Raw genomic sequence first — 114,456 nt, 5'->3', positions numbered from 1 at the left:
CGCGCAGGAAGCCGGCATTTCGATGCTCACCGTGCACGGCCGCACGCGCGCGGACCTCTATCACGGGGCGGCCGAGTACGCGACGATCGCGGCGGTCAAGCGCGCGGTGTCGATCCCGGTCGTCGCGAACGGCGACATCACGTCGCCGCAGAAAGCGAAATACGTACTCGAACAAACGGGCGCCGATGCGCTGATGATCGGCCGCGCGGCGCAGGGGCGTCCGTGGCTGTTTCGCGAGATCGAGCATTTTCTGGCGCACGGCGAGCTCCTGCCGCCGCCTCGCATCGACGAAATCCGAGAGGTCATGAATCATCACCTCGAGGATCACTACGCGTTTTACGGTGAATTTACGGGCGTCAGAACGGCGCGCAAGCATATCGGCTGGTACACTCGCGGCCTTTCCGGCGCACAGGGTTTCCGTCACCGGATGAATACGCTGGATTCCACCCGCGAGCAGCTTGCCGCCGTCAACGCGTTCTTCGACGAGCAAGCCGAGTTTTCCGACCGGCTCGTCTATGTCGACGACGGCGACGGCAACGACGACTCGGACGGCGGCCCCGATCATCTCGACCGACTAGCAGCATGAGCAAGAACAACATCGAACAATCCGTGCGCGACAGCCTCGGCATGTATTTCCAGGACCTCGACGGGTCCCGTCCGCACGACATCTACGAGATGGTCATTTCGATCGTCGAGAAGCCGATGCTCGAACTCGTGCTCGAACATGCGAACGGCAACCAGTCGCTCGCCGCCGAATATCTCGGCATCAATCGCAACACCTTGCGCAAGAAGCTCCAGCAGCACGGCCTGCTGTGACCCGGCTCGCGCGCCGGCCGCCCTCACCGCCCTCACTTTTGCCTCCCCAATTGACATGATCAAGCAAGCGCTCATTTCCGTTTCCGACAAGTCGGGCATCGTCGACTTCGCCAAGTCCCTGTCCGCGCTCGGCGTGTCGCTGCTGTCGACGGGCGGTACCGCGAAGCTGCTCGCCGACGCGGGCCTCAAGGTGACCGAGGTCGCCGACTACACGGGCTTCCCCGAGATGCTCGACGGCCGCGTGAAAACGCTGCATCCGAAAGTGCACGGCGGCATCCTCGCGCGACGCGATCTGCCCGAGCACATGGCCAAGCTCGAAGAACACGGCATCCCGACGATCGATCTCATGGTCGTGAATCTGTACCCGTTCCGCGAGACGGTCGCGAAAGACGATTGCACGCTCGAGGACGCGATCGAGAACATCGATATCGGCGGCCCGACGATGCTGCGTTCGGCCGCGAAGAATCATCGCGACGTGACGGTCATCGTGGATCCGGCCGACTATGCGGTCGTGCTCGACGAAATGCGCGCGAACGGCAACACGGTCGGCTACGCGACGAACTTCCGTCTCGCGACGAAGGTGTTCAAGCACACGGCGCAATATGACGGCGCGATCACGAACTACCTGACGAGCCTCGGCGACGATCTTTCGCACCAGAACCGCAATCCGTATCCGGCCACGCTGAATCTCGCGTTCGAGAAAGTCCAGGATCTGCGCTACGGCGAGAACCCGCATCAGAAGGCCGCGTTCTATCGCGACATCGTCGTGCCGTCGGGCTCGCTCGCGAACTACGCGCAGCTCCAGGGCAAGGAACTCTCGTACAACAACATCGCCGACGCCGATGCAGCCTGGGAATGCGTGAAGACGTTCCACGGCCCCGCATGCGTGATCATCAAGCACGCGAACCCGTGCGGCGTCGCGCTCGGCGCGCACGCGCTCGAAGCCTACGAGAAGGCGTTCAAGACGGATCCGACGTCGGCGTTCGGCGGCATCATCGCGTTCAATGTCGAGGTCGACGAAGCGGCCGCGCAGGCCGTCGCGAAGCAGTTCGTCGAAGTGCTGCTCGCGCCGTCGTTCACCGAGGGCGCGAAGGCTGTGTTCGCGGCGAAGCAGAACGTGCGTCTGCTCGAAATCCCGCTGACGGCGGCCGATCGCGACGTTCACAATCCGTTCGATTTCAAGCGTGTCGGCGGCGGTCTGCTCGTGCAATCGGCCGATGCGAAGAACGTTCAGAAGAGCGAGCTGCGCGTCGTCACGAAGCGTCATCCGACGCCGAAGGAAATGGAAGATCTGCTCTTCGCGTGGCGCGTCGCGAAGTTCGTCAAGTCGAACGCGATCGTGTTCTGCGCGAGCGGCATGACGCTCGGCGTCGGCGCGGGCCAGATGAGCCGCGTCGACTCGGCGCGCATCGCGGGCATCAAGGCGACGAACGCGGGGCTTTCGCTCAACGGATCGGCAGTGGCCTCGGATGCGTTCTTCCCGTTCCGCGACGGCCTCGACGTCGTCGTGAACGCGGGCGCGACGTGCGTGATCCAGCCCGGCGGTTCGGTCCGCGACGACGAAGTCATCGCCGCGGCCGACGAGCACAACATCGCGATGGTGTTGACGGGTACGCGTCACTTCCGTCATTGATCGCGCGTCGCTGACGTCCACGCCCTCAACGGGAGCCGCCGACCTTGCGTATTCTCGGGATCGACCCCGGCCTTCGCGTGACCGGGTTCGGCGTCATCGACAAGAACGGGCACGCCCTGCGGTACGTCGCTTCGGGCGTGATCCGTACACCCGAAGGCGATCTCGCGAAGCGGCTCGGGACGATCTTCGCGGGCATCTCGACGCTGATCGCCGAGCATCGCCCCGATCAGGCGTCGATCGAAAAGGTCTTCGTCAACGTCAATCCCCAATCGACGCTCTTGCTCGGCCAGGCCCGGGGCGCGGCCATCGCGGGCCTCGTCGCGGGCGGCCTGCCGGTCTCGGAATACACGGCGCTCCAGCTCAAGCAGGCCGTCGTCGGCACGGGCCGCGCGACGAAGGCGCAGGTGCAGGACATGGTCGTGCGCCTGCTCTCGTTGTCGGGCACGCCGACGACCGATGCCGCCGATGCGCTCGGCGTCGCGATCTGTCATGCGCATGCGAGCAACACGGTCACGGCGATCGGCTCGCTGGCGCCGGGGCTCGCGAAAAAAGGGTATCGCGTGCGGCGCGGACGTCTGGTCGGATAGATGCGGCGGCAACACGCCGCGCGCGTTCGGCCGTCGCGTCGTTTGCGCTTGACGCGTCGACGCTTCGGATACACTCAGCCTTTCCCTTCTGCTGATTCGCCATGATCGGTCGCATTGCGGGCGTCTTGCTCGAAAAGAATCCGCCTCACCTGCTCGTCGACTGCAACGGTGTCGGTTACGAGATCGACGTGCCGATGAGCACGTTCTATAACCTGCCGTCGACCGGTGAACGCGTCGTGCTGCTCACACAGCAGATCGTGCGCGAGGATGCGCATCAGTTGTTCGGATTCGGCTCGCCCGACGAACGCGCGGCGTTTCGCGAACTGCTCAAGATTTCGGGCATCGGTGCGCGCATGGCGCTGTCCGTGTTGTCGGGCATGAGTGTCGCCGAGCTCGCGCAGACCGTGACGCTACAGGACGCCGCGCGCCTCACGCGGGTGCCCGGCATCGGCAAGAAAACCGCCGAACGCCTGTTGCTCGAACTCAAGGGCAAGCTCGGCGCCGACCTCGGCGCGGCGGCGGCGACCGTGTCGGCCTCGGATCACGCGTCCGACATCCTCAATGCGCTGCTGGCGCTCGGCTACTCGGAGAAAGAAGCGCTGGCCGCGGTCAAGACCGTGCCCGCCGGCACCGGCGTGTCCGACGGCATCAAGCTCGCGCTCAAGGCGTTGTCGAAGACCTAGCCCTCACGCCGTGCGGACGATCGATCGCGGGTTGCCCCTCGGTCGATCTGCAGTCCGTCCGCAGTCCGCCCACCGTGGCCCCACGGTGGGCGACACGCCGGCATGCTTCGGCGGCACGCGGACTGGCACGCGGACTGGCACGCGACCGACGGCGCGGCCGGTACCGTGATCGTCAATCCGCCGTGCCCCGCGCTGTACAATCGTCGCCATGATTGAATCCGACAAACTCTCCAGCGAACGCGTGATCGCCGCGACCCCGGCGTCGCCGAACGAAGAAGCGTTCGAGCGCGCGCTACGGCCGAAGGTGCTCGACGAGTACGTCGGCCAGCAAAAGGTCCGCGATCAGCTCGAGATCTTCATCCAGGCCGCGCGCAAACGCGCCGAAGCGCTCGATCACGTGCTGTTGTTCGGGCCGCCGGGTCTCGGCAAAACGACGCTCGCGCATATCATCGCGCGCGAAATGGGCGTCAATCTGCGGCAGACCTCGGGCCCCGTGCTCGAACGCGCGGGCGACCTCGCCGCGCTGCTCACGAACCTCGAAGCGAACGACGTCCTGTTCATCGACGAAATCCACCGGCTCTCGCCGGTCGTCGAGGAAATCCTGTACCCGGCGCTCGAGGACTATCAGATCGACATCATGATCGGCGAGGGTCCCGCGGCACGTAGCGTCAAACTCGATCTGCAGCCGTTCACGCTCGTCGGCGCGACCACGCGCGCCGGGATGCTGACCAATCCGTTGCGCGACCGCTTCGGCATCGTCGCGCGCCTCGAGTTCTACAACGCGACCGAACTCACGCGGATCGTGACGCGCTCGGCCGATCTGCTCGGCGCCTCGATCGCGGAAGACGGCGCGTTCGAAATCGCCAAGCGTTCGCGCGGCACGCCGCGGATCGCGAATCGGCTGCTGCGCCGCGTGCGCGACTATGCCGAAGTGCGCGCCGACGGCAAGATCAGCGCCGCCGTGGCCGACGCCGCGCTCCGCATGCTCGATGTCGACGGCGTCGGCTTCGATCTCATGGACCGCAAGCTGCTCGAAGCGATCCTGCACAAGTTCGACGGCGGCCCGGTCGGCGTCGACAACCTCGCGGCGGCGATCGGCGAGGAGCGCGACACGATCGAAGACGTGCTCGAGCCGTATCTGATCCAGCAGGGTTTTCTGCAACGCACGCCGCGCGGACGCGTCGCGACGCTGCTCGCCTACCGGCACTTCGGACTCGCGGCGCCCGACTCGGGCCCGATCAAGGATCTCTGGGACGCCGCGCGCGAAAGCTGAGCATCGGCTCGATGGCTGGCCCGCGGCCGACTTGGATCGGCTTGACTTGGGCCGGGCTGACCTGGCTCAGAGCACGCGCGTATCCGGCAGCGGGTGGGTCCGCGTATCGTCCTGCGCGGCGTCGTCGTCGTGCAGATGCGCGACGTCGCCCCAGCGGATCAGGCGTGCGCAGTCCGACTCGAACGCGAAGAGATTGATGCTCGCGTTGAGCAGCAGATAGTCGCGCTTTTGCCCAAGCGGCAGCGACTCCGCATAGCGTCGCGCATTGTCGAGCACGCCACCGTGCGCGACGACCACGACGCGCTGATCGCGATGATCGGCCGCGATCGCGTGCAACGCGGCGACGATCCGGTCGTAGAACATGCGCTGCGATTCGCCGGGACCCGGCCGATAGTCGGGGTCGCGCGTCTGCCATTGCGCATAGTCGTCGGGATAGCGCGCAGCGACTTCCTCGAGATTCATCCCTTCGAACAGACCGTAGTTCCGCTCGCGCACGCTCGCCGTGAGCACGGGCGTGAGGCCCAGCGCGGCGGCGAGCGGCGCGGCCGTTTGCCGGGCGCGCAGCAGATCGCTCGTGTAGACCGCCGCGATCGGCTTGGCAGCGAGCGTGAGGCCGGCGTCGGCCGCCGCGAGATCGCGCGCGACGGGATCGATCGTGTCGGCCGATTCCGCGTCGCTCACGTGCGCGACAAGTCCCGCGAAACGCTGACCGAGATCGTCGGCCTGGCGCAGTCCCACCTCGTTGAGCGGGATGTCCGTAAAGCCCTGGATGCGTTTGATCGCGTTCCAGGACGTTTCGCCGTGGCGAATCAGGATCAGCGTGGTCGTCATGCTTCGTTCCTTGCGGGTGCGCGCTCGGACCGCGCATGCAGCCAGAACGTGACGGGTCCGTCGTTGACGAGCGCGACCTGCATATAGGCGCCGAATTCGCCGGTTTCGACGATCGGATGCTGGCGGCGCGCGGTCGCGACGAAATGATTGAACAGCGCGCGGCCGCGTTCAGGCGGCGCGGCGGGCGTAAAGCTCGGGCGCGTGCCGCTCGACGTATCGGCCGCGAGCGTGAATTGCGGCACGAGCAGCACGCCGCCCGCGAGATCCTGACCATCGAGATTGCGCACGCTGCGGTTCATCTTCTGCGCGCCGTCCTCGAACACACGATAGTTGAGCATCTTCGCGACGAGCCGTTCGGCGGTCGCTTCGTCGTCGTCGCGTTCGGCGCAGACGAGCGCGAGCAGGCCCGCGTCGATCGCACCGATCACGCGGCCGTCGACCGTGACGTCCGCACGCTTGACGCGTTGGATCAGGGCGATCATCGGCGGCGCTCGATACGGACGTGTCTGCCCGGCATCAGGCGGTCAGCGTCACGCGCGCGAACTTGCGCTTGCCGACCTGGACGACGAACGTGCCCGGATCGACCTTGAGCGCCTTGTCGGCGATTTGCGTGCCGTCGATTCGCACGCCGCCCTGTTCGATGTTGCGCATCGCTTCGCTCGTCGACGGCACGAGACCGGCCTGCTTGAGCAGCGCGCCGATCGCGAGCGGCGCACCGCTGAGGCTGACTTCGGGAATGTCGTCGGGTATCCCGCCCTTCGCGCGCTTGTCGAACGCGTCGAGCGCGCGATCGGCATCGGCCGCCGAGTGGAAGCGCGTCACGATTTCCTTGCCGAGCAGGACCTTGAAATCGCGCGGATTGCGTCCGCCTTCGGCCTCGCGCTTGAAGCCCGCGATCTCGGCCATGTCGCGGAACGAGAGCAGCTCGAAGTAGCGCCACATGAGCGTGTCGGAAATGCTCATGAGCTTGCCGAACATGTCCTCGGGCTTGTCCTGGATCCCGACGTAATTGTTCTTTGACTTCGACATCTTCTCGACGCCGTCGAGCCCTTCGAGCAACGGCATCGTCAGGATGCACTGCGGCTCCTGGCCGTATTGCTTCTGGAGCTCGCGACCGACGAGCAGATTGAATTTCTGATCGGTGCCGCCGAGTTCGAGATCGGATTCGAGCGCGACCGAGTCGTAGCCCTGCATGAGCGGGTAGAGGAACTCGTGGATCGAGATCGGCACGCCGCCTTGATAACGCTTCGTGAAGTCGTCGCGTTCGAGCATGCGGGCCACGGTGTAGCGCGACGCGAGCTTGATCATGCCGTCGGCGCCGAGCGGCAGCGACCATTCGCTGTTGTAGCGGATTTCGGTCTTCTCGGCGTCGAGCACCATGCTGGCCTGCTCGAAGTACGTCTTCGCGTTCTCTTCGATCTGCTCGCGCGTGAGCGGCGGACGCGTGACGTTGCGGCCCGACGGATCGCCGATCAGCGACGTGAAATCGCCGATCAGGAAAATGACCTGGTGGCCGAGATCCTGAAGCTGGCGCATCTTGTTGAGCACGACCGTGTGGCCGATGTGAATGTCGGGCGACGTCGGGTCGAGTCCGAGCTTGATGCGCAGCGGCTTGCGCGTCGCGGCGCTGCGCGCGAGCTTCTGCGCGAATTCGTCCTCGATCAGCAACTCGTCGACGCCGCGTTTCGCGACGCCGAGCGCGTGTTGGACTTCATCGGTCAAGGGGTACACAACGGGGTTCGGAGATTGCGGACTCGACATGCTGGATCGACTGAATGGATTGGGAAACGTCCGAGGCTTCGCACAGAGGCCCGTCGACAAGCAGAGGCGCGTGGGCGGACGGCGATCGGGGACGGCCGTCGAGATCGACGACGGTCTGGCGCCGGCGCGACGGGGTGTCGCTCGACGCGTGGTTCAGCGCTGGATTTTACGTGATGTCGCTGATTGACCGGGATTTTTTTGGCGCGGCGGCGCGGGTTCTCGGATCGTCCGCTTGGGTGGTGTTTCAGGGTGGGCCGACGTGCCCGCTCTATGCAAGGCTTGCGCGGCGGCATGCGCGGGCGATAATCGCCGTCACGCTAGACACGGATTCAGGGAACGCCGATGACCCCGCATATTTATCTTGGCCTGATGTCGGGCACCAGCATGGACGGCGTCGACGGCCTCGCCGTCGACTTCTCGGACGCGGCTCGACCGCATGTGCTCGGCGAAACGTTCGTCGAATTTCCGCCCGAACTCAAAACCGTGCTGCATCGGCTCCAGTCCTCCGGACCTGATGAAATCCATCACGAGGCGCTTGCGGCCAATGCGCTCGCGCAACGTTATGCGGCGGTCTGCGAGCGGCTGCTCACGGACAACGGGATCGCGCGGGACCGGGTCAGGGCCGTCGGCGTGCATGGGCAGACGATCCGGCATCGCCCCGAACTCGGCTTCACTCGCCAGACAAACAATCCGGCCCTCGTGGCCGAATTGACCGGCATCGACGTGGTGGCCGACTTCCGCAGCCGCGATGTCGCGGCGGGCGGGCATGGCGCGCCGCTCGCGCCGGCGTTCCACGCGACGATGTTCGGCGCGCCGGGCAAAACGCGCGTGGTCTGCAATATCGGCGGCATCTCGAACATCACGGTCCTCGCGGCCGACGGCGCCGTGACGGGTTTCGATTGCGGGCCCGGCAACGCGCTGATGGACTACTGGGTCAACCAGCATCGCGCGATGCCTTACGACGAGGGCGGCGCGTTCGCCGCGAGCGGTGCGGTCGACGATACATTGCTCGACGCGCTGCTCGAGGATCCGTATTTCGTGACCGCGCCGCCGAAGAGCACGGGACGCGATCTCTTCAATCCGGACTGGCTGTCGCAACGCCTCGGCGAGGTGGCGGTGCTGCCGGACCCCGCCGACGTGCAGGCTACGCTGGCGGCCTTGACCGCCGAGACGATCGCGCACGACGTCGCGCGCCATGCGCCGTCGTGCGAGGCGGTCTATGTCTGCGGGGGCGGCGCCTACAACCTCACGTTGATGTCGATGCTCGACGCGTCGCTGAACCGGCGCGGATTGCGCGCCGAAGTCCATTCGACGGCCGCGCTCGGCGTGCCGCCGCATCATGTCGAAGCGTTCGCGTTCGCGTGGCTTGCGTATCGCTTCATCCACCGCGAGCCGGGCAATCTCGTCGCCGTGACGGGCGCGCGCGGCCCGCGTGTGCTCGGCGCGCTGTATCCGCGCTGATCACGCGGGCAGGCCGTTTCCCTTGGCTTGGGCCGGACCCGGCCGGATGCGCCGCACGCAAAAAAGCGCCTCACCGATTGAATCGAAATCCAATCGGTGAAGCGCCTGTCGGCCCGAACGGGCCAGCGCGATACGACGCCGCGCCCGAAGTCACACAGGCGGGCGGTATTGAAACTTAGACCGAGAAGGACGAACCGCAGCCGCAGGTCGTCGTCGCGTTCGGGTTCTTGATGACGAATTGCGCGCCGTTGATATCGTCCTTGTAGTCGATCTCGGCGCCGACGAGGTACTGGTAGCTCATCGAGTCGATCAAGAGCTGGACGCCGGCCTTCGTCATGATCGTGTCGTCGTCGTTGACTTCCTCGTCAAACGTGAAGCCGTACTGGAAGCCCGAGCAGCCGCCGCCTTGGACGAACACGCGGAGCTTGAGCGCCGGATTGCCTTCCTCGTCGATCAGTTGCTTGACCTTGTCCGCTGCGCTGTCGGTAAACACGAGCGGCGCCGGCATTTCCGCCACGGCGCTATCGGTAACTGCATTCATAAACTTCTCCCAAGGGGTTTGGGGTCGATTGTAGTCCTTATCGCAACGTCGTGTCGGCAAAGGGGTTTTTCAAGTGTCCGACGTTTCCCGGCGCGTACTTGATCAACCACATGGCGGCGACATAAACAAAAAGCCGCAAGCGCGAGGCCTGCGGCTTTCGGATTCGTTGCGACGGCTTGCCCGACGGGCAAGCCTTGCACGATCGAAGCGAATTAACGCTTCGAGAATTGCTTCCGGCGGCGTGCCTTGTGGAAGCCGACCTTCTTACGTTCGACTTCACGCGCGTCACGCGTCACGAAGCCGGCGTTCGACAGTTGCGACTTCAGCGTGGCGTCGTAGTCCATCAGCGCGCGTGTGATGCCGTGGCGAACCGCGCCTGCCTGACCCGTTTCACCGCCGCCCGAGACGTTGACCTTGATGTCGAACGTCGTCGCGTGCTGCGTGAGTTCGAGCGGTTGACGCACGATCATCAGCGACGTTTCACGCGAGAAGTAGTCAGCGATGGGCTTGCCGTTGACGACGATCTCGCCCTTGCCAGCCTTGATGAACACACGCGCGACCGCGCTCTTGCGGCGGCCCGTGCCATAGTTCCAGTTACCGATCACAGTAGGGCTCCCTTAGATCTCGAGCGCCTTCGGCTGTTGAGCCGAGTGCGGGTGGGTTGCGTCAGCGTAGACCTTGAGCTTCTTGATCATCGCGTAGCCGAGCGGGCCCTTCGGCAGCATGCCCTTCACTGCCTTCTCGAGCGCGCGGCCCGGGAAGCGTTCTTGCATCTTGCCAAACGTCGTTTCGTAGATACCGCCCGGGTAGCCCGAGTGACGGTAGTACTTCTTGTCCGTCGTCTTGTTGCCGGTCACCTTCAGCTTTCCAGCATTGATGACGACGATGAAATCGCCCGTATCGACGTGCGGGGTAAATTCAGGCTTGTGCTTGCCGCGAAGACGGCGTGCCACTTCGCTGGCGACACGGCCGAGAACCTTATCCGTCGCGTCAATCACGTACCATTCGCGCTGCACTTCATGTGCCTTGGCGGAAAAAGTCTTCATGATCGATCCAAATTAAGTCTGTGCCCTGCTTGCTTCCTGCTTGTTGGTGGCCGTCGGCTCGACGTCTGTCCGGCACGCGTCGCGAGCGTTCGATTCGTTCCATCCGGCATGGCCGAAGGGGCTTGGAACCGTCCGTTCACGGGCGCCGGCCGCGTCGCGCTCGCGATCCGCGCAGGCTCTCCCTGAATCTTTTTCCGCGGGCATTTGCGGAAAACCCTGGATTCTAAAGGAATTTTGGCTCGCTCGGCAAGATGAAACTGCGAGCGCCCACGGATTTCGAGCCCGATCGCCGGCCAAAGGCGGCGTGCCGACCGCATCGACGCGCCTCGACCGCCGATGAGGCTCGGTTCGCGCGAGGCTCGTTTCGGGGCGCGTCGAGCCATTGCAGGACCGAAGTCACTAGCCGGAGCGCTGGCCCTGGCCCTCGCCCTCGCCCTCGCCCTCGCCCTCGCCCTCGCCCTCGCCGTGGCCGTGGCGTGCGCTTGACGTGCGACCGACAAAAAAAAAGCCCGAACTCGAGGTTCGGGCTTAATCCACCTTTGGAGGAGGGTGGAGGAGACAAGCGGAGGTGACGATCTCTCGCCAACCAATGAGACGCAGTATAGAGAGATTTCTTGTGCGACGCAAGAGAAACTACATTACGAAATCTAATTTCATATCAAGAAATATAAATCGAAATCACACGGATTCTGCGTTGCTTATATAAATCAATGGTTTGTTTAAAATTCAATGCGCTAGCTTGCGTTGCGATCCCTGAAAACACACAAAAATCCAAGGGAAATCCCGCAGCGCAACGAATTGCTGCAAAGCAACATTTCCCAGTTTGCGCTGAATCTACGCGACCCCGCTACAATGCGACGCTGGACCAACGTGGGATACAAGCATGGAATGCAAGATCAGCTGGATGGGCAAGGACGGGATGGCGTTCGCGGCCGAGACCGGTAGCGGACACATCGTCAATATGGACGGCGCCCCCGAAGGCGGCGGACGCAACCTTGCGCCGCGTCCGATGGAAATGGTGCTGCTCGGCACGGGCGGCTGCACGGCCTATGACGTCGTGATGATCGCGAAGAAGAGCCGACAGGACATCCGCGGCTGCACGGTCCAGCTCAAGGCCGAGCGCGCCCCCGAAGACCCGAAGGTCTTCACGAAGATTCACTTCCACTTCACGGTGACGGGCCATGACCTGAACCCGGCGACGATCGAGCGCGCGATCAACCTGTCGCACGACAAGTACTGCTCGGCGTCGATCATGCTCGCGAAAACGGCGGAACTCACGCACTCGTTCGAGATCGTCGAAGGCTGAAGGCTGAAGGCTGAAGGCTGAAGGCTGAAGGCTGAAGGCTGAAGGCTGAAGGCACAGCGAATCGAATCTCCTGCCGAGCGAGCGGGATCGCCATCCCGTCTCGCCGATTTCGTGGGACCGGTCCTCGGCAATCGGCCACGCACGGGCCTCGGCGACGACCGTCACGCCGCGCGGTCGCGCTGATGACGCGCGCCGCACCGAATCGGGATTCGGAAGAAAGAAGGCAAAGTGGGCCGATAAGCCGGATTCTGTGCACGCGCCGTTGCCGGCGCGCGTGACAGTCATTCCTCTAGACGCGCCATTGCTGACGCGCTCAAGCTTCCTACCCGCAGACGAACGGGGGCCCCGTCCTGCGCCGCGAAGGCGCTTGCCTGCCTATTTGGAATTGCTCCGGGTGGAGGTTACCGTGCCGTCTACGTCACCGTAGACGCGGTGCGCTCTTACCGCACCGTTTCACCCTTACCTGATCCGCGCGCTTGCGCGCGCGGCCATCGGCGGTCTGTTCTCTGTTGCCCTGTTCCGCGTGTTGCCACGGATGGCCGTTAGCCATCACCCCGCCCTATGGAGTCCGGACTTTCCTCCCCCTCCTTGCGGAGGCGGCGACTGCCTGTCCCACTTTGCGGACGCGAGTTTATCACGCGCCCGTCCGTGCCCTCGCCCGCATCGACACGCCCGGACGCTGTCCGACACCCGCGCGCCTTGCGCGCGACGCGTTGGCCCCCAAAACACTCAGACGCCCCAGCATTCGGGCCGGCTTGGGCTTGGGCTTGGGCTTGGGCTTGGGCTTGGGCTTGGGCTTGGCCAACGCCTCGCCAATCAAACGCTCAAACGAGCTTCCATCCGAGCGATTCGCCCGCGCGCAGCGGCACGACCACGCCGTCGCCCATCGGCAACTCGCCGGGCAATACCCACGATTCGCGCCGCAGCGTCACCGGCTCCGTGCTGCGCGGCAGACGATAGAAATCGGGACCGAAGAAGCTCGCGAAACCTTCGAGCTTGTCGAGCGCGCCGGCCTTGTCGAAGGCCTCGGTATAGAGTTCGAGCGCATGCAGCGCCGTATAGCACCCCGCACAACCGCATGCATGCTCCTTCGTCCCCTTCTCATGCGGCGCACTGTCGGTGCCGAGGAAGAAGCGCGGATTGCCCGACGTCGCGGCCTCGACAAGCGCGATCCGGTGCGTCTCGCGCTTGAGCACGGGCAGGCAGTAGTAATGCGGCCGGATGCCGCCCTGGAAAATCGCATTGCGATTGAACAACAGATGATGCGCCGTGATCGTCGCACCGATCTGACCCGGCGCCGCCTCGGTCTCGCGCACATACGCCGCCGCATCGGCCGTCGTAATGTGCTCGAACACGACGCGCAGCGCGGGATAGTCGCGACGCAGCGGAATCATGACCGTATCGATGAACACCTTCTCGCGGTCGAACAAGTCGATCGACGCATCCGTGACCTCGCCATGGACCAGCAACGGCAAACCGAGCGCCTGCATCGCCTCGAGCGCACCCTTGCATTTCGCGAGGCTCGTCACACCGGCGTCCGAATTCGTCGTGGCGCCGGCCGGATACAGCTTGACCCCGTGGATAAAACCCGACTCGACCGCGCGACGGATCTCGTCGGCCGGCGTGTTGTCGGTCAGATACAGCGTCATCAGCGGCTCGAACGACATGCCCGCCGGCAACGCGGCGAGAATGCGCTCGCGATAGGCGGCCGCGGCGGCCACCGTCGTCACCGGCGGCTTGAGGTTCGGCATCACGATCGCGCGGCCGAACTGGCGCGCCGTATGCGGCAGCACCGCAGCGAGCGTCGCGCCGTCGCGCAAGTGGAGGTGCCAGTCGTCGGGACGCGCGATCGTCAACGTATCGGGCGCGGCGGAATCGGTCGCGGACACCGGCTGGCCGGCGGCGGCGGAGGGCTTCAAGAAGGTGCTCATCGAATTCGGACGGGTGCTATGCTCGGACAAACCCGTATTCTACCGACCCGCTCCAGACTTACCGCGCGACGCGCGACGACTGACCCATGTGCCAACTGCTAGGAATGAACTGCGCAACCCCGACCGATGTGACGTTTTCGTTCACGGGGTTCGCCAAACGCGGTGGCGTCACGGACCATCATGCGGACGGCTGGGGCATCGCGTTCTTCGAAGACAAGGCGTGCCGCCTTTTCATCGATCACGAATCATCGGCGACGTCGCCGATCGCCGAACTCGTCAAGCGCTATCCGATCAAGTCGAAGAACACGATCGCGCATATTCGCAAGGCGACGCAAGGACGCATCCTGCTCGAAAACTGCCACCCGTTCCAACGCGAACTCTGGGGGCGGCACTGGATCTTCGCGCACAACGGCGACCTCCAGAAAGATCCGCTCGGCGCGGCCTTGCCCGAGGGCACGACCGTCGGCGACACGACCACGGTCGTCGTCCAGCCCACGCAATTCCAACCCGCGCTGACGGGCGTCTTCCAGCCCGTGGGTACGACCGACAGCGAATATGCGTTCTGCGCGATCCTCGAAGGCCTGCGCGAGCGGTTTCCGACCGCGCAGCCGCCGCTGCCCGAGCTGTTCGCCGCGATCCAGGACCTCACGCAAGCGATCTCGCGACACGGCGTATTCAACTTCCTGATGTCGAACGGCCAGGCGCTCTTCGCGCATTGCTCGACGCATCTCCACTATCTCGTGCGCAAATGGCCGTTCTCGACCGCGCACCTGATCGACGAAGACATGACGGTCGACTTCGCGAACTACACGACGCCCGACGACTGCGTCTCGGTCATCGCGACGCAACCGTTGACCGACAACGAAGTCTGGACGCGTCTGCAGCCCGGCGAATGCGTCATGTTCCAGAACGGCGAGCCCGCGATGCGCGCGACGCTGCCGGTTCCCGACGCCGTGCGGATCAAGGCGTCGCAATCGCCGTGCGCCGCCGGTACGATCGATCTTCAGAGCGTGCCGCAGACTCCATAACTGAAACATCGGCACGTACACATAGCCGACCGCGCTTAGTCGCTTAGTCGCTTAGTCGCTTAGTCGCTTAGTCGCTTAGTCGCTTCGCCGCTTCGCCGCTTCGCCGTGACATCACGGTACCGCATCGCCGCGCACATCGAGGCTTCGTACCGGCCACGTCATTCACGCACGTGACCGGGATCGGCGATGCGATCCCGAACGACATCGAACGACGCATCTCGCACAATGCGTGATGCGCCCCCCTCGCATCACGGATACAAGCCACGTACGTCGCGCGCCGTGAGAATCCGCGTGCAGGCCACGATAAACGCCGCGGTCCGCACCGACACCTTCTTCTCCTGCGACACATGCCAGACCGCGGCGAACGCCTCGCGCATCACGCGTTCGAGCCGCTCGTTGATCTCGGTCTCGGTCCAGAAAAAGCTCGAAAAATCCTGCACCCATTCGAAATACGACACCGTGACGCCGCCCGCATTCGCGACGACGTCGGGAATCACGAGTACGCCGTTCGCGCGCAGGATGTCGTCGGCCTCGGGCGTCGTCGGACCGTTCGCGCCTTCGACGACGATCTTTGTCCGGATCTTCGTCGCATTCGCCGCGGTGATCTGCCCTTCGAGCGCGGCCGGAATCAGGAACTCGGTCTCGATCGCCCAGAAATCCTCGTCGGCAATCTTCTCCGCGCCGTGAAAGCCCGCGACTCCGCCGAATTCGGCGACATGCTTCGCGAGCCCCGCCGCATCGATACCGGCGAGATTCATGATCGAACCCGTATGGTCCTGCACGGTCACGACCTTCGCGCCGCCGTCGACGAACAAACGCGCCGCCGTGCCGCCGACATTGCCGAAACCCTGGACCGCGACGCGCGCGCCCTCGACCTCGAGCCCCGACTGACGCGCCGCCTCGCATGCGACGACATAGACGCCGCGCCCCGTCGCCTCGCGACGCCCGAGGCTGCCGCCGAGCGAGATCGGCTTGCCCGTCACGACGCCCGTCGACGAGTGGCCGAGATTCATCGAATACGTGTCCATCATCCACGCCATGACCTGATCGTTCGTGTTGACGTCCGGCGCGGGGATATCGCTATTGGGCCCGATGATGATGTTGATCTCGCTCGTGTAGCGGCGCGTCATGCGCTCGAGCTCGCTGCGCGACAGCGTGCGCGGATCGACGCGCACACCGCCTTTCGCGCCGCCGTACGGCACATTGACCGCGGCGTTCTTGATCGACATCCAGCCCGCGAGCGCCATCACCTCCGACAATGTCACGTCCTGGTGATACCGCAGACCGCCCTTGCCGGGGCCGCGCGACGTGTTGTGCTGGACGCGATAGCCCTCGAAGTGCCGGACCGTGCCGTCGTCGAGCTGAATCGGCACGTCGACGATGAGGATCCGCTTGGGCCGCTTGAGCGTTTCGACCCAGCGCTGAAGATGGCTGTCGAGATAGGGCGTGACGCGGTCGACTTGCTGGAGGTAGATCCCCCACGGGCCCAGATCGTCGGCGCGCAGATAGGACGGCAGAACGTGTTGTTGTTCGATGGACATACGGTTCTCCGGTCGGTCGGAGCGGACCGTGCGCCGATCGGGCGTCGCTTGTCCGCTGCGGATTCAAGCCGCCGGCGGCCGGACCGCCCACGCGACGGCGTCGCCGCGCGGCACGGTCGCCGAGGCCGGATACGGCGACTGATCGCATTGTGCGAACCCCGGTCGAACAAGGCCAATGCCGTTTCTACATCACGCTATGTCGGTTCGGCATGGGGCGTGTCGAGCGATGTTGCCACGTGCCGCCAGAGCCTGCCGACCAGCGCGGCGCGGCGCTCGTCCGTGGGGACCGCGAGCGTGTCGCGATAGAGACGAATCTCCATCGTCAACGAGAGGTCGCCGCGCGTATCGAGCGAGACGAGCCGGCCCTGCTCGATCGCGTCCGCGGCGGCGCTGCGCGGCAAGAACGCGACGCCGTGCCCCGCGAGCGCCATGGCCTTGAGACCCTCGGCCATATCGGTCTCGTAGACCTTGTCGAGATGGACGGGCGTGGCCGCCTTGCTGAGCAATATCTGCGTCATGCGGCCGAGATACGCGTTCGGCGTGTACGACAGATAGGGCGCCGGTGCGCGCGCGCTGCCCGGCAGCGCGAACAGGGGCGTACCGTCCGCGTGCGTCGCCGAATACGGCGCGACGCTTTCGCTGCCGATCACGACGGATTCATACCGCGCGGGATCGAGCGGCCGCGGCTGTCCCGGATGGTGATACCCCATGACGAGATCGACGCCGCCCTCGACGAGCATCAGCACCGCGTCGTGGACATTGAGCGCGCGCAGGCGGGTCCGCAGGCATCCGAGGTCACGTTCGAGACCGGACAGCCAGTGCGGAAAAAACGTCAGCGCCAGCGTATGCGGCACGGCGAATTCGATCGTGGTCGACGCCGTGCCTTCGTGACTGCGCAACAAGGCGCGCGCCTCGTGCGCCTGCGTGAGGATCACGAGCGCCTGCGCATGAAACACCTCGCCGCTCTGCGTGAGGCGCGTCGGAAACGTCGAGCGATCGATGAGCTCGGTCCCCACCCACGCTTCGAGCGCCTGAATGCGCCGCGAAAACGCGGGCTGCGTCACATGCCGCAGCGCGGCCGACCGGCTGAAACTCCGCGTCTCGGCGAGCGAGACGAAGTCTTCGAGCCATTTGAGCTCCATCGCGCGCTCACCGCGCCGCGTGGGTCGCGAGCGCGGCCGGATCGGCGTGCGCGGTGGCGCCGCTCGACGCGTCGTCGGTCTCGCCCGCGGCTTCGCGCGCGGTCGCGGCCTGCTCGGTCGCGGCCGCCGCGCGCTGCTGCAGCGCCCACATCTGCGCATAGAGACCGCCCGCGTTCAGCAACGACGCGTGCGTGCCGCGCTCGACGATACGTCCATGGTCCATGACGAGAATCTGCTCGGCATGCACGATCGTCGACAGACGGTGCGCGATCATCAACGTCGTGCGGTCCTGCGCGATCAGACCGAGTTCGTGCTGGATCGCGCGCTCGGACTTCGAGTCGAGCGCCGACGTCGCCTCGTCGAAGATCAGGATCGACGGGTTCTTGAGGATCGTGCGCGCGATCGCGACGCGCTGCTTCTCGCCGCCCGACAGCTTGAGCCCGCGCTCGCCGACGGTCGTCTCGTACTGCGCGGGCAGGCTCTCGATAAACGCGTGGATATGCGCGGCGCGCGCGGCGGCGATGACCTCGTCGCGCGTCGCCGACGGGCGGCCGTATGCGATGTTGTAGTAGATCGTGTCGTTGAACAGCACCGTGTCCTGCGGCACGATGCCGATCGCCGCGCGCAGCGAATCCTGCGTGACGTCGCGGATATCCTGCCCGTCGATCGTGATGCGGCCGCCCGTGGCGCGATCGAGATCGTAAAAGCGGAACAGCAGCCGCGACAGCGTCGATTTGCCCGAACCGCTGTGTCCGACGACGGCCGTCGTCGTCCCGGCTTCGATCGTGAAGCTCAGATCCTCGAGGATGCGGCGCGTCGGCTCATAGGCGAAGTCCACGTGCTCGAACCGGACCGTCCCGCCCGCCACCGCGAGCCGCGGCGCATCGGGCCGATCCGCGACCTCCTGCACGACGTGGATGAGCCCGAACATCCGGTCCATGTCGGTCAGGCTTTGCTTGAGATCCCGATAGACCGCGCCGAGGAAATTCAGCGGGATATAGAGCTGCAGCATGAACGTGTTGATCAGCACGAGGTCGCCGAGCGTGAGCTTGCCGGCCATCACGCCCGAGACCGCGTGCCAGAGGATGAACACCATGCAGACGGCGATGATCGACTGTTGCCCGAAATTGAGCATCGACAGCGACTGCTGCGATTGGATCGCGGCGCTGCGGTATTTCTGCAGATTGACGTCGTAGCGTTCGGCCTCATAGCGCTCGTTGCCGAAGTACTTGACCGTCTCGTAGTTGATCAGCGAATCGATCGCGCGCGCGTTCGCCTTCGAGTCGAGCTCGTTCATCGTACGCCGGAAATGCGTGCGCCACTCGGTGACCTGGATCGTGAAGATCACATACGACGCGAGCGCGATCAGCGTGACGATCGCGTAGTAAGGCTCATAGCGGAACACGAAAAAGCACAGCACGAGCGTGACTTCGACGATCGTCGGCAGGATGTTGTAGAGCGAGTACGAGATCAGCGACTGGATGCCGCGCGTGCCGCGCTCGATATCGCGCGACATGCCGCCGGTCTGGCGTTCGAGATGGAACCGCAACGACAGCGCGTGCAAGTGCTCGAACACGCGCAATGCGATCTTGCGCGCCGCGCTCTGCGTGACCTTCGCGAACAGCAGCTCGCGCAACTCGGTCAGCGCCGACGTCGACAGCCGCACGAGCGCATAGGCGACGACGAGCGCGCCAAGGCCGCCGAGCAGCACGATCGCGGGCTCCTGCTGCGCGCGCGCGAGCGCCGTCAGATGCCGCGAGGCCGACAGATGATCGATGATCGACTTCATGACGACCGGCACGCCGAGATTCGCGAGCTTGGCGCCGATCAGGCACGTCAGCGCGAGCGCGACGCGCAGGCGATAGTCGGCAAGATAGGGCAGCAGCGAACGGATCGTCTGCCAGTCGTTGCGCGGAGCGCCGGGGATAGCGGGCGGCCCCGGCTCGGAAGGTGCGGAAACACGACGCATGGAGAACGTGAGCGAAGAGGGCGTGAGCGAAGAGGGAAATCCGGCGGTGTGCAGTGCAGCACGCCACGGCGTCCCGTACAATTGCGGGTGCCGTCATTGTCGCAGAACCCGCCGCCGAGCGTGCTCGGGCTCCGCGCCGCGGCCCGCTCCCGTACCCCGCATCCGACTCAGGCCCTATCGATGGACGCCCTTCCGAACCAGCTCCCCAACAATCAGGAACCCGCCTTGCGCGTGATGCCGCAGCCGCACGACGCGAACGTCCATGGCGACGTGTTCGGCGGCTGGATCATGTCGCAGGTCGACATCGCCGGCTCGATTCCCGCGGGCCGCCGCGCGAACGGCCGCGTCGCGACCGTCGCCGTGAATTCGTTCGTGTTCCGCGAGCCGGTCTTCGTCGGCGATCTGCTGAGCTTCTACACGAAGATCGTCAAGACGGGACGCACCTCGATCACGGTCGAGGTCGTCGTGTTCGCGCAGCGCATGCGCCTGGCCGATGAAGTCGTCAAGGTGACCGAAGCGACGTTGACGTATGTCGCGACGGGTCCCGATCGCCGGCCGCGCGAATTGCCGCCGCTCGCCTGATCGATCCGGACGGCAGGCCGCGTGCCGCGCGGTCTGCGCTTCGCGTCAAACCGTCGCGGCTTCGAAGATGCCGTCCGACGAGAGCAGCTCCGGAATCAAGCCGTGGTCGACGGGCTGGCTGTACAGATAGCCCTGGATCTCATTGCAGCCGTGCGCGACCAGGAAGTCGAGTTGCGACGTCGTTTCGACGCCCTCCGCGATGACCTGCAGATTCAACGCATGCGCAAGCGTGATGATCGCGGTGATGATCGTCTCGTCGTCGTGCGACACGCCGATATCGCTGACGAACGAGCGATCGATCTTGAGCCGGTCGACCGGAAAGCGCTTGAGATACGAAAGGCTCGAATACCCGGTGCCGAAATCGTCGATCGTCAGATGGATGCCGATGTCGTGAAGCTGGTTGAGCATCTCGGCCGCCTCTTCGGCGTTCGTCATGATGACGCTCTCGGTCAGTTCGATTTCGAGGTACTCGGGCGCGAGCCGCGTCTGTTCGAGCACGGACAGCACGATCTGCCGGATATCGGCGCGATGAAACTGGCGCGCCGACAGATTGACCGACACGCGCGCGGGCGGTAGGCCCGCATCCTGCCACGCCTGGTTCTGGCGGCACGCCTCGCGCAGCACCCATTCGCCGATCGCCTCGATGAGGCCGCTTTCTTCGGCGATCGGAATGAATTCCGACGGCATGACCAGACCCGCCTCGGGGTCCTGCCAGCGAACAAGCGCTTCGAGGCCGACGATGCGTCCGGTCGCGATATCGATCTGCGGCTGATACTGGAGCACGAATTCGTTGTCGCGCAGCGCGCGGCGCAAACGCCGCTCGAGATTCAGACGCGTGCCGACGCTTTCGTTCATCTCGGGCTGATAGAACTGGAACCGGTTGCGCCCGAGATCCTTCGCGCGATACATCGCGAGATCGGCCTTCTTGAGCAGCGTTTCCGCATCCTCGCCGTCCTGCGGGAACAGGCTCGCGCCGAGACTGCAGCCGACGTAGAACTCGTGCTCGTCGATCCAGACCGGCTCGCCGATCGCATGACGCACGCGCTCGGCCCAGTTGTTGAGCGCGCGCTCGTCCTCGGGGTCCGTCAGCACGACGACGAACTCGTCGCCGCCATGACGCGCGACGGTGTCGCTCGCGCGCACGCATGCGCCAAGCCGGCCCGCGACGACGGTCAGCAGCTTGTCGCCGAAGCTGTGGCCCAGGCTGTCGTTGACGTTCTTGAATCCGTCGAGATCGAGGAACACGACGGCGACGCGCCCCGACCCGCGCTGCGCGCGGCTGAGCGCCTGACTGAGCCGGTCGCGCAGCAGATTCCGGTTCGGCAGATGCGTGAGCGCGTCGTAATTCGCCTGATATTCGAGCTGTTCCTGGTACCGGATGAGCTCGGTCACGTCGTTGATGACGCCGACGTGATGCGTGATCGTGCCGTCGGCATCGGGCACGGGCGCGATATACAGCTGGTTCCAGAACAGCGCGCCGTCCTTGCGATAGTTGCGCAGCACCGCGCTGACCTCGCGATTCGCGCGCATCGCCGAACGCAGGGCGACGAGACCTTCCTGTTGATTGTCGTCACGCTGAAGGAAGCGGCAGTCCTTGCCGATGACCTCATGCGTCTCGTAACCCGTGATGCGCCGGAACGCGGGATTCACGTACTCGATGACGTTCTGGCCGTCGACATGCATCGTGATCAGGATCGCGTTGACGCTCGCATCGACCGCGCGGCTCTGAATCCGCAGCGCCTGGTCGGTTCGCTTGCGATCCGTGACGTCCGTGTACGAGCCGAGCACGCCGACCGTCTGACCGTTCGCATCCTTGAGCGGCAGCACGTTCGCGACGATCGCGTGGCGTTGACCGTCGACGACGATCTCGTCTTCGTAATTCAGTTGCGGCACGCCCGTCGTCAGGACGTCGAGATCGCGCTTGCGCTGCCGATCGATGTCGTGCGCCCATGGCAGCTCGGCATCGGCGCGTCCGACGACCTGCTCGGGATAGGCGAAGCCCGCATCGCGCGCGAACGCGGAGTTGCTGCCGAGAAAGCGCGAATCGAGATCCTTCCAGTAGATCCGCTGCGGAATGTTGTCGATGATGCTTTCGAGCATCTGATTCGACTGCGTGAGCGCGGCCTCGGCGCTGAGCTGCGACGTCAGATCCTCGGCGAGCACGGCGGTCGAGAAACGCCCGTCGAACGTCAGCGGATAGAAGGTGATGTCGGCGCTGAAGATCGAACCGTCGCGCCGCAGGTAATGCCAGATGCCCGCGCGCGTGCGGCCGTCGTCGAGCTGGTTCGGCGCATGACGCGAGAGGAACCGCGCCAGGCGCTGCTTCTCGCTGTCGGGCCGGAAATCGAGCAAGGTCATGGCGCGGAACTCGGACTCCGAGTAGCCGAGCTGCTTCACGGCCATCGAGTTGACGGCGAGGATCTCGAGTGTCGACGCGTCGTAGATCCACATCGTGACGGGGTGCGCGTCGAACAACTGGCGAAACCGCGCGTCGCTCTGGCGCGCGACCTGTGCGGCGCGCATGCGCTCGCGCGCCGCACGGTCGCGGATCGCAAACGCATACACGAGCAGGCCGATGCCCGAGAGCGTCGCGAACAACAGCGTGATCGTCGCCGCGCGCGTGCGATGCGCCGACTGCGCGAGCCGATCGGCCAGCGCATGGTCCTCGTGAACGCGCAGCGCGGCGAGCGCATCGCTGACGTCGCGCCGATCGTCGGCGAGTTCGGGATCGTCGGGCACGGTGCCGTGCCCGGGCGTCGCGAGTTCGAGATCGGCGCGCCAGCGCGTGACTTTGTCGTCGAGATTGTCGAGCGCCGCGAGCTGCGCACGGTCGCCGGCGACCGTGCGGCGCATCCGCTCGGCGATTCGACGCAGGTCGGTCGCGCTACGCTCGACCTGGGCCTGCGGCACGTCCTTGTGATGCTTCGCGGCGGCCTCGTAAAGCGCGCGCTCGTCATAGAGCCCGTGCAGATACGCTTCGAGATCCTCTTTCATCTGAAGCGACCGCGCCATCCACGTATCCGCCTCGGATTGTCCGAGTATCTGCGTGTAGGCGATGAACCCGTTCGCGCCGACGGCCGCGCAGACGACGGCCAGCGTGATCAGGAGTCGTTTGGAAAAAAAGGAGCTCATATCCCCGTTTTCGCCGCGGGGTCTCGCCGGCGTCCGTGTATGGATTGCGTAAAAATCGGTCTATCCAACGGGTAACGGCACCATTCCAAAAATCATGAGCGCGAAAACAATAAATGTGGGCGCATTCGTCGGTTAAATCGCCCAACACACCGCCAACTCGCTAAACATATTCAATTCGGATCGTCCGAACGCCGCCGGCGATCAACGCAGGCACCGCCCTGCCGAAACGCACCGATCCGAGCGACGATCAGTGCGCGCGCAGACCGAATTCGGTCATGGCCGCCCCGAAGTCTTCACTACGCCGGGCTTTGCGCGCGAGCTTCGCGAGCGCGTATCGCTGCCCGATCGTCAACGCCGACCACGCTTGCTGCGCGATATCGTCGACGCCATGCTGCGCGGCTTGCGCGATGACGGTATCGGGCACCGCCGCCGGCGCGAGCGTCTCGACGTCCTCGCACGCCTGCGTCTCGACCGGGCCGATCGACGCGTGGCTCACGCAAGGTTCGAGCACGCGCGCAAACGCCGTCGCGCTCGCCTCGTCGAATGCCGGTTCGATGCGCGCGAGTGTCGCGCGATCGCCCTCGGGCAGCGCCTGCCACTGCGCGAGCGACAGCCGGTATCCGCACCGGTCGAGGTAGAACCGCACGCCGAGCGGCATGAACGCAAGCGGTTCCGGTTGCGCGCGCTCGAACGCGAACAGATAGAGGCTCGAAGCGTAAGTCATGATCAGCGCCTAAAATCGAGGTCATGCGAACGCCCGCATTGTGGCACGCGAGTCCCCCCATTCCCACGCGCAGCGCATGATCGAATCTACCGATAGCGATATCCACACGACGATGAGCGTGCCGGTCGTGCGTCATCGCGGCGAGCAGGCGAGCCGTACGACAGACCGCATCGCGCAGGAATGGCCGGTCGCGATCGTCTGCAACGGCATTTCGCATGCGGTCATGATGTGCACGCCGGCGGACCTCGACGCGTTCGCGCTCGGCTTCGTGCTGACCGAGGGCATCGCCGCGCGACGCAGCGACGTCGTCGACATCGAAGTCGTCTGGCACGCCGCGAGCGCCGAGGTCGAGGTCACGCTCGTCCAGCATGCGTTCAGCGAACTCAAGGTCAGGCGGCGCAGTCTCGCGGGCCGCTCGGGCTGCGGCGTCTGCGGAATCGAGAGCATCGAGCTGCTCGACCTCGCGGCCGAGCCCGTCGCACCAGGCCCTTTTCTGTCGACGCTCGATCCGCAGGCCGTCGCGCGCGCCGCGGCCAGCCTGCCCGATCGGCAGACCCTGCAAAAGCAAACGGGCGGCGTCCACGCGGCCGCGTGGTGCAACGCGGCCGGCGAGATCGTCCACGTCTGCGAGGACGTCGGCCGGCACAACGCGCTCGACAAGCTGATCGGCGCCGTCACGTTCGCGCGCGCTTCGACGCAGGACGGCTTCGTGTTCCTGTCGAGCCGCGCGAGCTACGAACTCATACGCAAGGCCGCGCGCGTGAACGTGCCGATGATCGCGACGATTTCCGCGCCGACCTCGCTCGCGATCGACATCGCGAAGCAGGCCGGCATCCGGCTCGTCGCATTCGCGCGCGGCGACGGTTTCGTCGAATACGCGCCGGCCTGATCGCTCGATCCGCTCGATCCGCTCGGCCCGCCCGATCCGCTCAGTCGAACTGCGCGAAGTTCGGCGTGCGCTTTTCCATGAACGCCGCAAACGCCTCGCGCGCCTCGGGCGCGACGAGCATCTTCGCGAACTGGGCGCCTTCCTCGGTCATGCGTGCGAGCACGGCCGGACGATTCGCGTCCTTCATGAGCGACTTCGTCGCGCGCAGCGAGGCGGACGGCAGCGCGGCGAGCTTCTTGGCTTGCGCGAGCGCGAACGCATTGACCTCGCCGGCCGGCAACACGCGGCTCACGAGCCCCATCGCGAGCGCCTCGGCGGCATCGAAGGCCTCGCCGAGCAGCAGCTTCTCGGCCGCGCGCTGATAGCCCGTCAATTGCGGCAGCAGCAAGCTCGATGCGGCCTCGGGACATAGGCCGAGCTGCGTGAACGGCAGCGAGAAACGTGCGTTGTCGCCTGCGTAGACGAGATCGCAATGGAGCAGCAGCGTCGTGCCGATCCCGACCGCGACGCCCGCGACCGCGGCCACGATCGGCTTGCGCGCGTTCGCGATGCCGCGCAGAAACTGGAACACGGGCGCGTTCTCGCCGCTCGCCGGGTTTTTCATGAAGTCGGCGAGATCGTTGCCCGCGCTGAACACCTGCGCATCGCCATGAATCAGCACCGCGCGCACCGATGCGTCGGCGGCCGCTTCGGCGAGACCGTCCGACATCGCCTGATACATCGCGACCGTGATCGCATTCTTCTTCTGGACGCGATTGAACGCGATCACCAGCACGGCGCCGTCGCGGCGGACCACGACGTCCGTGTTGCTCTCGACTCCTGTCTCCATCTCTGTCTCCTCTGTCGAAACACAAACGGCCTGCACAAGGCAGGCCGTCGTTCAGGTGAACATCGCCGGCGCGATCCTCAGACGCGCTCGATGATGCCCGCGGCGCCCATGCCGGTGCCCACGCACATCGTCACCATCCCGTACTTGAGATTGTGACGGTGCAGCGCATGCACGGCCGTCGCCGCGCGAATCGCACCGGTCGCGCCGAGCGGGTGACCGAGCGCGATCGCGCCGCCCATCCGATTGACCTTCGAACGGTCGAGGCCGAGGTCCTGGATCACCGCGAGCGCCTGGGCTGCGAACGCCTCGTTGAGTTCGATCCAGTCGAGATCGTCCTGCTTGAGACCGGCTGCCTTGAGCGCCGCCGGAATCGCGACCTTCGGGCCGATCCCCATGATCTCGGGCGGCACGCCGCGCACGGCGAAGCTCACGAAGCGCGCGAGCGGCGTCAGATTGAACTGCTTGAGGATCTTCTCGGACACGACGATCAGCGCGCCCGCGCCATCGGACGTCTGCGAACTGTTGCCGGCCGTGACCGATCCCTTGTTCGCGAACACCGTCTTGAGCTTGCCGAGGCCTTCGATCGACGTATCGGCGCGCGGACCTTCGTCGAGACGAATCACGCGCTCGCGGATCTTGACCTCGCCCGTCGACAGATCCGGCGTGTGCTCGCGCACGGTGAACGGCGCGATCTCGGCATCGAACTCACCCGCGGCTTGCGCGGCGAGCGCCTTCTGATGCGATTCGAGCGAGAACTGATCCTGCGCGTCGCGGCTGATCTTCCATTGCTCGGCGACCTTCTCGGCCGTCATGCCCATGCCGTATGCGATGCCGACATTCTCGTCGCGTTCGAAGATCGTCGGCGACATCGACGGCTTGTTGCCCATCATCGGCACCATGCTCATCGACTCGACGCCGCCCGCGATCATGACGTCCGACTCGCCGACCCGGATGCGGTCCGCCGCCATCGCGAGCGCGGTCACGCCCGATGCGCAGAAGCGATTGACGGTCACGCCGCCGATCGTGTTCGGCAGGCCCGCGAGCAGCACGCCGAGACGCGCGATGTTCAGGCCTTGCTCACCTTCGGGAATCGCGCAGCCGATGATCGCGTCTTCGACGAGACTCGTATCGAGGCCCGGCACTTGGGCGAAGGCCGACTGGATCGCGTGAACCAGCAATTCGTCGGGGCGCGTGTTGCGGAACACACCGCGCGGGGCCTTGCCGATCGGCGTACGGCTCGCGGCGACGATATAAGCGTCTTGCAGTTGTTTGCTCATTTGATGCTCCAGTGTGCGCTCAGTTGCGAACCGGCTTGCCGGTCTGCAACAGGCCCATGATCCGTTCCTGCGTCTTCGCGGTGCCCAGCAGCTCGACGAACGCATTGCGCTCGAGCTTGAGCAGCCATTCCTCGTCGACGAGACTGCCTGCCTCGACATCGCCGCCGCAGACGGCTTCGGCGATCTTGCTCGCGATCAGATAGTCGTGCGCCGAGATAAAGCGGCCGTCGCGCATGTTCACGAGTTGCGCCTTGATCGTCGCGACGCCCGAGCGGCCCGCGACCGGGATCGCACGCGGACGCAGCGGCGGACGATAGCCTGCGTCGGACAGCGCGCGCGCTTCGTTGCGCGCCGTGTGAAGCAGTTCGAACACGTTGAAGACGATCGTGTCGCTCGGCTTCAGATACCCCATCTGCCGCGCCTCGATCGCCGAGCTCGACACCTTCGCGGTCGCGGCGTTCGTGAACGACTTCGTGAGGAACTGCAGCAGGTTCGTGCTATCCGCCGCCGCGGCCGCCTCGGCGGCGCGCAGCGCCGCTTCCTTGAGACCGCCGCCGGCCGGCACGAGACCCACGCCGATTTCAACGAGACCGAAGAAGCTTTCGACGTGCGCGACACGCTTCGCGCTATGCAGCGACAGCTCGCAGCCGCCGCCGAGCGCGATGCCCGACACGGCGACGACGACCGGCACGTTCGCGTACTTGACGCGCATCATGCCGTCCTGGAACTTCTTGACGAACGGTTCGATGCCCTTGGCGCCGCCCGTCATGAACGCGGGCATCGCCTCTTCGAGATTCGCGCCCGCCGAGAACGGGCCGCCCGGCGTGCCGAGCTTCAGCGAAGTCGGTTGCCAGATCACGACGCCCTTGTACGACTGCTCGGCGAGATCGATCGCTTTCGCGATGCCGTCGAGCACCGACGGTCCGATCGTGTTCATCTTGCTCTTGAACGAGACGACGACGATGTCGTCCTCGCCCGGCGCATCGTCGACCCATGCACGCACGGTATCGGTTTCGAACAGCGTCTTGCCGTACTTGAGCGGATCGGCGCCCTGCTCGCCGACGAGCGGCGCGCGGAAGACCTGACGGCCGTAGACCGGCAACTGGCTGCGCGGCACGAACGCGTTCGCGGCCGGCGAGTACGAGCCGCTCGCGCCATGCACGCCGTTGTTGTCGGCGACGCGGCCTTCGAAGACCCATGCCGGCAGCGGCGCGTTCGAGAGCGCCTTGCCCGCGTCGATATCGGCCTTGACCCATTCGGCGACCTGCTTCCAGCCCGCGGCTTGCCAGCCTTCGAACGGACCTTCGTTCCAGCCGAAGCCCCAACGGATCGCGAGGTCCACGTCGCGCGCGTTGTCGGCGATCGACTCGAGATGCACGGCGATGTAGTGGAAGACATCGCGGAAGATCGACCAGAGGAATTGCGCCTGCGCGTTGTCGGACTCGCGCAGCAGCTTCAGACGCTCGGCCGCGGGACGCTTGAGAATGCGGCCGACGAGTTCGTCGGCCTTCGCGCCCGACTCGACGTACTCGCCCTTCGCGGCGTCGAGCACCTTGATCGTCTTGCCTTCCTTCTTGTAGAAGCCCGCGCCCGTCTTCTGACCGAGCGCGCCCTTCTCGACGAGCGCCTTGAGCACCGCCGGCGTCTGGTAGACCGGATAGAACGGGTCGTCGGGCAACGTGTCCTGCATCGTCTTGATCACGTGGGCCATCGTGTCGAGACCGACGACGTCCGCCGTGCGGAACGTCGCGGACTTCGCGCGGCCGAGGCGCGCGCCCGTGAGATCGTCGACGACGTCGAAGCCGAGGCCGAATTTCGCGGCTTCCGTGACGACGGCGAGGATCGAGAAGATCCCGACGCGGTTCGCGATGAAGTTCGGCGTGTCCTTCGCGCGCACGACGCCCTTGCCGACGACGCTCGTCAGGAAGGTTTCGAGATCGTCGAGGATCTGCGGCGCGGTCGTCACGGTCGGGATCAGTTCGACCAGATGCATGTACCGCGGCGGATTGAAGAAGTGCACGCCGCAGAAGCGCGCCTTGAGCGCGTCGTCGAAGCCCTCGGACAACGCGGTGATCGACAGGCCCGACGTGTTCGACGCGAAGATCGTGTTCGCGCCGAGCGCGGGCGCGACCTTCTTGTAGAGGTCATGCTTCCAGTCCATGCGCTCGGCGATCGCTTCGATCACGAGATCGCAGTCCTTGAGCTTGTCGAGGTCGTCCTCGTAGTTCGCGGGCTCGATGTACTGGGCGTCGTCCTTGACGCCGAACGGCGCGGGGCTCAGTTTCTTGAGCGTCTCGATCGCCTTGAGCGCGATCGCGTTCTTCGGGCCTTCCTTCGCGGGCAGATCGAACAACAGCACCGGCACTTTCGCGTTGACGAGGTGCGCCGCGATCTGCGCCCCCATCACGCCCGCGCCGAGCACGGCGACCTTGCGAATGATCAGATTGCTCACAGAGATTCTCCGGGTATGACGATTCGGTTCAGAACAATTCGGCTTCGAGTTCGAGCAGCGGCTTGACGCCCGCGCGCGCGGCGCGGATCTGGTAGGCCGTCTCGGGCAGCAGCTTCGCGAAGTAGAAGCGCGCGGTCGCGAGCTTCGCCTTGTAGAACGGATCGCCGCTCGCCTGCTTGTCGAGCGCGATGCGCGCCATGCGCGCCCAGAAGTACGCGAACACGACGTGACCCGCGACACGCAGATACGGCACGGCGGCCGCGCCGACTTCGTCGGGGTTCGCCATCGCCTTCATGCCGATTTCCATCGTGAGCTTCTGGAGCTTTTCGCCGATGTCGGCGAGCGGGTTGATGAACTCCTGCATCTCCGACTTGACGCCTTCCTGCTCGACGAACTCCTGGACGATCTTGCCGAACTTCTTCATCTTCGCGCCCATGTCGCCGAGCACCTTGCGGCCGAGCAAATCGAGCGACTGAATCGTGTTCGTGCCTTCATAGATCATGTTGATCCGCGCGTCGCGCACGTACTGCTCCATGCCCCATTCGCGAATGAAACCGTGGCCGCCGAAGACCTGGAGACCGAGGTTGGTCGCCTCGAATGCGTTGTCCGTCAGGAAGGCCTTGATGATCGGCGTGAGCAACGCGACGAGATCGGCCGCGTCCTTGCGCACGTCTTCGTCTTCATGCGAAAGCTCGCGGTCGATCTGCAGCGCGATCCAGTACGAGAACGCGCGGCCGGCTTCGACATAGGCTTTCTGCGTGAGCAGCATGCGGCGCACGTCGGGGTGCACGATGATCGGATCGGCGGGCTTGTCGGGCGCCTTCGGGCCGGTCAGCGAGCGCATCTGCAGACGGTCCTTCGCGTAGGCGAGCGAGTTCTGGTAGGCGACTTCGGTCAGCCCCAGACCTTGCATGCCGACGCCCAGGCGCGCGGCGTTCATCATGACGAACATCGCGTTGAGCCCCTTGTTCGGCTCGCCGACGAGCGTGCCGATGGCCCCGTCGAGGTTCATCACGCACGTCGAGTTGCCGTGGATGCCCATCTTGTGCTCGATCGAGCCGCACTGGATGCCGTTGCGCGTGCCGATGCCGCCTTCGGGCGTCACGTTGAACTTCGGCACCGCGAACAGCGAGATGCCCTTCGTGCCGGCCGGCGCATCGGGCAGCCGCGCGAGCACGAGGTGAACGATATTGTCGGCGAGGTCATGTTCGCCGCTCGAGATGAAGATCTTCGTGCCCGAGATCGCGTACGTGCCGTCGGCCTGCGGTTCGGCCTTCGTGCGCAGCATGCCGAGATCCGTACCGCAATGCGGCTCGGTCAGACACATCGTGCCCGTCCATTCGCCCGAGACGAGCTTGTGCAGATAGATGCGCTTCTGTTCGTCGGTGCCGTGCGCGTGCAGGGCTTCGTATGCGCCGTGCGAGAGACCCGGATACATCGTCCAGGCCTGGTTCGCCGAGTTCAGCATTTCGTAAAGCGCATTGTTCACGAACATCGGCAGGCCCTGGCCGCCGAAGTCGGGATCGCATGCGAGCGCGGGCCAGCCCGCTTCGACGTACTGCTGATAGGCCTCCTTGAAACCCGCGGGCGTCGTCACGACGCCGTCGTTCCAATGGCAGCCTTCCTCGTCGCCGCTGCGGTTCAGCGGGAACACCACATCTGCGCAGAACTTGCCGGCCTCTTCGATCACCTGATTGATCGTCTCGGCGTCGATGTCCGCATGCTTGGGCATCTGCTTGAGTTCGGCTTCGACATTCAGCAGTTCGTGCAGGACGAATTGCATATCGCGCAGCGGCGCGGCGTACTCACCCATGTGTCTCTCCAAAAAAATCCGACTACGCCGCGGCGGCTCGCCGCGCACGCGTCAAGCTTTGATGCTCTGATATGAATCGAACAGCTTTTCGAGCGCACTGCGCGCGATATCGACCGCGTTGGCCAGCCGCAGGAAGCGTCCGTCGTGATGCAGGCCGAGCGTCAGGCTGTACAGCTCGAACACCATCATCTGCGGATCGGTGTTCTCGCGCAGATGACCCTCGTCCATCGCCTGACCGATCGCACGCAGCAATGCCTCGCGCCAGATCGTCACGCTCTGCACGAGCTCCTCGCGAACCGGACTGTCCGCGCGATCGTCATACTCGACGGCGCCGCTGATGTAGATGCAGCCCGTCGTGACTTCCTGCACGCGCCGATCGATCCAGCGCCACATCATCGCGCGCAGACGCGGCATGCCGCGCGGCTCGCGAATGGCCGGATAGAACACCTCCTGCTCGAAACGGCGGTGATACTCCTTGACCACCTCGACCTGCAGATCCTCGCGCGAACCGAAATGCGCGAAGACCCCGCTCTTGCTCATCTGCATGCGCTCGGCGAGCAAGCCGATCGTCAGTCCCTCGAGACCGTCGCGGCTTGCGAGATCGAGCGCCGCATCGAGAATCGCGGCTCGTGTTTGTTCGCCTTTTCGCATATCTTTTTCTACCGTCCCAACATGTCAAACTAAAAACGAACGGCCGTACTATTGTGTTGTGTCGGCCGCCTGTGCCACAAGCTTTTTATTAGAAACCGTGATCTAACCGGGACGGCCGGATCCGGAAGCCGGATCGGCCTCGGGGCGGGCCGACGCGCTGGGGATCGCGCGCGGGCCTGGGGGAGGTTCGGGCGAGACGGCGTTTCAAGCGGCCGTCTCGTCGTGTCGCCCAATGATCGCCGCCTTTTCGAACGAGCGGTCTAATCGTATTCACCGATCGTCAACATTTTCATCGCGAGCCGGTACGCGTTGTAAGTGAACCAGTTAACGAATCGCACGGGCAGCGGCCGGGCCGCGTAGCGCTGCGGATCGATCGCGGGCGAGTCGTCGAACGCCGAGCGGATCGCCTCGCGCAGGCTCGACACGACGGGGTCGTTGACGATCACGACGTTCGCTTCGTGGTTGAGCACGAGGCTCAGCGCGTCGAGGTTCGACGAACCGACCGTCGCCCAGTTGCCGTCGATGACGGCGACCTTGCCGTGCAGCAGCGTCTTGTTGTATTCGGCAATCTGCGCCCCAGCGGCCATCAGCATGCCGTAGAGCGACGGCACGGCGTAGTCGAGCACGCGGAATTCCTTGCGGCCGATCAGCAGGCGCACGGCGACACCGCGCTCGGCCGCCTCGACGAGCGCCCGACGCAGCTTGCGGCCGGGCACGAAATACGGATTCGCGAGCAGGATCTCCTCGCGCGCGCGGCCGATCGCATGGAGATAGGTCTTCTCGATCGTGCGCCGGCGATTGAGGTTGTCGCGCGCGACAAAGGCGACCTCGGACGCGCGCGAAGCGGCTTCGATCGAGGGCGTGAGCGTGCGGCGCACGAAGGCCAAGGTGCGTTCGAGGCTCGACGCGACCGGATTCCGGTCAAGCCGTTGCCATTGAAGATCGAACGCGGCATCGACCTCGGAGGCGACCGGGCCGATCAGCTCGACCGCGAAGTCCCATCGGGGCGCATCGAGCCGGACGCCTTCGTTTTCGAGATCGTCGACGATATTGATGCCGCCGACGAAGCTGATCGTCTCGTCGATCGACGCGATCTTGCGGTGCGTGCGCGCAAAGCCGAAACGGCCGAACAGATGCGGATTGAAGATCCGGAAGCGCACGCCGTGCGCGCGCCAGTCGTCGTAGAACCTCAGCACGCGATGGGTGCCGATGCCGTCGGTGATCACGCGCACGTCGATCCCGCGCCGTGCCGCGTCGACAAGCGCCGCGGAGACCTTCTCGCCGGCGTCGTCGTCGCTGAAGATATAGACCTCGAGCACGACGCATCGCGTGGCCGCGCGGATCCGTTCGACGAGCGCCTCGAAATACGCGTCGCCCGAGCGGAACAAGCGCAGGCGATTGCCGGCCGAAAACGCGAGACGCGCGCTGCCGCGCGCTTTCGGAAATGCGCGCGCGGTGTCGCTCGCGGGGTGGGCGGACTCGTGCTCGTGCTCGGATCCAGACCCGGACCCCAACCCGGGCGACGCGAACTCCTGGGCTCGCGCAGGTCGCATCGCGTTGTCGGGGTTCGGCGTCATGCGGCGGTCCGCAGACGGTGCGGCAGTTCAAGGATCGCTTGCGCGTTCGATCGCGAGAAGCAGCGCTCGGCGGCCTCGCGATATGGCAGCCAGACCCAGTCCGTATGCTCGCGCGGCGCGAGTACGACGTCGATATCGCGCGGCACCGTGAGTCCGAACCAGTGCTCGGTGTTGCGCACGACGCCGGGCGCATAGCGATGGCGCCACACCGGATAGATCTCGTAGTCGATCGTATGACGCCAATCGGCCAATGCCGTGCGCGGCACGCGATCGGTCCCGACGGCGATACCCGTTTCCTCGCCGACCTCGCGCGCGGCGACATCGAGCAAGGGCTCGTCGAGCCGATCCTTCGATCCCGTTACCGATTGCCAGAAGCCGGGCCGGTCGGCGCGCTCGATCAGCAGCACGTCGAGCTCGGCCGTGTGGATGACGACGAGGACGGATTCGGGAATCTTGAAAGGCCGCATTGCGATTGCCGCTGTCGGTGACGGGAGTGAAAACACCGTAACGATAGCAGGCGAGCGTTGAAATGGCGCGATGGCCAAAAGACCAACAATGGGCTATCGACGGCCCAAGGCGTATGACCTGTGCGACGCTTGTCGAAGTCCGCGGTGCATTGCATCCCCTGCACACACCAATGCGAAAGGGCGCTTATTAGGCGCCCTTTCCGTTCCGCCCCGGAGTCTGAGCACTGACTGTTTGGCACTCCGCTTGCGCGGGCGTGGCCAGGAGAAGACAGAGCCGGGGCATACGAGCGCAACTCTATCATGCAAGGAGTTTAGGAATGGAAGACTTTTACGACCAGTTGATTCTGACCTTGTCGGCCCCGCGACTCGACAAGTACCACGATCATGCGGCGCGATCGTCGAACCTCAACCTCGTCGCGCGCTACGTGCACAACATGGACGTCTGCCAGCGTCTGACGCACGGGCTGCATCTGCTCGAGGTATCGCTGCGAAACAAGGTTCACACGACGTTCACGACGGCATTCGACACACCATGCTGGTACGACCTTCCCGACCTGTTCGCCCATCCTCAGCGAAGTATGAGGCGAAAAAAAACCTCCCGGCTTTCACCGGGAGGTCGTGCGTCGAATGCCGAAGCGCGCCGCGACGTCGTCAGACCGTCTTCGCGGGCTCCTGCGTGCGCAGGCGGATATGCAACTCGCGCAGTTGCTTTTCGTCGACTTCGCTCGGCGCCTGCGTGAGCAGACATTGCGCGCGCTGCGTCTTCGGGAACGCGATCACGTCGCGAATCGAATCCGCGCCGGCCATCATCGTGACGATGCGGTCGAGGCCGAATGCGATACCGCCATGCGGCGGCGCGCCGTACTGGAGCGCGTCGAGCAGGAAGCCGAACTTGTCGCGGGCTTCCTCGGCGCCGATCTTCATCGCGCGGAACACCTTGCTCTGAATCTCCTCACGGTGAATCCGGACCGATCCGCCGCCGATTTCCCAGCCGTTGAGCACCATGTCGTACGCCTTCGCGAGGCAACGGCCCGGATCGGCTTCGAGATAGTCGACGTGCTCGTCCTTCGGGCTCGTGAACGGATGGTGCGCCGCCACCCAGCGCGAGTTCTCTTCGTCGTACTCGAACATCGGGAAATCGACGACCCACAGCGGACGCCATGCCTGTTCCGACAAGCCCTTCTCGACGCCGAAGTCCGAATGGCCGATCTTCAGACGCAATGCGCCGAGACTGTCGTTGACGACCTTCGCGCGATCCGCCGCGAAGAAAATGATGTCGCCGTCTTGCGCACCCGTGCGCTCGAGGATCGTCGCGACCGCCGCGTCGTGCAGGTTCTTGACGATCGGGCTTTGCAGACCGTCGCGGCCCTTCGCGACTTCGTTGACCTTGATCCACGCGAGACCCTTCGCGCCGTAGATCTTGACGAAATCCGTATAGCTGTCGATATCGCCGCGCGAAAGCTCGCCGCCATGCGGCACGCGCAATGCGGCGACGCGCCCGTCCTTCGTATTCGCGGGCGTGCTGAAGACCTTGAACTCGACATCCTGCATCGCGTCGGTCAGCTCGGTGAATTCGAGCTTCACGCGCAGATCGGGCTTGTCCGAGCCGAAGCGGCGCATCGCCTCTTCGTACTTCATGACGGGGATCGAGTCACCGAGGTCGACGTTCATCGTGTTGCGGAACACGGTCCGGATCATCGTCTCGAACAGGTCGCGAATCTCCTGCTCGCCGAGGAACGACGTTTCGCAATCGATCTGCGTGAATTCGGGCTGACGATCGGCGCGCAGGTCCTCGTCACGGAAGCACTTCGTGATCTGGTAGTAGCGATCGAAGTTCGCCACCATGAGCATCTGCTTGAACAACTGCGGCGACTGCGGCAGCGCGAAGAAATGGCCCGGGTTCACGCGCGACGGCACGAGATAGTCGCGCGCGCCTTCCGGCGTGCTCTTCGTGAGCATCGGCGTCTCGATGTCGATGAAGCCTTGCGCGTCGAGATACTTGCGGACTTCCATCGCGACGCGATAACGCAGACGCAGATTCTGTTGCATCTGCGGACGGCGCAGATCGAGCACGCGATGCGTGAGGCGCGTCGTTTCCGAGAGGTTGTCGTCGTCGAGCTGGAACGGCGGCGTGATCGACGGATTCAACACTTCGAGCTCATGGCAGAGCACTTCGATCTTGCCGCTGTTGAGACCCGCATTCTCGGTGCCGGCCGGACGCGCGCGCACGAGGCCCGACACGCGCACGCAATATTCGTTGCGCACGCCTTCGGCCACCGCGAACATCTCGGCGCGATCGGGGTCGCAGACGACCTGGACCAGGCCTTCACGGTCGCGCAGATCGATGAAGATCACGCCGCCATGGTCGCGGCGGCGATGGACCCAGCCGCACAGGGAAACGGTCTGGCCGAGCAGGGCTTCAGTCACCAGCCCGCAGTATTGAGTTCTCATCGACATGATATGGACTTTCGCTCAGTAGCTTCGTTGCTTCGTGTATTCGGTATAGGGAACTTCGATACTTACAGCGGCGGATCGATCTGGCGTCGCACCGGCGCGCTCGGCGCCACCACGCCCATCGACACGATGTACTTCAGCGCCGCGTCGACGGTCATGTCGAGTTCGACGACCTCGCTACGCGGCAACATCAGAAAGAATCCCGACGTCGGGTTCGGCGTCGTCGGCACATAGACGCTCACATGATCGCCGTGCAGGTGATTCGCGACGTCGCCGCCCGGAATCCCCGTCATGAACGCGATCGTGAAGCAGCCCTTGCGCGGATATTCGATCAGCAGCGCCTTGCGGAACGCATTGCCGCTGCTCGACAGCAGCGTATCGGACACCTGCTTGACGCTCGTGTAGAGCGGCCCGACGATCGGAATGTGCGCGAGCAGCGTCTCCCACCACATGACGAGCTTCTGCCCGATGAAATTCTGCGTGAGCAGGCCCACGATGAAAATGAAGACGAGCGTGAGCACGGCGCCGATGCCGGGCAGGTTGTAGCCGAGCAGGCGCTCGGGCTGCCACGCGCTGGGCAACAGGTTCAGCGTCTGATCCATCGTGCCGATCACGAGCCCGAGCACCCAGAGCGTGATCGCCAGCGGCACCAGCACGAGCAGGCCGGTCAGGAAGTACGTCTTGAGCGTGACTTTCTTGGTCGTCTTCGCAGTCTTTGCTGTCATCGGTCTTGTCTAGGAAGAAGACGCCGCGCCGTCGGAGGACGCTGCGCCCGAACTCGAGGCCGGAGCCGCCGACGCGGTGGACGACGATTCCGAGGTCGCTGCCGACGACGTCTCGCTGCCGGCCGTCGAGGCCGACTCGGCGCCGCCGCTCGTCGCGGCCGCGCCCGTCTTGCCCGTCGTCGCCGGGGCACCGCCATTGTTGCGGAAATCCGTGACATACCAACCGCTGCCCTTGAGCTGGAACCCCGCGGCCGTCACTTGCTTGCGAAAGGTGTCCTTATTGCACTCGGGGCATACGGACAACGGCGGATCGGAGATCTTGCGCAAGAGATCCTGCGCGAAACCGCACGATTCGCACCGGTAAGCATAGATCGGCATGACTGGTATCCCTGACAGGTGACGCAAAACCCTGAATTATAGACGGAAAGCCGAAATGCAAGATCGGCGCGACGTACACGGCCCCGATCCGTTCGACACGGGCCCTCGCGCGGCCGCGCGTCGAGAGCCCGCACGGCCTAGCGGCGGCGCCATTCGAGCCAACGCTCGACGCCCGCGAACAGCGCCATCGAATCGTCGACCTCGCGCTCTCTCAGGCATTCGAACGCCGGGTCGAGCAGACGGTGGAGCTCGTCGAGCGATGTGCCGAACGGCGGCCCCGACGGCTTGTGCGTGACGAAGAACAGCCCCGCGAGCACGCCGCCGCGCGGCAGCAAATCGGCCATGCGGTCCGCATAAGCGGGCCGCATCGCAGGCGGCAGCGCGCAGAAGAACGTACGCTCGTAGATCCAGTCGATCTCGCGAGCGGGTGTGAAGTCGAAGAAATCGGCCTCGCGCACGATATCGGCGTGCGACGCACCGAGCTGCTCGCGCGCGACGGCCACGGCTGTCGGCGAAAAATCGATCGCCTCGACCGCGAAGCCGTGTTCGACGAGCCACCGGGCCTCGTAGGCGCGGCCGCAGCCGGGGATCAGCACGTGGGGTAAGCGGGCGTCAGGCCGGCTTGGGCTGCTTGGGCTGCTTGGGTGGCTGGGGTCGTTCGGGTCGTTCGAGGTACGCAAACGATGCCGATCGCGTTCGACGGCCGCCGCGGCATGTCCCCCTTGCACCGCGGCGACGGGCATGCCGCCGAACACCCGATCGCCGCGCAGGACGTCGCCCGCGAACGTCTCGAACACGCGCGGCACGCCATGCTGGTCCCAGGGCGTGAACCCCTTGTCGAACCGCTCGCTCCAGAACTCGGGGCGCGCGGGGTCATGGAAAGCAAACTGATCGCGACTGGGCTGGCTCATTTCGACGGTTCCCGCTATAGCGCCTGGACGGCGCCCTTCGATCACATCCGGACCACGACACCCGCGTGCGCGCATTCAACCCGCCATCGCGACCAGGTCGCCGGTTCTTCGAGTTACCGCGTCATCGAGTCATCCGATCGCCGGCTCAATGACCGAACCACATCGTCCACAGATGCGTGCCGAGCACGCCGACCCCGGCGGCAATCGCAAACAGCAACAGTCCGTGAAGCAGTTTGTTCATGCGCTGCTGTTCGAGCAGAACGGCCTTCATCAACGTGTCGCTGTCGTCGACGTCGCGCTGCGTGTCGATCAGCAACTGATGCACGAGCCGCGGCAATTGCGGCAAGGTCTTGCTCCACTGCGGAATCTCGACCTTGAGCCGTTCGAGCCACCCGCGCGGACCGATCTGTTCGGCCATCCAGCGTTCGAGGTAGGGCTTGGCCGTCTTCCAGAGATCGAGTTCGGGATCCAGTTCGCGGCCCAGTCCTTCGACATTGAGCAGCGTCTTCTGGAGCAACACGAGCTGCGGCTGGATCTCGACCTGAAAGCGGCGCGACGTCTGAAACAGCCGCATCAGCACCTGACCCAGCGAAATATCCTTGAGCGCCTTGTCGAAATACGGCTCGCAAACGGCCCGTATCGCACCTTCGAGTTCTTCGACGCGCGTATCGGGCGGCACCCAGCCCGACTCGAGGTGGAGCGTCGCCACACGGTGGTAGTCGCGCTTGAAGAACGCGAGGAAATTCTGCGCGAGGTAGTTCTTGTCGAAGTCCGAGAGCGCGCCGACGATGCCGAAATCGAGCGCGATATAGCGGCCGAACGTCTCGTTCGCGAGGCTGACCTGGATATTGCCCGGATGCATGTCCGCGTGAAAAAAGCCGTCGCGGAACACCTGCGTGAAGAAGATCTCGACCCCTTCGCGCGCGAGCCGCGGAATATCGACGCCCGCGGCGCGCAACGTGTCGACCTGCGAGATCGGCACGCCGACCATGCGCTCCATCACGATGACTTGCTGGCTGCAGAACTCCCAATACATCTCGGGCACGAGCAGCAGATCGAGACCGAGGAAATTGCGCCGCAATTGGCTCGCGTTCGCGGCCTCGCGCATCAGATCGAGTTCGTCGTGCAGATACTTGTCGAACTCGGCGACAACTTCGCGCGGCCGCAGACGCTTGCCGTCGGCCCACAAACGCTCGGCCCAGCGCGCGAGGTCGCGCATGAGCGCGAGGTCGCTGTCGATCACGGGCAGCATGTTCGGTCGCAGCACCTTGATCGCGACGGACTTGCCCGCATGCTGGCCCGACTTGATCTTCGCGAAATGCACCTGCGCGATCGACGCGCTCGCGACGGGCACCGCTTCGAAATCGTCGAACAACACGTCGACCGGCTTGCCGAGCGCCTTTTCAATGATCGACACCGCGAGCGCCGAGCTGAACGGCGGCACCTGGTCCTGCAATTTCGCGAGTTCGACGGCGATATCGGGCGCGAGCAGATCGCGGCGCGTCGACAGCACCTGGCCGAACTTGACGAAGATCGGGCCGAGACTTTCCAGCGCGAGGCGCAGACGCACGCCGCGCGGCACGGCGTCGAGACGGCGGCCGAACGTGATCGCCTGGAGCAGCATGCGCACGCCGCGGCCACGGAACATCGACAGCACGAGTTCGTCGAGGCCGTAGCGCCAGATCGTGAAGAAGATCTTGATGGATCGAAGCGCGCGCATCAGCGATTCCCGTCCGCTGAAGTCGGCGCGCCGCCCGGCGGACGCGCGCCGGGCGATGTCCGCTCAAGCCGCTCGAGCCGCTTTTCGAGGCGCGCCACCGCGTCTCGCGTCTGCGTGAGCGTGTGAACGAGCGCGTCGAGTTCGCCGCGTCGAACGAGTTGAGGATCTTCGTCGAGCAGATATTCGGCGATCGATTCGATGAAATTGCGCCCCGTGCGCCGCGCGCGATCCGCGACCTCGCGCGCGAGGCTCGCCGCGCGATGCGCGCCCGCGTCGCCGATCAGCTTCGCGAGGTCTTCCTCGGGCTCCCAGCGCAGATGTTCCGCGAGATAGCCGAGCGCCGTCGCGAATTCGGCATCGCCCTCGATCCGGATATGCTTCATCGCGCCAGCCTGACCGCCCGAGACAAACGCGGGCGCGGCGCCGGCTTCGACCGTGATCGTCACGTCGAATGCCCGCTCGCCCTGCGCGGACGACGCGCCGGCGGCATCGGTCGCCGGCTGCGCATCGCCCGGCGCCGCGGACGCGTCGGCAGCGTGGCCGAACAGGCCGTCGGCCCGCACTTCGAGATCGAGGCTGCCGAGCGGCAACGCAATGCGCGCGCGGCGTCCGGCATAGGGCACGAGCTTCTCGCGCGCCCAGGCTTCACGCGCAAGAAGATGATTGATCGCGGCGATCGCGGGTTGGGCGGCAACGGTCATGGACATGCTGGATCGCGATCAGAACTTCATGCCGACGTGCAACGCGACGACCCCTGCCGCCAGATTGAAATAGCGGACGCGATCGAGGCCCGCCTCTTCCATCATCGTCTTGAGCGTGTCCTGGTCCGGATGCATGCGGATCGATTCGGCGAGATACCGATAGCTTTCGGCATCGCCCGCGATCTTCTCGCCGAGAAACGGCAGCACCTTGAACGAGTAGACGTCGTACGCCTTCGACAACGGCTCCCAGATCTTCGAGAATTCGAGCACGAGCAGCTTGCCGCCGGGCTTGAGCACGCGGCGCATCTCGGCAAGCGCGACGTCCTTGTGCGTCATGTTGCGCAAACCGAACGCGACCGTCACGACGTCGAAGTAGTTGTCGGGCAGCGGAATCTTCTCGGCGTCGCAGAGCATCGACGGCGTGATGATGCCCTTGTCGAGCAAGCGATCGCGGCCGACGCGCAGCATCGACTCGTTGATGTCCGTATGCCAGACCTCGCCCGTCGGCCCGGCCTGACGCGCGAACGCCTTCGACAGATCGCCCGTGCCGCCCGCGATGTCGAGCACCTTGTACCCGGGCCGCACGCCGGCCTGCGCAATCGTGAAGGCCTTCCACAAGCGATGCAGGCCGCCCGACATCATGTCGTTCATGACGTCGTACTTCGACGCGACCGAATGAAACACACCGGCGACCTTGCCCGCCTTGTCGTTTTCGTCGACGGTCTCATACCCGAAGTGCGTTTTGCTCATTGCTGCCTACCCTTGTAAAGACGCGCGCCGCGCGCGCGTGGCATCCGAGACCCCGCGCAGCGCGGCCCCGATCTGCGCCGAATCGTGTTGGAATGGGCGCGAGTTTACCCGTGTCGCGCTTTTTTGGGTCAGCGGCACGGGAAGTCCCGCGCCGGCGCCCGCGCATCCGTCAGTGCGCGTGGCCGTGGCCGTGCGCATGACCGCCGCCCGACGGCATCGGCGCGTCGCGGTCGAGGCCCGCCGCCGCGAGACGCGACAGGTAGTCGGCCCAGATCTCGTCCTGGCGCGTCGACAGCGTGTACAGATAGTCCCACGTGTAAATGCCCGAATCGTGGCCGTCCGAGTACATGATCTGCACGGCATAGTGCCCGACGGGCGCGAGCCCGACGATGGCCACGTCGCGCTTGCCGGTCTGCAGCGTCTCCTGGCCGGGGCCGTGCCCCTTGACCTCGGCCGACGGCGACATCACGCGCAGCAGTTCGAACGGCAGCCGGTACGCACGCCCGTCTTCGTATTGGACTTCGAGCACCTTCGACTGCTTGTGCAGCACAAGGCCCGACGGCGTCGGCGACGCGCTCATGATTTCGCTCCGGCCGCGATCGCGGTCATCATATTCGTGTTCATCCGGGTCGGCGCGCCGCGGCGACGCCCTGCATCTCGCGCGCGACCGCGTCGCGCAGGCCCATCGAGAGCGCCTCGCGCTCATGGATCCGCGCCTCGGCGACGTCACGCTCGGGCGAGGCCCAGATCGGCTTCGGGAAATGCGCATCGTCGGCATAGCGCGGGATCACGTGCCAGTGCACGTGCGGCACCTGATTGCCGAGACTCGCGAGATTGACCTTGCCGGGCTTCATGACATGCCGCACCGCGCGCTCGACGGCCGCGACCGTCTCCATCAGATGCGCGCGCGAAGGCGCATCGAGATCGCTGAACTCCGCGACATGCGGATTCGCAATCACGCGGCAAAAGCCCGGATAGCCGGGCTCGTCGGCCAGCACGACGCGCAGCGCCGCATCGCGCCAGAGCACCGTGCCGCCGTCGGTATCGCAAAACACACAGCTCATCGATGCCCCCGCCTGTTGACCTGCTCATGGATCCGCATATCGATCCGCCCGTCGATCCGCGCCTTGACCCGCTTCATCACCCGCGTGCCGATTCGTCCCGCAACCCGCATTGCGCCCGCTTCGACGCATCCGCGACGGCGCACGCCCTCGCGCGCGCCGCCCCGGCCTCAGACGAGCACTCGTTCGATACCGCCCGAGTTCGCGTTCGAGACGTAGTCGGCCATCCAGTTCTCGCCGAGCAGATTGCGCGCGATCTCGACGACGATATAGTCGGCCTCGACGCCCGTATCGCCCTGATAACGCGACAGCCCCTGCAGACACGACGGGCAGCTCGTGAGGATCTTGACGTCGCCTTCGTAGCCGTCCTTGCGAACCTTCGCGGTGCCCTTCTGCATTTCTTCCTGCTTGCGGAAACGCACCTGCGTCGACACGTCGGGACGCGTGACCGCGAGCGTGCCCGATTCGCCGCAGCACCGGTCGTTCTTCTCGATCGTGTAGCCGCCGTTGTCGCCCGTCGTCATCAGTTGATTGACGAGCTTCGTGCCGTCCATCGTCTTGATCGGCGTGTGACACGGATCGTGATACATATACCGGACCCCGGTCGCCCCTTCGAGCTTGACCTGCTTTTCGAGCAGGAACTCGTGGATGTCGATGATCCGGCAGCCCGGGAAGATCTTGTCGAACTCATAGCCCGCGAGCTGGTCGTAGCACGTCCCGCACGAGACGACGACGGTCTTGATGTCGAGGTAGTTGAGCGTGTTCGCGACGCGATGGAACAGCACGCGATTGTCCGTCACGATCTTCTCGGCCTTGTCGAACTGGCCCGCGCCGCGCTGCGGATAGCCGCAGCAGAGGTAGCCCGGCGGCAGCACGGTCTGCACGCCGACGTGCCAGAGCATCGCCTGCGTCGCGAGTCCGACCTGCGAAAAGAGCCGCTCCGAACCGCAGCCCGGGAAATAGAACACGGCTTCCGAATCGACGTTCGTGGCCTTCGGGTTGCGGATGATCGGGACGATCTTGTCGTCTTCGATATCGAGCAACGCGCGCGCGGTCTTCTTCGGCAGATTGCCCGGCATCTTCTTGTTGATGAAGTGCACGACCTGCTCGACGACGGGCGGTTTGCCGACCGTCGCGGGCGGCTTTGCGACCTGCTTGCGCGCGACTTTCTTGAGCACGTCGTTGCCGAGGCGCTGGGCCTTGTAGCCCCAATCGATCATGACCTTGCGCGTCAGATTGATCGTGTTCGGGTTCGTCGCGTTGAGGAAGAACATGCCCGCGGCCGAGCCCGGGTTGAACTTCTTCTTGCCCATCTTGCGCAGCAGATTGCGCATATTCATCGTGACGTCGCCGAAGTCGATCTTGACCGGGCACGGCGTCACGCACTTGTGGCAGACCGTGCAGTGATCGGCCACGTCGTTGAACTCGTCCCAATGCTTGATCGACACGCCGCGGCGCGTCTGTTCCTCGTAGAGGAACGCCTCGACGAGCAGCGACGTCGCGAGAATCTTGTTGCGCGGGCTGTAGAGCAGATTCGCGCGCGGCACGTGCGTCGCGCAGACGGGCTTGCACTTGCCGCAGCGCAGGCAGTCCTTGACGCTGTCCGCGATCGCGCCGATATCGCTTTGCTGCATGATCAGCGACTCGTAGCCCATGAGGCCGAAGCTCGGCGTATAGGCGTTGCGCAGATCGGCGCCGCCGAGCAGCTTGCCCTTGTTGAAGCGGCCCTCGGGATCGACCTTCGCCTTGTACTCGCGGAATTCGCTGATCTCGGCATCGGTCAGGAATTCGAGCTTCGTGATGCCGATCCCGTGTTCGCCCGAGATCACGCCGTCGAGCGCGCGCGCGATATCCATGATCCGCGCGACGGCCTGATGCGCGTCCTGCAGCATCGCGTAATCGTCGGAATTGACGGGGATGTTCGTGTGGACGTTGCCGTCGCCCGCATGCATGTGCAGCGCGACGAACACGCGCGAACGCAGCACCTTCTTGTGCGTCGCCTGCGCGGCGTCGAGGATCGGCTTGAATTCGCCGCCGTTGAAGATCTGGCGAAGTTCGGCGCGCAGTTCGTGCTTCCAAGAAACACGGATCGTGCGGTCCTGCGCGAGATCGAACACGCGCGCGTCGGGCTGCGTTTCGAGACGCTTCGCGAAGGCCTCGGCGAGCGCCGCGTAGCCGAGGCCGAACAGCTCGTCGCGCACCGAGGCGAGCGGCGCGTCGAGATGCGTCTGGATGTACGTCCAGCGCGCCCGCACGCGCGCGATCAGATCGAGCGCCTGATTGACGCGATCCTCGAGCAGCTCGGCCGTCGGGATCTCGTTCGCGTCGTCGCTCTTTCCGAGCGGCAGATTGCCCGACCGGAAGAATGTTTCGAGCGCGTCGACCAGCTGGAGCTTGTTCTTGTTCGACAGCTCGATATTGATCCGCTCGATCGCATCCGTGTACTCGCCCATGCGATTCAGCGGGATGACGACGTCCTCGTTGATCTTGAACGCGTTCGTATGCTTGGCGATCGCCGCCGTGCGCGAACGGTCGAGCCAGAACCGCTTGCGCGCCTCGGCATTGACCGCGACGAATCCTTCGCCGCTCTTCGCGTTGGCCATGCGCACGACTTCCGACGTCGCGCTCGCGACCGCATCGGCGTCGTCGCCGACGATGTCGCCGATCAGCACCATCTTCGGAAACGCGTTGCGCTTGCTCTTCGTCGCGTAGCCGACGGCACGCAGATAGCGTTCGTCGAGATGTTCGAGACCCGCGAGAATCGCGCCGCCCTGGCGCGTCTGCTCGAACATGAAGTCCTTGATCTCGACGATGCTCGGAATCGCATCGCGCGCCTGGCCGAAGAATTCGAGGCACACCGTGCGCGTATGCGCGGGCATTTTGTGCAGGATCCAGCGGCCGCTCGTGATGAGCCCGTCACAGCCTTCCTTCTGAATGCCGGGCAGCCCCGCGAGGAACTTGTCGGTCACGTCCTTGCCGAGCCCTTCCTTGCGGAAACGGCGGCCTTCGATCTCGAGGATCTCCGAGCGCAGCAGCTTTTCGCCGGGCGCGAAGCTGCCGTCGAACCACTTGCATTCGAAGCGGGCGAGCGGGATGTCGTGAATCTTGCCGAGGTTATGGTCGAGGCGCGTGACTTCGAGCCAGTTGCCTTGCGGGTCGACCATGCGCCACCAGGCGAGATTGTCGAGCGCGGTGCCCCAGAGCACGGCCTTCTTCCCGCCCGCGTTCATCGCGATATTGCCGCCGATGCACGACGCGTCGAGCGAGGTCGGATCGACCGCGAACACGAAGCCCGCGGCTTCGGCGGCCTCGGTCACGCGGCGCGTGACGACGCCCGCGCCCGAGTAGATCGTCGCGACCTTGCGGTCGACGCCCGGCAGATCCGTCATTTCGACGGGGCTCAGGTATTCGAGTTTTTCGGTGTTGATGACGGCCGAGAACGGCGTCAGCGGAATCGCGCCGCCCGTATAGCCCGTGCCGCCTCCGCGCGGGATCACCGTGAGTCCGAGTTCGAAACAGGCCTTGATGAGGCCGGCGATCTCTTCCTCGGTATCGGGCGTCAGCACGACGAACGGGTACTCGACGCGCCAGTCGGTCGCATCGGTCACGTGCGAGACGCGCGACAGGCCGTCGAACTTGACGTTGTCCTTCTGCGTGACGCGGCCGAAGACCTTCGTCGCGCGCTTGCGCAAGTCGTACGTCTGTTCGAACTGCGCCTTGAACGTCTCGACCGCCTTGCGCGCAGCGACGACGAGCGTTTCGACGCGGGTCGCGCGGTCGCGGCCCGCGATGTCGTCATGCGACGAGAGATCGGCCTTGCGGCGCTTCTCGATCTCGCCGAGGCGGTGATAGAGCGCGTTCACGAGCAGGGCGCGGCGCTTCGGATTGTCGAGCAGATCGTCCTGCAGGTACGGGTTGCGCTGGACGACCCAGATATCCCCGAGCACTTCGTAGAGCATGCGGGCCGAGCGGCCGGTGCGGCGTTCGCCGCGCAGCTCGTCGAGCGCGCGCCAGGCCTCGTCGCCGAGCAGCCGGATCACGATCTCGCGATCCGAAAACGACGTGTAGTTGTACGGGATCTCGCGCAGACGGGGGCCGTTCTCGTGGGCAGCGACCGTCGCGTCGTTCGGCAGCGGGTCGAATACTTGGGGAGCGTTCATGTTCGACAATTCATTTGTCCGGCTCGGGGTCTGTCAGACCGGCGCCGGCTGCGCGCAGTGCGCGCGGTTTGCTCGGAAAAGGCTGGCTGAGGCTGGCCGGCAGCGGGACCGGCATCCGAAGGGTACGGATGCATCGACCGCCTGGGCTCATGCACTGATTCTGTCAGTGTCGGCAGGATTCGGTCGGGCGCCACGATCGGGACGGCAGCAGCGGACGTGCCACAGCCGCGCAGGTGATGCGCGTCGACGCTGAAGCATGGCGGGAAAGGGCGGGCTGCCAGGGCATTGCGGGGTCCTTTTCTTGAATGGCGATTGTACTGCATCGGCCCGATCGGTGTTCGCCCCAGGCTCCGTGGGGTTTTCGGCCCCGATCGATGCGACAATCGCGCACCGAGGAGACCGTCATGCGACACCGAGAATCCATCCGGCCGGACCTTCCGGTCGGCATCCTGCTGGCCGCGGGCCGAGGCGCGCGCTTCGATCCGGCCGGCGCCCGCAACAAACTCACCGAACCGATGCCCGCCGGACCGACGCGCGGACTGCCCGTCGCCTTCGTCGCGGCGCGCCGCCTGCGCAGCGTGCTGCCGCGCGTCGTCGCGGTCGTGCGGCCCGGCACCGAAAGCCCGGAAGCCGCGCGGCACAGCGAAACGCTGCAGAAGCTGCTGGCCGAGGCCGGCTGCGAAGTCGTCGTCAGCGCCGACGCCGAGCGCGGCATGAACGCGGCGCTCGCGGCGGGCGTGCGCGCGAGCGCCAACCCGCACGGCTGGCTCGTCGCGCTCGCCGACATGCCGGCGATCGCGCCCGCGACGATCCTCGAAATCGCACAGACCCTCGTCGCGCCCGGCGCGCGCGCCGAGATGATCGTCGCGCCGCGCCATGCGGGCCGGCGCGGCCACCCGGTCGGATTCGGGGCCGCGCATGAAGCGGCGCTCGCCGCGCTCGACGGCGACGACGGCGCGCGCGGCCTGCTCGACGCCGTGCCCGTGACGCTGCTCGACACGCTCGACGCGGGCGTGCTGCGCGATATCGACACGCCGTCCGATCTCGACGCCGTCGCCCAGATCTAGTACCCCGCTCGCCTGCCGCCCGGCCGTGGCCGGATGCCTGTCCCGGATGCACGTGCCGGATGCCTGTCCTGGAAGCGCATCCCGCCCGCCCCGCCGGCGGCGGGCGCTATCATGGCGATCTTTTGCCCCTTTCCGCTTCGACCCATGTCCGCCCCCGACTACCTGAAAAAAATCCTGACGGCGCGTGTCTACGACGCCGCGCATGAAACCGAGCTCGAGCTCGCACGCAATCTGTCGGGACGGCTGGGCAACGCGATTTACCTCAAGCGCGAAGACAACCAGCCCGTCTTCTCGTTCAAGGTCCGCGGCGCCTATAACAAGATGGCGCATCTGAGCGCCGACGCGCTCGAACGCGGCGTGATCACGGCGTCGGCCGGCAATCATGCGCAGGGCGTCGCGCTGTCGGCCGCGCGCATGAAGGTCAAGGCCGTCATCGTGATGCCCGTCACGACGCCGCAGGTCAAGATCGACGCGGTCCGCGCGCACGGCGGCAGCGCCGTCGAAGTCGTGCTGACCGGCGAATCGTATTCGGACGCCTACCAACGCGCGGCCGAGATCCAGCGCGACCGCGGCCTGACCTTCGTCCATCCGTTCGACGATCCCGATGTGATCGCGGGTCAAGGCACGGTCGCGATGGAAATCCTGCGCCAGTACCAGGCGCAAGGCCGCGGACCGATCCACGCGATCTTCGTGCCGATCGGCGGCGGCGGGCTCGCGGCCGGTATCGGCGCGTTCGTCAAGACGCTCGACCCGTCGATCAAGGTCATCGGCGTGCAAACCGAGGATTCGTGCGCGATGGCGCGCTCGCTCGAACAAGGCGAGCGCGTGACGCTGCCCGAGGTCGGGCTGTTCTCCGACGGCACGGCGGTCAAGCTCGTCGGCGAGGAAACGTTCCGGCTCTGCCAGGCTTATCTCGACGAGGTCGTGGTCGTCGACACCGACGCGCTGTGCGCGGCGATCAAGGATGTCTACCAGGACACGCGCAGCCTGCTCGAACCGGCGGGCGCGCTCGGACTAGCCGGACTCAAGGCCTACGTCGAACGCGAGGGCGTGCGCGACAAGACGCTCGTCGCGATCACGTCGGGCGCGAACATGAATTTCGACCGGTTGCGTTTCGTCGCGGAGCGCGCCGAGGTCGGCGAAGCGCGCGAGGCCGTGTTCGCGGTCACGATTCCCGAGGAGCGCGGCAGTTTCAAGCGCTTCTGCGAACTCGTCGGCGATCGCAGCGTGACCGAATTCAACTACCGGATCGCCGACAAGAAGGAAGCGCAGATCTTCGTCGGCGTGCAGATCCGCAACCGCGACGAGAGCTGGCAGATCAGCTCGACGTTCGAAAATCACGGCTTCACGACGGTCAATCTGTCGCACGACGAACTGTCGAAGCAGCATATCCGGTACATGGTCGGCGGCCATTCGCCGCTCGCGCAGAACGAGTTGCTCTACCGGTTCGAATTCCCCGAGCGGCCCGGCGCGCTCATGCGTTTCCTGTCGTCGATGGCGCCGAACTGGAACATCAGCCTGTTCCACTATCGGAACCAGGGCGCCGACTACAGCAGCATCCTCGTCGGGATTCAGGTGCCGACGAACGAGATCGCGCAGTTCGAGCATTTCCTGACGACGCTCGGTTATCCGTATTACGACGAAAGCCGCAATCCGGTCTATCGTTTGTTCCTGGCGGCGTCGTAGCCGCGAGACCGCGCGTTCGCGCGCGTCGCGAGTCGCGCGGACCGCCGACCGATCTGGAGACACGTGCATGGCCTTCACGCTCGACGACAAGCTGGTGATCGCGATCTCATCGCGCGCGCTGTTCGATTTCGAGGAAGAGAACCGCGCATTCGATGAAGCGAACGGCGACGACCGCCCGTACATGAAGCTCCAGCTCGACCGGCTCGACGTGCCGGCCAAACCCGGCGTCGCCTATCCCCTGATCCGCAAGCTCCAGCAGTTCAACCAGGGCGACGTGCATCGCGTCGAGGTCGTGATCCTGTCGCGCAACGACCCGGTCAGCGGCCTGCGCGTGTTCAAGTCGGCCAAACGGCACGATCTGCATATTCAGCGCGGCGTCTTCACGCGCGGCAGCCCGCCGTTCGGTTATCTGAACGCGTTCAACGCGAATCTCTTCCTGTCGGCGAACCCCGACGACGTGCGCGCCGCGCTCAATGCCGGGTTTCCGGCCGCGCGCGTGTTCCCCGAGTCGGTCAAGCAGGCCGAGCGCAGGCCGAACGAGATCCGGATCGCGTTCGACGGCGACGCCGTGCTGTTCTCGGACGAAGCCGAGCGCGTCTACCAGCGCGAGGGACTCGACGCGTTCCAGCACCACGAAACGCGCCGGGTCGGCAAACCGCTCGCCGACGGGCCGTTCAAGCCCTTGCTCGAAGCGCTGCACCGGCTCCAGAGCGCCGCCGATTCCGACGCGCCGATGCGCATCCGCACGGCGCTCGTGACCGCGCGCTCGGCGCCCGCGCACGAGCGCGCGATCCGTACGCTGATGGCGTGGGACATCTATGTCGACGAGGCGATGTTTCTCGGCGGACTCGAGAAGGGCCGTTTTTTGCGAGAATTCGAGCCTGATTTCTTTTTTGACGACCAGACCCTGCATTGCGAATCGGCGCTCGCCGTGACGCCGACGGGTCACGTCATCTCCGGTATTTCGAACGATGAATCCTGACCAGTCTCCGCTCGGCAAGCCCGCCGAGTATCTCCAACACTACGATCCGACGCTGCTGTTTCCGATCGAACGGCTGCGCGGGCGCTCCGCGATCGGTCTGACCGGCGCGCTGCCGTTCTTCGGCACGGATCTCTGGAATGCGTACGAGCTGTCGTGGCTCAACGCGCGCGGCAAGCCGCAGATCGCGATCGCGACGTTCGCGATCCCGGCCGAGTCGCCGCACATCATCGAATCGAAGTCGTTCAAGCTGTATCTGGGTTCGTTCGCGAATACCGTCGTCGAGTCGGCCGATGCGCTCGCCGCGACGTTGCGCACGGATCTGTCGGCGGTCGCGGGCGCGCCGGTCAAGGTTCGGCTTACGTCGCCGTTCGAATTCGGCAAGCTCGAATTCGACGAACTCGACGGACTGTCGCTCGACCGGCTCGATCTCGACACGGACGTCTACGAGCCGACAGCGTCGCTGCTCGGCGCGAACTTCGACGAAGCGCCCGTCGAGGAAACGCTTACCTCGAACCTGCTCAAGACCAATTGCCCGGTGACGGGCCAGCCCGACTGGGGCAGCGTGCAAGTGTTTTATCACGGCCCGCAGATCGACCAGGCCGGACTGCTGCGCTACATCATCTCGTTCCGCAACCACACGGGGTTTCACGAGCAGTGCGTCGAACAGATGTTCGTCGACATCCAGCGTGAATGCCGTCCGACGCGCCTGGCGATCTACGCGCGCTATACGCGTCGCGGCGGGCTCGATATCAATCCGTTCCGGACGAACTTCAGCATGCCGAGCCCCGACAACGCGCGCACGGCGCGTCAGTAGGCGCGGCGCGCGCGCCGGATCACTCGACCGGATCCGCGACGGCCGCCACGGCGTGCGATGCGATGCTGTCGGCCACGCCGGCCTCGAGCAGGGCGAGCCCGCTCGACAGCGCCGAGAGCGTCGTATCGTCGATCCGGCTCATCGCTTCGGCGAGAAACGCATCGCGCTGCGGCAGGCACGTTTCGACGATCGCGCGGCCCGCATCGGTCAGCGACACGTTCGTCACGCGGTTGTCGCGCTCATCCGTGCGACGGTCGACCCATTCGAGCGCCTCGAGCGCCTTGACCTGACGCGTCAGCGCGCCGGGATCGATCCGGCATTGCTCGACGAGCTGCCGCTGCGAGCGCGCGCCGCCGTTGTCGTAGAGCGCGATCAGCACGCGCCAGCGCGGCAGCGGTTGTCCGACGCGGCCTTCGAACGCAGCCATGAACGCGCGATAGGTCCGTCCAAACTGCTGAATCAGCGCGATACGTTCACGTTCGTTCATGACTCACCTCTTACTCCGCTACGACGGGCGGCTCAACCGTACGCGTGAGCTTGACGGGCGGCACACGCCGCGAGCACACGACCGCGACGAATGCGACGACCGCCGCGATGACCTCGCCCAAATGAATGCCGCCGACCAGCGCCTCGCGCGCCTGCTCGATCAGCAGCGCGCCATTGTGCCCGGCCTTCGCGAGCTCCGCTACCAAGGCGGCCTGCGCGTTGCGGTCGATCAGAATCTGCGGATCGCCGAAATGCGCAAGCCATTGCATCGCGTTCGCGTCCTCAAGCGCGACGTGCACGCCATGCCGATAAAAATGCGTGACGACCGTGCCCGTCAGCGCCGTGCCGAACATCCCGCCCACCATGCGCAACGACTGCAACAGCGCCGTGGCGATCCCGAAATGCTCGCGTCCGGCTGCTTGCTGCCCGAAAACGGTCAGATTCGGTAAGACAAAACCGAGTCCCAGGCCACCAGCCAACATGATCACAAACAGCACGGCATGCGACGTCGACCGCGTCGCGACGCCGACGCCGAGACACGCGACGGCGATCATCACGAACCCCACGTACAGCATGAGGTTCGGATTGCGCAGGCGCGTCACGATGCGCCCGTTCGTAATGCTGCCGATCGTGATGCAGACCACGAGCGGCGTAATCACCAGGCCCGCCTCTTGCGGCGACATGCCGAAGCCGCCCTGCAGCAACAGCGGCGCGTAGAACAGCAGCGCGAACAACGAAAATCCGCCGAGCACCGCGAGCAGAAACAGCGTCGACAGCGCGCGGTTCGCGAACATGTCGAGCGGCAGCATCGGCTGCGCCGCGCGGCGTTCCCAGCGCCACAGCGCGCCGAACGCGACGATCGCCAGCACGCCGAGCACGCTCGTGTAGGTCGTCACGCCATGCTTGGGCAGCTCTTCGACGAGCATCTGGAGCGCGCCCAGCGACAGGGCGATCAACGCCGCGCCGAGCCAGTCGATCCGGATCGGGCCCTCATGCTTGCTGTTGCGCAAATGCGGGAGAAAACGCCAGACGAAGACAACCGAGAGCAGACCGATCGGCAAATTGACGTAAAAGACCGAACGCCACCCATAGTACTGGGTCAAAAAACCGCCCAGCGAGGGACCGACTGCATTCGCGATGCCGAACGCGGAACTCATGACGACCTGCCAGCGCAGGCGCGTATGCGCGTCGGGGAAGAGGTCGGGAATCGACGCGAAGGCGGTGCCGACGAGCATGCCGCCCCCGATGCCCTGGAGCCCGCGCGCGATGACGAGGAACAGCATCGAGTTCGCCGCGCCGCAGAGCAGCGAGGCGCCCGTGAAGACGATGATCGATGCGATGACGAACGGCTTGCGGCCGAAATAATCGCCGAGGCGGCCGAAAATCGGCACCGTGATGACCGAAGCAAGCAGATAAGAGGTCGCGACCCACGCATAGAGCTCGAAGCCGTGCAATTCGGCCACGATCGTCGGCAGCGCCGTGCCGACGACCGTCTGGTCGAGGGCGACGAGCATCGTGACGAATGCGATGCCGAGGATGGCGAGGAGAGATTCGCGAAACGGAAGAACTTGCCCGTGCGAGTGGGGCGTCGCTGTATGAACCGCCATATTTTTTGACAATGCAATTGTTGACTCGACAATTTTTAGGATCATAGCATGCCGTCGAACCCGGATGGAGTCCAGGCAGTGCTCGCGCCGATGCGCGACGAGGATCGGCGCGCGCTCGCGCAGGCGAAGGCCGACTTGCTGCGTCCGTCGCTCGCGATCCGCATCGCGTCGGGCGTCGGCATGCGCATTGACACCCTGCTGCGCCATGTGCCGGGCGGCCTGCACGACAAGATCACCGACCTCGCCGAGGCCGCGCTGCGCCGATGCCTCGACGTCGCGCTGCGCACGCTCTCGGACGGCGCGACGGCGGCGCCGAGCGGCATCGCCGCCCAGGCGCGCGCGCGGTCGAGAGGCCTGCACAAGCTCGCGGTGATCGGCACGGGGGCCGCGGGCGGCGCGTTCGGTCTGCTCGCGCTGCCGGCCGAATTGCCGGTCACGACGACGCTGATGTTTCGCTCGATCTGCGCGATCGCGCAGTCGAAAGGCGAGTCGCTCGGCGATCCCGCGGTCCAGCTCCAGTGTCTGCTCGTGCTCGCGCTCGGCGGGCCCGCGCCCGACGACGACGAGGCGCAATGGGGATATTTCATGGTCCGCGGCACGCTCGCGCAGGCGGTGTCGCGCGCATCGAGCGAGCTGGCGTCGAAAGGGCTCGGCGCGCACTCGTCATCGGTCCTGCTTCAATTGATCCGGCAGATCGCCTCGCGGCTTTCGGTCCAGATCAGCGAGCAGATCGCGGCCAAATCGGTGCCGGCGATCGGCGCCGTCGTCGGCGCAAGCGTCAACGCGGCGTTCATCGATCATTTCCAGAAGATCGCCGACGCCCACTTCACCGTGCGCGCGCTCGAACGCCGCTACGGCGAAGCATGCGTACGTGCGTGCTGGGAGGCGTTGCCGGAGTGAGGGACGTCGGCGACGCCCATGTCATGGTGCGCACGCGCGAACGCCGCTACGGCGAGGCATCAGCACGCGTGCCGGGAGGCGTCGCCAGGGTGACGAACGTCGGCGACGCATCGCGCGCTGCCCATGCGTCGCTCATACGTCACCGCACGCGCCCCCGCAGTCGCCACCTCGTGCATCACCTTCATCCGAAGCCATCCACGATCGCTACATCGTCTGGCGTGCGCGAATCCTACGCAACTTTCGGAATGTCCTGAACATCTCGATTTTCGCGACCCGGCATCATTCGGCGATCTGCGCGCCGTATTCGAAGCGGTGCCGCGTAGGAGTTCGACCGATGAATGTGTTGCAAGCGATGCGTGTATTCCTGCGCGTTTCCGAGACAGGCAGTTTTGGCCGTGCCGCGGCGAGCCTCGATATCTCGAATGCGGCGGTCACGCGCTATGTCGCGCTGCTTGAAACGCATCTCACGGCGCGGCTGCTCAACCGGACCACACGCTCCGTTTCCTTGACCGAGGCCGGCCGCGAATACGCGCAAGGCTGTCGCGAAGTGCTCGCGCGCATCGACGAGATCGAGTCGTCGATCGGCAACGCCGCGACGACGCCGTCGGGCACGCTGCGCATCGTCGCCTCGACCTCGTTTTCGCTCGGCGGCCTGACGCCGATGTTCTCGGCCTACCGCGCGCACTATCCCGACGTGCGGCTGCACGTGACCTTGCTCAATCGTCGCGTGGATCTCGTCGAGGAAGGCTATGACGCGGGCATCGTCTCGCCCGAACTCGTGACCACGGGCAGCCTCGTGCACCGGCCGCTGCTCACGATCCACGGCACGATCGTCGCGGCCCCGCACTATCTCGCCATGCGCGAACGGCCCGATATGCCCGAGGCGCTGCTCGAACACGCGATCCTCGGGCCCACGAGCACGCTGCGCGACAACGTCTGGTCGTTCGAGGGGCCGCACGGCACGGCAAAGCAGGTCACGCTCGAACTGGACTACGCGTCGAACGATGCGACGATGATCCGGCATGCCGCGCTCGCGGGCATGGGCATCGCCCTCGTGCCCGAGTCGCTCGTGAGCGCCGATATCGAGAGCGGCGCGTTGACGCGCGTGCTCCCCGCGTTCCGGCCGACCGACGCATGCAGCGAGGTCTCGATCGTCTATCCGGGACGCCGCCACTTGTCGGCTAAGACGCGGTCGTTCGTCGAGTTCGCGATCGAGCACTTCCAGCAACGCGACGACCGCGGGATGGCCTACGCCGCTTAGACCCAGGGTCCGCTCTCCGGCTTCGAGCTTGGAACGTTCGAGCCGTCGGGCTTTCGGGCTTTCGGGCTTTCGGGCTTTGGGCTTTGGGCTTTGGGCTTTGGGCTTTGGGCTTTGGGCTTTGGGCTTTGGGCTTTGGGCTTTGGTTGTCAGTGTCGGCCTCGGGCTTTCGGCGTTGGACACCGGCTTAGGGCCGGACGGAAACGGAGAGCAACGGGCATCGCCTCCCATCGGCTTGACGCGCCTGCGGTCGCGCCCTCGCCTCACATGAAGACGCCGAGCATCCCGCCGTGAAGCGGTCCGTTCAGACCTCGATCTCGTCGATTTGCGCGTGGGCAAACGTCTCGCCGACGACGAACGCGTCCGCGACGCTCGCGAAACGCCGCCCCGGACTCACCTCGACCTTGATGCCGCGCCCGTCGCCGCTCGGCGCATGCCGATAGATATAGGTCGTCGCGGCAAACGCCGGACGCGCGTCGCGCGGGCGCAGGTCGGGCGACGGCGTCGCCTCGACCGTGATGTAGAAGCCCTTATAGGGTCCGGAAATCCTGACTGCCATGGCGCACGCACATCAAGCGAATTCGGATGACGGTCACGCGGCGTCCCGTGCCGCAAGCGTGCGGTCCGCGCCGAGCGGCGGCCGCCGAGACGTACGTCCCCATCTGCGTCAACAAATCTTCGAATAGATCGCGTCGACGACGGTCCCCGGCGCAACCGGCGTCCATGCATTCGGCGGAAAACTGTGCACGCCGGCCGGCGAACCGTCAGCGCCGACGTAATGCGCGTCGATCGCCATCGATTGGCGGCGTGAGCAATCCATCTTGTAGCGCGTGACCGCCGACGCAACCGGCGCCGTCGCGCCCGGCGGATTGGCCGGGTCCTTCCACGTCGTGAGCGTCAGGTAGTTGATATACCCGTCCTCGTCCTTCATCACACTGTCCGTATCGACCGAAAACGACAAATCGGGCGCCGCCGACAGACGAACCCACTTGGTCGCGTGCGCGACACCGGCCACGCCGACCAACACCATTGGAATCACGCACTTCCAGAAAACGCGCATGCTATGGATCCGGTGGCTTTGCGTGAGTTGTTCTTGAATAGGACGATGAACCGCTGCGGGCCATTCTATCAGGCGCCTTGTCGCGCGGTACAGGCCGCGCGCCGCGTTCCGAACGCCCCGCCCCTGCGGTTTTTTCGCGACATCCGCGAAAAAACGTCATCCCGCGCGCGACACCGTCCAACGCGCGCGCCCCGAGCGAAACCGTTTGCGCACGCTCGACCCCGTGCCGCGCCGCATGCCAAGTAGTCGGGCGAATGTGGTCATCGCGCAGGCCGCCGCGCGATCCGAACGACGCGAGCGCGCGCTCGCCGCGCCGCCGATGCGAGCTTTCGATGCGATAACATGCGCCGACGTCCATTCCCACGATTCGCCTGACGGAGACAGCATGACCGAGCCCCAGTCCGCTCGCGGCGCCGCCACGACCTCCCCCTTCGCAACGCCCACCACGCCGCTGCGCGAGCGCATCGCGACGATCGGCGCATTCTTCGCGAACGGACTCGGCATCGGCGCATGGGCCGCCGAAATTCCGCGCATCAAGGAACATCTCGGACTCTCCGACACACTGCTCGGCATCGCCCTGCTCTCGTTCGCCGCCGGTGCGATTCTCGCGATGCCGATGGCCGGGCGCGTCGCGTTGCGGCTCGGCACGCCGCGCTCCACCTTGATCGCGTCGTGCGCGTTCGTCGTGCTGCTCGGCCTGCCCGGCTACGCGCCTTCGCTGCCGATCACGATGCTCGGCCTGTTCTTCCTCGGCATGTCCAACGGTTCGATGGACGTGCTGATGAACGGTCATGCGAGCTATATCGAAACGCGCTGGGGCCAGCCGATCATGTCGTCATTCCACGCGGCATGGAGCTTTGGCGGCCTGCTCGGCGCGGCATTCGGCGGCTTTATCGCCAAATCGGGATACTCGGTCGGCGCGGGGCTCGCGCTGCCGGCCCTCGTGTCGGCCGCGATCGTCGTCGCGAGCGCGGCGATCGGCCTGCGGCCGGGCTTCGAAGCCCCGCGCGTGCATCATGAAAAAGTGCCGTTCACGTTCCGCAACCGCCTGTTGCTGCTGCTCGGCGCGGTCGCGTTCCTGTCGATGGTGACCGAAGGCTCGGTCACCGACTGGAGCGGCGTCTATCTGCGCACGATCACGCATGGCACCGCGGCGCAAGCCGCGATGGGCTATGCCTCGTTCGCGTTCGCGATGACCGCGTGCCGGCTCGTCGGCGACCTCATCGTGCGCCGGCTCGGCCAGCAACGCACGATGTGGGTCGGCGGCGGCCTCGCCGCGCTGGGCTTTCTGGTCGTCATCGGTGTGCCCGTCGTGCCGGTCGCCTGCGCGGGCTACGTGCTGATCGGCGTGGGCCTCTCGAACCTCGTGCCGATCATCTTCAGCGCGGCCGGACGCGCGGGCGCAACGCCGGCCATCGGCGTCTCGATGACGGCCACCGCAGGCTATGCAGGCTTTCTGATCGGCCCGCCGATCATCGGATTCTGTGCCGACATGCTCGGCATCCGCGTCGCCTTCGTGCTGCTGCTCGCCGCGGCGTGCGCGATCGCGGCCGTCGGCGCGCGCGTCGTCGGCCAAACGCCGCCGCTCACGCGCGACGACACCCCCGCCGGCGCTGACTCCGATCCCGCCTGCGCACCGCAAACACGCTGAGAGCTATCGATACCGAGGCGGCGCACGCGGCCGCTTCGGCACCTCGACACGACGTCGGCCCACCCACGCGCCTCGGCCGCCCGCCCAACGGTGAAGCATCGCCGTGCCTGCGCGAATCCGTCCCGCGGCACCGTCGACGCCCGCCGCTGTACTGAAACTACAATCGGCCGATCTAGGCATTTTCCCGCTTGCGCCGCGCCCGCGCCCCGCCGATGGCCGGCTGACGGGCGTAGCCCTGACCTCCCCCTGTAGAAACCCCTATTCCCGCGACGAACGGACGACTGCTACATTTCGCGAACTTGATTGGAACCGTTTCCAATTCTTTATTTCTGAAATATTCACACCGTAGGAGTGTTTGTGTTCAACGACGCGCCGTATGCCTCGAACGCTGGTGATCAGACGTTCTCTCCGCCTTCCGATTCGATCTTGTGGCGCAAGGACTTCTTGCTCGGCACCGCAACGGCCTCGTATCAGATCGAAGGCGCGATTCACGCCGACGGCCGCATCCCGTCGATCTGGGACACGTTCTCGGCCACGCCGGGCAAGGTGCTCGCGGGCGACACGGGCGAATTCGCGTGTGATCACTACAACCGCTGGCAAGAAGACGTCGAACTCCTCAAGTCGCTGAACGTCGACGGCTATCGCCTGTCGATCGCGTGGCCGCGCGTGATGCACGCCGACGGCACGCCGAACCAGAAGGGCATCGACTTCTACGTGAACCTGGCCGACGCGCTGCGCGCGAAGGGCATCAAGGTCTACGCGACGCTTTATCACTGGGACCTGCCGCAGTACCTCGAAGACCGCGGCGGCTGGCTCAACCGCGACACCGCGTATCGCTTCGCCGAGTACGCCGACGTGATCAGCCGCGCGCTCAAGGGCAAGGTCGACGCGTGGATGACGCTCAACGAACCGTGGTGCTCGGCCTTCCTCGGCTACGCGAACGGTCACCACGCCCCGGGCCTCGCGACGCTGCGCTACGCGCCGACCGCGATGCACCATCTGCTGCTCGGCCACGGCCTGGCTGTCGCAGTCCTGCGCACGAACGATCCGGACGCGGGCGTCGGCATCGTCGCGAACGTCGGCCGCGGCACGGCCGATTCGGACAGCGCGGCCGACCAGCGCGCGGCGCACCTGTTCGAAGTCCAGCACAACGCATGGGTGCTCGGCCCGCTGCTCAACAAGGCCTACCCGAAGGATCTCTGGGAACTGTGGCCCGGATGCGAGCCGCTCGTGCTCGAAGGCGACCTGGAGATCATCGGCGCGAAGCTCGATTTCCTCGGCATCAACTACTACTTCCGCACGAACGTGAAGAGCGACGGCGCGCACGGCTTCGTCGAAGCGCCGCCGGCCAACGTCGAGCGCACGCAGATGGGCTGGGAAGTCTACCCGCAAGGGCTGCAGGATCTGCTGATCGGCTTCCACAAGACGTATCCGAACCTGCCCCCGATCTACATCACCGAAAACGGCATGGCGTCGGATGACGAAGTCGTCAACGGCGAAGTCGTCGACAACCAGCGCATCTCGTTCCTGAACCGCCACCTCGCCGCGCTCGACAACGCCGCGAAGGCCGGCGTGGACATCCGCGGCTATTTCATCTGGTCGCTGATGGACAACTTCGAATGGGCGTTCGGCTATGAGCGCCGCTTCGGCATCGTCCACGTCGACTACACGACGCAGAAGCGCACGCCCAAGCGCAGCGCGCTGCAAATTGCCCAGTTCCTGGCTGATCGCAAGGCCCGGAGCTGAAAACCGCAGTAAAGAGAGCAGCAACCACACGCTCGCGGCGGGCTCGGCGCCCATCAGCGAGCGGTCTACAACGGAGGAGGTCTACATGGTCAAAGCAGCAAAGCTGACGAAAATCGCCGCCAGCGTCGCACTGGTGCTCGGCGCAGCCGTGGCCCATGCCGACGGCGAAAAGGCGCAGGTCATCCACTGGTGGACGTCGGGTGGCGAATCGGCAGCCATCAAGCAATTCGCGGACGCCTACAACAAGGCAGGCGGCGTCTGGGTCGATCAGGCCATCGCCGGCGGCGAACAGGCTCGCGCGGCCGCCATTAACCGCATCATCGGTGGCGATCCTCCCACGGCTGCTCAATTCAACACGTCGAAGCAGTTCCACGACATCATCGATCAAGGTCTGCTGAACAACATCGATGACGTCGCAGCGAAGGAAAACTGGGACAAGATCCTTCCGCAACCGGTCATCGACAGCATCAAGGTCAAGGGCCACTGGTACGCGGCGCCGGTCGATATCCACATGCCGGCCTGGATCTTCTACTCGAAGCCCGCGTTCGCGAAGGCCGGCATCACGAGCGATCCGAAGAACTACGACGAACTCATCGCCGACCTCGGCAAGCTCAAGGCTGCGGGCCTGACGGGTCTCGCGCTCGGCGGCCAGCCGTGGCAAGAAAAGCTCACGTTCGACGCCGTCCTCGCGGACGTCGGCGGCACGGACCTGTACCTCAAGGTCTACCGCGACAAGGACATCGCGGCCGCCAGCTCGCCGGCATTCAAGAACGTGCTCGCGCAGTACAAGAAGCTGCATGACTACGTCGACGCAGGTTCGCCGGGCCGTAACTGGAACGACGCGACCGCGCTGCTGATTCAAGGCAAGGCGGGCGTGCAGATCATGGGCGACTGGGCGAAGGGCGAATTCATCGCCGCGAACCAATCGGCCGGCAAGGACTATGGCTGCTTGCCGGGCTTCGGTCCGAAGGCGCCGTACATCGTGGCCGGCGACGTGTTCGTGTTCCCGAAGACGGATAACGCCGACGCGCTCAAGGCTCAGCACTTGCTCGCCACGGTCATGACGTCGCCGGGACCGCAAGTCGCGTTCAGCGCGAAGAAGGGCTCGATCCCGATTCGTACGGACGTCGACGCGTCGAAGCTCGACGTGTGCGCGCAGGAAGGGATCGAAGCGATGAAGGACAAGTCGCGTCAACTGCCGAACGCCGAAATGCTGGTCGCACCGGATCTGAACGGCGCGCTGCAGGACGTGATCACGAACTTCTGGAACAAGAACGAGTCGGTTGACGACGCCCAGAAGGCCTTTGTGAGCGCGATGAAGGGTGCGTAATCGCGCTCTGGCGTAGTATGGATGCTGCCCTGTCGGGCAGCGCCCAGCGGCCAGCCGACAGGACTCCGGCTGGCCGTTCTCGTTTGACTGAATTGGTTTGACCTGGAGGAAGTTGTGGCCAAAAAGCCTCGCCGACAGCGTTATCCGTGGACGGCCTACCTGGCGCTGATACCGATGGCCCTGACTGTCGTGTTCGTCTATCTCGGCACGATGGTATGGAGTGCAAAAATCTCCATGAGCAGTTCACGTACATTCCCGTCGAACAACTTCGTCGGGCTGACCCAATACGTGCGGTTGTTCAATAACGATCGCTGGATCGTGTCGCTGCAGCATCTGGTCGTCTACGGCATCTTGTTCATTCTTGCCTGCATGATCATCGGGTTCCTGCTCGCCGTCTTCATCGATCAGAAAGTGACCGGCGAAGGCGTGCTGCGCACGATCTTCCTGTACCCGTACGCGATGTCGTTCGTCGCGACCGGGCTCGTCTGGCAATGGATGCTGAACCCCACGCTGGGGCTGCAGTCCGTGATCCAGAAGCTCGGCTTCACGAGTTTTCAATTCGACTGGATCATCAGCCAGGACAAGGTCATGTACACGATCGTGATGGCCACGGTCTGGCAGGCCTCCGGTCTCGTCATGGCGCTGCTGCTCGCGGGCCTGCGCGGCGTCGACGAAGAAATCTGGAAGGCCGCGCGCATCGACGGCATTCCGCGCTGGCGCGTCTATCTGAGCATCGTGCTGCCGATGCTCGCGCCGTCGTTCGCGACCGCGTTCGTGCTGCTGTTCGTCGCCGTGATCAAGCTGTTCGACGCCGTCGTCGCGATGACGCAGGGCGGCCCGGGTACGGCCAGCGAAGTGCCCGCGAAATTCATCATGGATTACCTGTTCGGCCGCGCCAATCTCGGCCTCGCATCGGCCGCTTCGATCGTCATGCTGCTCACGGTAGCCGCGCTCGTCGCACCGATCCTCTACGCGCGTCATCGCGCATTGGCCGTCAGGGGGGCGTAATGGAAGATATCAAACTGAGTCAGGCCGCCGTGCCGGGCGCGACCGCCGCGCCTCACCCCGCGAAGCGCGCCGCGCGCCGTCACAAGCCGGCGTTCACGCCCGCGCGCCTGGGCATCTATGCGTTCCTCGTGACCGCGGCCATCGTGTTCCTCGTGCCGCTGTACGTGATGGTCACGACCTCGCTCAAGACGATGGACGAGATCCGTCTCGGCAATCTGTTCGCGCTGCCGATGCATCTGACGGTCGCGCCGTGGGTCTCCGCGTGGACCGAGGCCTGTACGGGTCTCGCGTGCAACGGGATTCGCGTGGGCTTCATCAACTCGGTCAAGATCGTGATTCCGAGCACGATCCTGTCGATCTTCTTCGGCGCGCTCAACGGTTATGCACTGTCGTTCTGGCGCACGAAGGCCGCGAACATCCTGTTCGGCATCCTGCTCATGGGCGCGTTCATCCCGCTGCAGGTCATGATCTATCCGATGGTCCGCGTGCTCGCGACCGTGCATCTGTTCAGCTCGCTGCCCGGCATCGTGATCATCCACACGGTGTTCGGCATGCCGATCATGACGCTGATGTTCCGCAACTACTACGCGACGATTCCGGGCGAGCTGTTCAAGGCCGCGCGCATCGACGGCGGCGGGTTCTTCCGGATCTTCCTGCAACTGATGCTGCCGATGTCGACGCCGATCATCATCGTCGCGATCATCATGCAGGTCACGGGCATCTGGAACGACTTCATTCTGGGCCTCGTGTTCGCCGGTCAGGACAACCTGCCGATGACCGTGCAGCTCAACAACATCATCAATACGACGACCGGCGAACGGCTCTACAACGTCAACATGGCCGCGACCATCCTGACGTCGGCAGTGCCGCTGCTGATTTACCTGATTTCCGGCCGCTGGTTTGTTCGCGGCATCGCCTCCGGCGCAGTCAAGGGCTAGAACATGTCTAACGTTTCCGTTCGTAATCTGGATATCGTCCTCGGTGGCAATGCGATCATCGAGAAGCTCAACCTCGACGTCGAGGAAGGGGAATTCGTCGTGCTGCTCGGCCCGTCGGGCTGCGGCAAGTCGACGCTGCTGCACAGCATCGCGGGTCTGATCGACGCGACCGACGGCACGATCGAAATCGGCGGCAAGGACATGACCTGGGCCGATCCGAAGGATCGCCAGATCGGTCTCGTGTTCCAGTCGTATGCGCTGTACCCGACGATGAACGTCGAGCGCAATATGTCGTTCGGCCTGCGCATCAACGGCACGCCGAAGCCCGAGATCGAGCGCCGCGTCAAACGCGCGGCCGAGATCCTCCATCTCGAGCCGCTGCTCAAGCGCAAGCCCGCGCAACTGTCGGGCGGTCAGCGTCAGCGCGTCGCGATCGGCCGCGCGATCGTGCGCGAAGCCGACGTGTTCCTGTTCGACGAACCGCTCTCGAACCTCGACGCGAAACTGCGTACGGAACTGCGCCGCGAGCTCAAGCAGCTTCACAAGACGCTCGGCTCGACGATGATCTACGTGACGCACGATCAGGTCGAAGCGATGACGCTCGCGACGCGCATCGCCGTCATGCGCGGCGGCGTGATCCAGCAGATCGGCGCGCCCGCGGCGGTCTACGAGAAGCCGGCGAACCTGTTCGTCGCGGGCTTCCTCGGCTCGCCGGGCATGAACTTCCTCGAAGGCAAGCTTGAACGCGGCGGCAACGGCTATGTGTTCCGCTCGGGCGACATCGCCATCGACGTGTCGCACTACGCGTTCGCGCGCGAGCCGGCGCTCGGCGCGACGGTGACCGCGGGCGTGCGTCCCGAGGATCTGCACGTCGCGCTCGGCGACGCGAAATATCGCGGCACGGTGTCGCTGATCGAGCCGATGGGCAATCACCACGTCGTCTGGTTCGATTACGCGGGCAAGACGTTCTCGTCGATCGCGGGCGAAACCGAAACGGCGCGGCTCGACGAGTCGATCGGCTTCACGATCGATCCGCGCAATATCTCGCTGTTCGATCAAGCCAGCGGCCAACGCATCTGACGCGCGGGGCGGTTCGACGCGAATCGCCCCGGTGGGACTCCGCATCGCGGCCGCCGAGCGGCCGTCGGTGCGCAGCGCCGCACGCGCGCTGCGCCGATCGGGCGCGACCTGACTATTTATTTCTGACTAGAGGCGTGCGGTGAACGCCCTATAATCGCCGAATTTTGTCCGGCGCACGGGCGCTCGACGCAGCCGGGACAAGCACAGGGGAGCGCGCGTGGCAACGATCAAGGATGTCGCGAAACTGGCCGGCGTAGGCGTCGGCACGGCTTCGCGCACGATTTCGGGCAAGGGTTCGGTGTCACCCGAGGCCGCCGCTCGCGTGCATGCCGCGATCGCCGCGCTCGATTTCCGTCCTTCGTCGATCGGCCGCGCGCTCTCGAAGCAGTCGCTCGGCATGATCGGCCTGTTCGTGCCGTCGTTTCGCGGCAACTTCTACGGCACGATTCTCGAAACGACCGACAACGAGCTGCGCGCGGTGCACCGGCATATGGTCGTCGCGAACGGCAGCGGCGACGGCAGCGGCGACAGCAACGGCCGCGAGCAGGCGCTCGACGCGATCGATTTCCTGATCTCGCGCGATTGCGACGGCATCGTCGTGATCAGCCACGAACTCCGCGACGACGATCTGATCCGCATTCGGCAGCGCATGCCGAAGCTCGTGGTGCTCAATCGCGCGTCCGAGGCGATGGGCGACGCGTGCTTTTCGGTCGATCACCGCTGCGGCGGCGAGCTCGCGGCGCAGACGCTGCTCGACAACGGCCATCGGAACCTCGCGGTCATCGCGGGGCCCGCGACCGCGCCCGACAACCTCGAACGGATCGCGGGATTCCTGAGCGTCGTCGCGGAGCACGGCATCGATCCGGCCGACGTCAAGCGCGTCGAGAGCAACTTCACGCCCGATGGCGGCTGGCGCGCGATGAAGGCGCTGCTCGATCAGGGCCGCGATTTCACAGGCCTGTTCTGCGCGAATGACGATATGGCGATCGGCGCGTTGTCATACCTGCGGCATACGGGGATCTCGGTGCCGAACGATCTGTCGATCATCGGCTACGACGACGTCGACGCGGCCGCGCATACCGCGCCGACGCTGACCTCGGTCCATATCCCGATGGAAGAAATGACCGCCAACGCGGTGCGCTGGCTCATCAACGCGTGCTATGGCGGCGAATTGCCCGTGACGCGCGCGTTTCCGGTCTCCGTCTCCGAACGCCATTCGGTCGCGCGCATGCGCGGCGCGAAGCGGCCCGTTCGGCAGGCTTAAGCGCGGCGTACGGCCTGTCGCGCGCGACGATACGGTCTCGCGTTCGAGCGACGGCACGCGCGGCTGCCGCCCCGAGACCCCGTGCGCGCAAACGAACGCAGTCATTGACGCTCCCGCGCCGCCGGATCACGGCCTATATTGAAGACTCGTCCCACCGACCCCGCGGAGCGCCGATATGAATTTCCGTTCTCACCGCGCAATACGGACCGTCCTCTCGATCGCGTTGTGCTTGCCGCCTGTGCTCGCGCACGCGCAACTCGGCAATATGTTGAACGGCGCGACGGGCAGCACGGGTTCTTCGACCGGCAGTCTCGGAAGCCTCAGCAGTCTCGGCGGGCTCGGCAACGTGAGTTCGGGGAGCCTCGGCAACGCGACGGGCGTCCTCGAGTTCTGCATCAAGAACAACTATCTCGGCGGCGGCGACGCGTCGGGGGTCAAGGATCAACTCATGTCCAAGCTGTCGAGCAAGGGCTCGCCGAGCTCGGATTCGGGATACACCGACGGCGCAAAGGGCTTGCTCACGAGCAGCAGCGGCAAGCAGCTCGATCTGAGCGGCGGCGGCCTCAAGGCCGAAGCGACCAAACAGGTCTGCGACAAGGTGCTCTCGCAAGCGAAGTCGATGCTCTGAAGACCGTTGCGGGGACGCAGGCACGCGCCCTTGAGCCCTTGCGTCCTCACGCTCGCACTTTGGCGCCCCCGCGTCGTCGTGCCCCCGCTTGGCTCCGGTCTCGCCCGTCTCGCCGGGTTCCCTTTGCGTCGGCCGATCCGCTCGCCTCTATTGCTTCGCTTGTCCCGGTTGTGCACGCTTGTCCCCGCTCGTGCCTGCCCTAACTATCGGGCCGATACGCATATGCAAATGGACAGGGCCGAGTCGCCATGGACAATGGCGCCATGCCATACCGACACGGTCCGGCCCCCGATTTAAACGACATTGAAACGACATTGACCGGCCCACGCGCGTGATCACCCGGCATGCGGCGCGCGCCGAGCCCATTCGAGGAACTGCCCGATGCATACTCATCCGAACCCGACCGACGCGGACACGCGCCCCGAACTCGACGACGCGACACGCGAATTCGCGACCCGCGTGTTCGATCTGGCTCGCGCGGGCGACGCCTCGGCGCTCGGCTTCTTGCTCGACCAGGGCCTGCCGCCGAATCTGCGCAACGAAAAAGGCGACAGCTTGCTGATGCTCGCGAGCTATCACGGACACCTCGACGCGGCGCGCCTCCTGCTCGAACGCGGCGCCGATCCCGATTTGCGCAACACCCTCGGACAGACGCCCATCGCGGGCGCTGCGTTCAAGGGGCAGTTGCCGATGATCGAGCTGCTCGTCGAGTATCGTGCCGACGTCGAAGGCGCGTCGCCGGACGGGCGGACTGCGCTGATGATCGCCGCGATGTTTAATCGCACGGAGATCGTCGACTATCTGGTCGCGCATGGCGCGGACGTGCGTGCGCAGGATGCGGGCGGGCACGACGCGGCCGCGGCGGCGGCACGGATGGGCGCGCCCGACACACCGGCACAGATCGAGCGGCTTCAACAAGGCTAGCGCACGAATCGGCAGGCGCGCGCGGGGCGTCGCGTCATGCACGGGCTCGCTCGACGTACGCGCCAAGATCGAGCGACTTCGACGCGTGCGGTACACCGGGCGGCACCGTGTTCGGCACACCGTGCCGGCAACCTGAAGCGAGGTGTTTTCGATGAGCGACACGCCGCAGCGCCTGACTTTTCCCGTCCTGCTCGGCTCGGTTCGCCGAGATCGGCAGGGCATCCGCGCCGCGCGGCTCGTGGTGCGCGCACTCGAAGCGCACGGGCACGAGGCCGTGCTCGTCGATCCGCTCGAACTCGCGCTTCCGCTGCTCGACCGGATGTACAAGGAATACAAGCCGGGCGAAGCGCCGCCGAAGCTTGAGGCGCTGGCCGCGCTGTATCGTCGCGCCGACGGGTTCGTGATCGTCAGCGGCGAGTACAACCACAGCATTCCGCCCGCGCTCTCGAATCTGCTCGACCATTTCCTCGAGGAATATTTCTGGCGTCCGTCGGCAATCGTCTGCTATTCGGCCGGCGCGTACGGCGGCGTGCGTGCCGCGGTGCAATTGCGCGCGATGCTGGCCGAGATTGGCATGTCGAGCATTCCGAGCCTGATGCCGATCCCGAAGATCGCGAGCACGCTCGACGAGCAGGGTATGCCGAGCGCGGACTGGGTATCGCGCTCGCTCGAACGTTTTCTGGCGGAGCTCTTCTGGTACGCGCGTGCGCTCAAGCAAGCGAGAGCCGAAGGACCGATGCCGTATTAATCGCTCGGCGTGCGCGCAGCGCATGATCCGCTCGCGCGAGGAGCACCGCGTCTGCTTCATCACCTTTACGCTTCCCCGCTCCGCGACCTGACGGCCTCACCGACTGCGTCGCCGCACAGCGCGGCCTGATCGCCATGCGCGAACTGATCGCCTTGCGCTGCCTGATTGCCTTGTGCTGCCTGGTTGCCTTGTGCTGCCTGGTTGCCTTGTGCTGCCTGGTTGCCTTGTGCTGCCTGGTTGCCGCGTGATGCCTGATCGCCTTGTACTGCCCTATCGCCCCGCGCGCCGCATGCTGCGCACGAACGTGTCCGTATCGATCGGCGCAGTGTCCGATGCCATCGCCGCGAACCGTTCGACGAGCCATTGCGTCGCGGGCCCCGAATGCGCGTCGACGCGGTGAATCAGCGAGAACGGATAGACGGCGTAGCTGCGGTCGCGCTGCGACAGCTTGACGAGCGTGCCGTCGGCGATGTCCTGCGCGACGATATGTTCAGGCATCGATCCCCAACCGAGACCCGCAAGCAGCAGTCGATGCTTCGCATCGAGATCGCCCAATCGCCAGGTCTGCGCGCCGTAGACGCCGAAATTCCGACCCTCGGTCATCTTGCTGCGGTCCGACAAGACGAGTTGCGTATGCTCGCGCAGCGCAGCGACCGTCAACGGCCCCGTGTGCTGCGCGAGCGGATGACACGGCGCCGCGACCGCTTCGAGCCGGACCGATCCCGCCGCGACCGCCTCGATCGGATCGGGCCAGCTTTCGCGCGGCCCCGAAATACCCAGACCGCTCTCGCCGTCGAGCACGAGCCGCAACACGCCGCCGAGCGCCTCCATCTGCAGCTTGAGCGCCACCGTCGGAAACTGCTTCGCGAACGCCTGGAGCACGGCGACGAGCTTCGCCGACGGATACATGACATCGACCGCGAGCGACACCTCGCCTTCGAGCCCGCTCGTCATGCCGGCGGCGCGCGCGGTCATCGCGCGCATCATCAGGTCGACACGCCGCGCATCGGTCAGCATCGCGCGCCCCGCCTCCGTGAGCACCGGCTTGCGCCGCGCGCGCTCGAACAGCGCGCAGCCGAGCTGGCCCTCAAGGTTGGCGATCGTGTAGCTGACGACCGATTGCGCCTTGTCGAGCACCTCGGCGGCCGCCGAAAAGCTGCCGGTTTCGGCGACGGCAAGGAAGGTGCGCAGCTGGTCGAGGGTGGGAGAGCGATCGGACATGAGCGATAAGATATGCCATCGAAAATCTCGATAGTAACGATCGATTCTAAGCCATTGTCTCTATCCGGCCGCACGCGTAGAGTGCTGAGCTTCGAACCTCAGTGGAAACCCTGACGATGCAGCCGTACCCGAGCACTGACCGTGCGCAGAAGTACACGACCGTTGCGATGGCGTTCCACTGGATCATCGCCGCGCTGATCGTCTGGGGCTTCGCGCTGGGCTGGATCATGACGGACATTCCAGGCTTCACGCCGACGAAGCTGCGTTACTTTTCCTGGCACAAATGGATCGGCGTCACGGTCCTCGCGCTGGCCGTGCTGCGCCTCGTCTGGCGCGCGCTGAATCGTCCGCCCGCGCTGCCCGAACGCATGCACGACTGGGAAAAAGCCGCCGCGCACGCCGGACACCTCGCGCTCTACGTCCTCATGTTCGCGATCCCCGTCAGCGGCTATCTCTATACCTGCGCGGCCGGCGTGCCCGTGGTCTATCTGGGCGTGCTGCCGCTGCCGATGGTGATCGCGCCCGACCACGCGACAGCGGCCGTGCTCAAGCCCATCCATATCTATCTGAACTGGGCACTCGCCGCGGCCGTCGCGGGCCACGTGCTCGCTGTCATCAAGCATCATCTGATCGACCGCGTGCCCGTGCTGTCGCGCATGCTGCCGTTCGGCCGATGAGCGCGCCGAGCGGGTTTCATGCACGGGTCGCCGGCTCGCGCTATCGTGACGGCGATCGTGCACCGCGTCACCCACCCCGTCATTCACCTTTGCCGAGGCAAACCATGTTTTCGAACAAGACCCTGCGCACGCTGACGCTGTCGATGAGCGTCCTCGCGGCGGCCACCGCCTTCGTGTCGCCGGCCCGGGCGGGCATCGACGCCGCGAAAAGCACGCTGACGGCCACGTTCAAGCAAATGAACGTGCCCGTCGACGCAAGCTTCAAGAAGATCAGCGCGACGATCCAGTTCGATCCGGCGAACCTGACCGCCTCGAAGGCGCAGTTCGACGTCGACGTCGCGAGCATCGATCTCGGCAGCCCCGAATACAACGACCAGGTCGCGGGCAAGGACTGGTTCGACGCGAAGGACTTTCCGCACGCGACGTTCGTCTCGAACGCGATCAAGGCCGGCGCGAACGGCGCCTACTCGGTGACGGGCACGCTGACGATCCGCGGCAAGAGCAACACGGTCGTCGTGCCGGTTCAGTATCACAAGGACGGCAGCGCGCAGGTCTTCGACGGCGTGCTGCCGATCAAGCGTTTGCAATACGGCGTCGGACAGGGCGAATGGAGCGATACCTCGCTCGTCGCCGACGACGTCCAGTTGAAGTTCCACATCGTTTCCAATGGCCAGTAAGGCCGCTCGACGACACGCAAGGAGTCTGACTTGAAAAAGCACCTGATCGCGCTTGGCGCACTCGCCCTGCTCGCCGGTTCGGCCATCGCGGCCCCGGCCACGTATAACCTCGATCCGAACCACACGTACCCGAGCTTCGAAGCCGATCACTTCGGCGGCGTGTCGGTCTGGCGCGGCAAGTTCACGAAGAGCACGGGCGTCGTGACGCTCGATCGCGACGCGAAGACGGGCACGGTCGACGTGACGGTCGACACGACCTCGCTCGACACGGGCAACGCACCGCTCGACAAGCACGTGAAGTCGCCCGACTTCCTCGACACCGAGAAATTCCCGACGGCGACGTACAAGGGCACGTCGATCAAGTTCGACGGCGACACGCCCGTCGAAGTCGACGGCACGTTCACGCTGCACGGCGTGACCAAGCCGCTGAACCTCAAGATCAACTCGTTCAAGTGCTTCCAGCACCCGATGCTCAAGCGTGAAGTCTGCGGTGCCGACGCGAGCGCCGAATTCGACCGCGCCGACTACGGCATCGACTGGGGCGTCAAGTACGGCTTCAAGACGCTGACCAAGCTCCAGATCCAGGTCGAAGGCGTCAAGGCCGACTGAGATCGATCGCACGGGGCGCGTCCGCGCGCGCCCTGAGCGACACCGGAAGCCGCCTGCCTCGGTTCATGCCGACGCAGGCGGCTTTGTCGTTCAGCGCGGAGTCCACGCTGAAGGTCCGACGCGCGACCGTCGATGCGATGCGCACGCCGCCGATACGCACCCAAGCGCACCCAAAGCACCCGAGCACTCAAGCACCCGAGCACCCAAGCGCAACGGTACGCACGCGGACGCACCAAGACACACCCGTAAGCGCCGCTTCATCGACGCCCCCTGCGGCCGATCACACCGCGTGCGGATCCGCCAGATACCGCGCGCTCCAGACGGCGATCATATCGGCCGCATAGATCGCATCGGCTTGCCGCGACAGCAGATGATCCGCGCCGTCGAGCGCCACAAAACTTTTCGGATGCTTCGCGGCCGTGAAGATCTGCGTGGCGTTCGCGACGCCGACCGTCGCATCGGTCGGCGAGTGCAGCACGAGCAAAGGACGCCGCAACGCCGCGATGCGCTCGCTCAACCGCTGCTCGGCGACATCGACGAGAAACTGACGTTTGATCCGGAACGGCCGTCCCGCGAGCTGCACGTCCGCCACGCCCTCGGTTTCGATCGTGCCGATGTGATCGCGAAACAGACCGGTCACATGATGCGGATCGCTCGGCGCCGCGATCGTCGCGATCGCCTTGACCTCGGGCAGCCGCCCCGCCACGCCGAGCACGGCCGCGCCCCCGAGACTGTGGCCGATCAGCAGTTCGGGCGCGCGATGGGTCTCGCGAAGATAGAGAGCGGCGGCCTCGAGGTCGGCGAGATTCGACGTGAAGTTCGTGTTCTCGAATTCGCCTTCGCTCGCGCCGAGCCCCGTGAAATCGAAGCGCAGCACAGCGATCCGATGGGCATTGAGCGCGCGCGATCCGCGTCGCCGCGAAAATGTCCTTGCCGCACGTGAAGCAGTGCGCGAACAGCGCATACGCGACCGGCGCGCCCTCGGGCAGATCGAGCCGCCCCGACAAGTGCTGCCCGTCCGCCCCCGGAAACTCGAATCGTTCGGTCGCCATCATCGTTCGTCTCCTCGCTCGATAACAGGCTCGATAACAGGCTCGATAACGCTGCTCATCCCCATCGCGCCGCGGACCTCGTCGCGCCCGTGCATGCGGGGGCGTCCGCCCATCCGCGTCGTCCGCGTCGTCGGTGACATCAGGCGAGCGCTTCGACGGTCTCGCTCGCTTTCGCGCCGCGTGCGGCGCGCCATTTCGCGGGCGTGATGCCCATCTGTTGTTTGAACGCGCGCTGGAACGCCGCTTCGGATCGATACCCGACGGCCTCGCCGATCGCGCCCGTCGACTGATCGCTTTGCACGAGCTGTCGGGCCGCGAGCGTCATGCGGATCTCGGTCAGCAACGCACTCGCCGATCGGCCGACCGAGTCCTCGAAATGCCGCACGAACGTCGCGCGCGACATATGACAGCGCGCCGCGAGCGACGGCAAAGTCCAGGCCTCCTGGGGCGCCTCGAACATCGCCGACAGGGCCGGTTGCAGCCGTGCATGACGCGCGAGCGCGAGCAGCCCGCGCGGCGGCGCGTCGGATTCGCTCGCCAAACGCAGCGTCATCGCGAACAGCGCGCCCGACAGATAGTCGAGCAAGGCGCGTGCGCCCGGGCGTTCGGCTACGGCTTCGTCGCGCATGAGTTCGACGAGCAGAACGAGCGGCGCGGCCCGATCGCCATGCGGGTCGTTTGAACCGTTTGGACCGTTCGGGTCATTTGGATCATTAGGGCCATTCGGTCCCCTTGGACCGTTCGGGCCGCGTGGATCATGCGCACCTTCCGGGTCGTGTGCATCGCGCGGGTCGTGTCGCTCGTGCGGCTTATATCCGGCGCGCGTGTCGCGGGTTCGCACGACGAGTCGATCGGGCAGATGATCGCGCAGCAGCCGATCCTGCGTGCTCGCGACAACGAACGTGCCGCACAGCAGATCGATCGACGACCCCGCACCCGCCCCCACGCCGGGGCCCCTGTTTTCCTTGATCGTCAGCGTCGGCGTTTCGCGCGTCTGGATCGCGCGCGGCTTCTTGCCGCTGCCGTCATGAAGCCGATGCGCGGCGCCGCGCGGGAACACGACGATGTCGCCCGCGCGGATCGTCAGCGGCGCGGACGCGCCGTCCTCGACCACGGCCTCGCCGCCGAGCACCACGTGATAGGGAATCTCGCGCACGCCGGCCTGGTCATGGGCGACCGCCCACGGCGCGCCGAAGTGGCATCGCACATCGACGCGTCCGCTGACAGGCATGAGCGCGAGCAGACGGCTGAGCAGGTCCATATGAGACGATCGAGCAGGAAAGGATCCGCGCATGCTAGCCGAACGCTCAGGCGCACGCAGACCGCGCGCGAATCGGACCGCGAAAAAACGCGACGCCGCGCAAACCCATGCGGTTTGCGCGGCGTCCAGCCTACCCGGGTCACCCGGCTTACTCAGCTCACCCAGCCTACCGGGCTTACCGGGCTCACCAGACCGGCTGCTCGTGCGGACGCAGATCGAACACGAGCACTTCGGCGTCCTTGCCCTGCGAGAACGCAAGCGCGGTCTCATGACGCACGCGCACGCCGTCGCCCTCGTTGAGCGCCACGCCGTTCACCGTCACGCCGCCTCGCGCGACATGCACATACGCATAGCGGCCTTCAGGCAGCGTGACCGTCGCGGTCTCGTCGCCGTCGAGCAGACCCGCGTACACACGCGCGTCCTGATGGACCGCGAGCGAGCCGTTCGCGCCGTCGGGCGCGATGATGTTGACGAAACGCCCGCGCTTGTCCGTCGCCGCGAAATGCTGCTGCTGATACCGCGGCTCGACGCCCTTCTTCCCCGGCATGATCCAGATCTGAAGGAAGTGCACGGGATCCGTCTGCGAGTGATTGAACTCGCTATGCGCGACCCCCGTGCCGGCGCTCATCATCTGAACGTCGCCGGGACGGATCACCGAACCCGTGCCCATCGTGTCCTTGTGTTCGAGCGCGCCTTCGAGCACGTACGAAAAAATTTCCATATCGCGATGCGGATGCTTGCCGAACCCGCCCCGCGCAGCCACGCGATCGTCATTGATCACGAGCAGGTCCGAAAACCCCTGCTGCTTCGGGTCGTGGTAGTTGGCAAACGAAAACGTATGACGCGAACTCAACCAGCCGTGCTCGGCAACGCCACGGTCGCCCGCCTTGCGAACTTCAAGCATTTTGACCTCCAGGGTGAACTTCAATCGATTGCCTGTGCCCGTGCGCGCTGCGCCCGGGCCCTCGGCATGCCCGCTGTGCCGTCCCGCGCGCCGTTGGGCGTCGCGCTGTTCGAGCACCATGGGATCCAGTGTAGTGTCACCCTCACGGTTAATAAACCGCCTACAATCAGACAAACTGTCAACCCTCTGAGGACAATCGTGCAACTCGAGGACATGCGCATCTTCGTCGCCGCCGTCGAGGCCGCGAGCTTCACGGGCGCGGCCGCCCGGCTCGGGTTGTCGAAGCAATTCGTCAGCAAGCGCGTGATGGCGCTCGAAGAGCAACTCGGCGCGCGGCTGCTCGTGCGGACCACGCGGCGGCTCTCGGTCACACCGGTCGGCCGCGACTACTTCGAGCGCGTCGTCCAGATTCTCGCCGACGTCGCGGACGCCGAGCGCATCGTCGCGAGCCAGAACGCCAAGCCGCGCGGCGCGCTGCGCGTGACCGCGCCGATGTCGTTCGGCACGATGCACCTCGGACCCGTGATTCCCGAGTTCATGCATCGCTACGACGAGGTCACGCTCGATATCGATCTCAACGACCGCACGGTCGACCTCGTCGGCGAGGGCTACGACATGGGTGTGCGCATCGGCGTGCTGTCCGATTCGTCGTTGATCGCGCGACGCATCGCGCCGTTCGACATGGTCGCGTGCGCGAGTCCGACCTATCTCGCGCAGTACGGCAGCCCCGAGACGCCCGCCGATCTCGCGCATCACCAATGCCTGCTCTATGGACACGGCAAAAGCGTCGAGTGGCCGTTCGCGATTCATGGCCGGGCGCGCGGCGTGCCCGTCACGGGGCGCGTGCGCGTCAATAACGGCGAGATCGCACGCGACGCGGCGGTCGCGGGCCTCGGCGTCACGATGCTGCCGACGTTCATCGTCAGCGCGGCGTTGGCCAGCGGACAATTGATCAAGGTGCTCGAACCCTACGAGCCGCCCAAAGGCGGCGTCTTCGCGGTCTATCCTCAACATCGTCAATCGTCGGCCGCGGTCCGTGCGTTCGTCGATTTTCTCGTCGAGCGCTTCGGCGAGGAGGCGACCCGTTAGATCCGCCAAATCTGCTTAGTCCGCTCCAGGTCCGCTCAATGCGCTAGATGCGTGCGGCTTCGCGCAGACACGCGATCATCGATTGCGCGGGCGCGGAAAGCACACCATGACGACGCGTCAGCAGATCGACGGACAAGCGCGGCATTTCGAGCGACACCGGCACGCGGACCAGCCGCGACGCGAGCCCGTTCGATTCAAGCAGGCTTCGCGGCAGCAAGGCGACGGCATCCGTATCGGTCAGCAACGACAGCGCGATCGTCATGCTCGCGCATCGCAGGATCCGTTTCGACGCGGGAAGCTGATTGAGCGCGAGCGTCGCGTCATGCAACGCGACGTAGTCTGCGTCGGCCGAATACGCGATCCAGTCGAGCGGCAGCATGTCTTCGATCGTGCTCACCTGTTCGAGCGGATGTCCGCGCCGGCACACCATGACGATATCGTCGATGCGCAGCGATTCGCGCACGAATTCGCGCGACGCGTCGATATCGAGCGCGCCCGCCACGATGAAATCGAGCGTGCCGTCGCGCAGCCTGGGCAGCGCATCGCGAAGATGACCTTCGGTCAGCTCGACGCGCACGTCGGGCATCACGCGACTGAACGCGACATAGGCGGCGGGCAGGATCGTCAACGCGGGCCAGGGCGCAAAGGCCGCGCGCAGGACACCGTGGGCGTGCGTCTTCAGACGTTCGACCTCGTCGCGCGCGGCGCGGATTTCGGCGACGATCGCACAGGCCCGTCCGTAGAGCACGCGGCCGGCCTCGGTCAGATGGATGCCGCGTACCGTGCGCGTGATCAGCGCGACGCCCATATCGTCTTCGAGCTCCTTGAGCGATTTGGTCAGCGCTGCCTGCGACAGGAAGACGCTGCGCGCCGCCGCACGGATACTGCCCTGTTCGGCCGCTGCGATCAGCGCCTTCAATTGATGCGGTCGCATGGTCCGCCTGCCACTCCCCTTCGAAACGCCCCGCGCGAATACGCGTTGCGCGATATCGAAGGCTTTCGATACCGTCAGTTCGACGAACTATAGGGGTATCGAAATAAAGAAGAAATCGAGATGCGTCGTGCGCACCGTGCGCCGCAGTTCGTTCACAAACGCATCGCCGGCCGGTGGCCGCGCGTCACGCCCTTCACCATGCGGCGAAGTGATACCGGATACGCGACGGATGTGCGGGATCGAGCACCAGCCCCGTGCGGCTCGCCAGCGCGTGCGACGCGTCGACCGCGGCGACCCGCCCGAGATCGAAGAGCCCGTTGACGGGCTCGACACCGAGCGCATAGTGCCGCCCCGACCACGGCTCACCGTCCCGACCGCCGTTGCTGACCCAGAGCATGACGTCGGGCAGCGCATGCGTGTCCCAGCCGAGTCCGACGCGTACGTCTTCATCGAGATAGCGCAGCACGACCTGTGCGTCGACGTCGCGCACGCCGATATCCGTGATCTGCAGCAATTCTTCGGTCTTGAACGGCAGCGGCAGGTGCGTGAGATCGATCGTCGCGCCATCGCTCGGCATCTGCGCGAGCGCGCGCGCCGTCGCATTCGGGCGAAGCCTCGATACATGGCGTTCGGCCTGCACCGGATACGTATGGATCCCTCCATGCGCGGCCGGCTCGACGACGAGCCGTCCCGGATCGCGCGGCACGCGAAACGTCGGATGCAGCGCGACAGGCACGCGGACCGGCCTGCGCGCATGAATCACGAGTTCGATATCGAGCCGCGGCGCGTCGGGTACGACCGCGAAGCGACGTTCGAGCCGCGCGATCGCGGCATCCTCGGGATAGTCGATCGCGATCGTCAAATGATCGCGGCCGGCATCGATGCAATGCCATACGTGGTTCGACGCGAACCCGTGCGGCCACGTGTCGTCGGGCCGCAAGCCGCGCCATCCGGGCGGCAGGTCCGACGGCGTGTCGGGACGCCCGAACGGCACGCACGGCCACTCGCCGCGCAGCCGCCGCAGGATGCCGGGCAAGCGCTCGGCCTGCTCGGTGTCCGCCCACGGCGCGATCTGCATGCACTGCAGGCGCCGGCCGTCGCCGAGTTCAAACATCAGCGGAGCCAGCATGCCGCCGAGCCCCTGCACTTCGGCCGAACCGAAGCGCCATTCGAGTTGCCATGTATCGCTCAAGGCCGCCTGTCTCCTGTCTGTTTTCCGCTTGTTTTCTACCTCTCACGCGCGTGTCGACATTGAAAAGGAACATGCCCGCGATCGCAAGACGGCGGGCATGTTTTCCGGGCGTCGCGGCCCGACGTCGGGTCCGGGTCCGAGATCGATGTCGAACCGGTGCAGGCGCAGGTGCCGGCGCAGGTGCCGGTGCAGGTGCCGGGCCGGGCCGGGCCGGGCCGGGCCGGGCCGGTGCCAATGGTGAATCCGAAATCGACGCGGCGCGGGATGCGCATCGCGTTCCGTCGCTCAACCCATGCGTTCGATACCAAGGACTCGACCGCGCATCGGCGAAGCGCTTATTTGCCGTCCTCGTTGCGCGCCTTGATGCTGGCGCGAACTTCGTCGATCGCCTGAAGAATCAGTGCGGATGCCTTCGACGCGTGGCCTTCCTTGTCGGGTGTCTTGTCCGCGAGTTCGATCTGATGCTTGGCGGTCTCGAGCGATCGAAGCGCGGCGTCCATGTCCGGCTGCGCGACGTCGGCGAGCGCGGTCGCGGAAAAAAGCGTGGCGGCCGTTGCGGCGGCGATAACAGGGAGCGAGAAGCGCATGGAGTCCTCCGAATAAATGGCGTGGCGAATGCCGCGTACAGCGACAAGCCAGTATCGCCGTCTCGCCCGCTCCCTGGGCCGACGGATGTCAGGTGTTTACCGCCAATTACACCTCGTTACCGATCGATCGGATCCCTCCCATCCGCCGCACACCTCGCTCGCATCGTGCTCACGAACTGCACGCCGATCAGCACAAGAACAGCATCGTGCTGCTGGAAGAGCGACGTCGCGCGCGCATCGCGACGCACGCGCGCGACGTCGACGCGCCGTCTCGGCCCGCCGCATCGGCGCTCGGCCCGGCGCCTTCGGCGATCCCGCGCAATGGCACACGTCCTGCTAGATACGGGTATGCGCTGCACGTACGCATCGCGCCTCACTCCAACCGATGGACACCCTCTATGTCGCTACCCGAACTCGATGAACCCGCCACGCTGTCGCGCGGCGCAGACTATGAGCAAGTCGCCGCGCGCTTCCGCCCGATCTTCGCAAGAATCGCCGAAGGCACGGCCGATCGCGAGCGCACGCGGACGCTGCCGTTCGAACAGATCGCGTGGCTCAAGACCGCCGGCTTCGGCAGCGTGCGCGTGCCGGTCGAATACGGCGGCGCGGGCATCTCGCTGCCCCAATTGGTCCGGTTGCTCATCGAGCTCGCCGAAGCCGATTCGAATCTGCCGCAAGCGTTGCGCGGCCATTTCGCGTTTGTCGAGGACCAGCTCAACGCGCAGCCGAGCGCGACACGCGACAAATGGTTCGAGCGTTTCGTCGCGGGCGATATCGTCGGCAACGCCTGGACCGAGGTCGGCGGCGTCAAGATCGGCGACGTGATCACGCGCGTCTCGAAACAGAACGGACGCTGGGTCGTCAACGGCTCGAAGTACTACAGCACCGGCAGCATCTTCGCGGACTGGATCGACGTCTTCGCGCAACGCGACGACAACGGCCAGAACGTCATCGCGGCCGTCAACGTGCATCAGGCCGGCGTCCGGCAGAACGACGACTGGGACGGCTTCGGTCAACGCACGACAGGCAGCGGGACATCGGTGTTCGAGAACGCCGTCGTCGACGAGGAACACCTGATCGACTTCGAATCGCGCTTCAAGTATCAGACCGCGTTCTATCAGCTCGTGCTGCTTGCCGTGCTGACCGGCGTGGGCCGCGCCGCGCTGCGCGACATCTCGCACGAGGTTCGCAAGCGCACGCGCGTCTATTCGCATGGGAATGCGCCGCGCGTGAGCGACGACGCGCAGATTCAGCAGGTCGTCGGCAAGATCGCGGCGCGCGTCTATGCGGCCGAGGCGACCGCCGTGCGCTCCGCGCAAGCGTCGCAGCTCGCCTATGAAGCCCGTTTCGGCAATGACGATGCGGCCGAGGCGAAGGCCAACGCGCTCGCCGAAATCGATTCGGCGAAGGCGCAGGTCGTGATCGCGGACCTGATCCTCACGTCGACGACGGAACTCTTCAACGCGCTCGGCGCGTCGGCGACGAGCGAAGACAAGCAGCTCGATCGTCACTGGCGCAACGCGCGCACGGCCGCGTCGCACAATCCGCTGATCTACAAGGAACGCATCGTCGGCGATTGGCATATCAACGACACCGTGCCGCCGTACGTCTGGCAGATCGGCAGCATTCGCGGATGATCGACGCGCGTGAACGGGGCGAACGCACACGCCCCGCTCGCGCACGCGGCTTCAGGCTATTTCTGCGCCGAAATCTGCCGCGATCGGATCAAGCGCGCGCGCAACACGTTGCGGCTGATGCCGAGCAGTTTCGCGGCCTGGATCTGATTGCGGTAGCAGAACTCGAAGGCGACGCGCATGACGGTGTCCTCGATCTGCTCGAACAGATTGTCTTCAGCCTCGACGTAGAGATTGCGCAACGCTTCCTCGAGCGTCTCGATCGGCGTGAGCTTCGCTTCGGCGCCCACGCGCTTCGGCGCCCCGAAGCACGACGACAATTGCAGGTCCGCTTCGCCGATCGTATCGCCGCCGCAGACGAGCAAGGCGTAGTGGATCACGTTCTCGAGTTCGCGAATATTGCCGGGCCAGCCATGCTGCAGCAGTTTGCGCTCGGCGCGCGCATCGAGTGAAAACGCGCCGTAGCCGAGCCGGCCGCGATATTCGTCGATGAAGTAGTGCGCGAGCGGCAGAATGTCGCCGGGCCGTTCGCGCAAGGTCGGCACCGCGAGATGCACGACATTGAGCCGGTAAAACAGGTCTTCGCGGAAATGTCCGGCGGCCACCGAGTCCTGCAGATGGATATTCGTCGCGGCGATCACGCGCACGTCGATCGGAATGCTCTTGCGCGATCCGAGCCGCACGACCTCGCGCTCCTGAAGCACGCGCAACAGCTTGACCTGCATCGACAACGGCAGGTCGCCGATCTCGTCGAGAAACAACGTGCCGCCGTTCGCGGCTTCGAACCATCCGGGCTTCGACGAGAACGCGCCCGTGAACGCGCCCTTTTCATGGCCGAACAATTCGCTCTCGACGAGCGTTTCGGAAAACGCGCCGCAATTGACTGCGATAAACGGTCCGTTCTTGCGATGACTCAGGTTATGCACGTGCCGCGCGACGAGCTCCTTGCCCGTGCCGGTCTCGCCGATCACGAGCACGTTCGCGTCGCTCGGCGCGATCATGCGGATGCGTTCGAGCAACGCGATCGATCGCGCGTCGGCGAAGATCTGCGCGCTCGCGCGAATCGAGGTCGTCAACGCGCGCCGATCCGGCAGCGTGATCAACGGTGACGCTTGAGCGTCGTCCAGGCCGGCGGCAACCGGCACTTCATTTCGGAGCGTGGCGTTCATGAGTAGAAACTCGGCGTCGGATATTGCTGCTTGAGCGCCCATTCACCGATCTCGCGAAGCTTGTACGCCAGCGGATCGTGAAGGGAGTGGGTGCGCAGATTGCGCCAGTGGCGATCGAGCCGCAGGCCGCCGTGCGTCGCGCGCGCGCCTGCGACGTCGAACATGCGCGTACAGATCGCGAGTCCGGCCTCGATCGCGGCGACCTTCGCGGTCGCGACCGCCAGCGCGACTTCGCCGCGTTCGGTTTCGCCCAACGTAGCGCCTTGGTCCCAGGCCGCATCGAAGCGCTCGGCCGCGCGATCGGCGAGCGCGCGCGCCGATTCGAGTCCGACCCAGAACTCGCCGTACTGACCGAGGATATAGGGGTCGTCCTCGGCGCGTTCGACGTTCGCGACATACCACGGCCGCGATTCGTGCAGCGTGTATTGGCGCGCGTCGCCGAACGCGCTCTCGCCGATGCCCAGATAAATATTGGTCAGGATCAATTGCGCGAGCACAGGACGCAGGCACGCGAACGGCGTCGACAGCGGTCCGGGATCGCTGAGCAATTCGTGCCGCTCGACACGCACGCGCTGGAACGTCACCGACCCGCTGTCGGTCTGGCGCTGTCCGATGTTGTCCCAGTCATGCGCGACGCAGACACCCGAGCGGCCCGTCGGAATCGCCGCCACGAGCAGCGATCCCGTCTGTGCGTCGTGCGCCGACGCGATCAGCATCTCGGAGTCGACCGTGCCCGAGCAGAAGCTCTTCTGACCGCTGAACTCGCGCCACTCGGCGTGCGTCGTACTGACCGTGCGCGTATCGAGCGGATTGAGCGCATTGCCCCAGAACCATGAATGACGCGCCGTCTGTCCGTACAAGGTGCTCGCTTGCGCGGCGGAGCCGAACAAGCGGACCGTCGCCAGCATCAGATGATGAAAACCGAAGACGTGCCCGAGCGAGCTGTCGGCGCGTCCGAGCAGACGAATGATGTCGAGCGTCTCGCGCCAGCGTGCGCCGAGCCCGCCGAATTCGACGGGAATGCTCAGACGCAGCAGGCCGCTTTCGCGCAGGGCGTCGCGCTCGGCCTTCGGCGTGCCGCCGCGCGCGTCGCGTTCGGCGGCGCTCGCCGCGAACGTGGCCGCGAGCGCGCGCGCGATCTCGAACGGCGACGCCGACTGCGACGCCGCGGACGACACATGCATCGAAGCCGGATCGACCGGCATGACGAAAGTTGAACGCATCGAATTCTGGATGTCTGCGGTACGAGACCGACGATGAGATCAGGCACGCCATGAACGCCGATGCGTTCGGGCTGCTGCCTGAGAAGCGTATTGTGACGATCCGCGCGGCGATTCGAAGCAATTTGTTCGGGTAAGCAAAGTCAATCTGCTTCTTAGGCAGCACGCGCGCCGCAGCACATGCGTCAAACGACGCAACCTGCTGCATCGCTGCTGATTGAGCAGCACTTCGCGTCGCACTGCGTGCGTGCGCCCGGTGCGATGCAACGCGGTGTGCAGGCCTGTCGCGTCTGGGCTCGCGGCCTCGGACACCGCATCCGGCATGCAATGTGCAAGGTGGACGGCTCCCCTGTCTTCGTTCACGTACTGCCATGCATCCTGACGCGTCGTTCACGTATTCCTTGTGCGGCCCACGCACGGCCCGCGTCCCCGAAGCCGCGCATCGGGCGGAACGCACGGGAGCGCGCCGATGAAACACTTCCATGCCGAATCGCAGTTCGCGAGCGAACCCTGGAACGCGACCGTCGAAGCCGTGGCGAAGCGTCTCGCCGACACGGCGATCGAACGCGACCGCGCGGGCGGCACCGCGAAAGCCGAACGCGACGTGATCCGTGAAAGCGGTTTGCTCACGTTGAGCACACCCGTCGAGCTCGGCGGCCTCGGCGCCGATTGGACATCGGTCCTCGATGTCGTGCGCCGCTTCGCCGAGGTCGATAGTTCGCTCGCGCATCTGTTCGGCTTTCACCATCTGCTGCTCGCGACGACGCGCCTGTTCGGGCGCGAATCGCAATGGGCGCCGTGGTACGAACACTCCGCGCGCCATCGCTGGTTCTGGGGCAATGCGCTCAATCCGCTCGATCGCGGCGCGCGCGCGACGCCGGACCCCGACGCCGAGGGCGGCTTCCTTTTCTCGGGCACCAAGCGCTTCTGCTCGGGCGCGAGCGACTCCGACATGCTCGTCGCCTCGGCCTTCACGCACGACGACCGCCTGCTGATCGGCGTCGTGCCGACCACGCGCGCAGGCATTTCGATCCGCGACGACTGGGACAACATGGGCCAGCGTCAGACCGATAGCGGCACCGTCGACTTCAACGCCGTGCGCTTCGACGCCGACGCGTTGCTGACCGACCCCGGTCCGCTGTCGACGCCGTTCGCATGCCTGCGTCCGCTGCTCGCGCAGCTGATTCTGTCGAATATCTATCTGGGACTCGGCAACGGCGCATTGCGCGAGGCGCGCGCCTTCGTGCAGACGAATCAGCGTCCGTGGATCGCATCGACCGCCGCGACCCCGCAGCAGGATCCCTATGTGCTCACGCATTTCGGCGACTTCTGGCTCGGTCTCGAATCCGCGCGACTGCTGACCTCGCGCGCGGCGGCGCTGTTCGACGACGCGTGGCGTCACGGCGCATCGCTGACCGAGGCGCAGCGCGGCGAAACCGCCATCGCCGTCGCGGCCGCGAAGGTCGCCTCGACGCGCGCCGGCCTCGACGTCGCGCATCGGATGTTCGAGGTCACGGGCGCGCGCGCGACGACGGCCGCGCTGCGGCTCGATCGCTACTGGCGAAACCTGCGCGTGCACACGCTCCACGATCCGGTCGACTACAAGGTCCGCGAGCTCGGCGACTGGGCGCTCAACGACGGACTGCCGCGTCCGTCGTTCTATTCATGAACCTGTCATGCAAGGGCGCGGCGCATTGCGCGCCCGCGCGATGTCGGATCTGCTGATCCAACAGCATCGCGTGCGCAAGTCTGCTGGCTGAGCGTCATCAGGAGGAATGCTAACGAATGCTGTTCTGCCGATATGTGATTCGCACGAAATCGCATATCGGCGAAAAGCGGCGCGCCACGGCGCGTGCGCGGACCGAAGGATGCGATCGCGTCCCGGTCCTCCCCCTTCGCGCGATGGATGGCACGGTATTCGCATGACCCCATCGCATAGGCATCACATTGCTATTCAGTAAAGGAAGACGTTGATGAGCCACACACTCAAGGTTGTCGCCGTATCGGGCGGGTTGCAACGGCCCTCGCGCACGCTCGCGCTCGTGCAGGAACTCGTCGCGAGACTCGGCAAGGCCGTGAAGATCGATGTGCACCTGATCGAACTCGGCGAGATCGCCTCGGGGCTCGCCGCGATCACCTATCGCTCGCAAGCGTCGGCCGACATCGCACAACACCTTGACGCCATCGAATCGGCCGACGTGCTGATCGTCGCGAGCCCGGTGTTCCGCGGCTCGTTCACGGGTCTCTTCAAGCATTTGTTCGATCTCGTGCATCACGAAGCGCTGATCGAAGTGCCCGTGCTGCTGGCCGCCACCGGCGGCAGCGATCGTCACGCGCTCGTGATCGACCATCAGCTTCGCCCGCTGTTCAGCTTCTTCCAGTCGCGCACGCTGCCGATCGGCGTCTACGCATCGGAAGCCGATTTCTCGGGCTACGCGATCTCGAGTCCCGAGCTCAATGCGCGCATCGATCTGGCAGTCTCGCGCGCCGTTCCGTGGCTGCACCCGCGCGCGCAGAGCGAGGCCGCCGTGCCGGCACTCGCGCAACAGTCATCGCAGCCGGTGCAACGGCAACCGCACACGGCAGCCGCCTGATCTCTTCCATTTCGACGGATATTTCTCATGAGCCACGACACTTCCTCGCGCGATCCGATCAAGTTCGCCTACTGGGTTCCGAACGTCAGCGGCGGCCTCGTCGTCAGCACGATCGAACAACGCACCGACTGGAGCCTCGACTACAACGTCAAGCTCGCACAAACGGCCGAGCGCGCCGGCTTCGACTATGCGCTGAGCCAGATCCGTTTCACGGCCGGCTACGGCGCCGAGTATCAGCACGAGTCGGTCTCGTTCAGCCAGGCCCTGCTGCATTCGACGACCAAGCTCAAGGTGCTCGCCGCGATCCTGCCGGGTCCGTGGAATCCGGCGGTCGTCGCGAAACAGATCGCGACGATCGATCACATCTCGAACGGCCGCATCGCGATCAACGTCGTGAGCGGCTGGTTCAAGGGCGAATTCACCGCGATCGGCGAACCGTGGCTCGAACATGACGAGCGTTACCGGCGCTCGCACGAATTCATTCAGGCGCTCAAAGGCATCTGGACGCAGGACGGCTTCACGTTCAAGGGCGACTTCTATCGTTTCAACAACTACACGCTGAGTCCGAAGCCGGTCCAGAAACCGCATCCGGAGATCTTCCAGGGCGGCAGCTCGCGCGCCGCGCGCGATAACGCGGCGAGCGTGTCCGACTGGTACTTCACGAACGGCAACACGCCCGAGAATCTCAAGGCGCAGATCGACGACATTCAGACGAAGGCCGCGAAGAACAACCATAAGGTCCGCATCGGCGTGAACGCGTTCGTCATCGCGCGCGATACGGAAGAAGAAGCCAAGGCCGTGCTCGCCGACATCATCGAGCACGCGCACGTCGAAGCCGTCCATGCGTTCGGCGACGCGGTCAAGCAAGCCGGTTCGGCCTCGCCCGAGCGCGAGGGCAACTGGGCCAAGTCGACGTTCGAGGATCTCGTCCAATATAACGACGGCTTCCGCACGAACCTGATCGGCACGCCGCGGCAGATCGCCGAGCGCATCGTCGAGCTCAAGTCGATCGGCGTCGACCTCGTGCTCGCGGGCTTCCTGCATTTCATCGAGGAAGTCGAGTATTTCGGCGAGAAGGTGCTGCCGCTCGTGCGCGAACTCGAACTCGCGAAGCAAGCCGAGGTCGTTTGACGATGACGCACGCCGAACCCGCGACCTTGCCCGCGTGGCTCGCCGAACAGGCGAGACGCCGCGCGCCAGCGCCCGCGATACGCAGCAAGCGACTCGGATCGTGGCACGCGCTGCGCTGGGACGATGTCGCGGCGCGCACGCGCGCGCTCGCGGCAGGCCTCGCTCGGCGCGGCTTCCGTCAGGGCGACACGCTGCTGCTCGCGGCGCCGCCTTCCGAGCGCGCGGTGCTGCTGTCGCTCGCGGCGCAATGGCTCGGCGGCGTCGCGGTGCCGATCGATACGGCGCTCGGCGATGCCGCCTTGCGGCATGCCATCGAGCATCTGTCGGCGCGCCTGGCGTTCGCCGACGACGACGCGACGCTCGATCGCCTGCTGCCGCTCGGCGTGCAGATCATCGACGGCAATCCGCGCGGCTTGCGCGATCATCCGGATCCCGCGGTCGTCGGCCTTGCCTCGCTTCAGAAACCGCATGCGGGCGATGCCGAGCATGACCCGCTGCTGCCGGGCGAACCGCTCGCGCGCGCCGACGATACGGCATTCCTGTTCGTCGACGCGCTCGGCGACGGGACGCTCGTGACGCAACACCTGACCCATGCGTCGCTGATTCACGACGGCCGCGCCGTCGTCGCGCGCGAAGCGCTCGACGCGCGTGAAGAAGCGTTCGCCACGCGCGCATTCGCCGCGAGCGCCCAGGCGCGCTATCTGATCGCGCCGTGGCTCATCGCAGGCTTCAGTCTTCACTTTCCCGAAGCGCTCTCGACGCGCGACGCCGATCGGCGCGAGATCGCCCCGACGCTCGTCGCCGGCACGCGCGAGACGTATGCGCGCGTCGCCGCGCTCGTCCATGAGCGTCTGCCCGCTTCGGGATGGCGCCGCGCACTCGTCAACGCCGCGCTCGGCGGAACCGGCGGCCCCGTGACGCGCCGGCTCGCGCGTTGGGGCGTCGCGCGGCCGCTGCGCGAGGTCATCGGCTTCGCGCGCACGCGCGTCGCGCTCGTCGCGGGCGCGCCGCTCGACGAACGCACGAGCGCCCTGTTCGCGGCGCTCGACGTCGACGTGCATGCATGGCCCGATGCGTCGGACTGGCGTCAGGTCGCGCCGCGTTCGGTCGGGCCGCGTTCGGTCGGGCCGCGTTCGGTCGGGCCGCGTCCGGTCCCGCATCACGCCGGCACCGCGCATCCTCGCGAGACTGCCGTCGCGCAGCACGCTCCCGCGCACCGGGATCGCGACGATCGACACATCGAATACGGACGCGTGCCTTCATGACCCATTCAACGTCCCCGCTGCTCAGCGTCGATCGCGTGTCGCTCTCGTTCAAGGGCGTCAAAGCCGTCACCGACATCAGCTTCGCCGTGCAATCCGGCGAGATCTGCGCGCTGATCGGACCGAACGGCGCGGGCAAGAGCTCGCTGCTCAACGTGATCAACGGCGTCTATCTTCCGCAGGAAGGCAGCGTCGCCTTCGACAACCGCCGCTTCGAACGCATGAAGCCCTGGGATGCCGCGCATCTGGGCATCTCGCGCACGTTTCAGAACATCGCGCTGTTCCGCAGGATGACCGTGCTCGAAAACGTGCTCACGGGGCGCACCTTGCATCGCACGAGCGGCTGGGTCGCGCAGACGCTCGGCCTGCCGTCGGCGCGGCGCGATGTCGCCGCCCAACGCGACGCGGCCGAGACGCTCATCGAGGCGCTTGATCTGCAGCCGTATCGCGACACCGTCGTCGGATCGCTGTCGTACGGTGTGCAGAAGCGCGTCGAACTCGCGCGCGCGCTCGCAGCAACGCCAAGGCTGTTGCTGCTCGACGAACCGATGGCCGGCATGAATCCCGAGGAAAAGGCCGCGATGGTCGACTACATCATCGACGCGAATACCCGGCAGGGCGTGACGGTCTTGTTGATCGAACACGATATCGGCGTCGTCATGAGCCTGTCCGATCACGTCGTCGTGCTCGACTACGGCAAGAAGATCGCGGATGGCGCGCCCGCCGACGTGCGTGCGCATCCCGATGTGATCGCGGCCTATCTCGGCACGCGGCACTAGGAGAAACCCATGAGTTTTGTCATCGAGGTCCTCGTCGGGGGCCTGCTCGCCGGCGTCATGTATTCGATGGTCGCGATCGGCTTCGTGCTGATCTACAAGGCATCGGGCGTATTCAATTTCGCGCAGGGCTCGCTCGTGCTGTTCGGCGCGCTGACGTTCGTGAGCCTCGTCGAACGCGGCATCCGCGCGCCGATCGCGTTTGCGATCACGCTCGCCGCGCTGATCGTCGTGGCGCTCGTCGTCGGACGCACGATACTCCAGCCGCTCGTCAATCGGCCGCCGATCGTGCTGTTCATGGCGACGCTCGGTCTGAGCTTCATTCTCGAAGGACTCGCGCAGCTCGTCTGGGGCGCGCAGGTCCACGGCCTCGATCTCGGCATCGACGACAAGCCGCTCAACATCTCGGGCGTCATGGTCAGTCAGTTCGATCTGTTCGCGGCCGGGACCGCGGGCGTGCTCGTGGTCGGCCTCTCGCTGCTCACGAATCGCACGCGGCTCGGCCTGTCGTTGCGCGCGGTCGCCGACGATCCGCTCGCGGCGCTCGCGGTCGGCATCCGGCTGCCGCGCGTCTGGACCATCGTCTGGGGTCTCGCGGGTCTCGTGAGCCTGATCGCGGGTCTGCTCTGGGGCGCGCGGCTCGGCGTGCAGTTCTCGCTCTCGCTGATCGTGCTCAAGGCCTTGCCCGTGCTGATCATCGGCGGCTTCTCGTCGATCTCGGGCGCGATCGTCGCGGGCCTGATCGTCGGGGCGTCCGAGAAGCTCGCCGAAGTGTTCGTCGGGCCCGTGCTCGGCGGCGGCATCGAGAACTGGTTCCCGTATGTGCTCGCGGTGCTGTTCCTGCTCGCGCGTCCGGCGGGTCTGTTCGGCGAACCGGCCATCGAACGCGTCTGAGATCATTCATGTCGACACTGCACGCCGCATCCGATATCACGTCGGACATCACGTCCGACGCCGCATCGCTCGCCGTTCCGTACGGCACGCGCACGCGACGCCGCCGCCCCGCCTATGCGATCGCCGCGCTGCTCGCGCTCGCCTGGATCGTCGTGCCGTTCATCGGCAACGACTACTGGCTCAGCGCGATTCTGACGCCGTTCCTGATCTTGTCGATCGCGGGTCTCGGGCTGAATCTGCTGACCGGATACGCGGGCCAGCTCTCGCTCGGAACCGCCGCGTTCATGTCGGTCGGCGCCTATGCGACGTACAACTTCGTGCTGCGCATCCCGGCGTTGCCGCTCGTCGTCGATCTCGCGCTCGGCGGCATCGTGACCGCGATCGTCGGCGTGATCTTCGGATTGCCGAGCCTGCGCATCAAGGGCTTCTATCTGATCGTTTCGACGCTGGCCGCGCAATTCTTCGTCGAATGGGTGTTCACGCGCTTCAGCTGGTTCTCGAACGACGACACGTCGGGCGTGCTCAGCGCGCCGCGGCTCGCGATCGCGGGCATCAGGATCGATTCGCCGGCGACGCGCTATCTGCTCGTGCTCGGTGTCGCAACCGCGCTGTTCGTGCTGACGAGCCGCATCGTGCGCAGCGAACTGGGGCGGCGCTGGATGGCGCTGCGCGACATGGACACCGCGGCGAGCGTGATCGGCATTCCGCTCGCGCGCACCAAGCTGCTCGCGTTCGCGGTCAGCTCGTTCGTGATCGGCATCGCGGGCGCGCTTTGGGCGTTCGCGTATCTCGGCACGGTCGAGCCGCACGGCTTCGATCTGAGCCTGTCGTTCAACGTGCTGTTCATCATCATCATCGGCGGCATGGGCAGCATCTGGGGCAACTTCCTCGGTGCGGCCTTCATCGTGCTGCTGCCGATCCTGCTGTCGAACCTCGGCGGCGCGCTCGCGACGATCGGTCTCGATGCGAGCGCGCTCCAGAACCTCCAGAAGATCGTATTCGGCGTGTTGATCATCGGCTTTCTCGTCAAGGAACCCGACGGACTCGCACGCCTTGCCCAGATCGCCGCGCGTCGTCTGCGCGACTGGCCCCTCAAACCCTGACGCCTGAAACCCGCGCCGGCCCCGTCGTCGCGGGACCGGTCTTTAGCAGAACTTCAACGTTTGTTTTTACCTTAGTGATACTAACGACATGACACACTCGGCACTCTCCAGATTTCGTTCGGCTCGCCATGCGCTTCCGGCTGTCGCGACGCTCGCGTGCGCGCTGCTGTTCGGCGCCGTCTCTCCCGCGCAGGCCGCGGGCGAAGAATATTTCCCGCTGCAAAGCTATCGCGTGGGTCCGTACGCGGCCGGCGGCAGCGGCTTCTTCGGCGGCTTCATCGACTATATGAACCTCATCAACACGCGTGACGGCGGGGTCAACGGCGTGAAGCTCACGTGGAGCGAGTGCGAGACCGAATACGTCGTCGAAAAGGGCGTCGAATGCTATGAGCGGCTCAAGGGCGGTCTCAACGGCGCGCCCACGGCGGCGACCAATCCGCTGTCGGTCGGCATCGCCTATGCGACGATCGACCGTTCGACGGCCGACAAGATTCCGCTGATCACGATCAACCACGGCCGTACCGATTCGACCGACGGCGCGGTGTTCCCGTATGTGTTCCCGCTCCAGTTGAACCCGTACAGCGAGGTTTCGGCGATCGTCAATTACATCGGCCAACAATCGGGCGGCGCGGCGAATCTGAAAGGCAAGAAGATCGTCGTGCTGTACCACGGCTCGCCGTACGGCCGCGAAACGATCCCCGTGCTCGAACTGCTCGCGAAGCACTATGGCTTCGAGCTCACGCAGATCGAAGTGCCGCACCCGGGTAACGAGCAGGGATCGCAGTGGCTGCAGATCCACCGGATCAATCCCGACTGGGTCATTCTGCGCGGCTGGGGCGTCATGAACCCGGTCGCCTTGAAGTCGGCGCAGAAGGTCGGATTCCCGGCCGATCACATCATCGGCAATATCTGGAGCAACTCCGAAGAAGACGTGCGTCCGGCCGGCGACGCCGCGAAGGGCTTCATCGCGATCACGACCCACCCGTCGGGCACCGATTTCCCCGTGCTGCAGGCCATCGACCAATACGTGATCAAGCCCGGACACGGCAACCTCAAGGACCCGGCGCGCTTCGGCACGGTCTACTACAACCTCGGCGTGGTCAACGGCATCCTGAACGTCGAAGCCGTGCGGACCGCGCAGGCGAAGTTCGGCAACAAGCCGCTGACGGGCGAGCAAGTCCGTTGGGGCTTCGAGCATCTGAACCTCGACGACGTGCGCCTCAAGGCCCTCGGCGCGCTCGGACTCGTGCAGCCGCTCAAGCTCTCGTGCTCGGATCACGAAGGCGGCGGCGCGGTGCGCTTCCAGCAATGGGACGGACAGAAGTGGAAGCTCATCAGCGACTGGGTCCAGGCGGATCGCGCGTTCCTGCGCCCGATCATCGATCAGTCGGCGAATGCCTATGCGAAGGAAAAGGGCATCACGCCGCGTGACTGCAGCAAGGACATCGGTTCGTGAGTCAGCCGATCGCGAGTCCGCGGAACGTGAGTTCGAGACCGCTCCTGCAGGTCGAGGATCTCGTCGCGACGTATGGCGGCATGATCACGGCGCTGCGCGGCGTGTCGCTCAGCGTGCCCGAGCGCGGCATCGTCGCGCTGCTCGGCGGCAACGGCGCGGGCAAGACGACGACGCTCAAGGCGATCTCGGGCCTGCTGCGCGCCGAGCAAGGTACGTGCTCGGCGACGCGGATCCTCTATCAGGACAATCCGATCGACACGGCCGATCCGTGGACGCTCGTCTCGCGCGGCCTGGTCCAGGTGCTCGAGGGGCGCCGATGCTTCGTCCATCTGAGCGTCGAGGACAATCTGCGGCTCGGCGCGTTTCCGACGGGCGCGCGCCGCGCCGACGTCGAGCGCGACCTCGAACGGATCTATACGATTTTTCCGCGTCTGCGGGACAAGCGTAAGGCCTTGACCGGCTACGCGTCGGGCGGCGAACAGCAGATGGTCGCGATCGGACGCGCGCTGATGGCGCGCCCGACGCTCGTGCTGCTCGACGAACCGTCGATGGGACTCGCGCCGAAAGTCGTCGAGGAGATCTTCGACATCATCGCGGAGCTCAACGAGACGACGGGCACGAGCTTTCTGCTGGCCGAGCAGAACGCGGCGATCGCGCTGCGCTATGCGAAGTACGGATACGCGCTCGAAAACGGCCGTGTCGTCGCGCAGGGCTCGGTCGACGAGCTGTCCGAGCTCGACGTGCTGCACCGTGCGTATCTGGGCGGCGAGATCACGCGGCAACGTCTGAGATCGCGCTACGCGTCGCTTGGATGACGCAAGGAACGCGCGCCCGCCGTGCCGTCGACAAGACCTGGCCGGGCGCGCGATTCACGATCCGGCGACGCCGATCTCGGCTTTCGAGAGCGCATCGAGCAGGTGTTCGGCGAACGCATGCGCGATCAGCGGCAGTTGCCGGTCCGCCAGACTCGCGAGCACGAGACGCCCCGTCGGAAAGCCGCGATCGTCGATCCTGCGGCTCACGAATTCACCGCCCTCGCCGTGGGCCCCGAGACCAATCTGAAACGACAGCGCGTCCTCGTAACTCAAGTAGCCGCGCAAGAACTCGAAGCTATTGCTTTCGATCACGGGGCGCAGCTTGAGCGAGCGTCGCGTCAGGAACTGATCGATGAGCTGTCGCCCGCCGATCTCCCGATGCGGCATCACGAGCGGATAGTCGGCACAGTCCTTGAGCTTGATCGGGCCCGGTTCCTTCGCAAGCGGATGACGGCGATGCATGATCGCGAACACGCCTTGCTCGAACTCGCCGATCACGCGGATATCGGGCTCGTCGGACAGATTGAACACGAGGGCCAGGTCGCTCTCGAACGCGCGTAGCGCATTGAGCGCCTGGACATGGTCCGCGATCCGGATCTGCAGGCCGACGAGCGGCCGCCCCTTGCGAAAACTCGCGACCGCGCGCGGCAGGAATTTCGGCGCGACGGCCTGACTCGCGATCAGTTTGACGACGCCGCGCCGCAAGCCCTGCAGATCCTCGATTTCCGACAAGGCGCGCTCGAGGTCGGCCGCTCGACTGCGCACGTATCGCACGAAGATCTCACCGGCCGCCGTCAATCGCACACCGCGCGGCAAACGCTCGAACAACGGCGTGCCCAACTCGTCCTCGATGTCTTGAATCCTTCGATTGACCGCCGACGCGGCGACGTGCAGCCGATCGGCCGCTTGCCTGATCGAACCGGTCTTGGCGACTTCGTCGAAGTAGTGAAGAAAGCGAAGATGATTCATCGAAGCGGCGTCCCTGGCGACAGTCCGTACAGACTGTCAGCGCCTCGCGCGATCGTCAACGTTCGTTGCGGATCCGACCGCGCCCCCGCATCGGCAGGCTTGAATATGTCGCGCTTCCGCGCACGCATCGCGTGAATACGCTGCACCACGCGCATTCACCCTTCCCCATTACAGGGCACGCGCGCGGCGACACGCGAAGTCCGGTCTCCCGCTGAACGGTCCGCTGTGCCTCGATGTCTTGTCGCGCAACGCGGCATGCGCACGCATTTACGCAGTATCGCGAAGCCCATCGCATCGCGTCGACGCGGAAAGCGTTGCCGAAACGGCAACGGGCAAGCATCGAAAAGGTTTCAAAGGGAAGCGCTAACTGGCACATCCGCTGCGTAAGGGACACGCATGAAAAAGAAACCCGCCTCCATCCGTGCCAGGCCGTCGACGCCTGCCGAACCGCGCGAGACCTATGGCGCACATCCGTCCAACGCGTGGTCGGCCGACGCCGGGACCGTAAGCTTCGTGCGCGCGGTGCATGAGCCGCACGTGTTGCGGTTTGCTATCGAGACCGCGGCCGGCGGCAAGACCGGCGGCAAAAACCGCACCGAGACCCACACCGCGGCCGGCACCGAATCCCGGCATATCGAGCTCGATATGCGCCGCGCCGCGATCATCGTCGTCGATATGCAGAACGATTTTTGTCATCCCGAAGGATGGTTCGCGCAGAAGGGTGTCGATATGCGCGCCACGCGCAAGCCGATCCCTAAGATTCAAAAACTCCTGCCCGCATGGCGCAAGCGGCACGGACACGTGATCTGGCTCAACTGGGGCATTCGCGCCGATCGCCAGAATCTGAGCCCCACGATTCACTTCAAGGGCAAGCGCACGCCGCACGACGTCGGTTACGGCGAGCATTCGGCCATCGATCACGGCCCCGCGCTGGTCGCGGGCGAATGGGGCGCCGCGGTCATCGATGAGCTACAGCCCGAGCCCGACGACGTTCACGTGTTCAAGCATCGGCTTAGCGGCTTCTGGGACAACGAGCTCGACAGCGTGCTGCGCATGCGCGGCATCACGACCCTGCTGTTCGTCGGCATCAATACCGATCGCTGCGTGTTCTCGACGCTCCAGGACGCGGCCTTTCTCGGCTACGACTGCGTGCTGCTCAAGGACGCCTGTTCGACGCCGTCGCCGACCTATGTGAGCCGAGCCATCCATTTCATCGTCGAGCAGTTGCATGGCTTCATCGCGACGGCCGACGCCGTGTTGACATCGCTCAACGCACCGAACCCCGAGGAAACGCCGTCGTGAATCTCCATCTGAAAGACAAGGTCGTCGTCATTACCGGCGCGGCCAAAGGCATGGGCCGCGCGATCAGCCTGAGCTTCGCCGACGAAGGCGCGCGGCTCGTTCTCACGGCGCGCGACCGCGACGCGCTCGAAGCGGTCGCGGCCGAGGCGCGCGACAAGGGCGTCGACGTGATCGTGCAGACCTGCGACGTCACGCAGACCGACGAAGCCCAGGCGCTCGCCGCGGCGGCGCTCGACGCGTTCGGACAGATCGACGTGCTCGTCAACGTCGCGGGCGGATCGGGACCGATCGGCAAGACCGGATGGGAGACCACCCAACCCGAATTCGACGACATCGTGCAGCTCAATATGACGGGGCCGTTCAACACGATGCGTGCCGTGCTGCCGGGCATGATCGAGCGCAAGTCGGGCAAGATCGTCAACGTCGGCGGCACGTTCGGCATGCGGGGCCGCGCCGGGCGCATGGCGTATTCCGCGTCGAAGTGGGGGCTGCGCGGCATCACGAAGAGCATGGCGATCGAGGCCGGACCGCACGGCATCAACGTCAATTGCGTGGCCCCCGGCATGGTCGACGGCGACCGCTTCCGCAAGAAGGTCTGCGCGAACATGGCGACCGCGCTCGGCATCACGATCGAGGAGGCGATGCGCCGCCACGCCGAAGACTACGCGCTCAAGCGCGTCTCGACCGATACCGATGTCGCGCAGGCGTGCCTGTTTCTCGCGAGTGACGTCTCGCGCCAAATCACCGGAGTGGATCTGCCCGTCGACGGCGGATTCGCGATGCTGTGATGGAGGCCTCGACCATGCAACCCGTTGACCTCGTCATTCGCGGCGCCAAGGTCGTTTCGCCGGATTCGATCATCGACGCATCGGTGGCCATCGACGGCGAACGCATCGTCGCCGTCGGCCGCGACGACGCCATGCCGCCCGCGCGCGACGCATTCGATGCGACCGGGCTCTATCTATTACCGGGCGCCATCGACAGTCACGTGCATTTCCGCGACCCCGGCTATCCGCACAAGGAAACATGGCGCACGGGATCAGCCGCCGCGGCCTGCGGCGGCGTGACGACCGTGTTCGACATGCCGAACACGAATCCGCCCACCGGCACGCTCGACGCGCTTGAACTGAAGCTCAGCGCCGCGCGATCGTCGTATGTGGATTACGGCATTCACGGCCTGCTCGGCGACGACACGATCGCGCATCTCGAAGCCCTCGTCGAGGCCGGCGTCACGAGCTTCAAGGCTTTCGTCGGCAATACCTTCGGCAACTTGCCCGCGCCGACCGACGGCGCCTTGCTCGAAGGGTTTGAAAAACTCGCGCCGCTCGGCGTCCGCACCGTCGTGCACGCGGAAAACTCGTCGATTCTTTCACGTCGCCAGAAACGCATGCAGGACGCGGGGCGTATCGATGCGCTCGCTCATCTCGCCGCGCGCCCCGCCGTCGCGGAGATCGAGGCGATCGGACGCGTGCTCACGCTCGCGGAATGGACCGGCGCGCGCGTGCATATCGCGCATCACAGCGCCGCCGACTCGCTGTTCCTGATTCGCGACGCCAAACGGCGAGGCGTCGACGTCACGGTGGAAACGTGTCCGCAATACCTGCTGCTGAACACCGACGACATGAGCCGTCTCGGCGGCATCCTGCGGCTCAATCCGCCGATTCGCGAGCCGCGCCACAACGACCCGCTCTGGCAGGCGCTCAAGGACGGCACGATCGATATGATCGCGACCGATCATGCGCCGCATGCCGTCGAGGAAAAGACGCGGTCGAACATCTGGGAATGCGACTGCGGCTTTCCCGGCGTCGAAACGCAGATGGCCCTCATGCTGACCGAGGTCAATCGCGGCCGCGCGAGCCTCATGGAATACGTCCGGTGGAGCGCCGTCGCACCGGCCAAGGCCTGGGGCCTCTACGGCACCAAAGGCGTCATCGCGCCGGGCGCGCATGCCGATATCGCGCTCGTCGACCTCGATCGCAAGGGCGTGCTCTCGCAGCACACGCTCCATAGCGTGAGCCGCATTTCACCGTGGCACGGCCGCCTCGTGCACGGATATCCCGTACATACGCTCGTGCGCGGCCGCTTCGTCATGCGCGACGGCGCACTCGTCGAGGACGCGCTCGGCTGGGGCCGCTCCGTGAAGACCATCCAGCAGATGCCGACGCCCCGCCCCCTCAATACCGCGCACTATACGAGCGCAATCCTGACCACACCGGCAGGCGTACGGCCGACAGCCGAGCCCCTCGATGCGATCGATGCGCCCCAGTCCCATGAAACAGCCTGATCGCCGCGGTGGCTTGCGTGCTCATCCGCGGCCCGGGCACGACACCCGCACCAACACGTGGATCAACACGCGGATCGGTACGCGGATCGGTACGCGGATCGGTACGCGGATCGGCACGCGGATCGGCACGCGAATGAGCCCGCACGTGAACGCGCAGATGCGCATACGGACGCACGCGCGGCCCCGCGTGCACACGACGATGGATGCGCCGATCGACGAGGCATCGACGTGAACACGCGCCCCTTTATCGAACTATCGGGCGTCAGCGTCCGATACGGCGGCGGCACCGTCGCGCTGGACCGCACGGATCTCCGGATCGCGCGCGGCGATTTCGTCGCGCTCGTCGGTCCGAGCGGATGCGGCAAATCGACCGTACTCAAACTGCTCGGCGGGCTGATCCGGCCTACGTCGGGCGGCGTCATCGTCGATGGGCGCGAAGTCGGCGCGCCGGGCGTGCAAGCCACCCGCGTCGGCCTCGCGTTTCAGAACCCGACGATGCTGCCGTGGCTGTCGATACGCGACAACGTGTCGATTCCGCTCAAGATCGTCGCCCCGTATCGGCACGACTATCGCGCGAAGCGCACCGGCGAATTCGCTGAACGCGCCGATGCGCTGCTTGCGCAAGTCGGCCTGGCCGGCTTCGGCGACAAGCGTCCATGGCAATTGTCGGGCGGCATGCTGCAACGCGCGTCGTTGTGCCGCGCGCTGATCCACGAGCCGGATCTGCTGCTGCTCGACGAACCGTTCGGCGCGCTCGATCAGTTCACGCGCGAAGAGGTCTGGGACATCATGCAATCGCTCTGGATGACGCGGCGGCCGACCGTCGTGCTCGTGACCCACGATCTGCGCGAGTCGGCTTATCTCGCGAACCGGATCTGCGTGATGAGCGCGCGGCCGGGACGCATACTCGAAGACCGCGCCGTGCCCTTCGACCGGCCGCGGACCCTCGACGCGACTTACGGGAGCGCGGGATCCGAACTCGTTCAGCATCTGCGCCAGCGCATCGCCGATGCGCGCATGCCGCCGTCCGAGGTTCAAGCCGACGGCGCGCCGCGTGCGTCGCATGTCTTCGCGGGAGAACGCGCATGAATCCGTCATCGATCGCATGGCGCAGGCAACTGATGTCGCTCGGTGTGCTGTTCGCGTTTTTTGTCGTCTGGGAAGGCGTATGCCGGCTCGCGCATGTGTCCGACCTCGTCTTGCCGAGGCCCACCCAGATCGTCGCGGTCATGATCGACAAGACGCCCGTGCTGTGGCCCGACACGCTGCAGACGCTGATGACCACGCTCGTCGGCTTCGCGTTGAGCGTGGTCGTCGGCGTCGTGATCGGTGTGGCGATCGGCGCGTCGAAGGTGCTGTACGACGCAGCCTATCCGCTGCTCGTCGGGTTTTCGAGCATTCCGAAGGTCGCGGTCGTACCGATCTTCGTCGTCTGGTTCGGCGCGGGCACGATTCCCGCCGTCCTGACCTCGATGAGCATCAGCATCTTTCCGATCATCGTCAACGTCGCAACCGGTCTCGCCGCGACCGAGCCCGAGCTTGAAGACGTCCTGCGCGTGCTCGGCGCATCGAACTTCGATATCCTCAGAAACGTCGGCATCCCGCGATCGCTGCCGTATTTGTTCGCGTCGCTGAAGATCGCGATCACGTTGTCGTTCGTCGGCACGGTGCTCTCGGAGACCGTGGCATCGAACAAGGGGATCGGCAACATCATGATGATCGCGAGCGGCAACTTCAACGTGCCGCTCGTTTTCGCGGGTCTGTTCGTGCTTGCGATACTCGGTGTCGCACTCTATGCCCTGTCGTCCTGGGTCGAAAGCAGGCTGACGGGATGGACCCAACGACGTATCGACGTAGGAGCCCTCTCATGACCGTACCCCGCAACAGCATTCATTCGATCGCGGTGTTCTGCGGCTCGAATTTCGGCCGCGTCGACGCCTATCGCAACGCGGCCCGGGAGACCGGCGCCGAGATAGCGCGACGCGGCTGGCAGCTCGTGTACGGCGGGACCGACAAAGGTCTGATGGGCGTCGTCGCGGACGCGGTGCTCGCGAACGGCGGCAAAGCGCATGGCGTCATCACGCAGGCGCTGTCCGTGCGCGGCCAGCAGCATGCGGGTTTGACGTCGAGCGAAATCGTCGGCGACATGCGCACGCGAAAGGCGCGCATGGCCGATCTCGCGGATGCGTTCGTCGCGTTGCCGGGCGGCTTCGGCACGCTCGAGGAACTGCTCGAAATCGCGACGCTCGCCCAGCTCGGCGAGCATCGCAAGCCCTTCGGCCTGCTCGACGTGCTCGACTTTTACCGGCCCTTGCGCGAGATGTTCGGCCACGCGGTCGATGAAGGCTTCATGAAAATCGAACATGCGCGCATGCCCGTATTCGACAGTCGTCCCGCGCCGCTCCTCGATGCGCTCGAGGTGTGGCGCGCGCCGACCGTCACCAAGTGGATCGGTCAGCCGAATGCGTGATGCGGCTCCGACATGCTTGCTCCCGATACTTCTTTAACGGTGGATCACGATGCCACGAATCCAGATCACGGTCGGCGAACTGAAGTTCGTCGCCGTCACGCACGATGCCGCCGCGCAGACCGTCGGCGCTTTTCTTTCGCTGCTGCCGTATCGTCAGCATCTGATTCACGTTCGCTGGAGCGGCGAAGCGTGCTGGGTGCCGCTCGGCGACTACGTGCTCGAACATCAGGGGCAACGCGTCGGGTTCGAGAATCACACGAGCCATCCGTCGGTCAGCGACGTCCTGTTTCATCCGGGCGGCTATAGCGAGACCGAAATCCTGCTCGCTTACGGATCCTGCTGCTTTTCGAGCAAGCTCGGACAACTCGCGGGCAACCACTTCATGACGATCGTCGAAGGGCGCGAGCAGTTGCCCGAGCTCGGCAAGCGCGTGCTCTGGCACGGCGCGCAGGAGATTCTGTTCGAGCTCGAAGCATGACGTTCGACTGAGGGCGTCGGCGACGCCTCTTTTTCCATCGCATGTCTGACGTACCGACGCGACCCGTGCGGTCGTGAGGGAGCGGCTCGCTTGTTTGTTTTGCATATCGCGTCGCGCCGTGCCGCCTCGGAGACACATCGAGTCACGTTCGAGTCCGCACGCGCGGCTCGACCGCGGTGAAGCGGCCGACGCGCGCCGCATCGGAAGCGTCGTCCGACTGACGTTCACGCCATACGCGCCCCGGACACGGACCGGCGGTTCGACATCCTTTTTATCGACTCATCGACTTATCGACTCATCGAGGGATCACCATGACTTTCGCATTGCATCGCATCGCGTTGTTGCGCCGCTGGATCCGCTACACGGTGTGGTTCGCCGGCCTCATCGGATTCGCGTTGTCGTCGCAGGCCTTTGCCGCGACGCCGATCAAATTCATTCTGAACTGGAAGTACGAGGGACCGCAGGCGTGGTTTTTCGTGGCGCTCGACAAAGGCTATTTCGCCGCGGAAGGTCTCGACGTGTCGTTCGACCAAGGTGACGGGTCGGCCGGCTCGATTCCGAAAGTCGCCAACGGTTCATACGATGCGGGCTTCGGCGATCTGAACGCGTTGATCGAGCTCGCCGCGACGCATCCGGACGCCGCGCCGGTCGGTGTGTTCACGCTCTACAACGTTGCGCCGTTCGCGTTTGCCGTCAAGGCGTCGGGGCCGATCAAGACGCTGCATGATCTCGAAGGCAAGACCGTCGGCGGCGCCGTCAACGATGCCGCGCTCAAGCTGTTTCCGGCACTTGCGAGCATCAATCACATCGATGCGTCGCGCGTGAAGATCGTCAATATCGCGCCGAATCTGTCGGCTCAGTTGCTCGAACGCGGCCAGATCGACGCGGCTTCGACCTATGTGACGACGTTCACGTTTGCCGAAAAGGCCATGGGCGCGGATCCGTCGAAGACGATTCGTTTTATTCGCTTTCGCGACAACGGCATGAACCTGTACGCGAATACGGTGTTTTTCTCGCAGCCGTTTATCGCGGCGCATCCCGACGCCGTGCGCGGGTTTGTCCGCGCGCTCAATCATGCGATCAAGGACGTGATCGCCGACCCCGACGAGGGCGTGCGCCATCTCGTGCAGCGCGAACCGATCCTCAATACGGACCTCGAAAAGCAAAAGCTGCTGTTCACGCTCGCCAACGATATGAGCAGCCCCGAGGTCGCGACGCTCGGTCTTGGCGATGTCGACGACCGACGCCTCGCGCAAAGCATCGATATCGTCGTCGGCGCGCTCGGCTTGCCGAACAAACCGCAGCCCGAGCGCATCTTCGATCGCGCCTTTCTGCCCGCGCGCGACGCGCGCATCTTCAAGCTCACGCCCTGATCGGGTCGTGGTCGTGGTCGTGGTCGTGGTCGTGGTCGTGGTCTGGTCACAGACACGGTCGTGATCGGGTCACGGTCGGGTCATGATCGCGCTCATCGTGCCCTGGTCTTTGATGACGTCGACGCATGCGGTCACGCGCGTCGAACCCGGCATCGTTCATTCATGCACCGCGGCTTCGGCGCGGGGCTTGGCGTCTGTGAAAACCATGATTCCCTACACCCCGCCTCAATCGGTCAGCGCGCTGCCCATTGTCGATTTGTCGCTGCTCGACGAGTCGCGCGATGCGCGCCTGACGCTTGCCGCGCAGATCCGCGACGCATGCCGGAACATCGGCTTTTTCTACGTGAGAAATCACGGCGTGCCGCGCGCGGTCTTCGATACGCAGTACGCGCTGGCTCGCGAACTATTCGATCTTCCGCTCGACGTGAAAATGGAGATCGCGCAATCCCGCTCTGCCGCAAAACGCGGATACGAGCCGGCCGCGACGCAGCGGCTCGACGACGGCTCGCCGCCCGATCTCAAGGAGAGCTTTCGCTACGGTCCCGAGCCCGCGCGCGATCATCCGCTATACGGTCGCGGACTGCCGACCTACGGACCGAATCAATGGCCCCGCGGCAAGCCCGAGATGGCGACGAGCATGGGGCGTTATGCGGATGCGATGGTGTCGCTCGGTCTGCGCGTGATGCGTGCGATCGCGTTGTCGCTCGAACTGCGCGACGATTTCTTCGAGCCGTATTACGCGGATCCGATGACGACGGTGCGTCTGCTCAAATACCCGCCGCATCCCGATCATGCGTTGATGAATCAGATCGGCGCGGGAGCGCACACGGACTGGGGCGGCATCACGATCCTCGCGCAGGACGAGGTCGGCGGACTCGAGGTGCGGAACGTCGACGGTGTGTGGATCCAGGCGCCGCCGCTGCCCGATACGTTGATCGTCAACATCGGCGACCTCCTCGCGATGTGGACCGGCAATCGATACCGATCGACATTGCATCGCGTCAAAACGTCCGCTGCGCGGACGGATCGGTACTCGATCGCGTTTTTCTTCGATCCCCGCTATGACGCGATCATCGAGCGCGTGCCGTCATGCCGCGGCGAGGACGTCGCGCCGGACGCGTGCACCGCGGGCGCTTATATCGCGGAGCGGCATCGGGCGACCGCGGTCGAGGTCGAGGTCGAAAAAGAAAAGGGCTGAAACCATTCGCATAACCTACCGATTACGCGTCAGTTTCAGCCCTGAATTCACACTTTGCGTACGACTGTTTCCTAGAACGGAATATCGTCATCCATCTCATCGAACCCGCCGCTTGCCGGCGCATTCGACCGGCCGCCGCCCGATCCGCCACCACCGCCCGACGCGGCACGACCGCCGCCGCCCGACGCGCCGCCGCGCGAACCGCCGCCGCCACCGCCGCGCGACTCCATCGGCTCGCGGCTATAACCGCCTTCATCGCCGCCACCGCCGCCGCCCATGCCGCCGCGGCCGCCGAGCATCTGCATCTGCTCGCCGACGATCTCGGTCGAATACCGTTCCTGTCCCGACTGATCCGTCCACTTGCGCGTGCGGATCCGGCCTTCGACATACACCGACGATCCCTTCTTCAGGTACTCGCCCGCGATCTCGGCAAGACGGCCGAAGAACGCGACACGATGCCACTCGGTCATTTCCTTCATGTCGCCCGACGCCTTGTCCTTGAACCGGTCGGTCGTCGCGAGCCGCACATTGGTCACGGCATCGCCGCTCGGCAGATACCGCGTTTCGGGGTCCGCACCCAGGTTGCCGACCAGAATGACTTTGTTGACGGATGCCATGATTTCTCCTCTGAATGCCTTAACGCTATCCCGTAGATTGCCGCACGTCGATTCGGCCGGTCGGCCGATTCGACACCCTCCCGCCATCGCGGGGGCGGCTGCTGATCCGCTCTGAACTGAACTTTCCGAACTGTCCCGCCAAGCGCGCGACACACCGTCGCGGCAGGAGATGTCAATGCTGTCCCGTCGTGGCCCCGCCGTGGCCGCGTTGCGGCGGCGGCGCCATGCCGGCAGCGATTATAAGCCACACGAAAACGAGGACTGAGCAGGCCCCGAACACGGCGTTCGCGTTCCAATGCGCGAGCACCCAGCCGCCTCCGGCGCCGCCCACCGCATAGCCGAGCGACTGCGTCGTGTTGTACACGCCCATCGCCGCCCCCTTGCGTTCGCCCGGTGCGAGCTTCGAGACGAGCGACGGCTGACACGCTTCGAGAATATTGAAGCCCAGGAAGTAGATGAACAGGAACGTCGCCACGAGCCACAGCGTATGCGGCTCCGCCGCGAGCAAGACCTGCCCGAGCAGAAGCAGCGCGATCGCACCGAGCAAGACGGGCTTCATCTTGCCGTATTTCTCGGCGACGATGACCGCGGGCACCATCAGCACGAACGTCAGGCCCATGACCGGCAGATACATCTGCCAGTGATGCGCGACGGGCAGCCCCGCCGCGACGAGCGCACGCGGAATCACGACGAACAACGCGATCTGCGTCGCATGCAGCGCGAACACGCCGACGTTCAGACGCAGCAACTCGACGTTGCGCAACACCGTCGAAAACGGCGCCTTGCGATGCACGGGCCGCGCATCGGGCGTCGGCACGATCCAGATCACGACGGCGATCGCGAGCACCGCGAGCGCCGCGATCAGCATGAAGATGCCCGACATGCCGATCCATCCGAACAGCACGGGCGCCGACACGATCGCGATCGCGTACGAAATGCCGATGAAACCGCCGACCATCGCCATCGCCTTGGTCCGGTTCGCCTCGCTCGTCAGATCGGCGACAAACGCGATGACGGCCGACGAAACCGCGCCGAGCCCCTGGATCGCACGTCCGACGATCAGGCCGTTCATATCGTGCGCGAGCGCCGCGACCACGCTGCCGACCGCGAAGATCGCGAGCCCGATCGCGATCACGACCTTGCGCCCGAGAAAATCGGACAACGAGCCGTACGGAATGTAGAACAGCGCCTGGACGAATCCGTAGATCCCGATCGCGATACCGACCGTCGTCGCGTTCTCGCCGCCGGGCACCGTGCGCGCGTAGATCGTGAAAACCGGGATGATCATGAACAGACCGAGCATGCGCAGCCCGATCACCGCGGCCAGCGACGCGCTCGAACGGACTTCCTGAGGGCTCATCCGCGATGCGGCCTGGGGCGTGAACGTCGTTTGAGACATGGGGAATACCGAGGTGGGACCGCGACGGGCGGGCCGATCGGCTCGCCGCAAAAGTCGCTATAGTAGCAGGTTTGGCCCCCCCTACTTTCGGCAGGACATGGAACAGATCCGGATCCGTGGCGCTCGCACCCACAATCTGAAAAACGTCAATCTCGACCTGCCGCGGCACAAACTCGTCGTGATTACCGGCCTGTCCGGATCGGGCAAATCGTCGCTCGCGTTCGATACGCTCTACGCGGAAGGCCAGCGCCGCTACGTCGAAAGTCTGTCGGCCTACGCGCGCCAGTTCCTCCAGCTCATGGAGAAACCGGACGTCGACCTCATCGAGGGTCTGTCACCCGCGATCTCGATCGAGCAGAAGGCGACGTCGCACAATCCGCGCTCGACGGTCGGCACCGTCACCGAAATCCACGACTATCTGCGCCTGCTGTACGCGCGCGTCGGCACGCCGCACTGCCCCGACCACCATATCCCGCTGCAGGCGCAAAGCGTCTCGCAGATGGTCGACGCGGTGCTCGCGCTGCCCGCCGAAACGCGGCTCATGATCCTCGCACCCGTCGTCGCGGGCCGCAAAGGCGAGCACCTCGAACTCTTCGAGGAAATGCAGGCCCAGGGTTTCGTGCGGTTCCGGATCCGCTCGGGCGGGGGCACGACGCACGAGGGCGACGCACAAGTCTACGAAGTCGACGCGCTGCCCAAGCTCAAGAAAACGGACAAACACACGATCGACGTCGTCGTCGACCGGCTCCGCGTGCGTCCCGACATGCAGCAACGCCTCGCCGAATCGTTCGAGACGGCGCTGCGCCTCGCGGACGGCCGCGCGATCGCGCTCGAAATGGACACGAACGCCGAACACCTGTTCAGCTCGAAGTTCGCGTGCCCGATCTGCTCGTATTCGCTGCAGGAACTCGAACCCCGCCTGTTTTCGTTCAACAACCCGATGGGCGCGTGTCCGCACTGCGACGGCCTGGGCCAGATCACGTTCTTCGATCCGAAGCGCGTCGTCGCGCATCCGTCGCTGTCGCTCGCATCGGGCGCGGTCAAGGGCTGGGATCGCCGCAACCAGTTCTATTTCCAAATGTTGCAGGGCCTCGCGGCGTTCTACGACTTCGATATCGACGCAGCGTTCGAGGATCTGCCCGCCGACACGCGCAACGTGATCCTCCAGGGTTCGGGCAAGCAAACGATTCCGTTCACCTATATGAACGAGCGGGGCCGGCCCACGGTTCGCGACCACGCGTTCGAAGGCATCATCCCGAACCTCGAACGCCGCTATCGCGAGACCGATTCGGCCGCCGTCCGCGAAGAACTCGCGAAGTATCAGAACAATCAGCCGTGCCCGGCCTGCGAAGGCACGCGGCTGCGCACCGAGGCCCGCCACGTGATGCTCGGCGAAGGCGATCATGCGCGGCCGATCTACTCGATCAGCAATCAGCCGCTGCGCGACGCACTCAGCTACTTCCTGACCTTGCGTCTCGAAGGCGCCAAACACGAGATCGCGGACAAGGTGATCAAGGAGATCACGGCCCGCCTGTCGTTCCTCAACAATGTCGGGCTCGACTATCTGTCGCTCGATCGCAGCGCCGATACGCTGTCGGGCGGCGAGGCCCAGCGCATCCGGCTCGCGTCGCAGATCGGCTCGGGGCTCACGGGCGTCATGTATGTGCTCGACGAACCGTCGATCGGCCTGCACCAGCGCGACAACGACCGGCTCATCAAGACGCTCATGCATCTGCGCGATCTCGGCAACTCGGTCATCGTCGTCGAACATGACGAGGACATGATCAATGCGTCGGACCACGTCGTCGACATGGGGCCGGGCGCCGGCGAGCATGGCGGCATCGTCGTCGCCGAGGGCACGCCCGAACAGATCAAGCGCAATCCCGCGTCGATGACGGGCCAGTACCTGTCGGGCGACCTCGCGATCGCCCTGCCCGCGAAGCGCAATGAACCCGATGCGCGCCGGCTCGTGATCGTCGAGGCGAGCGGCAACAACCTCAAGAACGTGACACTCGATCTGCCGGTCGGCCTGCTCACGTGCGTCACGGGCGTCTCGGGCTCGGGCAAATCGACGCTGATCAACGACACGCTCTATCACGCGGTCGCGCACCACCTCTACGGATCGGCGACCGAACCCTCGCCGTATGAATCGATCGACGGCCTCGAACATTTCGACAAGGTCATCAACGTCGATCAGTCGCCGATCGGCCGCACGCCGCGCTCGAACCCGGCGACCTATACGGGTCTGTTTACGCCGATACGCGAGCTCTATGCGGGCGTGCCCGCGGCGAAGGAGCGCGGCTACGAAGCGGGCCGGTTCTCGTTCAACGTCAAGGGCGGCCGCTGCGAGGCGTGCCAGGGCGACGGCGTCATCAAGGTCGAGATGCACTTCCTGCCCGACGTCTACGTGCCCTGCGACGTCTGTCACGGCAAGCGCTACAACCGCGAAACGCTCGAAGTGCTGTACAAGGGCAAGAACATCAGCGAGGTGCTCGATCTCACGGTCGAACAGGCGCATGAATTCTTCCGCGCCGTGCCGGTCATCGCGCGCAAGCTCAAGACGCTGCTCGAAGTCGGTCTCGGCTATATCCGGCTCGGCCAGTCCGCGACGACGCTCTCGGGCGGCGAAGCGCAGCGCGTCAAACTTTCGCTGGAACTGTCGAAGCGCGATACGGGTCGGACGCTTTATATCCTCGACGAACCGACGACGGGCCTGCACTTCCACGACATCGCGCTGCTGCTCGAAGTCATTCACCGGCTTCGCGATCAGGGCAACACGGTCGTGATCATCGAGCATAATCTCGATGTCATCAAAACCGCCGACTGGGTCATCGATCTGGGCCCCGAAGGCGGCGCCGGCGGCGGACAGATCATCGCCCAGGGTCCGCCGGAGGCCATCGCGAGCGCGAAGGCAAGTTTTACCGGCCGGTATCTCGCGCCGCTGCTCGCGCGCGCGACACCGGTGAAAAGCGGCAACGCCTGACGACGGGGGTTCGGCGCGCGCGCCGCTTGGGCGCGCGGGCAAGGCGCAGGCCTCGCGGCCTGCGAAGATTGATGGGTTTGGACTGGATGCCGATCGGCGTCCGCGGAGAGTACGCGATGTCACGTCAGGCGCACGATGCCCGCAAAGACAGGCAGGACCGCCCAGCGTCTCAGGACCGGGGCCCGGGCGCGCAGGTCGTACGGCCAGGCCTGTCGCCCGAACGGCGCATGAACGCGCGCCAGTTGCGCGCCATCAATCGCGAGCCGGTCACTTATACGAAGGTCGAAATCGCGAGTTTCCTGATCGCCGCGATCGCGCTCGTCGCGATTCTCGTGCTGCATCTGCTGTCGGGCGTGCTCGCCGGTCTGCTCGTCTACCAGTTGATTCTGATCACGGCGCCGCTGCTCGAACGGCGCTTGTCGAGCCGGCGCTCACTCTGGATCTCGGTCGTGCTGCTGTCCGTGGCCATCATCGGCCTGCTGACCGCCGCGATCATCGGCACCGTCGATCATGTCGAACGGGTGATCCCCAACGCCCAAGTGCTCGTTGCGCAACTCAGCAGCATCCTCGACGGCGCGCGCGCGCGTCTGCCCGAATGGGCACAGGTCTATATTCCCGTCGACCACGACGATATGCGCAATATGGTGTTCGAGTACGCGCGCAAGCACATGGTCGATCTGCAGCAAGGCAGCATCAGCATCGCGCGCACGCTCACGCATATCGTGATCGGCATGATTCTCGGCGCGATGATCGCGATCAGCGTCGCGTCGTGCCGCGGTCAAAAACTACCGCTGACGGCGGCGCTCGCGGCGCGCGCCTCGCGCTTCTCGGACGCGTTCCGCCGCATCGTCTTCGCGCAGGTCAAGATCTCGTTCATCAACGCCGTGTTCACGGGCCTCTATCTGCTCGTCGCGCTACCGCTGTTTCACACGTATCTGCCGTTGTCGAAGACGCTCGTGTTGCTCGCATTCGTCGTCGGTCTGCTGCCCGTTATCGGCAATCTGATCTCGAACACGGCGATTCTCGTGATCTCGATGTCGGTCAGTCTGCCCGTCGCGATCGCGTCGCTCGCCTTCCTCGTCGCGATCCACAAGCTCGAATACTTCCTCAACGCACGCATCATCGGCGGCGAAATCGAGGCGCGCGCATGGGAGCTGCTGATCGCGATGCTCGTCATGGAAGCGACATTCGGGATCCCGGGCGTCATCGCCGCGCCGATCTTCTACGCGTACATCAAGCGCGAGCTGATCGTCGCGCAGCTCGTCTGAGCGCCGCGGCGCGCGCCGTGGCGGATCGCGAACACCGGCAAAATGCCGGCCACGCGATCGCCTCGCCCCCGATCTGTGTCGAGGCGTCTGCGCTCGCCTGCAGACCCCCGCCCGTTTAACGCATTACCGGAACACGACCGTCTTGTGACCGTTGAGCACGATGCGGTGTTCGACATGCCACTTGACCGCGCGCGCGAGCGTCACGCACTCGACATCGCGGCCGATCGCGGTCAATTGCTCGGGGTCCATGCCGTGGTCGACGCGCTCGACCTCCTGCTCGATGATCGGACCTTCGTCGAGATCGCCCGTCACGTAATGCGCGGTCGCGCCGATCAGCTTCACGCCGCGATCGAACGCCTGGTAGTACGGCTTCGCGCCCTTGAAGCTCGGCAGGAACGAGTGATGGATATTGATCGCGCGGCCTTCGAGCCTCTTGCATAGCGCAGGAGAAAGGATCTGCATGTAGCGCGCGAGCACGACGAGATCGATCGCTTCGGCGTCGACGATCTCGATGATCTTGGCTTCCTGAGCGGCCTTCGCCGACTCGGGCGCACCCGCGGCGAGCGGGAAATGATGGAACGGGACGTTGTAGCTCGCGGCGAGCTGATAGAAGTCCTTGTGGTTCGAGACGATCGCGGCGATCTCGATCGGCAGTTGTCCGGTCCGATGACGGAACAGCAAGTCGTTGAGACAGTGACCGATCTTCGAGACCATGATCAGCACGCGCGGCTTGACGTTCGCGTCATGAAGCTGCCAGCGCATGCCGAACGTCTCGGCGAGCGTGCCGAAATCGGCGCGCAGCTTCTGCTCGCCGGGGTCACCGCCGATCTGCTGGAAATGCACGCGCATGAAGAATTCGCCCGTGTACCGGTCGCCGAATTGCGCGGAATCGAGAATGTTCGCGCCGCGTTCGAAGAGAAAGCCGGAGACGGCGTGGACGATCCCGGGCCGGTCGGCGCACGAGAGCGTCAGGATGAAACTGTGTTCGGTCGTCATGCAGTGTTGTCCTTGTTATGCGCGGCGCGCCGCATCGAATGCGGCGCGCCGAAAGCGGGTCCTGCGTCCATCGTCATGCTTCGGTCGTCGAATCGTCGAGCTGTCGAATCGTCGCGTCGTCGATCGCGGACCGATGCGCGCGGTACGGCTCACCGCGCGGCGCCGGGCGTGAGATCGGCCGGTCGGCCGGCAAGCCCGGCCTCGCCTTCCGACGCCGGCTCGGCGATCGCGGGCGGCGCGCCGAGCGTGGCGAGCGCCGTGCGTTCGGCCGCGTCGAGCGCGCCGTGGCGCGCCATCCAGTCGAGCGCAGCGAGGCTCGCATCGACCGTCATCGCACCGTCGGCGAGCCAGTCGAGCACCGTATCGATCGACGCGAGCCGATGGTCGGCCACCTCGCCGTCCTGATTGCGCGGGACGAAATCCGCGCCGACGTCGAGGTCGTAAATGAACAGTTGCTCGGCCTGCGTGCCTTCGTCGATTTCCTGGAGCACGTGGATCGTACCGCCTCGGACCGCGCGCCGTGCAAGCGCCGCGGGCAAGCCGGACTCTTCCCAGCACTCCTTGACGAGCGTTTCATCGATGCCGTAGCCCCAGCCGATGCCGCCGCCGACGAGATTGTCGAGCATGCCGGGGTCGGTCGCCTTGTTCGGGCTGCGTCGCGCGATCCACATCGCGTGCGTGCCGACGACGCCGTTCAGATGCACGGCATACGTCTGCGTGCCGAAGAAACGCGACGCCGCGCGCTCGATCAACGCGAGCGGCGCGGCGTCGAAACGATTGCGGATCGCGTACGTTTCATTGCGCCAGCCGCGGATCCGCCCGTCCGCCGCAAGCGCCTCGATGACCTCGCCGAGCGCGCGGCTGCGCGCCTCGACCGTATCGAGCCCGGCGTGCAGGCCGACCTGGACGTCGTCGATCTCGAAGATTTCGCGCCACGCGTCGAGCCACGGCAGATCGCTGCGGCGGATCCATCCGGCCCGCACGCCCGCGATCACGAAGGGCAGATGACGCGCGGGGTCGAAGCGGCGCGCCGCGCGCACGCAGGGATACCGGCTCACGACATCCATCACGTCCCCGCGAACTCACAGATCGAGAACACGGGCAAGCCCGCGGCGCGCAGCCGCGCCGAGCCGCCGAGGTCGGGCAAATCGATCAGCGCGGCCGCTTCGATGACCTTCGCGCCGAGCCGTTCGAGCAGATGCATGCCCGCGAGCATCGTACCGCCCGTCGCGATCAGATCGTCGATGAGCACGACGCGGTCGCCCGCATTGCACGCATCGGCATGCACTTCGACGGTCGCGCTGCCGTATTCGAGGTCGTACGACTCGCTGATCGTCTTCCACGGCAGCTTGCCGATCTTGCGCACGGGTACGAAGCCGATATTGAGCTCGTAGGCGACGATCGGGCCGATCATGAAGCCGCGCGCGTCGAGCCCGACGACAGCGTCGAGCTTCGCGTCGAAGTATCGATCGACGAGCACGTCGACGAGCGTGCGCAACCCTCTCGGGTTCTGAAACACGGGCGTGATGTCGCGGAACTGCACGCCGGGCTCGGGCCAGTCGGGCACGGTTCTGACGAGGCTACGCACATAGGCGCTGGCCTCGCGCGGCGCGACGCGCTCGGCGGCGGCGTGCGCCGCGTGTTGGTGGGCCGGCCCGTTGGACGGCCCGCCCTGAGTCGGCGATTCCGACATGGTGACTCCAGTTTTGAAAGATCAGACGGTGCTCGGGGTACTTCGCCGATTCACCGACAAACGTTGTTCGGCCTTCGCAAGCGCGTCGGGCAGCCCGCGCAGCACGAGAATATCGTCCGCGCGCAGCCGGGTGCTCGAATCGGGTTCGACGCCGCGGATGCCATGACGGCGAATCGCGGTCACGCTGACCCCGAGCTCGTCGAGCGCCAGATCGCCGAGCGTGCGGCCCACGGCGTCGGCATTCTCCGGCAGCGGGATCGGCTGCAAACGCACACCTTCGCGTTCGTAGTCGTCCTCCTCGTCGTCGGCGCCGTGAAAATAGCCGCGCAGCAGACTGTACCGCGCATCGCGCATTTCCTCGACGCGCCGCACGACTCGGCGCATCGGCACGCCGACGAGCACGAGTGTATGCGATGCGAGCATCAGGCTGCCCTCGACGATTTCGGGGATGACCTCGGTCGCGCCCGCCGCGATGAGCCGCTCCATCTCCGCGTCGTCGACGGTGCGCACGATGACGGGCAGCGCGGGTTCGAGTTCGTGCACATGATGCAGGACCTTGAGCGCCGACGGCGTCTCGGCATACGTGATCGCGACCGCGGCCGCGCGGTGCAGTCCGGCCGCGAGCAGCGATTCGCGCCGCGCCGCATCGCCGTAGACCACCGATTCGCCCGCCGACGCGGCCGCGCTGACGCGATCGGGGTCGAGATCGAGCGCGACATAGCTGAGCCCCTCCTGTTCGAGCATGCGCGCGAGATTCTGCCCGCAACGGCCGTATCCGCAAATGATCACGTGCCCGCTCGTCTTGATCGTCTGCGTCGCGATCCGCGTCATTTGCAGCGATTGTCGCATCCATTCGGTCGACGACAGCCGCATGACGATCCGGTCGGCATTCTGGATCATGAACGGCGCCGCAAGCATCGACAGCAGCATCGCCGCGAGCACCTCGTTGAGCAGCTCGGGCGGCACGAGCTTGTTGCCCGAGATCACGTTGAGCATGACGAAGCCGAATTCGCCGGCCTGCGCGAGTCCGATGCCCGTGCGCATCGCCTCGCCCGAACTCGCGCCGAACAGGCGCGCGAGCCCCGTCGTCAGCACCGCCTTCGTGAGCGTCGGCACGATGAAGAACACGAGCACGAGCAGCGGATGCGCGACGAGAATCGACGGATTCAACAGCATGCCGGTCGTGATGAAAAACAGCCCGAGCAGCACGTCGCGAAACGGCTTGATGTCCTCCTCGACCTGATGCCGGTACGGCGTCTCGGCGATCAGAATGCCCGCGATGAACGCGCCGAGCGCCATCGAGAGCCCGAGCGCCTCGGTCACGAACGCAATGCCGAGCGTGACGAGCAGCAGGTTCAGCATGAACAGCTCTTGCGAACGCCGGCGCACGACGACGTTGAACCATGGCGTCATCACGCGCTGACCGACCCAGAGCAGCAGCGCGAGCGCGCCGACGATCTTGACCGCCGCGATCATCATCGCCTTCGCGAGATGCGTCGAGTCGCCGCCGAGCGCCTCGAGCAGGATCAGCAGCGGCACCACCGCGAGATCCTGGAACAGCAGCACGCCGACGATATTGCGTCCGTGCGCCGAATCGAGTTCGAGGCGCTCGGCGAGCAGCTTGGTCACGATCGCGGTCGACGACATCGCGAGCGCGCCGCCGAGCGCGAGGCTCGCCTGCCAGCTGAATGGCAGCACGAGATTGATCGCGAAGCCGGCCACGATCGTCAGCGCGATCGTGCTGACGACCTGCGACAGTCCGAGTCCGAAGACGATGCCGCGCATCGCGCGCAGCTTCGCGAACGAGAACTCGAGGCCGATCGAGAACATCAGGAACACGACGCCGAACTCGGCGAGGTACTGGACGTGCGGCGCGTCGCTCGCGACGCCCAACGCATGCGGCCCGATCAGGATGCCGACGACGAGATAACCGAGAATCGGCGGCAAATTGAGGCTGCGAAACACGACGACCCCCACGACCGCGGCAGCCAAAAGCACAAGCGTCAGTTCCAGCGGCGAAGTCATGCGGACGGCTTCTCCAAGTGCGTCAATAGGCCGCGACAGCTTGCGCCGCCTGGCTGGGAGGGCTTTGTTATACTCCGCGCATGATAGCGAAAATCAATGGATATCGGGCCTTGGAGCTCGCTCGCGAGGTGCTCGAGATCGAAGCGGACGCGGTGCGTTCGCTGATCGACCGGCTCGACGACGCGTTCGCGCACGCGGTCCAGGTCCTGCTCGATTGCAAAGGCCGTGTCGTCGTGTCGGGGATCGGAAAATCCGGCCATATCGCGCGCAAACTCGCCGCGACATTTGCGAGTACGGGCACGCCCGCGTTCTTCGTCCATCCGGCCGAAGCCAGTCACGGCGACCTCGGCATGGTGACGGCCGACGATGTCTTCATCGCGCTGTCGAATTCGGGCGAAACGGAGGAGTTGCTGAACATCGTGCCGCTCGTCAAGCGCACGGGTTCCCACCTGATCGCGATGACGGGCAATGCCGAATCGAGCCTCGCGCAGATCGCGGACATCCACCTGAATGCGCGCGTCGACAAGGAAGCATGTCCGCACAATCTCGCGCCCACGGCGAGCACGACGGCCGCGCTCGCGTTCGGCGACGCGCTCGCGATGGCCGTGCTCGATGCGCGCGGCTTCAGTTCCGAGGATTTCGCGCGCTCGCATCCGGGCGGCGCGCTCGGCCGGCGGCTGCTTACGTACGTGCGCGACGTCATGCGGACCGGTGATCAGATCCCGCATGTGGGTCTTGACGCGAACGTCGCCGAGGCGCTGTTCGAAATCACCGACAAGCGCATGGGGATGACGGCGATCGTCGACGCGTCGTTCCATGTCGCGGGCATTTTCACGGACGGCGATCTGCGGCGCGTGCTCGCGCGCAGCGGCGACTTCCGCAACCTGCCGATCACCGAGGTCATGACCTCGCGTCCGCGCACGATCGGGGCCGATCACCTCGCCGTGGCCGCCGTGGAACTCATGGAGCGTCATCGGATCAATCAGGTGCTCGTCGTCGACCGCGACGGCACGCTGATCGGCGCGCTCAATACGATCGATCTTCTCGAAGCCAAGGTGATGTGATGGCCGTACCCGTTGACCCCTCCGGCATCGACGCCGCCCTGGCCGAACGTCTCGCGGCCGCCTCCGCGCGCGCCGCGCGGCTCCAGCTCATGGTGTTCGAC

The 114,456-nt window shown here is 65.4% G+C and carries 103 protein-coding genes, 1 other RNA gene and 1 pseudogene (2 of these 105 cut by a window edge); 55 read left to right on the top strand and 50 right to left on the bottom strand.

Annotation, left to right across the window (positions count from 1 at the left end; all coding sequences use genetic code 11):
• The 6 genes from dusB to ruvB all read left to right on the top strand — a co-directional run.
• A protein-coding gene (gene dusB / locus D7S86_RS03170) for a tRNA dihydrouridine synthase DusB (RefSeq protein WP_121083341.1) crosses the window boundary here: on the top strand, positions 1-586 show its 3' portion. Its footprint begins 488 nt before the window's first position; 586 of the gene's 1,074 nt are visible here — the last part of the coding sequence; its start codon lies beyond the left edge, outside the window; it ends in the stop codon at positions 584-586.
• A complete protein-coding gene (locus D7S86_RS03165) occupies positions 583-816 on the top strand; it encodes a Fis family transcriptional regulator (RefSeq protein ID WP_121083339.1) in 234 nt (77 codons plus the stop codon). Before dusB ends, D7S86_RS03165 begins: the two co-directional genes overlap by 4 nt.
• A 55-nt stretch (positions 817-871) precedes the next feature.
• Positions 872-2,449: a bifunctional phosphoribosylaminoimidazolecarboxamide formyltransferase/IMP cyclohydrolase gene (gene purH / locus D7S86_RS03160; RefSeq protein ID WP_121083337.1), complete on the top strand. Its 1,578-nt coding sequence runs from the start codon at positions 872-874 to the stop codon at positions 2,447-2,449.
• Between the two features lie 44 nt (positions 2,450-2,493).
• Positions 2,494-3,036, top strand: coding sequence for a crossover junction endodeoxyribonuclease RuvC (ruvC, locus tag D7S86_RS03155; RefSeq protein ID WP_121083335.1), 543 nt, complete (start codon positions 2,494-2,496; stop codon positions 3,034-3,036).
• A 101-nt stretch (positions 3,037-3,137) separates the two neighbouring features.
• Positions 3,138-3,719: a Holliday junction branch migration protein RuvA gene (gene ruvA / locus D7S86_RS03150; protein WP_121083333.1), complete on the top strand. Its 582-nt coding sequence runs from the start codon at positions 3,138-3,140 to the stop codon at positions 3,717-3,719.
• 208 nt (positions 3,720-3,927) lie between these two features.
• Positions 3,928-4,992: a Holliday junction branch migration DNA helicase RuvB gene (gene ruvB, locus D7S86_RS03145; protein ID WP_121083331.1), complete on the top strand. Its 1,065-nt coding sequence runs from the start codon at positions 3,928-3,930 to the stop codon at positions 4,990-4,992.
• A 66-nt stretch (positions 4,993-5,058) separates the two neighbouring features.
• Here the strand turns inward: ruvB and D7S86_RS03140 are convergent, their stop codons facing one another.
• The 3 genes from D7S86_RS03140 to tyrS are packed head-to-tail and all read right to left on the bottom strand — an operon-like array spanning position 5,059 to position 7,584.
• Positions 5,059-5,823 carry a histidine phosphatase family protein gene (locus D7S86_RS03140; protein WP_121083329.1) on the bottom strand — a complete coding sequence of 255 codons (765 nt, stop codon included), beginning with the start codon at positions 5,821-5,823 and terminating at the stop codon, positions 5,059-5,061.
• Positions 5,820-6,305, bottom strand: coding sequence for a D-aminoacyl-tRNA deacylase (dtd, locus tag D7S86_RS03135; protein WP_121083327.1), 486 nt, complete (start codon positions 6,303-6,305; stop codon positions 5,820-5,822). Before dtd ends, D7S86_RS03140 begins: the two co-directional genes overlap by 4 nt.
• A gap of 34 nt (positions 6,306-6,339) precedes the next feature.
• On the bottom strand, positions 6,340-7,584 hold the full coding sequence (gene tyrS, locus D7S86_RS03130; RefSeq protein ID WP_121083325.1) for a tyrosine--tRNA ligase: 1,245 nt from the start codon (positions 7,582-7,584) through the stop codon (positions 6,340-6,342).
• Between the two features lie 342 nt (positions 7,585-7,926).
• Between tyrS and D7S86_RS03125 the strand changes: the two genes are divergently transcribed.
• The gene (locus D7S86_RS03125) at positions 7,927-9,045 is read left to right on the top strand and encodes an anhydro-N-acetylmuramic acid kinase (RefSeq protein ID WP_121083323.1); all 1,119 of its coding nucleotides are present in this window, start codon (positions 7,927-7,929) and stop codon (positions 9,043-9,045) included.
• 175 nt (positions 9,046-9,220) lie between these two features.
• Here D7S86_RS03125 and erpA read toward each other — a convergent pair whose 3' ends face one another.
• The 3 genes from erpA to rplM form a co-directional block, all read right to left on the bottom strand.
• Entirely contained in the window at positions 9,221-9,586 is a 366-nt protein-coding gene (gene erpA, locus D7S86_RS03120; protein WP_121083321.1) for an iron-sulfur cluster insertion protein ErpA, read from the bottom strand.
• A 212-nt stretch (positions 9,587-9,798) separates the two neighbouring features.
• On the bottom strand, positions 9,799-10,191 hold the full coding sequence (gene rpsI, locus D7S86_RS03115) for a 30S ribosomal protein S9 (protein WP_121083319.1): 393 nt from the start codon (positions 10,189-10,191) through the stop codon (positions 9,799-9,801).
• Positions 10,192-10,203: 12 nt separating this feature from the next.
• Positions 10,204-10,632 (bottom strand): 50S ribosomal protein L13, encoded by a 429-nt coding sequence (rplM, locus tag D7S86_RS03110; RefSeq protein ID WP_121083317.1) that lies wholly within the window; start codon positions 10,630-10,632, stop codon positions 10,204-10,206.
• A gap of 883 nt (positions 10,633-11,515) precedes the next feature.
• Here rplM and D7S86_RS03105 point away from each other — a divergent pair.
• Positions 11,516-11,938: an OsmC family protein gene (locus tag D7S86_RS03105; protein ID WP_121083315.1), complete on the top strand. Its 423-nt coding sequence runs from the start codon at positions 11,516-11,518 to the stop codon at positions 11,936-11,938.
• 221 nt (positions 11,939-12,159) lie between these two features.
• Here D7S86_RS03105 and rnpB read toward each other — a convergent pair.
• Together rnpB and pyrC are read right to left on the bottom strand one after the other, a co-directional pair.
• An RNA gene (gene rnpB / locus D7S86_RS03100) (RNase P RNA component class A) lies at positions 12,160-12,557 on the bottom strand.
• Between the two features lie 205 nt (positions 12,558-12,762).
• Positions 12,763-13,869 carry a dihydroorotase gene (gene pyrC, locus D7S86_RS03095; RefSeq protein WP_205962731.1) on the bottom strand — a complete coding sequence of 369 codons (1,107 nt, stop codon included), beginning with the start codon at positions 13,867-13,869 and terminating at the stop codon, positions 12,763-12,765.
• A gap of 86 nt (positions 13,870-13,955) precedes the next feature.
• On the opposite strand from pyrC, the gene D7S86_RS03090 reads away from it, so the two are divergent.
• Positions 13,956-14,897: a class II glutamine amidotransferase gene (locus D7S86_RS03090; RefSeq protein ID WP_121083313.1), complete on the top strand. Its 942-nt coding sequence runs from the start codon at positions 13,956-13,958 to the stop codon at positions 14,895-14,897.
• A 248-nt stretch (positions 14,898-15,145) separates the two neighbouring features.
• Here D7S86_RS03090 and D7S86_RS03085 read toward each other — a convergent pair whose 3' ends face one another.
• The 3 genes from D7S86_RS03085 to D7S86_RS03075 form a co-directional block, all read right to left on the bottom strand.
• Positions 15,146-16,438 (bottom strand): Glu/Leu/Phe/Val family dehydrogenase, encoded by a 1,293-nt coding sequence (locus tag D7S86_RS03085; RefSeq protein WP_121083311.1) that lies wholly within the window; start codon positions 16,436-16,438, stop codon positions 15,146-15,148.
• Between the two features lie 194 nt (positions 16,439-16,632).
• A complete protein-coding gene (locus D7S86_RS03080; protein WP_121083309.1) occupies positions 16,633-17,580 on the bottom strand; it encodes a LysR substrate-binding domain-containing protein in 948 nt (315 codons plus the stop codon).
• 7 nt (positions 17,581-17,587) lie between these two features.
• A complete protein-coding gene (locus D7S86_RS03075) occupies positions 17,588-19,549 on the bottom strand; it encodes an ABCB family ABC transporter ATP-binding protein/permease (protein WP_121083307.1) in 1,962 nt (653 codons plus the stop codon).
• A 180-nt stretch (positions 19,550-19,729) separates the two neighbouring features.
• Between D7S86_RS03075 and D7S86_RS03070 the strand changes: the two genes are divergently transcribed.
• Positions 19,730-20,131, top strand: a complete 402-nt coding sequence (locus D7S86_RS03070) for an acyl-CoA thioesterase (protein ID WP_121083305.1) — start codon at positions 19,730-19,732, stop codon at positions 20,129-20,131.
• 45 nt (positions 20,132-20,176) lie between these two features.
• Here the strand turns inward: D7S86_RS03070 and D7S86_RS03065 are convergent, their stop codons facing one another.
• Both D7S86_RS03065 and D7S86_RS03060 read right to left on the bottom strand, forming a co-directional pair.
• Positions 20,177-23,263, bottom strand: coding sequence for a sensor domain-containing protein (locus D7S86_RS03065; protein WP_121083303.1), 3,087 nt, complete (start codon positions 23,261-23,263; stop codon positions 20,177-20,179).
• A gap of 247 nt (positions 23,264-23,510) precedes the next feature.
• Complete coding sequence (locus D7S86_RS03060) at positions 23,511-23,987, bottom strand: nitrate reductase associated protein (protein WP_121083301.1); 477 nt, start codon at positions 23,985-23,987, stop codon at positions 23,511-23,513.
• A 76-nt stretch (positions 23,988-24,063) separates the two neighbouring features.
• On the opposite strand from D7S86_RS03060, the gene fdhD reads away from it, so the two are divergent.
• On the top strand, positions 24,064-24,876 hold the full coding sequence (fdhD, locus tag D7S86_RS03055) for a formate dehydrogenase accessory sulfurtransferase FdhD (protein ID WP_121083298.1): 813 nt from the start codon (positions 24,064-24,066) through the stop codon (positions 24,874-24,876).
• 40 nt (positions 24,877-24,916) lie between these two features.
• On the opposite strand, the gene D7S86_RS03050 is transcribed toward fdhD, so the two are convergent.
• The 17 genes from D7S86_RS03050 to D7S86_RS02965 form a co-directional block, all read right to left on the bottom strand.
• Positions 24,917-25,705: an enoyl-CoA hydratase gene (locus tag D7S86_RS03050; protein ID WP_121083295.1), complete on the bottom strand. Its 789-nt coding sequence runs from the start codon at positions 25,703-25,705 to the stop codon at positions 24,917-24,919.
• A gap of 77 nt (positions 25,706-25,782) precedes the next feature.
• A complete protein-coding gene (locus D7S86_RS03045) occupies positions 25,783-26,982 on the bottom strand; it encodes an acetyl-CoA C-acyltransferase (RefSeq protein WP_121083292.1) in 1,200 nt (399 codons plus the stop codon).
• 19 nt (positions 26,983-27,001) lie between these two features.
• Positions 27,002-29,434, bottom strand: coding sequence for a 3-hydroxyacyl-CoA dehydrogenase/enoyl-CoA hydratase family protein (locus tag D7S86_RS03040; RefSeq protein WP_121083289.1), 2,433 nt, complete (start codon positions 29,432-29,434; stop codon positions 27,002-27,004).
• A gap of 28 nt (positions 29,435-29,462) precedes the next feature.
• Positions 29,463-31,247, bottom strand: a complete 1,785-nt coding sequence (locus tag D7S86_RS03035) for an acyl-CoA dehydrogenase C-terminal domain-containing protein (RefSeq protein ID WP_121083286.1) — start codon at positions 31,245-31,247, stop codon at positions 29,463-29,465.
• A 51-nt stretch (positions 31,248-31,298) separates the two neighbouring features.
• The gene (locus D7S86_RS03030; protein ID WP_121083284.1) at positions 31,299-31,898 is read right to left on the bottom strand and encodes a TetR/AcrR family transcriptional regulator; all 600 of its coding nucleotides are present in this window, start codon (positions 31,896-31,898) and stop codon (positions 31,299-31,301) included.
• Positions 31,899-32,158: 260 nt separating this feature from the next.
• A complete protein-coding gene (gene clsB, locus D7S86_RS03025; protein WP_240647966.1) occupies positions 32,159-33,475 on the bottom strand; it encodes a cardiolipin synthase ClsB in 1,317 nt (438 codons plus the stop codon).
• Positions 33,472-33,942, bottom strand: coding sequence for a dihydroneopterin triphosphate diphosphatase (gene nudB, locus D7S86_RS03020; RefSeq protein ID WP_121083281.1), 471 nt, complete (start codon positions 33,940-33,942; stop codon positions 33,472-33,474). The genes clsB and nudB overlap by 4 nt, the downstream gene beginning before the upstream one ends.
• Positions 33,943-34,593: 651 nt before the next feature.
• The gene (aspS, locus tag D7S86_RS03010) at positions 34,594-36,399 is read right to left on the bottom strand and encodes an aspartate--tRNA ligase (protein ID WP_121083276.1); all 1,806 of its coding nucleotides are present in this window, start codon (positions 36,397-36,399) and stop codon (positions 34,594-34,596) included.
• Positions 36,400-36,461: 62 nt separating this feature from the next.
• A complete protein-coding gene (locus D7S86_RS03005; protein ID WP_121083273.1) occupies positions 36,462-37,121 on the bottom strand; it encodes a DUF502 domain-containing protein in 660 nt (219 codons plus the stop codon).
• 9 nt (positions 37,122-37,130) lie between these two features.
• The gene (locus D7S86_RS03000) at positions 37,131-37,499 is read right to left on the bottom strand and encodes an FmdB family zinc ribbon protein (RefSeq protein WP_121083271.1); all 369 of its coding nucleotides are present in this window, start codon (positions 37,497-37,499) and stop codon (positions 37,131-37,133) included.
• Between the two features lie 137 nt (positions 37,500-37,636).
• The gene (locus D7S86_RS02995; protein ID WP_240647965.1) at positions 37,637-38,410 is read right to left on the bottom strand and encodes a methyltransferase domain-containing protein; all 774 of its coding nucleotides are present in this window, start codon (positions 38,408-38,410) and stop codon (positions 37,637-37,639) included.
• Between the two features lie 145 nt (positions 38,411-38,555).
• Positions 38,556-40,130: a ubiquinone biosynthesis regulatory protein kinase UbiB gene (gene ubiB / locus D7S86_RS02990; protein ID WP_121083268.1), complete on the bottom strand. Its 1,575-nt coding sequence runs from the start codon at positions 40,128-40,130 to the stop codon at positions 38,556-38,558.
• Entirely contained in the window at positions 40,130-40,831 is a 702-nt protein-coding gene (locus D7S86_RS02985; protein WP_121083265.1) for a ubiquinone biosynthesis accessory factor UbiJ, read from the bottom strand. The genes ubiB and D7S86_RS02985 overlap by 1 nt, the downstream gene beginning before the upstream one ends.
• Positions 40,832-40,849: 18 nt before the next feature.
• Positions 40,850-41,581: a bifunctional demethylmenaquinone methyltransferase/2-methoxy-6-polyprenyl-1,4-benzoquinol methylase UbiE gene (gene ubiE / locus D7S86_RS02980; protein WP_121083263.1), complete on the bottom strand. Its 732-nt coding sequence runs from the start codon at positions 41,579-41,581 to the stop codon at positions 40,850-40,852.
• A gap of 169 nt (positions 41,582-41,750) precedes the next feature.
• On the bottom strand, positions 41,751-42,161 hold the full coding sequence (locus tag D7S86_RS02975) for a gamma-butyrobetaine hydroxylase family protein (RefSeq protein WP_121083261.1): 411 nt from the start codon (positions 42,159-42,161) through the stop codon (positions 41,751-41,753).
• A 40-nt stretch (positions 42,162-42,201) separates the two neighbouring features.
• Positions 42,202-42,645, bottom strand: coding sequence for an HIT family protein (locus D7S86_RS02970; protein WP_121083258.1), 444 nt, complete (start codon positions 42,643-42,645; stop codon positions 42,202-42,204).
• Between the two features lie 167 nt (positions 42,646-42,812).
• Positions 42,813-46,802 (bottom strand): DUF3683 domain-containing protein, encoded by a 3,990-nt coding sequence (locus tag D7S86_RS02965; RefSeq protein ID WP_121083255.1) that lies wholly within the window; start codon positions 46,800-46,802, stop codon positions 42,813-42,815.
• Between the two features lie 404 nt (positions 46,803-47,206).
• Here D7S86_RS02965 and D7S86_RS02960 point away from each other — a divergent pair, with 404 nt between their 5' ends.
• The 4 genes from D7S86_RS02960 (at position 47,207) to queF (ending at position 51,351) form a co-directional block, all read left to right on the top strand.
• Complete coding sequence (locus tag D7S86_RS02960) at positions 47,207-47,869, top strand: nucleotidyltransferase family protein (protein ID WP_121084243.1); 663 nt, start codon at positions 47,207-47,209, stop codon at positions 47,867-47,869.
• 144 nt (positions 47,870-48,013) lie between these two features.
• The gene (gene ilvA, locus D7S86_RS02955; RefSeq protein ID WP_121083252.1) at positions 48,014-49,555 is read left to right on the top strand and encodes a threonine ammonia-lyase, biosynthetic; all 1,542 of its coding nucleotides are present in this window, start codon (positions 48,014-48,016) and stop codon (positions 49,553-49,555) included.
• Between the two features lie 67 nt (positions 49,556-49,622).
• Positions 49,623-50,537 carry a 5'-nucleotidase gene (locus D7S86_RS02950; protein WP_121083249.1) on the top strand — a complete coding sequence of 305 codons (915 nt, stop codon included), beginning with the start codon at positions 49,623-49,625 and terminating at the stop codon, positions 50,535-50,537.
• Complete coding sequence (gene queF / locus D7S86_RS02945) at positions 50,527-51,351, top strand: NADPH-dependent 7-cyano-7-deazaguanine reductase QueF (protein WP_121083246.1); 825 nt, start codon at positions 50,527-50,529, stop codon at positions 51,349-51,351. Before D7S86_RS02950 ends, queF begins: the two co-directional genes overlap by 11 nt.
• Positions 51,352-51,370: 19 nt before the next feature.
• Here the strand turns inward: queF and D7S86_RS02940 are convergent, their stop codons facing one another.
• A complete protein-coding gene (locus tag D7S86_RS02940) occupies positions 51,371-51,838 on the bottom strand; it encodes a MarR family winged helix-turn-helix transcriptional regulator (protein WP_121083243.1) in 468 nt (155 codons plus the stop codon).
• Between the two features lie 10 nt (positions 51,839-51,848).
• Complete coding sequence (locus D7S86_RS02935) at positions 51,849-53,444, bottom strand: MDR family MFS transporter (protein WP_121083240.1); 1,596 nt, start codon at positions 53,442-53,444, stop codon at positions 51,849-51,851.
• A 48-nt stretch (positions 53,445-53,492) separates the two neighbouring features.
• Here D7S86_RS02935 and D7S86_RS02930 point away from each other — a divergent pair, with 48 nt between their 5' ends.
• Both D7S86_RS02930 and D7S86_RS02925 read left to right on the top strand, forming a co-directional pair.
• Positions 53,493-54,344 carry an EcsC family protein gene (locus D7S86_RS02930; RefSeq protein ID WP_121083237.1) on the top strand — a complete coding sequence of 284 codons (852 nt, stop codon included), beginning with the start codon at positions 53,493-53,495 and terminating at the stop codon, positions 54,342-54,344.
• Between the two features lie 334 nt (positions 54,345-54,678).
• A complete protein-coding gene (locus D7S86_RS02925) occupies positions 54,679-55,605 on the top strand; it encodes a LysR family transcriptional regulator (protein ID WP_121083235.1) in 927 nt (308 codons plus the stop codon).
• 301 nt (positions 55,606-55,906) lie between these two features.
• Here the strand turns inward: D7S86_RS02925 and D7S86_RS02920 are convergent, their stop codons facing one another.
• Entirely contained in the window at positions 55,907-56,161 is a 255-nt protein-coding gene (locus tag D7S86_RS02920) for a hypothetical protein (RefSeq protein ID WP_121083232.1), read from the bottom strand.
• Positions 56,162-56,269: 108 nt separating this feature from the next.
• Positions 56,270-56,662, bottom strand: coding sequence for a surface-adhesin E family protein (locus D7S86_RS02915; RefSeq protein ID WP_147432206.1), 393 nt, complete (start codon positions 56,660-56,662; stop codon positions 56,270-56,272).
• 385 nt (positions 56,663-57,047) lie between these two features.
• Here D7S86_RS02915 and D7S86_RS02905 point away from each other — a divergent pair, with 385 nt between their 5' ends.
• From D7S86_RS02905 to D7S86_RS02860, 10 genes are all read left to right on the top strand, one after another.
• Positions 57,048-58,313, top strand: coding sequence for an MFS transporter (locus D7S86_RS02905; protein WP_121083224.1), 1,266 nt, complete (start codon positions 57,048-57,050; stop codon positions 58,311-58,313).
• A 357-nt stretch (positions 58,314-58,670) separates the two neighbouring features.
• Positions 58,671-60,059, top strand: a complete 1,389-nt coding sequence (locus tag D7S86_RS02900) for a GH1 family beta-glucosidase (RefSeq protein WP_121084241.1) — start codon at positions 58,671-58,673, stop codon at positions 60,057-60,059.
• A gap of 85 nt (positions 60,060-60,144) precedes the next feature.
• The gene (locus D7S86_RS02895; protein ID WP_121083221.1) at positions 60,145-61,389 is read left to right on the top strand and encodes an ABC transporter substrate-binding protein; all 1,245 of its coding nucleotides are present in this window, start codon (positions 60,145-60,147) and stop codon (positions 61,387-61,389) included.
• Between the two features lie 174 nt (positions 61,390-61,563).
• Positions 61,564-62,397: a carbohydrate ABC transporter permease gene (locus D7S86_RS02890; RefSeq protein WP_121083218.1), complete on the top strand. Its 834-nt coding sequence runs from the start codon at positions 61,564-61,566 to the stop codon at positions 62,395-62,397.
• Positions 62,397-63,335 (top strand): carbohydrate ABC transporter permease, encoded by a 939-nt coding sequence (locus tag D7S86_RS02885; RefSeq protein WP_121083215.1) that lies wholly within the window; start codon positions 62,397-62,399, stop codon positions 63,333-63,335. The genes D7S86_RS02890 and D7S86_RS02885 overlap by 1 nt, the downstream gene beginning before the upstream one ends.
• Positions 63,336-63,338: 3 nt before the next feature.
• Complete coding sequence (locus tag D7S86_RS02880) at positions 63,339-64,415, top strand: ABC transporter ATP-binding protein (protein WP_121083212.1); 1,077 nt, start codon at positions 63,339-63,341, stop codon at positions 64,413-64,415.
• A gap of 217 nt (positions 64,416-64,632) precedes the next feature.
• Positions 64,633-65,679, top strand: a complete 1,047-nt coding sequence (locus tag D7S86_RS02875; RefSeq protein ID WP_121083209.1) for a LacI family DNA-binding transcriptional regulator — start codon at positions 64,633-64,635, stop codon at positions 65,677-65,679.
• A 175-nt stretch (positions 65,680-65,854) separates the two neighbouring features.
• Complete coding sequence (locus tag D7S86_RS02870) at positions 65,855-66,307, top strand: DUF2501 domain-containing protein (RefSeq protein ID WP_121083206.1); 453 nt, start codon at positions 65,855-65,857, stop codon at positions 66,305-66,307.
• A 381-nt stretch (positions 66,308-66,688) separates the two neighbouring features.
• The gene (locus D7S86_RS02865; protein ID WP_121083203.1) at positions 66,689-67,231 is read left to right on the top strand and encodes an ankyrin repeat domain-containing protein; all 543 of its coding nucleotides are present in this window, start codon (positions 66,689-66,691) and stop codon (positions 67,229-67,231) included.
• 151 nt (positions 67,232-67,382) lie between these two features.
• On the top strand, positions 67,383-67,979 hold the full coding sequence (locus tag D7S86_RS02860) for an NADPH-dependent FMN reductase (RefSeq protein WP_121084239.1): 597 nt from the start codon (positions 67,383-67,385) through the stop codon (positions 67,977-67,979).
• Between the two features lie 270 nt (positions 67,980-68,249).
• Here D7S86_RS02860 and D7S86_RS02855 read toward each other — a convergent pair whose 3' ends face one another.
• Positions 68,250-69,200, bottom strand: a complete 951-nt coding sequence (locus D7S86_RS02855; RefSeq protein WP_121083200.1) for a LysR family transcriptional regulator — start codon at positions 69,198-69,200, stop codon at positions 68,250-68,252.
• A 116-nt stretch (positions 69,201-69,316) separates the two neighbouring features.
• Between D7S86_RS02855 and D7S86_RS02850 the strand changes: the two genes are divergently transcribed.
• From D7S86_RS02850 to D7S86_RS02840, 3 genes are all read left to right on the top strand, one after another.
• Positions 69,317-69,877 carry a cytochrome b gene (locus tag D7S86_RS02850; RefSeq protein WP_121083195.1) on the top strand — a complete coding sequence of 187 codons (561 nt, stop codon included), beginning with the start codon at positions 69,317-69,319 and terminating at the stop codon, positions 69,875-69,877.
• Between the two features lie 104 nt (positions 69,878-69,981).
• Positions 69,982-70,554 carry a YceI family protein gene (locus D7S86_RS02845; RefSeq protein ID WP_121083192.1) on the top strand — a complete coding sequence of 191 codons (573 nt, stop codon included), beginning with the start codon at positions 69,982-69,984 and terminating at the stop codon, positions 70,552-70,554.
• A 30-nt stretch (positions 70,555-70,584) separates the two neighbouring features.
• Positions 70,585-71,163, top strand: a complete 579-nt coding sequence (locus D7S86_RS02840; RefSeq protein WP_121083190.1) for a YceI family protein — start codon at positions 70,585-70,587, stop codon at positions 71,161-71,163.
• A gap of 280 nt (positions 71,164-71,443) precedes the next feature.
• Here D7S86_RS02840 and D7S86_RS02835 read toward each other — a convergent pair.
• From D7S86_RS02835 to D7S86_RS02825, 3 genes and pseudogenes are all read right to left on the bottom strand, one after another.
• A pseudogene (locus D7S86_RS02835) lies at positions 71,444-72,215 on the bottom strand (alpha/beta hydrolase family protein).
• Between the two features lie 139 nt (positions 72,216-72,354).
• The gene (locus D7S86_RS02830) at positions 72,355-73,476 is read right to left on the bottom strand and encodes an AraC family transcriptional regulator (protein ID WP_121083187.1); all 1,122 of its coding nucleotides are present in this window, start codon (positions 73,474-73,476) and stop codon (positions 72,355-72,357) included.
• A 184-nt stretch (positions 73,477-73,660) separates the two neighbouring features.
• Positions 73,661-74,380 (bottom strand): pirin family protein, encoded by a 720-nt coding sequence (locus D7S86_RS02825; RefSeq protein WP_121083185.1) that lies wholly within the window; start codon positions 74,378-74,380, stop codon positions 73,661-73,663.
• Between the two features lie 198 nt (positions 74,381-74,578).
• On the opposite strand from D7S86_RS02825, the gene D7S86_RS02820 reads away from it, so the two are divergent.
• A complete protein-coding gene (locus D7S86_RS02820; RefSeq protein WP_205962730.1) occupies positions 74,579-75,469 on the top strand; it encodes a LysR family transcriptional regulator in 891 nt (296 codons plus the stop codon).
• 43 nt (positions 75,470-75,512) lie between these two features.
• On the opposite strand, the gene D7S86_RS02815 is transcribed toward D7S86_RS02820, so the two are convergent.
• From D7S86_RS02815 to D7S86_RS02800, 3 genes are all read right to left on the bottom strand, one after another.
• The gene (locus D7S86_RS02815; protein ID WP_121083182.1) at positions 75,513-76,403 is read right to left on the bottom strand and encodes a LysR substrate-binding domain-containing protein; all 891 of its coding nucleotides are present in this window, start codon (positions 76,401-76,403) and stop codon (positions 75,513-75,515) included.
• 193 nt (positions 76,404-76,596) lie between these two features.
• Complete coding sequence (locus D7S86_RS02810) at positions 76,597-77,595, bottom strand: aldose epimerase family protein (protein WP_147432204.1); 999 nt, start codon at positions 77,593-77,595, stop codon at positions 76,597-76,599.
• Positions 77,596-77,930: 335 nt separating this feature from the next.
• Positions 77,931-78,182 carry a hypothetical protein gene (locus tag D7S86_RS02800; RefSeq protein WP_121083177.1) on the bottom strand — a complete coding sequence of 84 codons (252 nt, stop codon included), beginning with the start codon at positions 78,180-78,182 and terminating at the stop codon, positions 77,931-77,933.
• A gap of 398 nt (positions 78,183-78,580) precedes the next feature.
• Here D7S86_RS02800 and D7S86_RS02795 point away from each other — a divergent pair, with 398 nt between their 5' ends.
• The gene (locus D7S86_RS02795; RefSeq protein WP_121083174.1) at positions 78,581-79,819 is read left to right on the top strand and encodes an acyl-CoA dehydrogenase family protein; all 1,239 of its coding nucleotides are present in this window, start codon (positions 78,581-78,583) and stop codon (positions 79,817-79,819) included.
• A 56-nt stretch (positions 79,820-79,875) separates the two neighbouring features.
• Here D7S86_RS02795 and D7S86_RS02790 read toward each other — a convergent pair whose 3' ends face one another.
• Both D7S86_RS02790 and D7S86_RS02785 read right to left on the bottom strand, forming a co-directional pair.
• Complete coding sequence (locus D7S86_RS02790; protein WP_240647963.1) at positions 79,876-80,985, bottom strand: sigma-54 interaction domain-containing protein; 1,110 nt, start codon at positions 80,983-80,985, stop codon at positions 79,876-79,878.
• Positions 80,982-82,169 carry an acyl-CoA dehydrogenase family protein gene (locus tag D7S86_RS02785; protein WP_240647998.1) on the bottom strand — a complete coding sequence of 396 codons (1,188 nt, stop codon included), beginning with the start codon at positions 82,167-82,169 and terminating at the stop codon, positions 80,982-80,984. The genes D7S86_RS02790 and D7S86_RS02785 overlap by 4 nt, the downstream gene beginning before the upstream one ends.
• A gap of 505 nt (positions 82,170-82,674) precedes the next feature.
• Here D7S86_RS02785 and D7S86_RS02780 point away from each other — a divergent pair.
• The 9 genes from D7S86_RS02780 (at position 82,675) to D7S86_RS02740 (ending at position 92,236) form a co-directional block, all read left to right on the top strand.
• Positions 82,675-83,874: an acyl-CoA dehydrogenase family protein gene (locus D7S86_RS02780; protein ID WP_121083166.1), complete on the top strand. Its 1,200-nt coding sequence runs from the start codon at positions 82,675-82,677 to the stop codon at positions 83,872-83,874.
• A 304-nt stretch (positions 83,875-84,178) separates the two neighbouring features.
• On the top strand, positions 84,179-84,799 hold the full coding sequence (msuE, locus tag D7S86_RS02775) for an FMN reductase (RefSeq protein WP_121083163.1): 621 nt from the start codon (positions 84,179-84,181) through the stop codon (positions 84,797-84,799).
• Positions 84,800-84,826: 27 nt separating this feature from the next.
• Positions 84,827-85,930 (top strand): dimethylsulfone monooxygenase SfnG, encoded by a 1,104-nt coding sequence (sfnG, locus tag D7S86_RS02770; RefSeq protein ID WP_121083160.1) that lies wholly within the window; start codon positions 84,827-84,829, stop codon positions 85,928-85,930.
• A 2-nt stretch (positions 85,931-85,932) separates the two neighbouring features.
• Entirely contained in the window at positions 85,933-87,195 is a 1,263-nt protein-coding gene (locus D7S86_RS02765; protein ID WP_121083157.1) for an AMP-binding protein, read from the top strand.
• Positions 87,192-87,971, top strand: a complete 780-nt coding sequence (locus tag D7S86_RS02760) for an ABC transporter ATP-binding protein (protein ID WP_121083154.1) — start codon at positions 87,192-87,194, stop codon at positions 87,969-87,971. The genes D7S86_RS02765 and D7S86_RS02760 overlap by 4 nt, the downstream gene beginning before the upstream one ends.
• 9 nt (positions 87,972-87,980) lie before the next feature.
• Positions 87,981-88,862: a branched-chain amino acid ABC transporter permease gene (locus D7S86_RS02755; protein ID WP_121083151.1), complete on the top strand. Its 882-nt coding sequence runs from the start codon at positions 87,981-87,983 to the stop codon at positions 88,860-88,862.
• Between the two features lie 8 nt (positions 88,863-88,870).
• A complete protein-coding gene (locus D7S86_RS02750; protein ID WP_121083149.1) occupies positions 88,871-89,965 on the top strand; it encodes a branched-chain amino acid ABC transporter permease in 1,095 nt (364 codons plus the stop codon).
• An 88-nt stretch (positions 89,966-90,053) separates the two neighbouring features.
• On the top strand, positions 90,054-91,421 hold the full coding sequence (locus D7S86_RS02745) for an ABC transporter substrate-binding protein (RefSeq protein WP_121083146.1): 1,368 nt from the start codon (positions 90,054-90,056) through the stop codon (positions 91,419-91,421).
• Positions 91,418-92,236 carry an ABC transporter ATP-binding protein gene (locus D7S86_RS02740; protein WP_420813187.1) on the top strand — a complete coding sequence of 273 codons (819 nt, stop codon included), beginning with the start codon at positions 91,418-91,420 and terminating at the stop codon, positions 92,234-92,236. Before D7S86_RS02745 ends, D7S86_RS02740 begins: the two co-directional genes overlap by 4 nt.
• 54 nt (positions 92,237-92,290) lie before the next feature.
• On the opposite strand, the gene D7S86_RS02735 is transcribed toward D7S86_RS02740, so the two are convergent.
• The gene (locus D7S86_RS02735) at positions 92,291-93,205 is read right to left on the bottom strand and encodes a LysR family transcriptional regulator (RefSeq protein WP_121083143.1); all 915 of its coding nucleotides are present in this window, start codon (positions 93,203-93,205) and stop codon (positions 92,291-92,293) included.
• A gap of 396 nt (positions 93,206-93,601) precedes the next feature.
• Here D7S86_RS02735 and D7S86_RS02730 point away from each other — a divergent pair, with 396 nt between their 5' ends.
• The 10 genes from D7S86_RS02730 to D7S86_RS02685 all read left to right on the top strand — a co-directional run bounded on the left by D7S86_RS02730 (position 93,602) and on the right by D7S86_RS02685 (position 102,310).
• A complete protein-coding gene (locus tag D7S86_RS02730) occupies positions 93,602-94,507 on the top strand; it encodes a cysteine hydrolase family protein (RefSeq protein WP_121083140.1) in 906 nt (301 codons plus the stop codon).
• Entirely contained in the window at positions 94,504-95,295 is a 792-nt protein-coding gene (locus D7S86_RS02725) for an SDR family NAD(P)-dependent oxidoreductase (RefSeq protein WP_121083137.1), read from the top strand. The genes D7S86_RS02730 and D7S86_RS02725 overlap by 4 nt, the downstream gene beginning before the upstream one ends.
• Before the next feature lie 14 nt (positions 95,296-95,309).
• A complete protein-coding gene (gene allB, locus D7S86_RS02720) occupies positions 95,310-96,791 on the top strand; it encodes an allantoinase AllB (protein ID WP_121084232.1) in 1,482 nt (493 codons plus the stop codon).
• The gene (locus D7S86_RS29890) at positions 96,778-97,023 is read left to right on the top strand and encodes a hypothetical protein (protein ID WP_121083134.1); all 246 of its coding nucleotides are present in this window, start codon (positions 96,778-96,780) and stop codon (positions 97,021-97,023) included. The genes allB and D7S86_RS29890 overlap by 14 nt, the downstream gene beginning before the upstream one ends.
• Positions 97,020-97,880 carry an ABC transporter ATP-binding protein gene (locus tag D7S86_RS02710; protein ID WP_121083131.1) on the top strand — a complete coding sequence of 287 codons (861 nt, stop codon included), beginning with the start codon at positions 97,020-97,022 and terminating at the stop codon, positions 97,878-97,880. The genes D7S86_RS29890 and D7S86_RS02710 overlap by 4 nt, the downstream gene beginning before the upstream one ends.
• Positions 97,877-98,662: an ABC transporter permease gene (locus D7S86_RS02705; protein ID WP_121083128.1), complete on the top strand. Its 786-nt coding sequence runs from the start codon at positions 97,877-97,879 to the stop codon at positions 98,660-98,662. The genes D7S86_RS02710 and D7S86_RS02705 overlap by 4 nt, the downstream gene beginning before the upstream one ends.
• Entirely contained in the window at positions 98,659-99,261 is a 603-nt protein-coding gene (locus D7S86_RS02700; protein WP_121083126.1) for an LOG family protein, read from the top strand. The genes D7S86_RS02705 and D7S86_RS02700 overlap by 4 nt, the downstream gene beginning before the upstream one ends.
• 49 nt (positions 99,262-99,310) lie before the next feature.
• Positions 99,311-99,739, top strand: a complete 429-nt coding sequence (locus D7S86_RS02695) for a DUF3830 family protein (RefSeq protein WP_121083123.1) — start codon at positions 99,311-99,313, stop codon at positions 99,737-99,739.
• Positions 99,740-100,050: 311 nt separating this feature from the next.
• Positions 100,051-101,112 carry an ABC transporter substrate-binding protein gene (locus tag D7S86_RS02690; protein ID WP_121083120.1) on the top strand — a complete coding sequence of 354 codons (1,062 nt, stop codon included), beginning with the start codon at positions 100,051-100,053 and terminating at the stop codon, positions 101,110-101,112.
• 205 nt (positions 101,113-101,317) lie between these two features.
• Positions 101,318-102,310, top strand: coding sequence for an isopenicillin N synthase family dioxygenase (locus D7S86_RS02685; RefSeq protein WP_158601841.1), 993 nt, complete (start codon positions 101,318-101,320; stop codon positions 102,308-102,310).
• A gap of 71 nt (positions 102,311-102,381) precedes the next feature.
• Here D7S86_RS02685 and D7S86_RS02680 read toward each other — a convergent pair whose 3' ends face one another.
• Positions 102,382-102,927, bottom strand: coding sequence for a single-stranded DNA-binding protein (locus tag D7S86_RS02680; RefSeq protein WP_121083114.1), 546 nt, complete (start codon positions 102,925-102,927; stop codon positions 102,382-102,384).
• A gap of 172 nt (positions 102,928-103,099) precedes the next feature.
• On the bottom strand, positions 103,100-104,287 hold the full coding sequence (locus D7S86_RS02675) for an MFS transporter (RefSeq protein ID WP_420813201.1): 1,188 nt from the start codon (positions 104,285-104,287) through the stop codon (positions 103,100-103,102).
• A 136-nt stretch (positions 104,288-104,423) separates the two neighbouring features.
• On the opposite strand from D7S86_RS02675, the gene uvrA reads away from it, so the two are divergent.
• Together uvrA and D7S86_RS02665 are read left to right on the top strand one after the other, a co-directional pair.
• Entirely contained in the window at positions 104,424-107,309 is a 2,886-nt protein-coding gene (uvrA, locus tag D7S86_RS02670) for an excinuclease ABC subunit UvrA (protein WP_121083108.1), read from the top strand.
• 227 nt (positions 107,310-107,536) lie between these two features.
• On the top strand, positions 107,537-108,577 hold the full coding sequence (locus tag D7S86_RS02665) for an AI-2E family transporter (RefSeq protein ID WP_121083105.1): 1,041 nt from the start codon (positions 107,537-107,539) through the stop codon (positions 108,575-108,577).
• A gap of 123 nt (positions 108,578-108,700) precedes the next feature.
• Here D7S86_RS02665 and purU read toward each other — a convergent pair whose 3' ends face one another.
• The 4 genes from purU to D7S86_RS02645 all read right to left on the bottom strand — a co-directional run bounded on the left by purU (position 108,701) and on the right by D7S86_RS02645 (position 113,291).
• The gene (purU, locus tag D7S86_RS02660; protein ID WP_121083102.1) at positions 108,701-109,573 is read right to left on the bottom strand and encodes a formyltetrahydrofolate deformylase; all 873 of its coding nucleotides are present in this window, start codon (positions 109,571-109,573) and stop codon (positions 108,701-108,703) included.
• A 149-nt stretch (positions 109,574-109,722) separates the two neighbouring features.
• Positions 109,723-110,631 (bottom strand): NUDIX hydrolase, encoded by a 909-nt coding sequence (locus D7S86_RS02655; protein ID WP_240647962.1) that lies wholly within the window; start codon positions 110,629-110,631, stop codon positions 109,723-109,725.
• An 8-nt stretch (positions 110,632-110,639) separates the two neighbouring features.
• Positions 110,640-111,266, bottom strand: coding sequence for an adenine phosphoribosyltransferase (locus D7S86_RS02650; protein WP_121083096.1), 627 nt, complete (start codon positions 111,264-111,266; stop codon positions 110,640-110,642).
• Between the two features lie 21 nt (positions 111,267-111,287).
• Entirely contained in the window at positions 111,288-113,291 is a 2,004-nt protein-coding gene (locus tag D7S86_RS02645; protein ID WP_121083093.1) for a monovalent cation:proton antiporter family protein, read from the bottom strand.
• 80 nt (positions 113,292-113,371) lie between these two features.
• Here D7S86_RS02645 and D7S86_RS02640 point away from each other — a divergent pair, with 80 nt between their 5' ends.
• Together D7S86_RS02640 and D7S86_RS02635 are read left to right on the top strand one after the other, a co-directional pair.
• Complete coding sequence (locus D7S86_RS02640) at positions 113,372-114,355, top strand: KpsF/GutQ family sugar-phosphate isomerase (protein WP_121083090.1); 984 nt, start codon at positions 113,372-113,374, stop codon at positions 114,353-114,355.
• Positions 114,355-114,456, top strand: the 5' end (the start) of a protein-coding gene (locus D7S86_RS02635; RefSeq protein ID WP_121083087.1) for a KdsC family phosphatase. The gene runs 480 nt beyond the window's last position; the window shows 102 of its 582 coding nt (coding positions 1-102); the start codon lies at positions 114,355-114,357; its stop codon lies off the right edge, out of view. Before D7S86_RS02640 ends, D7S86_RS02635 begins: the two co-directional genes overlap by 1 nt.

This window comes from Pararobbsia silviterrae, assembly GCF_003628125.1.
In the GTDB taxonomy this organism is placed as follows: domain Bacteria; phylum Pseudomonadota; class Gammaproteobacteria; order Burkholderiales; family Burkholderiaceae; genus Pararobbsia; species Pararobbsia silviterrae.
Note: the sequence above shows the minus strand (reverse complement) of the source record. Positions and strands in the feature narration are given on the sequence as shown.

Excerpts from the sequence above, each read along its gene's own strand:
- D7S86_RS02830 (WP_121083187.1), bottom strand. The coding sequence starts at position 73,476 with ATGGACCTGCTCAGCCGTCTGCTCGCGCTCATGCCTGTCAGCGGACGC.
- D7S86_RS02760 (WP_121083154.1), top strand. The coding sequence starts at position 87,192 with ATGACCCATTCAACGTCCCCGCTGCTCAGCGTCGATCGCGTGTCGCTC.
- D7S86_RS02965 (WP_121083255.1), bottom strand. The coding sequence starts at position 46,802 with ATGAACGCTCCCCAAGTATTCGACCCGCTGCCGAACGACGCGACGGTC.
- D7S86_RS02950 (WP_121083249.1), top strand. The coding sequence starts at position 49,623 with ATGGCCTTCACGCTCGACGACAAGCTGGTGATCGCGATCTCATCGCGC.
- aspS (WP_121083276.1), bottom strand. The coding sequence starts at position 36,399 with ATGTCGATGAGAACTCAATACTGCGGGCTGGTGACTGAAGCCCTGCTC.
- purU (WP_121083102.1), bottom strand. The coding sequence starts at position 109,573 with ATGACGACCGAACACAGTTTCATCCTGACGCTCTCGTGCGCCGACCGG.
- D7S86_RS02865 (WP_121083203.1), top strand. The coding sequence starts at position 66,689 with ATGCATACTCATCCGAACCCGACCGACGCGGACACGCGCCCCGAACTC.
- D7S86_RS02930 (WP_121083237.1), top strand. The coding sequence starts at position 53,493 with ATGCCGTCGAACCCGGATGGAGTCCAGGCAGTGCTCGCGCCGATGCGC.
- D7S86_RS02795 (WP_121083174.1), top strand. The coding sequence starts at position 78,581 with ATGTCGCTACCCGAACTCGATGAACCCGCCACGCTGTCGCGCGGCGCA.
- nudB (WP_121083281.1), bottom strand. The coding sequence starts at position 33,942 with ATGCGGCCTTTCAAGATTCCCGAATCCGTCCTCGTCGTCATCCACACG.
- D7S86_RS03005 (WP_121083273.1), bottom strand. The coding sequence starts at position 37,121 with ATGACAGCAAAGACTGCGAAGACGACCAAGAAAGTCACGCTCAAGACG.
- D7S86_RS03105 (WP_121083315.1), top strand. The coding sequence starts at position 11,516 with ATGGAATGCAAGATCAGCTGGATGGGCAAGGACGGGATGGCGTTCGCG.
- D7S86_RS03085 (WP_121083311.1), bottom strand. The coding sequence starts at position 16,438 with ATGTCCATCGAACAACAACACGTTCTGCCGTCCTATCTGCGCGCCGAC.
- D7S86_RS02650 (WP_121083096.1), bottom strand. The coding sequence starts at position 111,266 with ATGTCGGAATCGCCGACTCAGGGCGGGCCGTCCAACGGGCCGGCCCAC.
- D7S86_RS02940 (WP_121083243.1), bottom strand. The coding sequence starts at position 51,838 with ATGAACGAACGTGAACGTATCGCGCTGATTCAGCAGTTTGGACGGACC.
- D7S86_RS29890 (WP_121083134.1), top strand. The coding sequence starts at position 96,778 with ATGAAACAGCCTGATCGCCGCGGTGGCTTGCGTGCTCATCCGCGGCCC.
- D7S86_RS03140 (WP_121083329.1), bottom strand. The coding sequence starts at position 5,823 with ATGACGACCACGCTGATCCTGATTCGCCACGGCGAAACGTCCTGGAAC.
- D7S86_RS02785 (WP_240647998.1), bottom strand. The coding sequence starts at position 82,169 with ATGCATGTGTCGTCCGCGGCGTCGCAGTCGGCGTCGCCGTTCGAGATC.
- D7S86_RS02705 (WP_121083128.1), top strand. The coding sequence starts at position 97,877 with ATGAATCCGTCATCGATCGCATGGCGCAGGCAACTGATGTCGCTCGGT.
- D7S86_RS02985 (WP_121083265.1), bottom strand. The coding sequence starts at position 40,831 with ATGACCGTTGCCGCCCAACCCGCGATCGCCGCGATCAATCATCTTCTT.
- D7S86_RS02745 (WP_121083146.1), top strand. The coding sequence starts at position 90,054 with ATGACACACTCGGCACTCTCCAGATTTCGTTCGGCTCGCCATGCGCTT.
- D7S86_RS02870 (WP_121083206.1), top strand. The coding sequence starts at position 65,855 with ATGAATTTCCGTTCTCACCGCGCAATACGGACCGTCCTCTCGATCGCG.
- D7S86_RS02800 (WP_121083177.1), bottom strand. The coding sequence starts at position 78,182 with ATGCGCTTCTCGCTCCCTGTTATCGCCGCCGCAACGGCCGCCACGCTT.
- D7S86_RS02690 (WP_121083120.1), top strand. The coding sequence starts at position 100,051 with ATGACTTTCGCATTGCATCGCATCGCGTTGTTGCGCCGCTGGATCCGC.
- clsB (WP_240647966.1), bottom strand. The coding sequence starts at position 33,475 with ATGACGCCGAACCCCGACAACGCGATGCGACCTGCGCGAGCCCAGGAG.
- D7S86_RS02850 (WP_121083195.1), top strand. The coding sequence starts at position 69,317 with ATGCAGCCGTACCCGAGCACTGACCGTGCGCAGAAGTACACGACCGTT.
- D7S86_RS02860 (WP_121084239.1), top strand. The coding sequence starts at position 67,383 with ATGAGCGACACGCCGCAGCGCCTGACTTTTCCCGTCCTGCTCGGCTCG.
- D7S86_RS02675 (WP_420813201.1), bottom strand. The coding sequence starts at position 104,287 with ATGAGCCCTCAGGAAGTCCGTTCGAGCGCGTCGCTGGCCGCGGTGATC.
- D7S86_RS02665 (WP_121083105.1), top strand. The coding sequence starts at position 107,537 with ATGAACGCGCGCCAGTTGCGCGCCATCAATCGCGAGCCGGTCACTTAT.
- purH (WP_121083337.1), top strand. The coding sequence starts at position 872 with ATGATCAAGCAAGCGCTCATTTCCGTTTCCGACAAGTCGGGCATCGTC.
- ubiB (WP_121083268.1), bottom strand. The coding sequence starts at position 40,130 with ATGCGCGCGCTTCGATCCATCAAGATCTTCTTCACGATCTGGCGCTAC.
- D7S86_RS02890 (WP_121083218.1), top strand. The coding sequence starts at position 61,564 with ATGGCCCTGACTGTCGTGTTCGTCTATCTCGGCACGATGGTATGGAGT.
- queF (WP_121083246.1), top strand. The coding sequence starts at position 50,527 with ATGAATCCTGACCAGTCTCCGCTCGGCAAGCCCGCCGAGTATCTCCAA.
- D7S86_RS02970 (WP_121083258.1), bottom strand. The coding sequence starts at position 42,645 with ATGAGCTGTGTGTTTTGCGATACCGACGGCGGCACGGTGCTCTGGCGC.
- D7S86_RS03065 (WP_121083303.1), bottom strand. The coding sequence starts at position 23,263 with ATGAGCTCCTTTTTTTCCAAACGACTCCTGATCACGCTGGCCGTCGTC.
- D7S86_RS02880 (WP_121083212.1), top strand. The coding sequence starts at position 63,339 with ATGTCTAACGTTTCCGTTCGTAATCTGGATATCGTCCTCGGTGGCAAT.
- D7S86_RS03000 (WP_121083271.1), bottom strand. The coding sequence starts at position 37,499 with ATGCCGATCTATGCTTACCGGTGCGAATCGTGCGGTTTCGCGCAGGAT.
- D7S86_RS02920 (WP_121083232.1), bottom strand. The coding sequence starts at position 56,161 with ATGGCAGTCAGGATTTCCGGACCCTATAAGGGCTTCTACATCACGGTC.
- D7S86_RS02645 (WP_121083093.1), bottom strand. The coding sequence starts at position 113,291 with ATGACTTCGCCGCTGGAACTGACGCTTGTGCTTTTGGCTGCCGCGGTC.
- D7S86_RS03045 (WP_121083292.1), bottom strand. The coding sequence starts at position 26,982 with ATGAGCAAACAACTGCAAGACGCTTATATCGTCGCCGCGAGCCGTACG.
- D7S86_RS02695 (WP_121083123.1), top strand. The coding sequence starts at position 99,311 with ATGCCACGAATCCAGATCACGGTCGGCGAACTGAAGTTCGTCGCCGTC.
- allB (WP_121084232.1), top strand. The coding sequence starts at position 95,310 with ATGCAACCCGTTGACCTCGTCATTCGCGGCGCCAAGGTCGTTTCGCCG.
- rplM (WP_121083317.1), bottom strand. The coding sequence starts at position 10,632 with ATGAAGACTTTTTCCGCCAAGGCACATGAAGTGCAGCGCGAATGGTAC.
- sfnG (WP_121083160.1), top strand. The coding sequence starts at position 84,827 with ATGAGCCACGACACTTCCTCGCGCGATCCGATCAAGTTCGCCTACTGG.
- D7S86_RS03060 (WP_121083301.1), bottom strand. The coding sequence starts at position 23,987 with ATGACTTACGCTTCGAGCCTCTATCTGTTCGCGTTCGAGCGCGCGCAA.
- ruvA (WP_121083333.1), top strand. The coding sequence starts at position 3,138 with ATGATCGGTCGCATTGCGGGCGTCTTGCTCGAAAAGAATCCGCCTCAC.
- D7S86_RS02975 (WP_121083261.1), bottom strand. The coding sequence starts at position 42,161 with ATGAGCGCGTCGCCGACGCCGTCGGGCCTTGTGCTGCACAAGCAGTCG.
- D7S86_RS02885 (WP_121083215.1), top strand. The coding sequence starts at position 62,397 with ATGGAAGATATCAAACTGAGTCAGGCCGCCGTGCCGGGCGCGACCGCC.
- D7S86_RS03080 (WP_121083309.1), bottom strand. The coding sequence starts at position 17,580 with ATGGAGCTCAAATGGCTCGAAGACTTCGTCTCGCTCGCCGAGACGCGG.
- ruvB (WP_121083331.1), top strand. The coding sequence starts at position 3,928 with ATGATTGAATCCGACAAACTCTCCAGCGAACGCGTGATCGCCGCGACC.
- D7S86_RS03125 (WP_121083323.1), top strand. The coding sequence starts at position 7,927 with ATGACCCCGCATATTTATCTTGGCCTGATGTCGGGCACCAGCATGGAC.
- D7S86_RS02680 (WP_121083114.1), bottom strand. The coding sequence starts at position 102,927 with ATGGCATCCGTCAACAAAGTCATTCTGGTCGGCAACCTGGGTGCGGAC.
- D7S86_RS02855 (WP_121083200.1), bottom strand. The coding sequence starts at position 69,200 with ATGTCCGATCGCTCTCCCACCCTCGACCAGCTGCGCACCTTCCTTGCC.
- D7S86_RS02915 (WP_147432206.1), bottom strand. The coding sequence starts at position 56,662 with ATGCGCGTTTTCTGGAAGTGCGTGATTCCAATGGTGTTGGTCGGCGTG.
- D7S86_RS02935 (WP_121083240.1), bottom strand. The coding sequence starts at position 53,444 with ATGGCGGTTCATACAGCGACGCCCCACTCGCACGGGCAAGTTCTTCCG.
- D7S86_RS03070 (WP_121083305.1), top strand. The coding sequence starts at position 19,730 with ATGGACGCCCTTCCGAACCAGCTCCCCAACAATCAGGAACCCGCCTTG.
- D7S86_RS02685 (WP_158601841.1), top strand. The coding sequence starts at position 101,318 with ATGATTCCCTACACCCCGCCTCAATCGGTCAGCGCGCTGCCCATTGTC.
- D7S86_RS02780 (WP_121083166.1), top strand. The coding sequence starts at position 82,675 with ATGAAACACTTCCATGCCGAATCGCAGTTCGCGAGCGAACCCTGGAAC.
- pyrC (WP_205962731.1), bottom strand. The coding sequence starts at position 13,869 with ATGAGCACCTTCTTGAAGCCCTCCGCCGCCGCCGGCCAGCCGGTGTCC.
- D7S86_RS02750 (WP_121083149.1), top strand. The coding sequence starts at position 88,871 with ATGTCGACACTGCACGCCGCATCCGATATCACGTCGGACATCACGTCC.
- D7S86_RS02765 (WP_121083157.1), top strand. The coding sequence starts at position 85,933 with ATGACGCACGCCGAACCCGCGACCTTGCCCGCGTGGCTCGCCGAACAG.
- D7S86_RS03030 (WP_121083284.1), bottom strand. The coding sequence starts at position 31,898 with ATGCGAAAAGGCGAACAAACACGAGCCGCGATTCTCGATGCGGCGCTC.
- D7S86_RS03090 (WP_121083313.1), top strand. The coding sequence starts at position 13,956 with ATGTGCCAACTGCTAGGAATGAACTGCGCAACCCCGACCGATGTGACG.
- D7S86_RS02735 (WP_121083143.1), bottom strand. The coding sequence starts at position 93,205 with ATGAATCATCTTCGCTTTCTTCACTACTTCGACGAAGTCGCCAAGACC.
- ubiE (WP_121083263.1), bottom strand. The coding sequence starts at position 41,581 with ATGAGCAAAACGCACTTCGGGTATGAGACCGTCGACGAAAACGACAAG.
- D7S86_RS03035 (WP_121083286.1), bottom strand. The coding sequence starts at position 31,247 with ATGGGTGAGTACGCCGCGCCGCTGCGCGATATGCAATTCGTCCTGCAC.
- D7S86_RS02640 (WP_121083090.1), top strand. The coding sequence starts at position 113,372 with ATGATAGCGAAAATCAATGGATATCGGGCCTTGGAGCTCGCTCGCGAG.
- D7S86_RS02925 (WP_121083235.1), top strand. The coding sequence starts at position 54,679 with ATGAATGTGTTGCAAGCGATGCGTGTATTCCTGCGCGTTTCCGAGACA.
- D7S86_RS02825 (WP_121083185.1), bottom strand. The coding sequence starts at position 74,380 with ATGCTTGAAGTTCGCAAGGCGGGCGACCGTGGCGTTGCCGAGCACGGC.
- D7S86_RS02845 (WP_121083192.1), top strand. The coding sequence starts at position 69,982 with ATGTTTTCGAACAAGACCCTGCGCACGCTGACGCTGTCGATGAGCGTC.
- D7S86_RS02790 (WP_240647963.1), bottom strand. The coding sequence starts at position 80,985 with ATGAACGCCACGCTCCGAAATGAAGTGCCGGTTGCCGCCGGCCTGGAC.
- ilvA (WP_121083252.1), top strand. The coding sequence starts at position 48,014 with ATGTCCGCCCCCGACTACCTGAAAAAAATCCTGACGGCGCGTGTCTAC.
- fdhD (WP_121083298.1), top strand. The coding sequence starts at position 24,064 with ATGATCGAATCTACCGATAGCGATATCCACACGACGATGAGCGTGCCG.
- D7S86_RS02960 (WP_121084243.1), top strand. The coding sequence starts at position 47,207 with ATGCGACACCGAGAATCCATCCGGCCGGACCTTCCGGTCGGCATCCTG.
- D7S86_RS02905 (WP_121083224.1), top strand. The coding sequence starts at position 57,048 with ATGACCGAGCCCCAGTCCGCTCGCGGCGCCGCCACGACCTCCCCCTTC.
- D7S86_RS02995 (WP_240647965.1), bottom strand. The coding sequence starts at position 38,410 with ATGAGCCAGCCCAGTCGCGATCAGTTTGCTTTCCATGACCCCGCGCGC.
- D7S86_RS02895 (WP_121083221.1), top strand. The coding sequence starts at position 60,145 with ATGGTCAAAGCAGCAAAGCTGACGAAAATCGCCGCCAGCGTCGCACTG.
- D7S86_RS02700 (WP_121083126.1), top strand. The coding sequence starts at position 98,659 with ATGACCGTACCCCGCAACAGCATTCATTCGATCGCGGTGTTCTGCGGC.
- D7S86_RS03165 (WP_121083339.1), top strand. The coding sequence starts at position 583 with ATGAGCAAGAACAACATCGAACAATCCGTGCGCGACAGCCTCGGCATG.
- D7S86_RS02815 (WP_121083182.1), bottom strand. The coding sequence starts at position 76,403 with ATGCGACCGCATCAATTGAAGGCGCTGATCGCAGCGGCCGAACAGGGC.
- D7S86_RS03050 (WP_121083295.1), bottom strand. The coding sequence starts at position 25,705 with ATGGAGACAGGAGTCGAGAGCAACACGGACGTCGTGGTCCGCCGCGAC.
- dtd (WP_121083327.1), bottom strand. The coding sequence starts at position 6,305 with ATGATCGCCCTGATCCAACGCGTCAAGCGTGCGGACGTCACGGTCGAC.
- msuE (WP_121083163.1), top strand. The coding sequence starts at position 84,179 with ATGAGCCACACACTCAAGGTTGTCGCCGTATCGGGCGGGTTGCAACGG.
- erpA (WP_121083321.1), bottom strand. The coding sequence starts at position 9,586 with ATGAATGCAGTTACCGATAGCGCCGTGGCGGAAATGCCGGCGCCGCTC.
- D7S86_RS03075 (WP_121083307.1), bottom strand. The coding sequence starts at position 19,549 with ATGCGTCGTGTTTCCGCACCTTCCGAGCCGGGGCCGCCCGCTATCCCC.
- uvrA (WP_121083108.1), top strand. The coding sequence starts at position 104,424 with ATGGAACAGATCCGGATCCGTGGCGCTCGCACCCACAATCTGAAAAAC.
- D7S86_RS02730 (WP_121083140.1), top strand. The coding sequence starts at position 93,602 with ATGAAAAAGAAACCCGCCTCCATCCGTGCCAGGCCGTCGACGCCTGCC.
- tyrS (WP_121083325.1), bottom strand. The coding sequence starts at position 7,584 with ATGTCGAGTCCGCAATCTCCGAACCCCGTTGTGTACCCCTTGACCGAT.
- D7S86_RS02755 (WP_121083151.1), top strand. The coding sequence starts at position 87,981 with ATGAGTTTTGTCATCGAGGTCCTCGTCGGGGGCCTGCTCGCCGGCGTC.